Here is a 97,482-nt window from a genome sequence, read left to right as displayed (position 1 = left end):
ATGACCGCGCAGAGTAAACTTTACTTTACGAGATTCCAAATCCCAGACTTTGAGTGTAGAGTCACGCGAACCAGAAATCACGTACTTGCCATCGCTGGTGACGGCGACTGCATTCACCCAGCCACTATGACCGTCGAGAGTAAACTTTTCTTCACCAGAGTCCAAATCCCAGACTTTAATTGTTTTGTGCGAACCAGAAATCACGTACTTGCCATCCGGGGTGACAGCAACTGCATCAGCCCAGTGACTATAACGGTCCGCCAGAGTAAACTTTTCTTCACCAGAGTCCAAATCCCAGACTTTGAGTGTTGCAGCAGAACCAGAAATCACGTACTTGCCATCCCGGGTAACGGCGACTGCATTCACCTTGTCACTATGACCGCTAAGGGTGCGAACTAACGCACCACCAGGAGGAGTGAAGCTAGCTGTCAAAGTACGCAAGCAAGGAGTTTTGGTTTGCGGTATTTGTTGCAGTAACCCTTGAATTTCTGGTGCATCAAAGCGCAGCAAACGCCCTGACAATTGCCCTGCTAGTTGGTTTGTATCTTGAATTAAAATATGTGCCGAAAGCCGCAATGCCCCTTGAATTAATCTTAGCGCTTCAACAGTTTTGGAGTCGTATTCTGGGTGAGTTAATAATTCTGAATCATCAATCAAATCATAATCTTCTATCAGCGCCAGCACGCCAAATTGAGGATGATTAATTTTTGCTTCTATAAACTCAAAATCATTCAACAGACGGCAGAATTTATTAACTTGGCGACCTTCTAACCACAAACGTGGAATTTCACCCAAGAAATGTTCTCTTTCTTCCGGTGACTTTTCTGCTAACCAGGTGCGAAGATTACTCATAACCAGCAAGTCCTTTTGTCATATTATCGGCAACTTCAGCGCTGATATCTGGTAAATTCACCCCCGCCGCTTGCACAATATCCTGGCGATGCAAAAAATCTCGGAAACTTTCGTGATAAAACCTGTAACGCGGTGGTTGATAATTTTCCTGTTTCTGTAAAAACTGCGCCCATTTATCATCAAAAACATCCTCCACAGTCAACTCATTCTGCTTAGAGTATTTAGCAATCACTTCACGGGAAGCAGCGCTACGTAGCGCACACATAACATAGACAATCTTGATTTTATTTTTCGGTAAAGGCTTGGTTGTCATGCCCATGATTTCCCAGTGGCTGTAATAATATCCTTGTAAACCTACAGGTAATTCATCCAAAGGTTTATTTTCATAAAAACCTTTAGCTATTGCTGGCAAAACCCAGCGCAAATACATAAAATTATTTTCACTTTTTGCCGCTATTTCTTCCACAAAATCAGCAGTAGAAACATGATTTTGCTTTTGAATCCACTGACTCAAATCCTGTTTATATTCTCCATCATTGAGCAATAGCCAAATATACTCTTTCACATCCTGGCTACTCCTTTCGGCGTAGTTTCTCAAATCTAATTCCTTGGTAGGAACAGTGGGTGACAAATTCAACCTTTTCTCATTCTGGTTATACGGCCGTCTTGTCAGCAGAAAATAAACCCTTTCTGGAAGAATAGTAGGCAAATATAAAAGGTTTCCGGTCGATTCTTGGTCAACTTCATCCAGTGCATCAACAACAATTACCAAGCGTTCACCAGCAGTAATTTTTTCGCTAGCTTTGGTCAGCAAAGTTGATAAATCAGCATCTGCTGCATCCTGTAACTGGTAACGACTCATCAATTGTTGGCGAATTTTTTTCAGGAACAATTCCGGGCGATTCATCCCCTCAGCCCGAACATTAAAAAAGCAAATCGCTTCTGGCTTTTCCAATACGTACTTGGCGGCGAGCGCACTTTTCCCCATGCCTGCATCACCTACAACAGTGAAGTAGCCATTGGGGTTGTTGCTGAAAAACTCTTTAATAGCATCAAAGACAAATTCTCTACCACAAAATGACTCTGTTTTGTCTTTGATTTATCGCTCAAATTCTATTGGATATGATAATGAATTATATCCTGGTTGATTATCAACTATTTGACCATTACGCCGAAAATACTTCTTTTTTAGATATTCATCGTGAAGAACTTTTAGCTTACCTGCACCATTTTGCTGTGCAAGCTGCGGACAAGTAGATTTAAATTTTTCGTAAATTCCTGCTAGCCTACTTTTCACCGTAGGTTCTGCTATACATAATTCTGTTACAAGCTGCTTTTGATTTCTTTGCTCATTTAGTTTAGGGAATGCCGCTAATAAAGTTTCTTCTTGGTCACTGGATAATCCATGTATACCAGCTTCTTCCTTGAGAAAATCTTCCCATTTCATATTTTCAAACATAATAGCTGTATCAATTTTTATTTTTAATCATAAATAAAATCTTACTAAAAAGCTATAAAAGAATTTATTTTTAGACTTATTTTATACTTTGCTTATACTTCTGTTATACATACTTCTCTTATACATCGGTTTATACCTTGTCAAGACTAAATTCACGAGAAGTAATGTGAACATGGTGAATATGGAAGACAAACCAAAAACAGCAAACAGAACTTACAGGAGTTTTTAGCCATGTTCAATATTTTCAAAAAACACCAAAATAACGAGCAACCCAATTCCAACCAAGCCGAAAATAAAATAGAACAAAAAATAATTGAAGAATTACTACGCCAAGCACGTCTCACCTTCAACCTTGCTTTGGGCGTAACCGCAGCATCTGCAATGATGACATTATCTGGTGTGGCGCTTCTCTATTTAAATAAAGTACCAGAAGCCAGCCTCACCGCAGGAGCAGGAATTCTCGCCAGTATTAGCAGTGTGAAGTTTGCCAAAGATGCAAAAGAAGAACTGGGCGAGATGATAGACAACTTACCAAAATAACCCCGGAAATCGCTATTTCGCGTTTTCGGGCTTAAATAGAGATGCGATTATCCTTTGGGCGATGACGCAAAGCGATCGCCTCTAGCATCAATACATTCAGATTCCCGACTTCTTGAAGAAGTCGGGAATCTAGTTGTTCATAATCTTGCACTTGCAACCACTAGCAGTTAGGTTAAGAAAACAGACCTAACTACACATAGTTGAGACATAAAACAATAACAGCAAAAAGTCAAGACTTTGTAGCGCACAATAACATAAATTTTTATTCAAATGTTACTTGAAGTTCTTGATTCTAAATCATTATCAATTTATAACTCAATATATTAAGTTTCCAATAACACTTGTGTCAGCTTCTACATTCACACCGGAAGCCTCGACAGAATTGTGTATCCTGAAAACAGCTAGGCTAACTTTCAATGGAGGTCTAATGACTCCCAAAATTATGCGTCAGCTTTGGTCTGTGGTGGAAACCGCGCAAGCTAAGACGCTCTTGCAGCTCGATGATGCTAGCTTGGTGCAGTGGTTGGTAAAACAAATCAAAACCCAAGCTTTGCTAGATTGTCATGAAACCGATTTCCTCAGTGACTACATCCAATCCCGGGTGGCGCTTATCCGTGATATTGCCCAAGAACGTCAGTATTCGTAGTTACGAGATAACTAGTCAAGAGTCAAGAATTATTTGACTCAGGACTATTAACTCTAGACTAAAGACTTTTTTGCGGCAAATAACCTTCTACTAAACAGTCGGAACCAACAACGCGTATCGCTACACGTTCTAAGGACAACGCCTCAGTCATGGTGGTAAAGCCCAAGTCACCTACTGGTGTAGGGGCATTACTACCACCAATGATTTTGGGAGCAATAAAAGCAAGGACTTTTTGCACTGCTCCTTGGGCGATCGCTCTCGCAGCTAAGATACCACCGCACTCCCACAATACGCTGCAAAATCCCCGCTCGTATAAGTACGCCATCACCTGATCTGGTGCGAGTGGTGTTAACTCCACCACTTCCACTCCTTGGTTCCGCAACAGTTCTTGAAAATCCGCGTTAGCTCCTTTTTCTGTCAAAACCAAAGTGGGAGCCTCTGCGGTTTCCCATAGGTGAGCCTTTTCCGGTAAGTTAAGAGTGCGGCTCATCACCACCCGTAGAGGATTATGTGCCTCTTGACGATGGCTCGTTAAATAAGGATTATCTTGTCTGACGGTATTTCCACCAACAATGATGGCATCACAAGCTGCTCGCAGTTGATGAACTTCGCTACGGGCATCTTGATTTGTCACCCAAGCACTATGACCTGTGGTCGTAGCAATTTTACCATCCAAAGTCATGGCATATTTCAAAATACCAAAAGGTCGATGATGAAGAATCCGATGGACAAAGCCTTCATTGAGCTTCTTACAAGCTTCTTCTTCCACGCCCACCAGCACTTCTATTCCCGCAGCGCGTAAACGGGCGATACCACCGCCAGCGACAAGTGGATTGGGATCAACCATCCCCACCACCACCTTGGCAACCGCAGCAGCTACCAACGCTTCTGAACAAGGGGGAGTGCGTCCGTAGTGATTGCACGGTTCCAGGCTAACGTAAATGGTAGCTCCACGAGCGCGATCCCCTGCTGCCTTTAGGGCAAAAACTTCTGCATGCGGTTCACCAACACGCGGATGAAACCCCTCCCCAACAATCTCTCCATCTTTGACAATCACCGCCCCTACCATCGGATTTGGCGAGGTGCGTCCTAAGGCGCGGCGGGCGAGTTCCAAACACCGCTGCATCATAGCGCGGTCAAAGTCAGTTCCTACTGTTTGCTTCCGGTTTGAATCATCCTCAAATCCTGACTCCACAACAAAAGCATCTGGTTCGACCACTGGCGAATTATCCATAATTTCTAGCAACAGAGTGAATATTTTGTACGCTAGCTGCAGAAAACTGTTTCAATTTAAACCAGCTTCTGTGATGATTGCGATTTCACATAACTCTAGCTTGAATCCATCTTGCCAGAGGATACTGAAATTCCAAAAAAATTTAGGAGTGAGGATCAACTTATGTGACTCCTCACTCCTCACTCACTCTTTTCTGGGGGTTTAAACCCAGATTATCCACACTCCGCACTTGGTTCTTGGTTAGAACATTTTGAAATTTGACTTTTTAATTTTGAATTGTTCATGACTGTTCCGCCAATTTTAGCCGCAGCCACCAACGCTTTAAAGGAAAATAAACCACTGGTGCCCACAGGCTACTGAGAATCGCAGAGGCAAGAGCGACTTTCTGGAAGTATGCCCAAATGTCTGCTGGATTGCGATCGCCCATTAAAATCAATTGCCATGCAAAAATTGTCTCTGACAACACTGCCATAGCAAACACAATTAAGGCAATAGAAATAAAGTCTTCTTGTATAAAACGCTGCTTCTGTAGCATGCCAGTCAGACCTCCTACCACCCCCAAACTCAGAGCATGAGTTGGGTCAGGTGATGTCATAGAATCTTGAAGTAGCCCTAATACAACACCTGCAAATACGCCTTGAAAGGCTGTGCGCTTGACACTCCAAGCAACCACCCAAATCAACAACCAGTTTGGTCCAATTCCCAATAATTCCATACCGGGGAAACGGATGAGCAGCATCAGTAAGCAGAGCAGCACTGAGCCAACCGTTATCGCCCAATCAGTCGCCAGACGTAAGCGCGGATGCCAACGAGAAAGGGGGCTGATTTGAATTCTGGACTTTCGCTTTGGCGATTTTGGCTTTTTGTGTTTATTACCCCGTGATTCCGGAATCCTCATTTTTCCTAAGAATTTTCATGATTATTTTAAAGAACTCAGGAGTCAAAACCGAGAATAAATAATAAGATTCTTTATTCTTTGAAAGCTCTAGCACATACTCTGCAGCAATTCTGAATTCTGAGTTCTGTATACTGTGTTTTTCTTATTGTGGTTTTGCCGAACCGATATTTTGTGACTGCTGGTTTTCTGCCTTCGGATACACTGTCACCCAATCCAAAGAGCGTATCGGCGGAAAAAGTTCCACCTTCGCCACAGATGCTGGAAGTTTCTTCAAATCCAACGACTTCACCCGTCCTACAGCCAATCCCGAAGGAAACTTCTTACTATAGGTAGATGTGGCAACCACGTCTCCAGGTTTCACATTTGGGACTTTTTCATAAAATTCCAGAACTGCATCAGCAGAAGAATCTCCCCGCAAAACACCCTTTGCTCCTGTGCGACTGACTGTGACACCCACTTGACTCTTGAGGTCACTAATTAACAGTACGCGGCTGGTATTGGGACTCACACTTTCTATTAGACCCACCAATCCACCATCAGCCTTGACAACATAACCTTCTTGGATACCTGCAAGGCTGCCACGATTGAGGGTGACTTGTTGCCACCAGTTGTCAGCACCACGTCCCGTCACTCGCGCTGGAATTGGGCGCGATGCGAGAGGTTCCTTTTCCACATAGCGTAATAACTGTTTTAACTTTTTATTTTGGCTTTCCAGTTCTACTACCCGGGTTTGCAGTTCTAACAACCGAGCATCCCTAAAGCGTTCTTCTTGAGGTGGTGCTGTCTGCAACATTTGGATTGGACGAGTCACACTCTGGTATACCTCAAACAGAAGCGCACCTTGAGTCTGTCTAAGTACCCAAGCACTCCCAACTATTACACCTAGCAACCCTATTTGTAACCCTTTGCTCTCCCACCACCGACGTGCCGTAAACATAAGAAACCTTTTCTAGCCGTAACATTACTAAGGATATTGGATTCTATATTGAACCCAATATCTGATATTGCGCAGTTTTTGCTATAAATTGCGAGAACGTCCGCTGAAAACCCTTTCCAACTGCTTGAAATTTTCTAACACCCGACCTGTTCCCAATACAACACAGCTTAATGGGTCAGCGGCAATGTGTGTCACAATTCCGGTTTCATGACTTATCAGGGTATCCAATCCTTTCAGCAGGGCACCTCCGCCAGCTAGCATAATTCCTCGGTCAATAATGTCTGCTGCCAATTCTGGAGGTGTACGTTCCAAAGTCCGCTTCACCGCTTCAATAATCACCGACAGCGGTTCTGCCATACTTTCACGAATTTCTGGTCCCTTGATTGTGACTGTTCGCGGTAGACCAGAAAGCAGGTGCAAGCCTCGGACTTCCATCATGGCATCATCATCATCATGAGTGGGATATGCCGACCCAATGCGAATTTTGATGTCCTCAGCAGTACGTTCGCCTATCACTAAATTATGAACTTTTTTCAGATACTGCATGATGGCTTCAGTCAGTTCATCTCCAGCAATGCGTACTGATTCAGAAATTACTGTCCCTTGAAGACTCAAGACAGCAACTTCTGTTGTGCCACCACCAATATCGATAATCATATTACCTGTTGGTTCAGCGACGGGTAATCCTGCCCCGATTGCTGCAGCCACAGGCTCATCAATTAAATAAACTTCTCTTGCACCAGCTTGAGTAGCAGCATCCATGACTGCTCTTCTTTCTACCCCTGTGACTCCACTGGGAATACCAATGACAATTCTAGGTAATACTAGGGATTTGCCCTCATTTACTCTCTGGATAAAGCTTTTGAGCATCAGCTCGGCTGTATCGAAGTCAGCGATTACACCATCGCGCAAGGGGCGCAGCGCAATCACATTCCCAGGTGTCCGACCGAGCATTTTTTTTGCCTCTTCTCCAACTGCTAGCGCTACCTTTTCGTTTTGGTCAATCGCCACTACAGAAGGTTCTTGGAGAACAATGCCTTTACCTGATACATAAACGAGGGTGTTAGCGGTACCGAGGTCGATACCCATATCCCGCGATAAGGAAAACTTACTAAAAAGGCCCACGCGTCTCTACGCCCCCTAATTAAATACTTTTTAACTTCTACTGTTATTGAGAATTGTGCAGGATTCTATTACTTTTGTTGACCTGAGTCTAGTAAAGTAGATTATGTTTTTATATATTCTTTTTAGAATCTTTAACCAGTCTCAAGCTTCTACTGTTTTATATTCTCCGACTGCATAAACGTATCCGTATCGTTTTGGAGTTTCATCAGACTAATTTATATCATTTATCTAGGTAATGATAATTGTTTTTTATTTAACCTTCTGCTAGTCGTCTAGCAATTCGCTATTATGGTATTCACAATACAAGTACGTTTGTACTGCAAAAAACGCACATGAGCATAAATATCGTTACCCTGATCGGTCGTGTAGGAACTGACCCGGATATGAAGTATTTCGAGTCAGGTAGCGTTAAGTGTAAATTAACATTGGCGGTCAATCGGCGCACAAGAGACAACGAACATACTGATTGGTTCAATCTAGAATTATGGGGAAAAACAGCGCAGGTGGCTGGTGATTACGTGCGTAAAGGCAAACAAATCGCCGTCAAAGGTTCCTTAAAATTTGATACTTGGAGCGATCGCGCCACAGGAGCAAATCGCTCCACACCCGTTATCCTCGTGGATCAACTGCAATTATTGGGTTCTAAACGGGATGCGGAAGAAGCTGGAGTAGATATGAACTCTGAGAATTTTTAAGTATGGAAGAGAACTCAGAACACAGAACTCAGAATTGAGAATATTTAGAGAAATCAATACAGGAAGTTTCACTCCTCAAAAATCCTTCTGAGTACTGACTCCTGAGTCCTGAGTTCTTTTCAATAACTAATTTGCAAAGTCACCGTAGCTTCCACCTGTTGCTCACCTCCAACTATAGGGGTGGAAGCGTCTTGGGAAGCTAGCTTAGCAGATTCAGCACGCAACAGAGGTCGTGGCGGTGGCGGAGGTGAACTAGCACCATTCACCTCAATACCGACCACTTCCTTAGGCTGAAAACCCAAAGCACTTAAAACAGCTTGAGCTTGTTGTTGAGCATCTTGGGTAGCTTCTGTTAATGCTTGTTGTCTTGCTTTGGCGATCGCTTCATCGCTAGCCACAAAACTAATGCCGCTAATTTGAGTCGCACCAGCTTTGACGGCTTCATCTAACAGAGTTCCAGCGCGGTCAGTGGGAATGCGAAAACTCACAACATTGGAAGCACCATACCCTGTGATACGCTGCACGTTATTGGTGTAACTATAAATTGGGTTAAGAGTAATACCAGTTGTTTGTAATTTTTCCACATTACGGCTCTTTAATAAAGCTACCACAGCTTCGGACCTGCGAGCAGCCTCTTGTTGTACCTCCTGTGCTGTTTTCCCCTGAACCTCCACCCCCAAACTAACTTGAGACAGAGTTGTAGGAATTGTCTCGATTCCACGACCATTGACATTTAGAGTACGCAACATCCTCTCTTTCTGTTGCGCCAAAGTAGGCTGCGTACAAATAACACATATAAGCAAGGCTAAAGATAGAATTTTCCACCAGTTCCCAGCATTTAACTGAGAACCAGACACAGCATCTGTATTCATAAAACTTCACTCCTCTAAAAATGATTAATTTATACAGATTAGGTAAGTCGTGGGAAGTCAAGAGCGGTTAGCTGTCACCAACAACCAACCACTCATCGCTAACAACACACAACTCACAACTCACACTCCCTAGCTTCTCCTTAAAGACACAGTTAATAACACTGCGTCCATACAGAAGATATGTTTTTACTTTGACATGACTATAGTCAATAGTCAGAGCAGTTACATTTTTAGAAACTAAAAAATAGTTATTGGCGAACCGTTGACTGTTTACTATTGACAGTTAACCGTCAACTGTTAACTGTAAACAATTGAAGGAGAATATTTGTGGCATACTGGCTGCTAAAGACAGAACCAGAAGAGTATTCCTACTGCGATTTAGAACGAGATGGCACTACAGTTTGGGAAGGAGTTAGCAATTCATTAGCTCTCAAGCATCTGCGGACGATGGAAATTGGTGATTTGGCGCTTATTTATCACACAGGCAAAGAACGGCGAGTCATAGGTGTAGCCCAGGTCGTCAGTCAACCTTACCCCGACCCAAAATTAGATGATGCCAAACGGGTTGTTGTTCAGGTGCGAGCCGTACGAAGAGTAGAAGAGCCGATAACGCTGACCCAAATTAAGCAGGACGGAAATTTTGAAGGTTTTGACTTACTACGCCTGACAAGACTATCTGTAGTGCCAGTATCAGAGCCTCATTGGCAGCGCCTTCTGCAATTAACAAGTGGCATGAGTTAATTGATCAATGCTTTCTATAGCGCGTTTATCATTCCTGGCGGGAAGACCCCAAGCGAAACAAAGTGAAGCTTGGGGGACGGCAGTTGCTACAACGGGGGGAACCCCCAAGGACGCACTGCCTCATGAAAGCTTTTGTCAGGAGCTAGAACACTTAACTAATTGACACGAAAAAGATAAGTGTTGTAGAGTCTAGGTCATGGGAAACAAAGCATACAAATTCAGAATCTATCCTAACAATGAGCAATCGGCATTTCTGGCAAAGTGTTTTGGTTGCTCTAGATTCGTCTACAACCACTTTTTAAAAGTGACAACAGACGTTTACGCAGAATCTAAAAAGTCTCTGCGCTACAACGAGTGGGCAAAACTACTGGTTAGTTTGAAATCTGAATTTGAATGGCTCACCGAAGTTAATTCCCAGTCACTACAACAAACCCTGAAAGATTTAGAGTCTGCATTCACACGATTTTTCAAAAAGCTAGGAGGATTTCCAAACTTTAAAAAGAGAAGTAATCGGCAATCGTTCAGAGTGCCACAGCACTTTTCAATAGATGAAAATGGGTTTCTGAAACTACCAAAGATGACACCTATCAAAATGGTGATTCATCGGGAAATATTAGGAACCCCAAAGAATGTAACCATCTCTAAAACTCCGTCTGGTAAATACTACGCTTCAATTGTTACTGAACAAGATATAGCTCATGCACCATTGAACGGGAACAAGATAGGTCTGGATTTAGGACTCAAGGAATTTGCTATTACTTCATCTGGCGAGAAGTTTGAGAACCCAAAATATTTTCAGAAGTCTTTACGTCGGCTCAAAATTAGACAGAGGAGATTAAGCAGAAAGCAGAAAGGGTCAATTAATAGAAATAAGGCAAGATTAAGAGTCGCCAAAATTCACGCTAAGGTGCAAAACCAACGACAAGATTACCAACACAAAATCAGCTTGAAATTGACTTGCGAGAACCAAGCAATATCAGTGGAAAGCTTAAACATCAAAGGTATGGTAAAAAATCGTAAGTTGGCAAAGCGTCTTTGTGATGTGGCGTGGGGTAACTTCCTTACAATGTTGGAATACAAAGGAGACATCTACGGTTGTGAGATTCGCTATGTAGATAGATTTTTCCCTAGTTCTAAAAGGTGTTCTAATTGTGGCTACATCAACAATGAACTAACTCTTGCTATTCGTGAATGGGAGTGCCCAGAATGCAAGAGTTTCTGGGATCGTGATATCAATGCTGCCCTTAACTTAATGTTGTTCTCTGAGTCAAAAATACCCCTGGGAGAGGGGAAATTTACGCCTGAACAGCCAGTTGCAAGACTGGGTATCACTCGCATTAGTGGGTGAGGTCAGGAAGCCCCTAGTGGAGCGAAGCGAAACTAGGGGTACTTCACGATAGTTGCTTTCAACAAACTTGTAAATTAAAGGGAAGGGTTTTCCAAAATAACCGATGCACTTAGATACAATAACCTTCTCATTACCTTTGTTGGCAACCGCAACAGAAACAGCAGATAGTTCACTGGTGCTGGCAGCGGTACTGCTCAGTATAGTCGTCATTTACCTCGCTAGCAAGGTCGGTGGGGAATTATTAAGCCGCTTTGGTTTACCGCCTGTCTTGGGGGAATTAGTCGGTGGTGTAGTGGTAGGCATTTCTGTCCTACATCTGTTGGTGTTTCCAGAAGGCGGGGCAGATAGTTCTAGCTCTCTGATCATGACCTTCCTTCAAACCACTGCTGGTCTCACTCCAGACGCCGCTGATGCTGTTTTTACAGCGCAGTCTGAGGTGATTTCCGTTTTGTCAGAACTGGGAGTCATCATTCTGCTATTTGAAATTGGTTTGGAATCAAACATCAAAGACTTGATGGCGGTTGGTGTTCAAGCACTTGTGGTAGCAGTGGTGGGGGTGGTGGTACCCTTTACTGCTGGTACTGTAGGGTTGATGACTTTGTTTGGCATTCCAGCTATACCAGCGATTTTTGCAGGTGCAGCTTTGACTGCTACAAGTATTGGTATCACTTCCAAGGTACTGTCAGAACTCGGGCGTCTCAATTCAAAAGAAGGGCAAATTATTCTCGGCGCTGCTGTTATTGACGATGTACTGGGAATTATCGTTTTGGCGGTGGTAGCAAGTCTTGCAAAAGAAGGCTCAGTGGATGTTGGTAAAGTCATTTATTTGATCATCAGTGCCAGTAGTTTCCTGTTGGGCGCAATTGTCCTTGGAAATATCTTCAGTAAGACTTTTGTAGCAATTGCTAGCAAACTAAAAACTCGTGGTGGATTAGTGATACCAGCGTTCATCTTTGCCTTTATGATGGCATACTTTGCTGCTGCCATCCAATTAGAGGCAATTTTAGGTTCTTTTGCCGCTGGTTTAGTCTTAGACGAAACAGATGAGCGTGTAGAACTGCAAAAGCAAGTTATCCCTATTGCTGATATGCTGGTGCCGATTTTCTTTGTGACTGTTGGCGCAAAAACTGATTTAGGAGTTTTAAACCCAGCAATTCCTAGCAACCGGGAAGGTTTGGTGATGGCGATTTTCCTGATTGTCGTCGCTATCCTTGGTAAACTCGTCACTGGCTTTAGTGTGTTTGGTCAACCTCAAATTAACCGCTTGGCAATTGGTGTAGGAATGATTCCCAGAGGCGAGGTAGGATTGGTGTTTCTTGGCATCGGCTCCTCGATTGGCATTCTCTCAAAACCTTTGGAGGCGGCAATTATTATGATGGTCATCCTGACAACCTTTCTAGCGCCTCCCCTTTTGCGGTTCGTATTCCCAGAACCAGAAATGCCAGCTACAGCAACAGAGCAACTGATTTTAGATGATTCTTCCGGAAAATCCTTGGTCATGGAATCACCTGATTCTCAGGACACTAAATAAAAGTTTAGTGTTGTGCCACTGCTTTGAAGTATGTAGTAACTGAGATCTTGCAAGAGTTGTAACAGTGACATTGCGTCGCCGTCCAAACCCTCGTTACCAGGTTCAACCTGGTAACGAGATATTAGAGCCTCTGGCTCTTGTTGGGTGCAAGATCTGAGTAGTAACCAATAAGCGCTCTATTCAACCATGCTTAATGGTTACTACTTACCAGGCAAAGTTGATGTGACGTAAAGACTACTAGAGTACAGACGCAATATTTACAGCGTCTGTACTTAGAACTGTAGGTTGTTCTGATCAATTGCCAATATGAATAGTTTGTAACTTTTCCATTACCAATGGAAACTTTTATCTCTAAATTTTCGTCCCCTAAAATTAAAATTTTCAGGAGTTTTCTTTAAACACAACCAACATTGGAAATGTTATTTTTGTTCTATCTTCCTCCTCGCTCACCCATCCAACCTTGGATATTTGTCTAGCAATTAAACAGGTGCACCCACAAGTTAACACCACATCAGGAAACAGTAGCAGCATTATCAATTGGTGCATTAACTACCAAAAATCACACAACACAAAAAATCCCTTTGTGAAGGATGAAGTGTGTAGACGCCACAAACACTTCCCAAAAGGGATAAACCTCTACACGAAAGCGCTCTCCGGAGGGCAGCTTTCTGCAAGAGTAATATGAAGTATGAATTGAAGACAAAAAAGTGAAGTATGAAGTTAAGTACAAACTATTTTTTCCTTCATTCTTCTCTTCTAGACTTTATTCATGCATTTGCTGGAATTGACTAATGCTTTAAGATTTTAAATTTTAGATTGAGCAAGACTAGTGAAAGTCAAAAAAAAACGGCAATTAATCAGTCAAAATACAATCTACAATCTAAGATCCAAGTTCTAAAAATCTGAAATGCCATATCGGCATGAAAGACTATTAGCAACGTGCTAGAATTTGACCCCACTAAGTCATTTAAGTTCCTGATAAGGATTAATACAGAACAACATCTACTCTTAATGGTAAAACTTTAATAAGTATTAGGTAAATGGTACGCTTTCCTATCGCCCAAGTCGGATTGTATCCAAAAAATAACCACTATAACAGTGTCTTTATTAGAGCAGAAAATGATGCTTGTGGCACCAAAGCTAAAGTGTGGGCGGTGATAGTGTGAGGATTTACCGAAACTTTGACCAACAAAGAACTCAGAACTCAACCCAATACCAGCGGCAGTAAACAGTACACAGTGATTGGATAACTGATAACTGATAACTGATAACTGACAACTGAATTCTCTCGTTCTGGGTTTTATGTTTTGGGTGCTTCTCAAATCATGACGGCTCTCATAAATACGAATCAGGAGAAAACACTGTGAAAACCCACTGGTTACTACCTGGTACTTTTGTAACGACTAGTTTCTTGATGGTATCGTCGCCTGCTCAAGCAGCGAAACTGCAATCCTGGCGTTTTGATGCCAATCAAAACCGATTGGAAATCAACACTCAAGGTTCGGTTCAACCCCAGGCGCAACTCGTCTTCAACCCCACGCGATTGGTTATTGATCTGCCAGGAACTGATTTTGGGCGTCCGCAGTTGACGCAGTCAGTAGGCGGTGCCATTCGCTCTGTTCGTGTTGGTCAATTTGATCGACAAACAACTCGTATAGTCGTCGAACTGAGTCCAGGTTATACCCTCGACCCGAAGCAGGTGAAGTTTGAAGGGAAAACTGCCAGTCGGTGGATGGTACAATTACCAACGCCACAAGCTGAAGGAGTTGCCTCAAGCCCCCCATCCCCAGGAACAAAAACCTCAGGAACACAAGCTGAGGAAGTCGCCTCAAGTCCCCCATCTTCAGGAACAAAAACCCCAGCAACAAAAAATGAAGTCGTCATCTCTTCCCCAAGAAATGCTTATAGCGTAGTCACAATAGACTCTGAAACTGAGAAAAAACCTGAGTTTTCTAAAGCTGTTGTCATCGCAGAAAGAACGATTCAAGTTGAGAGCGTACAAGTCACAGGAGACGGTTTTTTTGTCCGCACCAATGGTGGGAATCCTGTGACTCAGGTGATTCGCAGCCGCGATCGCAAGACTATCTTTATTGACATTCCTGGTGCCACTTTGTCACCCAATTTTGGCGATCGCGATCGCTCTATAAATAAGCATGGTGTCAACCGTGTTGAATTTAATCAACTGCAAAAGACACCACCTGCTGTCCGGATGACACTGCGGGTAGACAAAGATACCCCTGACTGGCGCATCAGCACAAGCAGTTCTGGTAGTTCTAGTGGTTTGGTCGTTCTACCGACTCGTTATGCAAGTAACTTGCCCAAAAACGATGATTCTGACACCTCATCAGGCAATGTTGCTAACGCTGTTATAGAAGTACCAACAAGCAACGAAATCTCCACAATTGGGTCTGTAGAGCTAGCTGCTGGTGGTACGCAACTGCTGATTAGAGGAGACCAACGTCTATCACCTGCTAAGACTGCTTGGGATAAATCATCTGGTCTATACCGCATCACGATTCCCAATGCTAAATTGGCTAGTGCCGTCAAAGGTCCAAATTTTGATGCTAGTAGCCCTGTGCTGCGCGTACGTCTACAACAACAAGACTCCCGTACTGTTGTTGTCTACGTCCAACCAGCAGCAAACGTACGAATCGGGCAAATCAACCAATTGAGCGGTCAGGTTTTCTCTTTAGGATTAGAGCGTACTCGTTCAATCACACCCCCAATTGCTTTACCCGCCATACCACGACCAAATCCGCAACCTTTGGCATCAAGAACGACAGCAACCAAGCCGCCAGCCCGTAATCCCCGTGTTAAGGGAAAAGTCGTTATCGTCGTTGATCCAGGACATGGTGGTAAAGATTCTGGAGCACTCGGTATTGGGGGAATTCGGGAGAAAGATATTATTTTGCCTATTGGCAAAAGGGTAGCAGAAATTTTGCAGCAAAATGGACTGCAAGCAGTGCTAACTCGGGATTCTGACTATTTCGTGACCCTGCAAGGACGGGTTGACATAGCAGAGCGCACCAATGCTGATGTGTTTGTCAGTGTCCACGCTAACTCAGCAGGTGCGGATCGTCCGGAGGTGAGTGGTTTAGAAACCTATTATTATGACAGTGGTCTGGGTCTCGCTCGTATCGTTCATAACAGCATTCTCCGAAGTGTCAATGTGAGAGATCGTGGCGTGCGTAAAGCCAGATTCTACGTCCTTAGAAAAAATTCTATGCCCGCAATTTTGGTAGAGGCAGGCTATTTAACTGGTCGAGAGGACGCCAGTAAACTGCCAAACAAACTGTATCAAAATCAAATGGCAGAGGCGATCGCTCGTGGTGTCATCCAGTACTTAAAGCAAAAATAAAACAATTTAGATGCCATCATACATAAGCAGACACCCGTCAGTAATTGCCCTGTCTAGAAAAATAGCTTGCGAATCGAAACCTCGCAACGCTTTTTTCGCCTTTTTCATCAAAGTTCTCAACAATCCAGGAGTTCAGAGTTAAAAGTTACTTTTGACTCTTGACTCTTGACGACCTTTAGCTTTTGCATACTGCAAGCTTATAAGGACGCCAGCCCGAAAACCCTTGAGGATGAAATACGAAGCACACCGGAGTGTTTCAGCCCTGCTGTCTTACAAGCGATGAAAGGCGGCAGAAGGCGTTTACGCTGAGCCTGATGTTTGGTTTTCGTGGTTCAGCTAATAGCTCTTTTACCGGAACTTAGATTCCGGTCTTTATTTTTGTCATCGTTAGTACAGGGTGTAGGAGAACACTTTTTTAGTTCTCTTACACCCTTACCCGTGTACAGGCGCAAGCCATTGTGTTCGTAAGCTCCTAGACGCTTACACCCAAACTCTGGCTACCTGGGAACTACACTTTTTCTAAAAAAATGTATAATTTTTGACATTATTAGTTGATTTTTTGATGCAATTGACCAAAGGTCAGTAGGCACCAATCGCCCTTTGGGTGGCTCCTTTGGAGCATCAGCCTGCGCCCAAGATTATACTTCAAACAATATACTCTCTTTACCACATCAGTTAATACCCTCTAAGATATCTAGGAATCACACGACTTAATATAGAATTCTGACGGAGTTAAGTAGAAATGACCAAGATTGACTGCTCTATTATTTTTATATTGGTGTAATCTAATGCGAGCGCAAACTACATTTTCTATGCCATAAAAGCATACAAAAATGAGAGGTTCATGCCACGCTTGAGGGCTATTAACATCTATATACGAGCTAACAACTTTTTTACAGTTTAGCTTTGAGCGGTGACAGTGTGAGGATTTACCAAAACGTTGACCAACTAAGAACTCAGAATCATCCCTTGTTTCCAGGGTGGGGGAAATCCCTTTGGGTCTACCTGCGGTACGTCTTCAATAGAACAAGGAAGCGTTTGTTTGCTTACGCTATCGTTACAGAATCCTCCGGTATCTACCTTGGAGGAATTCTCTCGTTCTGAGTTCTGGGTGCTTCTCAAATCATAACGGCTCTCATCAATACGAATCAGGAGAAAACACTGTGAAAATAAACTGGTTATTACCTGGTACTGTTGCAACTACTGCCATCTTCATGTTGTCGTCGCCGGCTCAAGCAGCGAAACTGGAATCTTGGCGTTTTGATGCCAATCTCAATCGATTGGAAATCAACACAGAAGGTTCGGTTCAGCCCCAGGCGCAACTCATGTTCAACCCGACGCGATTGGTTATTGATTTGCCAGGAACTGACTATGGACGTCCGCCGTTTGTTCAACCAGTGGCTGGTGGTGCAATTCGCACTGTCCGTGTCGGTCAATTTGACGGACAAACAACTCGTATAGTCATCGAACTCAGTCCGGGTTATACCCTCGACCCGAAGGAAGTGAAATTTGAAGGGAGAACTGCCAGCCGCTGGATGGTACAATTACCAAAGCCACAAGCTGAACAAGTCGCTCCATCTTCTTCCAATAATTCTTCCAATACTTCTTCCAATAATTCTTTCAATGTTTACAGTGTGGTCAGACCTAGCTCTAATTCCACAGCAAATAAAGACACAGTTGTCAATACTGACTCATTAGCAAATAAGAACACAGTTGTCAATACTATTGAAGGACAAACTCAAAAAGAAACAATTATTAGCAATGCTCAAGGATTGGCTCAAATTGAGAATCTACGCGTTACAGGTGACGGTTTGTTTGTCCGCATAAATGGAGGGAATCCTGAAGTTCAGACATTTCGCAGCAGTGACAAGACTGCTATTAACATCGATATCATTGGTGCAGCTCTGTCACCCCGTTTATCGCAGCAGAATCTACGAGTTAATAAGTATGGTATAAAACGAGTTGAATTCACTCAACTCAGAACAAGACCTGGTGTTCGCATGACGTTGTGGGTAGACAAAAATAGCCCCGACTGGCAAGCCAGCATGAGCAGTTTTGGCGGTTTGGTAGTTTTGCCCAATGGTGATACGAGGAATTTGTCTAGAAATACTAGTAATTCTCTTCCTAATTCAGACATACCTAGGAGTATAAACCCCCAGAACTCCAACGTAAATTTACCAGCCAGCGGCTCACTATCTACAATTGAGTCTGTGGACTTGACTGCTTCTGGGACGCAACTGCTGATTAAAGGCGACCAACCTCTGTCTGCATTTAATGGTGGTTGGGATAGAACTTCTGGTATGTTCCGCATCACCATTCCTAATGCTAAATTGGCTGCTGCCGTTAGAGGTCCAAATTTTGATGCTAGTAGCCCTGTGCTACGCGTACGCCTGCAACAACAAGACCCCCGTACTGTTGTCGTCTACATCCAACCAGCAGGAGGCGTGCAAATTGGGCAACTCAACCAACTGACTGGTCAGCTTTTGTCTTTGGAATTACGACGCTCGTTTTCTCCGTTAACTCCCCGCGTTGGTTTACCTCCCTTACCAAGAGCAAACCCACGACCATTACCGCCAATTACAAATAATCCTCTGCCCCTACCGCAGCCACTGCTACGCCCTCCGGTACCGAATGGACGAGTTGTCATTATGATTGACCCCGGACACGGCGGTAAAGACTCTGGTGCGCCTGGTTTGGGTGGACTGCTGGAAAAAGATGTGGTTTTGCCTATCAGCATAAGAATAGCAAATATCTTACAGCAAAAAGGCGTACAGGTGATGCTAACCCGCAATGCTGACTATTTTGTGGAACTTCAGGGACGGGTAGACATGGCAGACCAAGCAAATGCTAATTTGTTCGTCAGCATTCACGCTAATTCTGTTGGTGGTCGCCCGGACGTGAATGGGTTGGAAACCTACTATTATGACAGCGGTTTAGATCTGGCTCGTGTCGTCCACAGTACCATTCTCCAAAGTATCCCTACCCTTAGAGACCGAGGAGTGCGCAGAGCAAGGTTCTACGTTCTTAGAAAAAGTTCTATGCCCTCGATTTTAGTAGAAACCGGTTATATGAGTGGTCAGGAGGATAATCCTAGGTTGGGAAGCCCAGAATACCAGAATCGCATGGCAGAGGCAATTGCGAATGGTATACTCTTATACTTAAGACAAAGATAACGATGTAGTAGAACTTCCTACATAACTGCTGTGGTTTGTAGTGAATGGTGAACCACTGCGTTCTTGGGACTCCCCCCCGTTATAACAAGTAGCGTTCACCGTACGTCCTGCAAATAGGCTATGCCAACGCGCTTAGCGTCTTTGTTAACACGCTCGAGCTCTTCCCTTGGCATACCTGAAGGGTTAGTAGTGAAGAACTTACAACTAACAATCGCGACCATCCTGTATCTTCAAATCCAAAAACTTAAATTACTATCTGCCTGTGTTTCCATCTTCTATCTTTGAAGGCGATCTTTACGATTTTTCTCAAGCACCTCAACGTGCCCCAATTGGCATTTTTGACAGTGGTGTAGGTGGTTTAACAGTACTGCGCCAACTCTATCGTCAACTCCCAAATGAATCAATTATTTACTTTGGGGATACAGCTCGACTTCCTTATGGAATTCGTTCGCAAGCAGAAATTATACAATTTATGCGGGAAATCCTTGCTTGGCTGCAACAACAAGGTGTAAAAATGGTTGTCATGGCTTGTAACACCAGTTCGGCACTGGCGCTAGAGGCGGTGCGTGAGGAATTTTCTTTACCAATCCTCGATATTATCCTGCCAGGGGCAAGGGCAGCAGTTGAGAGTGGAAAGCGCATTGGTGTGATAGCGACTCCCGCAACTGCTAAAAGCAATGCCTATCGCCGTGCTATCCTAGAGATAAATCCCGAAGTCCAAGTTTGGCAAGTGAGTTGCCCAGAGTTTGTGCCGCTCATTGAGCAAAACCGCATTCATGACCCCTACACCCTACAAGTGGCACGCTCATATTTGGAGCCATTGTTACAGCACCAAATAGATACTTTAGTCTATGGCTGTACTCACTATCCTCACCTGGCACCCGTAGTGCGATCGCTTCTCCCCTCACACGTGAAGCTAGTGGATCCAGCAGAATATGTTGCTGTTTCTTGTGTCCAAGATTTAGACATCTTGAACCTGAGAAATACCCACCCAGCTATGCCAACTCGCTTCGCCGTCAGTGGTTGTCCGCAACAATTTGCTCAGTCCTCTGTATTGTGGCTCGGTTATAACCCAACAGTTGAGGCAGTGCAGTTGACAAATACGGCAGTTTATAGTATATAGTTATCAGTTATGAGTCATTAGTAAAAGTCTTTCTACTAATGACTCATAACTGATGACTATATACTAATGAAGGCTTGTTGCTTCACTTACCTTGGGCGTTACTGTAACCTCCTGCTTGCGCTTTCCTTGTGAAGCCAAAGAAGCACCCTTAGGAGTGGTTTTTTTCCCGGTTCGCTTTGCTAGTGCTAATAGTAAATAAACTGCTAACAAATAACCAGAAGCTAATATAAAAATCATCATAGGTATCTTTCCGTAAATCATTTTTTCTGCCAGCACTTCTGTCTAAGGAATATAAAATCGAATAAAATAGCAGAACTACAGCTACACAAACTCATTGTTGGTACCTGTTTTTCGCATTGGAAAATATTTGGTAGAGTTCTATCTCTCCCAGTTAAACTCGCTTGTATTCAGTTTTTCTTGCAAACTATGCCTACAACAGCAGTCAAATTACTAAACAGCAATTCTGAACTCCTGCTGAAGCTGTCTACCTAGTCTGCATTTTTCCGCAAACACTTTACCTTGTAGTACAAGGTATGCGCTCTCGCTACGCTAAACAAGTGCAGCTTTTTCCCTTACGGGTAGCGCATAGTTTTAACCTTAGAGGTTCGCATACCGCAACTATGACCAATAAGATAACTCTTTTGGTCGCAGGTCACGATAGTCTATTTAGAGCCACAACACCAGATAAGTCAAAATACCGAATGGTTATTTTTTCCTGGGGGTGAATATCTCAAAAATTTTAAATCCCTTGACTTTAGCGTAACACAACGGCCCTGACTTTTCAGCCGATTTTTCTGCTAAATTTGAAATTTTCTAGAGTAGGTTATACAACATTTGCCCAAATTATTCTCTAAAGGAAAATAAGTATGTGTCATAGGTGATAAGTAAGAGGTAAGAGGCTTTTCGATGTTTGTTTTCAGCTTTACTTAAAGAGTTGACAAGCAAAAATGAAGTTTTTGTTAAGATATAGAGCTTTTGTCTACTGTATCAGGCTAATTGCTTTCTTAAGTGTAAGTATTAAAAATGTTGTTCGTATCCGCTAATGTACGTAGAAAAACAGCAGTATCTTTTTCTCTAACTTGAGTAAAAGAGAATTTATCTCAACGTTTTGTTAAGACTACTGCGAATGGAGGAAGTAGAAGCTTCCCTTAGTTGCTAGAAAGCCGATGTGATGACTCGTGGGGGAAGTTATCCAATGCCTGTCTATCTTCACGCAAAACCTAAAATTTTGGGTTTTGGACGGTTTTTGGGACAACAGATTCGGTTAGGGGTGATTAAGAAAGAAAACTCATGCTGAATGCTTTATGAAAACTTTGCGCTGGCACAGGGTTATCTTAAAATGGGTATAGGATATGTAAAATTTCGTAAATAAAGCCAGAGTCTGCCCATCCATGACCCCAGCCACCTCCCTTTTTTCCCCAGTGGAAGCCGACCTGCAAATACTAGCAGACAACTTGACACAGCTAGTAGGAAATGGTCACCCTATTCTTTGTGCAGCAGCCGAACACCTATTTGGATCTGGGGGAAAACGCATAAGACCGGCGATCGTCCTCCTGATCTCGCGGGCGACAATGCTCGAACAAGAAATTACGCCCCGTCATCGACGCTTAGCTGAGATTACAGAAATGATTCACACAGCAAGCTTAGTGCATGACGATGTGGTGGATGAATCCGAGATGCGGCGCGGCGTTCCCACAGTTCACAGTTTGTTTGGTAACAGAATAGCGATATTGGCAGGAGATTTTCTCTTTGCTCAATCTTCTTGGTATTTAGCCAATTTGGACAATTTGCAGGTGGTGAAACTGCTGTCGGAGGTAATTATGGATTTGGCGTCTGGGGAGATACAGCAGGGACTGAACCGCTTCGATGCGAGCATCTCGATTGAGACTTACCTCAATAAGAGTTATTACAAAACTGCCTCTTTAATTGCCAATAGCTCTAAAGCAGCCGGGTTACTGAGCGAAGTTTCTCCAGAAACAGCCGAACATTTGTATAGCTACGGGCGTCATCTTGGTTTAGCATACCAAATTATAGATGATATTTTAGATTTCACAGGTTCGGTAGAAATTTTAGGTAAGCCAGCAGGATCGGATTTAAAAAGTGGTAATCTGACCGCGCCAGTTTTATTTGCTTTAGAAGAAAAAAAATACTTGGAAGTTCTGATAGAAAGAGAGTTTGCCCAGGAAGGAGACTTAGAGCAAGCCATATCCTTGATACATGACAGTCAAAGTATTGAGCGGGCAAAAGAGTTAGCCGCTCATCATGCGAAGCTAGCTGTGGAGCATATTACGCATCTCCCACCGTCTGAATCTCGCGCTTGCTTGATTAAGATGGGTGATTACGTCCTCACTAGGCTTTTTTAGGGTAGAAGAACCCGCGATGAAGGATTAAGTAATAATTCTTAATCCCCCATCACCAATGCCTCACAGGTGATTACTTCATGCAATATCCGGAGGAATTTCTTTTTTTACTCTGTTTTGCTGCAACTGCTGTTGTATTAAGTTTTGCAGGTCGGCTCGTCGGACTTCGATTGAGTCGGTATTAGTGCGAGGAGTTTCAAAAAAAACTATACTATCTACGGGTTCCATTGCTACCAATTGGAACAAAATATGAATCACAGGGATGGGTGCAGCTACCAATTGAGGGTCAAGCCCAGCAGATGATCTGAGTGGGACATCCTGTATTGTAGGAAAAGCATAAATTACGCGCTTTTCCAACTGTGGATTCGCGCGATCGCGGCAGGTAGTCAAAACCCAGCTTTGTTCCATGTTTTGGAGAATATAGTACTGGGAATGGCGTAATTTATGAGCGATCGCGCTAAGGACGGGAGCGATTGCTGTCACAAGTTGCGGTATAACACCATCTTGGGGTGCATTGTCGATCAGCAATTGAATTTGTGCTTGTAAATCCATAATGACCTGTAAACTAATGACTGGGTAGGGCAATAACACCATCAAGAGCAAACAATCAAACGAAATTCAGGAATAATAAATTCAGCCTAATCTGAAACACACAATTTAGGCGCGTTTGACTTGTAGGCAAAATCTTGACCCAATACCCACAGTGTTATCAGGTGGTACTTAAGTATGTTAGGGTCTTTCTAAACACTGGACTATGAATTCAACCGCAACCACAACAATTCAGGGAGTAAGTTCTATCGGCGTAGAGGCGATATTTCAACTCCTTTTTAAGGAGCTTCAGCAATCAACCAAAGCTTCGGAGCAAAATTGCCGCGATGTGGCAACACGAATTGCTGCCGAAGTCTATAGAATTTGCAATGAAAGCAAGCGCATCCAAGCAACCGGTGCAGTCGAAAGTTCTGCAATCACCCTAGCCCGGCATCGGTTGCAACAATGTCTCAGGTATTACGAGTTAGGTTCCAATCGAGGCAGAATAGAATTACACAGTACTTTGAGTGCGATTATCTATCGCTACATCAATCCTCCTCAAAGACAATTGAGCTATCAAGGACGGCTCGTCGTCATTGAAGATTTTCTGCAAAGTTTTTACTTAGAAGCATTAAACGCCTGCCGACGGGAGAATCAACTGGGTGCTACTTATAGTCCCAAAACTCTTTTAGAATTAGCAGAATACATGGCATTTACAGAACGTTATGCCAAGCGCCGAATTCCCTTACCAGGGCGTCAACAACAGCTTATTATTCTCCGAGCGCAAACATTCTCCCAACAACAACCGCCGGAAACTTGCGTAGACATAGAACAGGCGGCAGAAGGTAGTGGTAACGAAGCCGATGGCTCTTGGGAAGATCCCGCCGTGCAGCAATTGCGAAGTGCAATGGCAACACAACCAGAGCCAGAACCCCAAGAAGATACCTTACGCTCTGTCGTCGTTACTGAACTGATGAATTATCTGGAAGAGCGGCAACAATCAGACTGTGCTGATTACTTCGCCCTCCGTCTCCAAGATTTATCAGCACAGGAAATTGAATCGATTTTGGGGTTAACTCCTCGCCAGCGAGATTATTTGCAGCAGCGCTTTAAATACCATCTCATCCGGTTTGCCTTATTACATCGCTGGGAGTTGGTTCACGAGTGGTTGGAAGCAGATTTACACACAAATTTGGGCTTGACTCCTCAACAATGGGAAGTGTATACAGCTGGGCTGGACGAGAAACAACGGTCTCTATTACAGTTGAAACAAGAAGGTCATCCGGATGAAAAAATTGCCAAAACTTTAGGGTTATCAATGGCACAATTACAAAAACGGTGGTTTAAAATTCTGGAACAAGCTTGGGAAATTCGTAACTCCTTAGTGTCCGGATCAGGTGCATCTACTCATGAATAGTGACTCAGAATCCTTACAAAACCAGTTACTCGCTTGGTTGCTGGCAGAAGATGCCCAAGCAGGCGAGCCAAACCTGGTTCACTGTGAGGAAAATGAAGGGGTAGAAAATTTTAGTGAAATCGTCGCCGCCCTAAACGGTGGCGCTTTTGAATTAAAATCTATACCCCAAACCTTTCGACTGGGAGAAATTCCAACTGTGCAAGAACGTTTTCAAGCCGTCCTTAAACGTCGGTTACAAAGTCAAATTCAAAATCATCCACCGCTATTTCCTTGGGAAGCACAACTTACAGAATATCCCGAGTGTCTTGACAAGCCATCGATTGAATTAGTTCCGGTTTGGGCTTCAGCGGCACAGCAATCCAAGCTGAATCTGCCGATTCCACTGCCGGAAAGAGTTTTCCAGCAATTACTGGAGAAATGTCAAGCGCTCGTTGCCTCTTCACTGCCGTTAGGGGCAAAACTTGTTGCTGCTGTGGAGAGCTTATTTCCTGAGGATTCTCAGGCACTGAACGACTTAGCCGGATTGGTGCTAAGAAGTCCCTCTCGTTCTGTGGATGCTCTAGAAACAATGCCGAATCTAGAAAGTGAGTACCCAGATTTACAGCCTCCTCAACAGATGGCGCTGTCGTTGTTGGCGGCAAAACAGCTGCTAGAAAATCTGACTCTGCCTATTTCAGCTACCAATCCAGTGGTAGAAAGGCAATGGCTAACGAGTGCAGGTGTTCTTAGCCTTAAGGTAGAATACCAAACTCAAGGTCCAGTGACGAAGCTAAAAGTTCAAAGTGAGTTGCCCTCTAAAGCTATTGTGAAGCTCCAGGGAGATGCCTCGCAAGCGATCGCCGATTCGTCGAGCCCAGGATGCTTAAGTGTAGAATTACACGACACGCAACCGAACCAAACTTATACCCTGGAAGTTGAGTTAAAAGAAATAGACCAAAGACCACTTTTGTTTGTGATTGTTCCCACAATGTAAATAAATCTTGCCATCGCTAGCAATCCACGTTGATAAATGCCATTGATATAAAATGAATATCCTGGTTTGGAAAAATAACCCATTTTTAAACAAGCGGTCATTAGGGCGTCTACAGAAAGCTGCTATGAGGAAGAGACTTGCGAGTTCGGTTTCGCCGACTTGCTTTGTATCTGTGGCGTCCATATCATCGCTTGACTAAAATACCCATAGACTGCTTTCTCCTTTGCGATGTTTAACAAATCCAGGATACGTTGGCGTCTACCTGCAAGTGTTTTCTGGCGGCAAAATATGCAGGATTCGCCGTTAATGGAAGTGGAAAATTCAATTGCCTTGCGGGTGCTCGTGCTAGCGTTGGTCATTGTCCTAATTGTGGCGACGGATACTGGTGCTGAGATTCAATTCAGTCTTTGATCGGTACCGCTTTCAATAGTGGGCGCGATTTGGAGTTACTACCATCGCCACAATTACAATGTCTCGGTTAAGTTCTGTATCGCCATAGGAATGTTAGCAGCACTGGGGGCTTTTTTTGGGCGATTGTTTGGCGAGTTAAATGATACGCGGCTGGCTTTAGCGGAGTTATTAATTCAACTCCAAGTATTTCATAGTTTTGATATGCCTCGCCGCAAAGACTTGAGATACTCAATTGTCATCGGGTTGATTCTGCTGGGTGTTGCCGCTACGCTCAAAGCAAACTTTCGCATTTGCCCCAGTGCTGCTATTATTTTTAGCAATCGCCTTACCAACCCTCGTTCTAGAGTACCGTTCACGCCTCGGCTTGCAGCCATTAAAATTGTTCTCACGCTTTGCTTGGGAACAAAATAAAAATCAAAAATTACCTTCAAATTTTTTTACTTTTTACTTTTTTCTTTTTACCCTGATTGTGGTACGCGGGCTGGAGATTTTTGCTGTTTTGCCCCGGTTTCCTGCATATCAGGTGCGAATGTTTCCAGTAAGTTCTCCGATAAACATTCAAAGAGATTTTACAGGACGCAGGATCATCAATCCCGGTTATGCCCGTCAAGATCATGGCAAAAATCAAGGCAGTGGTGATAGTAGTCGAGGAGAAGGAAACCAAACTGGTGAACCAGGGCTATTGAATGATAATTTTTATTACGGTTTCAATAGCCGGATGAACCAAAACCTCCGAGGTGTGATGAAACCCAAAGTCGTCATGCGAGTGCAAACGCAAGCAAGGCGTCGGTTTCTGGCGGGTGCTGGCGTTTGACCGCTACACCGACCAAGGATGGGAAATTTCACGTAACGAGCAGGTGCAAACCCTCAAGCAAACGCCTTTGCCATATCAAATTTTTCTTATGTTAGCACCTATCTTTGGGAAGAGTCAAGAAATAGTACAAACATACAATGTGGTGTCAGATTTGCCAAACTTGATTCCAGCTTTGGCTGATCCCAAGGAAATTTACTTCCCCACACCGATGATCGCTGTGGATACAGAAGGCTCTTTGCGATTGCAAAGGTGCCAGTGCCCGCGCTCCTTTGCAATCGCCTGTGGAATTATCTGAAGGTCTAACATATACGGTTACTTCGCAAGTACCACGCGATCGTACTTTGTTGGGAAAAGCCTCAACTAAGTATCCAGAGAGTATAGAAAAATATGACTTACAAATCCCACCTGAAATTGCTCAGAAACTCAGGCAACACACTGAAAAAATCTTAGCCAACTACAACACTGAAAGGGTTGGTAACTCACAAAAAACTCTTGATTCAGCGTATGAAAAAGCTCTTTATTTAGCTCAGTAGCTGAAGCAACACTACAGTATTCCCAAAAATCCCTTAGATTTGCCATATTTAGGTGACAAAGAAGATTTGGTAGAAGCTTTCTTGTTCAAGTACAAAGGAGGTTATCGAGACCATTTCTCCACAGCAGTTTTCAATTGGATGTAATACAGATTGTTTGTAGGGGTTGTTGTATGCCCATACGAGTCAAGCGCGACAGTTGAATGATTAGACTATTGAGTATTTTTCCAGTATTTGATGTCAAGTTTTTTGCTTGACTAACCTTTGCTTTACCTATATCTTTGGGTATATTTTCAAGAAAGTTGGCTAATAAATTGCTAAAAAAAGCATTTGTTAGTTAAAAACGAGGACAGGCGTGAATATAAGCGTTGTAACTCCTATTTTTTGTGGATAACATGGAAAATAATTCTTTCAAAGCTTCTCACACCGCGTTGAGCGTCAGTTTTTTATGGACATTCAGTTAATCAACATCGGCTTTGGCAACATCGTGTCTGCCAACCGAGTCGTTGCCATTGTCAGTCCAGAGTCTGCCCCAATTAAGCGGATCATTACCGATGCACGCGATCGCGGTCAGCTGATCGACGCAACTTACGGTCGCCGCACTAGGGCTGTCATTATCACTGATTCCAGTCACGTTATTCTTTCGGCGATTCAACCAGAAACGGTAGCGAATCGCTTTGTCATTACGCGCGATCATCATCAAGCTGTGGATAATTGACTCAACGGTAGGTTGATAGCCCCACTTTTGTTTGCACTATACCAGCAGTACGATGTGAATTAAACTGGTTTTATGTCACCCAGACTACAAAACTTTTTCAGTCACGAGTCATCCGACTCATGGCTAGTAAATAGTATCTACTGATTAATTCACTCCGAAGAGCCCGGATAATGCAAGTTATATCTACCAAAAGTGCTGCTACTACTAAAGAATGCCCGCCTGTGGGCAAGCTGATTATCTTGACAGGTCCCAGTGGAGTTGGCAAAGGCACTTTAATGCGATCGCTTGTGCAGCGTCATCCAGAACTGCATTATTCTGTATCCGTGACAACTCGTTCTCCTCGTCCAGGGGAAATTGACGGCAAAGATTATTACTTCGTAAGCCGTAGAGAGTTTGAACAATTGGTGGCTGCTGGCGAATTACTGGAGTGGGCAGAATTTGCTGGTAACTATTACGGTACACCTCGGGAAGCCGTCATTAACCAAGTTCGCTCTGGCAAGCGCGTTGTGCTGGAAATTGAGCTAAAAGGGGCACGACAAATTCGTGCTTCTTATCCTAGCGCTTTCAGCATTTTCATTTTGCCGCCTTCTATGAGTGAATTAGAGAAACGGATACGTGGTCGTGCCCAAGATTCAGAAGAGGCGATCGCCCGTCGCCTACACCGTGCTGAAGAAGAAATTAGTGCCGCTGATGAATTTGATCTCAAAATTGTGAATGACGATTTTGAAACTGCTCTAAATACAATCGAAGCGGCTATCTTTGGTTGACACTTCTAAAGGAAGACAGCCATGATTATTCTTTGAGAAGGCACTCACTATTTTAGTAGTTATGTTCGTACTAGGTCAGTCTCTAACTTCCTAGACGATACAAACTTTCTCTAGTGTGTAGGTCAAGCCACTATCAAGGCTAGTTTCTTTTGCTTGCAACTTGCTTAGGTTAGCTAAATCCTCTGATTTTCACGCTCAGGCAAAGTTTAGTGCGTCTCCACGTACTATGTCTATTCTACCATCTGACAGAGGTAAAACTCGCTCGTTATTCTCCTGTTAGAGGTCAAACAACAAGTAAAGGACGCCAAGAAAAAGCTATGTCAACGTTTTCTTTGCGTCCTTTATTTTCTATCATCTGTCTTTGGTCTAATAACTCCTAAACTTTGCAGCCATGACCAAAGAAAGTTTCAAGGGTGAAGCAGCGAGGCTGAAATACTCACTCATGACTTCATAACTACTTGCTGCATGCGAAAAAGCCTCCTTAAGGCTTTCCGGCGGCTTTATTAACCAAACAGATTTTGAATTAAACCCCAATTGCTAGTTAAAAAGTAAGCGACTACCGCACCACCAACACCACCAATTAAGAAAGCACTGGCAAACCCGTTCCAACCTTCTTTGGATCTAAAAGCATCTGGAGGGTTGGGTGTGGTGACAGTAACGTGTGGTTGAGGGGGATTGCTATTGCCATATAGAGATAGGCAACCCGTCAGAATGACAACAAAGCTCAAGGTTGCCAGTAATCCAGCTAAGTTAGCATTAGCCGTATCGCGCAGCGGACCCAATTTGGCAAATGGACCAAAAAGCCAATAACCATGAGCCATACCAATTTCTAGCCCTCGTCTGAAAGGTGTATGCCCAGGGCGATAGGCGGGCAAGGCATTTATGTACCACTTGACTAGGGGTGAAGCATTAATTGGTGTTTCCAGATTGCTGCTTTGCGGATTACGCCCTTCTGGAAAGACTACTTCGCGATTTCTCGCGTCACTGGGGCGATTTTTTGATGCATCTACTGCTGTTGCTATATCTGCCATATTTTCTGTTTTCCTCTAGATGGAATTGTGGCATGATTTTCAAATTAATAATAATTGTTACTGGTAGCTAAATTTCATTGTTGCTATTGAAGTTTATAAAAATTAATTTACCTGTTTTATATATTTTAAAATATTTACAACTTAGCATCGTATGTACAGTATGACTCGTTTGAACGCACTGCCTTTACGACTTATTTAAGTAAACTTAAAAGTTATAAGTTTTCAGTCAGGAGTTTGAAACTATGAAATATCAACGATGAATTATCAGTTTATAACTCATCATTCATAATTCATAATTTCTAACTCCTAACTTTTCTTAAGGGTCTATGGTAACGGATGGAAAAGAAGATCTGGGAAGAAGTAGTTAAATACGATCAAAAGAACAGCGGTAAAAATCAAATTGGCAAACAACAAGACTGGTGCCAGGGAAAGATATTGAACGAGATAATTTGGCTGATTTTGTGCCATGAATCATTCTCCTAAATGACTTAGTTCAATGAGAGCATTGTGGATTGTGAATTGTTAGTTGTTAGTTGTTACTTATCAAAAAGTATTACTAACCACTAACTCAGTTCCAATCTTAAAATCCTTACTAGCGTGGGGAAATGGGGATTTCTTCATCCTTGGCTGTTAATTCACCCGACAGCAATTCTCTTAGGGCGGCTACAGGCCAAGTAAAGCCTGACAGCATAATTGGCAGTGCTTTTGGTACCTCAATTTTGACTTCCCTCCATTCGACCTCACCGCCTTGTTTTTTGTTTGTTTGTAGATAGGTACGACCTACCCAACCAATCCAACCAGCAATATAGAGGAACAGAATGCCAGGAATCGTGAAGTCACCAACATGGTTGAGACGACCATCCACGATCAGATGAGGTAAACCTTCTGGACCACATATCGCTTGAGAATAACGCTCAAATCGTTTTTCCCCGGAAGCAGGGTCAAAATTAGTAGCACGGGCAGCTTGTACCCGTTCTTGGAAGGCAGGAGATTCGCTGCAAGGCACAAGACCTGTCCCTGGAACCTGCGCTTGAGCAGGCGGGGCAAAGTTGAACCAAACACAAATCGTTAAAATCAAAGCAAACAAGCGTCGCATGGAATTGTTTCCTTTTATTACGAAACAAAAAATTTTTTGTACAAAACGAGGCGGCTTGTACAATCCTGATTTGCATAACTAGCAAGTCATCATATCTCTTGCCCGTGAACCGAGTAAAGTTGAAGTAAATAAAAGTTAAAGCTTCTCAAACAAATCTTTGGGAACATCGAGCCATGAGTGGTGAGTCTTGAGTCAAAATTTTCTGTTTTTTACCAATTGCAGATTCTTCTGACTCAGAACTTACCACGGCTCACTGAACACTGACTCTATCAAAACTCAGAACTTAGCATTTTTTTAGCAATGGCAACCGTTTTGGCAATTGAAACTAGCTGTGATGAAACCGCCGTGGCAATTGTTAACAATCGTCAAGTTTGTTCTAGTATTATTGCCTCGCAAATTCCAGTCCATCAGCAGTATGGTGGAGTGGTGCCGGAAGTCGCATCCCGCCAGCATCTAGAAATCATAAATGAGGCGATCGCCCAAGCCTTGGAACAAGCACAACTAGACTGGAGCAACATTGATGGTATTGCAGCGACTTGTGCCCCAGGACTAGTTGGGGCGCTGTTGGTCGGCTTAACTGCCGCCAAAACCTTAGCAATGGTACACAACAAGCCATTTTTGGGAGTTCATCACCTCGAAGGTCACATTTACGCAACTTATTTGAGTGAGCCAACGTTAGAGCCTCCTTTCCTTAGCTTACTGGTTTCCGGTGGACACACAAGCTTGATTTACGTCAAAGATTGTGGTAAATACCAGACTTTAGGCGAAACTCGTGATGATGCTGCTGGTGAAGCCTTTGATAAAGTTGCCCGTTTGTTGCATTTGGGCTATCCTGGCGGACCAGCGATTGACAGGCTAGCAAAACAAGGAAATCCCCAAGCCTTTACCTTACCAGAAGGGAAAATCTCCTTACCAGGTGGCGGATATCATCGGTATGATGCCAGTTTTAGTGGGTTAAAGACGGCGGTACTGCGGTTAGTACAGCAGTTTGAAAAAGATGAGCAGTCTTTGCCAACGGCAGATGTAGCGGCTAGTTTTCAGGAAACTGTAGCGCGATCGCTCACCAAAAGGGCGATCGCTTGTGCCCAAGACTACGGTCTTTCCACGATTGCTGTTGGTGGAGGTGTAGCAGCTAACAGTGGTTTAAGACAACAGTTACAACGCACCGCAGAAACTCACAACCTACGCGTGTTATTCCCCCCCCTAAAATTTTGCACCGATAATGCCGCGATGATTGGCGCTGCTGCTGCTGACCATCTCAACAGAGGTCATACCTCTCCTCTCACCCTTAGCGTTCAGTCTAGGCTAGCGTTAACCCAAGTTATGCAGTTGTATCAAGGGTGATCACAGGAATGAGGAGAATATTACTCCCTCATCTCCCTCATCTCCCTCATCTCCCTCATCTCCCCCATCTCCTCTCGTTTGTAGTACTGCACAATCAGAGAGCGGATGTGAGTAGCAACCGCGTCCGGCTGTTCCAACATGGCTAGGTGTCCGCAATCAGAAATTTCGATAACATTGTCACCACAGTAGCCGAAAAGAGGGTGAAAGCTAGCTAAATGCCGTACATACTTGGGTTCCATAACCTTGTCTTCCGCACCAGTAAGGAAATAAACCGGTTGCTTCAGTTGAGAAACAAGTTGAGGCAAGCGGTTTATTTCTTCTTCTGTTGTAGAATCTAGCAGTGCTCCCAAAGCTGCTTCTGGATCTGCAACAACAAAATCAATCACCCGCTGACGCGCCCAATTGCGCTCCAAGGGGCGTGCTACACTCGCTCTGGTAAACAGTAAATCAATCAGAGGCACTTGGCTAAGCCATTTCGGGCGAAGTTGCAAAAACCGTTGACCTGCCGAGCGAAACTGCTCAAACGCTTCTTTAAGATAAATTCCACCACCTGAGTTAATACAAATCACACCTTTGACAGATTCAGGCATTTGGGCAGCGCCCCAAAGAGCGATCGTCCCTCCTAAAGAGTGACCAACCAACCAAGCACTCTTAACGTTTAATTGTTGCAGGAGATCTGCTAGATCGTGAGCATAGGCAGCCGGAGTATAAGGAGAATCAAAGGGATTAACAACCGCACGACTAGATTTATCACTTAAGCTGAAATAAGTTTGTTCTCGACTAAAATCAGTTTTTAACCTAGACTGGGACTCTCCAAAACCTCTTAAATCATAGGAAAGACACTGAAAATCATCTGACAACCGGGAAATCACAGGTTGCCAGTATCCACTGCTATTGAGCCATCCGTGGATAAAAACTAAGGTGTGGGGATAGTCCGTGGGAGCCGTTAGCTCGTATGCGTGTGGAACGCCCAAGATTTCTATGGTTGCCATACTCCTATCGTACCCCGTTCAGGCAGGCAGTAGGGGAAGCAGGAGCAGCTTGACCCAGACCCAGACACGGAGAATTTTCTCTTGGATCTCCCTCATCCCCCTCATCCTCCTCAATACTCGCTTCGCTCTCTATCCTCATCTGCCTCATCTGCCTCATCTGCCTCATCTGCCTCATCTGCCTCATCTGCCTCATCTGCCTCATCTCTTTCATCTCCCTCATCTTCCCAACAACAATTCTCAGGGCTACTGAAAATCTTCGCTCTAAACTTGCCGTGTGGCGAAAGCCTCCGCGATGGGTGCCGGAGGTAAGCTTACTTTCAAATACTTCTGTTTTAGTGAATTTCTCCTTGGCTTTACAACAAAATGCTAAAGTTGAAAGAGATTAGTGTGAAACACACTCTTGCTGACTACTGTCATTCAAAATCCCGCAAAAACACAAAAAACTGTCTGTCTAAGGGGGATAAAAGGTGCGTAGTTCGGTGATCCGTGAATCAGCACTCTTCTCAGTAGTAACCAATTCAGTTATAGTACCCGAACCGCGTTGGCATGGGTTTTTGGAAAACTTGGTTTAGTACATCAGAAGCTACCTCAACAACCAGAACAACACCCTTAGAAGAGTATGCAGTGGAAACTGTTGGTAACTCAAGCTCTAATAGTGTTGGCGAAGTTCATCAGCAGGAAACTCGCATAGTTTTTAGTACGGAGCGAGATATCGACCTGTATGAACTAGAGGAACTATGTGATTCAGTCGGTTGGTCGCGTCGTCCTCTGCGAAAAGTGAAAAAAGCTATTGAGCATAGTTTTCTCGTAGCCTCTATGTGGCAAGTGCGAGGAAACAAAAGGCGACTTATTGGTTTTGCCCGTGCGACGTCAGATCATGCCTTTAATGCCACAATTTGGGACGTGGTAGTTCATCCGGAATTTCAAGGTAAAGGACTGGGTAAGGCTCTCATGAAATATGTACTCAAAAAGCTTAGGAGTGAAGAAATTAGCAATGTTACTCTTTTTGCTGATCCCCATGTTGTAGACTTCTACCGGACTTTGGGTTTCATGTCCGACCCAGAAGGCATCAAAGGTATGTTTTGGTATCCTCATTAATTTTTAAATGAACACAGTAGCTTTTCCCACAAACTCAGCTAAGATTTTAAGGTTTCAGTATTAAGACGCTGTTTGCCATAGAGCGAAAAGCGGTAATTCCTTATAAGAAGGTAGGCTGAAAACCCCTTGGCAATAGCTGCGGGGATGAAGGCCACAACCTAGGCTAAAGCCTACAGTCAATTGACAAAAACGTACGAATGAGCAAAAATGAAAAGTACGATTAAATATAAGCAAGTAACGGAACAGATGTGAAAGACAGTAACATCACGTATGCAAAGCTAACGCTTTAGCACTTGCGAAACTTTAATTGTAGGACGAACATCTAAAAAGACAAAAAACTAGGGAAGGGCATTCCCGAAGTAACGCTACAGGAGTTGAAACCTCTACTCTAGCTGGTGCAAACCTGTTAGTAGCAAGTTTTGACGATGAATGTAGAATCCCCTGGCTTTACGAACAAATCAGCGATAGCAAAATTTGTTCAGCTAGGGGAGTGTCAATTGCATCACTTCCAATTACAACAAACAAGTGGTTGTGACTTGCTTGCAGTAGGTGAGAATATGCTACACAAAGCTTGACAAAGCAGGGTGTTGGCAAAAAGTAAAAAGCGTGGTACGATTACAAAGCTAATCCAAAAAGTTACACAAGTAAGTCAAACCAAAGACTATTAGTGTAATGAGCAAGCACTATTAGTGTAAGAAAAAAGTGAACGTTAGTTAACTTCTGTAATCGGGATGTAGCGCAGCTTGGTAGCGCGCCTGCTTTGGGAGCAGGATGCCGCAGGTTCAAATCCTGTCATCCCGATATATAAATATTAATGAATAAATCCTAGACCAATTTACTGGTCTAGGTTTTTTTACATCATAATATTATATAGCTGGTTAGATACTTACCAGAAATACACGTAGGGTGGGCAATGCTCACCAAAACCCAGATATAACCTAGATATAATAGGCATTGCCCACCCTACAAATACTTAAATTTTTTTAAAATAAAACCGGATTGCTATATAGCTGGTAAATATCTAACCAGCCCTTCTCGTGTCCCAGACGCTGGGCACACAGGACACGTGCGCAGAACTTATGAATATGAGTTTGGATGTCGCTGAGCGCAAAGCATACCTCCACGGCATAGCAAGCACGCAGTCGCTTCTGTCGGGCATCTACAAATTCTGTCATCTCAATTTGGTAATGTAAATTACCAAAGAATACACATATAAAAGAATATAGTTTTTTTTGCACATATTATCAAAAAATCAAATAAAAAGTCCACATTTGCCTGTTTTTAGACTGTTAGTTTGATTTGTAAGTGTATGGACACATAAATTGCATGTTTTCCCGCAAGCTGTAATGATGCTGCATTGTGCTTTTATTATTCTCTATTAGCCAAAGTTATTTTTAAGGAGTGAGTTACCGCAAAAGTGCAAAAATCTGTAAATCCTGAAACATTTTGCAGCAGCCGTAGCAGGAACGAATTAATATTTCTTGTCGTCAACTATAGGTGAGAAAGCCAATAAAATGGCAGATGATGCCTTAGGTAAAGAGAAGATTTCTCGCCGATCTTGTTAAGATACAGCAGGCATCTACACTTTGAGTGCAATTTTTACTAAGGCGAAATTGAAACACCAAAAACAGCACAGTCAATTGGTAAAGAAGGTACTATAACTAAGACTAGTTGGTGCTGTGCAAATCCAACTATTTGTCAGACTTGATTTTAGATGTATTGATGCGAGGAGAAATCATGAATTCATTAGTTCGCTGGGGCACAACATTGAGTTTAGTTGGGAGTACTCTGCTGGCAACGGTTTTTAGCGGGAATGCTCCAGTGCTCGCATTGACAGAACAACAAATTAAAGAAAAATTAGACCCAGTACCAGTGTTTTTGATTACTAACAACCAAGGTGTACCTCTAACTCGTACTGTCAATGCCCAAAATGGACAAAACGGACAAAACGCGCAGAAGAAGCAAGCCACAGTGACAGATGTTTTCATGAGTGGACAGGACGCTCAGGCTTTTATCACCCAACTGCAGAATGTCCAAGGCAAAGACCCGAAAATGGCAGAAATGTTAAAAAGCCTGCAAGTGACACCTGTACCCTTGGGGATGATTTATCAAAGACTTCGAGAAAATGCTAAGAAACCAGACAACCTCGTGTTTGCTTTTAACCCTGGAAAGCAAGATCTAGACGGGGCGGTAACATTGCTGCGCCAAAGTGGTAAAGAAGTTAAGCAGTTCCCCAGTGTGCCTGTTTTTATCGTTAGATCGCCAGACAAGGGGTATGTATCCGTTAAACGGAAAACTGACAACAAGGAAGTTATTCCTCTGTTTTTAAGTCAAAAAGACGCTCAAGGTTTGTTGAACCAAGTCAAGCAACAAGTTCCCAAGGCTGAGATTCAGGTTGTGGACATAGACGGAGTTATTAAAACTATGCGGGATAAAAATGATCCGTGGCTCAGCCAAGTATCTATAGTCCCATCTACCGAAAGTATGCAGTATGTCATTAGCAAGCGAAATAATGCAAAGCCTAGTGGCTCTGCTCCGAATCAAACCCCCTCTGCCAAACCTTCCGCACCTGCTCCTAAAAAATAATAAATTTATGCCTTAAGATAGAGGCATGAGGGATAAGCAGTCGTTATTAAGTGGTTTGCAACTTTGGCAGTGGCGGAACGCGGCAATTCAATCTGCGATCGCCACTGGAATTTCACCTGCTGAAGTAGATTGGTTACTACAAGAAGTTGCTGGGTTAGACCGATTAGCATTGCGTTTGGAATCATTTAAAGACCGAAGTCAGGTTGCTTTAGAGTTATCTTTAGAAGATTTAGACAAACTCTGGCAGCGGCGATTAAATGAACATTTGCCAGTACAATATGTTGCTGGAGCGACTCCCTGGCGAAACTATAAAATTGCTGTGTCAAACGCGGTTTTGATTCCCAGACCAGAAACAGAGTCCTTGATAGATTTAGCTGTCGCTGCAAGTGTTAGTGGGACAGATCCATCTTTAAAACAAGGACACTGGGCTGACTTGGGAACTGGTAGTGGCGCGATCGCGATTGGACTGGCAGATGTTTTCACGAAAGCAATCATTCACGCTGTTGATTACAGTCACCAGGCGCTTCTGGTTGCAATGGCAAACGCCCAAAATCTAGGTTTTGGGGAGCGCATTCGATTTTATCAAGGTTCTTGGTGGCAACCTCTGGAATCGCTCAAGGGTCAGTTTAGTGGCATGGTGTCTAACCCGCCTTATATCCCCACCAACATCATACCTACCCTACAACTTGAAGTCGTTAACCATGAACCACATCTCGCTTTAGACGGGGGTGCTGATGGTTTGGATTGCATCCGCCATTTAATAGAAATCTCCCCCACCTATTTACGACCCGGTGGGGTGTGGCTGATTGAGATGATGGCAGGACAAGCAGATAGCGTGCAAGAAATGTTGCAAAATCAAGGTAGTTATTGCAACATTCAGATTCACCAAGATTTCGCTGGTATTAAGCGCTTTGCCCTGGCATATAAAAAAAGTACGTAATATAGCGCTTGGATTAGGGATTAGGGATTAGGGATTAGGGATAGTCAACAGTACCAGCCGCAGTGAACAGTACCAGCATGGTACTTGATAACTGAAAACTGGTAACTGATAACTGATAACTGATAACTGATAACTGTCGCCAGTCCCAAGTCCCCAGTCCCCGTTAATATAGGAAAATTTTCTTCCTTTGTCCACTGATAATTAGGTATTCTGAGTTCTGAGTTCTGAATTCTGAGTTCTCTTGATGCAAGTTTCCCTAGACGCCCTTGTGGCTGGTGTACGTGCTGGTCAATTAATAAGTTTTCCCACAGATACTGTTCCCGCACTGGCAGCTTTACCAGAACAAGCAGGCTTAATTTATGCAGCCAAGCAGCGGAGTCGCGATAAACCTTTAATATTAATGGCAGCCAGTGCGGAAGAAATCTGGTCTTTTGTCACGGGCGATGACAATGAGTATGAAATTTGGCACAGAATTGCTAAGAAATATTGGCCAGGAGCGGTGACTTTGGTGTTGCCTGCTTCAGCAAGTGTACCAAAAGCGATGATTTCTATTCCTGATGAAGATTTAGACCTCCAAAAGAGTCAGGCGACTCACTTCATGACAATAGGGATTCGAGTACCTGATTGTAGGATTGCTCAGACAATTTTGACACAAACAGGTCCTCTGGCAACCACCAGTGCCAATTTATCAGGTCAACCCCCCTTACAAACAATGGCAGAGATCTCGGCACAGTTTCCCGATGTTTTGACTCTGGCGGCGACGGAACTTAAAGACGAGATACGAGGAATTGGTGTCCCTTCCACTGTTGTTAAATGGACTGGAAAGAATTGGCAAATTTTACGGCAAGGTGCTATAAATGTAGAGCTTTAAGCCTTGGATTCAGTAGATAAAAGAGTATTTTCTGCATAGGGGCGACTCCCTAGGGAAACTATGCTCTTTGCCGAAACGGGTCTGTTGTCTACTTGAATGGCACTATTTTTAAGGTGCATGAGGCGCTTGTGCATCTTTGCCCTACTTTGAGCAATACTTAGGTAACGCTGCAGGGCATCCAACCTAACTTAACTACGTTTGTTTATACATGGTATGGACTTTGGATGGGAATGAAAGTTCCCGTTTTGTCCTACATCCTTTAGCTTCAGTAGAGGCTTGTTAGGCTTACCGCTTTACTGTTAAGCTAAAACACATTTAGATTGCGTATTTTTGGTTGTGATAAGGGTGTAGGATGTAGTGAATTTATCTAAACCTATACTTTTTATCCCTTAACTAAATGTGCAAACAAGATGTGCAACAGCTTATCAACATATAAAAGGGTGCATCTGGAGGCAGGCAAATCTGAGTTCACCAGACTAAACCTGCTTCAGTAGGCTTGGTTTGTCAGATGGATGCTCCTGAATCATCAAGAGTACTAAGAGTTAGGAACATCGTAGTATTCCGGCTAAGTGCTGTGTGTAAACAATTCCAAAGTTTTCTCTTCAACCTTAAAACTGAGTCAGAAATAGAAGAATTTTTACCTGTAGCTAGAAATTCAGGATTGGAGGACTCTGTTGGAAAGGAGTGAAATGGAAACTCTGGAACTTTGTTTTCTGCCTCTATGGTTTATTAAAAACGTGATTGTTGCCAGATTATGAATTGGAGTCACTGGGTATATTTAGGAGTAGGACTAGCATTAGGGGTGAGTGTGAGTGGGTTATTTGCGCGGCGGGAGGCGTCTTCTAGCTCATCCACAGTCTCATCGGTCGATGAACAACAGGCTACATCGGCACTCCTGCAACAGATCAAGCAAACGCAGCTAGCGTATTTTATGGCACGGGAAATCAGCCAGTTTAAGGCAGGGTTTTTGGCGCGGACGACTCACGTATTGCGATCGCCCTTGAATGGTTTGATTGGTTTGCATCAGTTAATTTTGTCTAACTTATGTGAAAATCCAGAAGAAGAGCGAGAATTTATCGCTCAAGCTCACGAGCGAGCGCTGAAGCTGCTAAAACTGATTGATGAAATTCTTAGCGTTGCCAGAATCGAACATGGTACGAACAAATTAAATATTCAGCCTTTAAAACTAGCGGAACTATTGCAGGAAGTTCATAACTTAACTTATATGTTGGCGGAAAACCGCAATTTTCCCTTCCAACTGATAGCACCAGATCCAGAAATTTATATTTTTGCAGACCCTTTTTGGTTACGACAAGTCTTAGTAAATTTGGTGGAAACTTCCATTGGTCTGATGGAGGAAGGCAGTATCTGTATTTCTGCCAAAGTTTCCCAGACGAGTGATTGCGTTCACATTTGGTTAGATGTGCCAACTGATGCGGCTCCCCAAAGTGAGCCGATAGATTTTATAACATCACAAGAAAAGATGCTTGAGGCTGATGGGAAAAAAGACATTTTCATGCCTGGAATGAAGCTATTACTCAATCAAACTCTTTTGGAAGTCATGGCGGGAAAGTTGGAAATCGTTCCCTTTCCCACCACTGAGGGACAAGCCGACGATGTGAGGAGGCTACAAATATCTATCCCCCGAGTGATTCCTGAAGCTGAATTTCCGCTGGAAGAGAACTAAAGTTCGGTTGATTATATAGCACCATTGTAGTGGTGGAATTAGCTTGGAAACCAATCCTTTCGTAGAACCGCTGCTTGTGAGTAGTCATTAAGTAGATACGCTCAACGCGGTTCATACGGGGATGGCTCAAAACGGTTTCCACCAACTTGCTTCCCAGTCCAACACCACGGAACTCTGGATCGATGGCAACATCCCAAATAGTAGCGCGGTAGATGCCATCGGAAGTTGCTCTGGCAAAGCCAATCAGCCGTTCTCCATCCCAAACGGTAATCACAGGGTCACTGTTGGCAATGGCTATGCCCAAATCTTCGATGCTGCGACCTTTTGCCCAAAAAGCAGAAACGTTTAATAGCTGCTGGATCTGATAAAGATCGATTTCAGACTTGCGATCGCTAAATCGAATTTGAGTATGACTATCATTCATGGATTTTACCGAATTGCACGAGTATATTCGCTATCCTGAATCCGATTTTGCAAGATAGCGGTTGAATTGTATCAATGATAAACTTTAAAAAAATTAATACTTTAATTTAACTGCAAACCCATCTCCATAAAGGATGACTTGGTCCTTGCTGACGTATCCGACAAATCTGTTGTTCTAGGCGTTGCTTTTCCTGCTGTGGTAGTCCTAGTAGCGCATTCCGACTTTGCCAAATAAGAACAGCAAGGGTGATACCCAGACAAAAATATAGACCAAAAGTAGCCAAGGGATGATAGTATAGCCCGTATCGCACAGCTACCCAGGTAAAGTATTGTCGCCACAGTGCAATTTCAGAACGTAAATCCCACACACAAACAGGCACAACAGTTAGCCACAAAAAACCGACAAACAACCACCTGGTATATACCTGTAGCTGGTGCAGCTTTTGTACTTGTTTAGCAAAAGACGGATCGCTTTCGTCAGGATACCAGCTATTTGGTGATGGTTGTTCTCGTTGAGCCATAAGTGGGTAGGAGATGGAGGGGGGAGATGGGGCAATGGGATAAAGAGCGTATCCCTCACGGGACGCTTTGCGACGAGCGCGAGTATTGGGGAAAAAATGAAGTATTTATTATTCTTAACTCCTAACTCCTAACTCATCACTCATAACTAACTATCAACTGAAGCATCTATTGATTCGGGGCGATTGGGTAGTACTGATTCACCTTTATACTCTCGCCACAAAGAAAGGAGAGTGCTGGCGATAAAAATACTGGAATAAGCCCCAGCAGCAAAACCAATAATCAATGCTAAAGCAAAATTTTTCAGTGTTTCTCCTCCAAATAGGAAGAGCGCAAGTAATGTCAGCAACACGGTTAAGGTTGTGTTTATTGACCGTGTTAGGGTTTGGTTTACCGCATCATCTACAACATCGGCAAAGCGGCGTTCAGGATTAGTTTTGATAGTTTCGCGAATACGGTCATAAATGACCACAGTATCGTTAACCGAAAAACCTGTAATCGTCAGCAGGGCTACGATAAAGAGGCTATCTACTTCTGTCCCTAGTGTCAAACCCAAAATCGAAAAAATCCCGAGCGTGATGAAAATATCGTGGAATAGAGCAACAATCGCAAAAAGGGCATAGTCTAACTGGAAGCGAAAAGCCATGTAGACAACAATGCCAATGAAGGAAACGATCAAAGCGATGACACCAGACCGAAACAGATCTTGCCCGACGCTAGGACCCACCGTATCAATTTGGTTTTTCTCAGGGTCAAAAGCGCCAATTTTCTCACTGATAGCGTTTTGCAACTGGGTACGCTGTTCGGGAGTTAAAGTTTTTGTCCGAATTAATACACCGTTTTCTTTCCTTGTCTCTTTATCGGCAATAATTTGGATACTGCTATCACCCAGCCCTTGTGCTCTGGCTACTTCCCGCACGACGTTGACATCAATCGCTTTGTCGCAGTTACCTGGTTTGGTACAATCTCGTTCAAACTGCAGCCGCGTACCACCGATAAAATCCAGACCGGGACGCAGCGGAGCACCAAGTTGTTGCCAAGAAATCACCATTGAGATGATACCGGCAAGGATAATCGCGGAGGAAACAATCCACCAAAGTCCTCTTGATTTGTTGATACTGAGTCTCATCGAGCCACCTCTGCCTTATTCGTCACTGGCAGGTTCGGACAGAAAAGTTCGGTTTTGCGCAGCGAAGGGAATGAAATTGCGAAAAACATAAGTGTGCGACTACAGGTGATTGCTGAAAACATACTGACAGCCACACCCAAAGCTAAGGTCAGAGCAAAGCCTTTCACCAACCCAGAACCGAGCCAGAAGAGTGCCGCACAGGCAATCCATGTTGTCACGTTACTATCTAAAATACTAGAAAACGCTCGGTAAAAACCGGATTCTACAGAACGATACAGAGATTTGCCTGCTCGTAATTCTTCCCGTGTACGCTCAAAAATCAGCACGTTAGCATCAACCGCCATACCAATACTGAGGATAAAACCAGCAATACCTGGTAGTGTGAGGGTAACGCCTAACAAAGCAAAGCTTGCCCAAGTTAAAAGGGAGTAAATCACAAGAGCTATATCCGCAATCAATCCCGGCAATCGATAGTAGACCACCATAAATATTAATACTAAAGTCAGACCACCGATGCCAGCATAGATGCTGCTTTGTATACTATCTTTACCTAATGTCGCCCCAACAGTCCGGATTTCTCCAATTTCTACTGGTACGGGTAACGCGCCACCACGTAGTTGCACGCCTAAGTCGTTGGCTTGTTGTGCAGTAAATCGACCTGTAATCACAGCAGAACCACCAGTAATACCCGTGGTAGCGAATTCGGGTCCTACGGTGGGAGCACTAATGAGTTCGTTGTCCAGAAAAATACCTATGCTGCGTCCGGTACCGGCGAGTTGTTTCGTCAGTTCAGCAAACACCTCACCACCCTTTTCATTAAAGCGAATAGCAACATTCCAGTCACTTCCTTGCGTTGGTTCGCCATAGGCGTCCTTGAGGTATTTACCACTGAGTGGTGGGTTTGTGCTTTCAAACAATTCCGCAATTGCTTTAGTATTGTTTTGCAGTTCTTGTTGATTTTTCTCTATAGCAGCTTTATCGTTGCTCTTCCTTAATTGTTCCTGCTTTGCCTTCAGTTGTGCTCTGGATGCTTGAAGAGCAATAACTTGAGTTTCTGTATTTGGCTTTTGCTTGCGAAACTCTAATTCTGCCGTACCTCCCAGGACTCGTTCTGCTTGCTCTGGGTCATTAACTCCGGGCAGTTGTACTAAAATTTGGTCTGTACCTACCGTTTGGATGACTGGTTCAGAAACACCCAAACCATTGATCCGACCTTCAACGACGCTTTTGACAGCATCCAATTCTCGTTCGGTAATTTGCTGAATTTCTGGTGTGGTTTTCACCTGAATGGTAAGCTGTGAACCTCCCCGCAAGTCTAACCCTAGAGGTATAGGAATTGTGGCAATCACCGTAATGGCGGCAATTACCAAGATTAAAATCAAAGCTAATAGCGATCGCTGTCTTTGCATACCCTTACTCGCTGCGACAAAGGCTATGATAGCGCTCTTTGGAAGAGTTGTAGAGACGCGCCATGGCGCGTCTGTACATTTGTTAGTAGAAACGCACTGTTTGAAGCGTCTGTACATTTGGAGCGTTGCTAGTTATTCTTTACGAATAACTACTAACGACTACCCAAATTCCACTTTCCAATCTTAGACGCGCAAAGCTACCATTTTTTCCACAGCTTCAACAATTTGCTCTGGTTGAACAATCGTTAATCTTTCCATAGTACCGTTGTAAGGCGTGGGAATATCTTGGGAAGAAAGCCGCAGTACAGGTGCATCCAATTCATCAAACAAGCGTTCATTGATAGAGGCAATTAATTCTGCTCCAATGCCTCCTGTTCTCATGCCCTCTTCCACGATAATCACTTGATGTGTTTTTCTTACTGATGCACCAATTGTATCAAAATCTAGTGGCTTGAGTGATATCAGGTCAATGACTTCTGGGTCATAACCTTGTTTTTCCAATGTTTTTACTGCTTGCATCACATGATGCCTCATCCGCGAGTATGTCAATATTGTGACATCTTTTCCCTGCCGTACAACTTCTGCTTTATCCAAAGGCAGTAGGTATTCTTCTTCTGGTAAGTCTTCTTTCAAGTTGTAAAGCAGAACATGTTCAAAGAACAACACCGGGTTATCATTGCGGATAGCGGATTTCAGCAATCCTTTGGCGTTGTAAGGAGTAGAGCAGGCAACAATTTTCAACCCTGGTACGGCTTGGAAGTATGCTTCTAGGCGCTGGGAGTGTTCTGCGCCCAACTGTCTTCCTACACCTCCAGGACCGCGAATCACCATTGGAATTTTAAAGTTACCGCCGGAAGTATAGCGCAGCATTCCAGCATTGTTAGCTATTTGGTTAAAGGCAAGAAGCAAGAAGCCCATGTTCATGCCTTCAACAATTGGTCGCAACCCGGTCATTGCTGCCCCAACAGCTAAACCTGTAAAGCTGTTTTCAGCAATCGGAGTGTCTAGAAGTCGGAGATCGCCATATTTTTTGTATAAGTCTTTAGTTACTTTGTAGGAACCGCCGTAGTGTCCTACGTCTTCACCAAGAACGAAGACAGTTGCGTCACGCGCCATTTCTTCATCAATGGCTTCCCGCAAAGCGTTGAAGAACAGTGTTTCTGCCATTTGACCAATATTATCGATTATTGTTCTTGAATCTTATCGCGCATCTGCTCTCCAAGACGGTGAGCAATTGCACGAGTTGCATCTATAGTCATAAACCGTAAAAAGTTCAGAGGACAACACAGACACTATTATTACGGGTTCTGGTACTTTTTCGCCCTTTCCTACACGGACTTTACCTAATTTATAAATCAGTGACACATATGACGTGCTTTGTACAAGGCAGACCTTATTGTGGAACCACAACGCGTGTATTAACTTTCTTCATGACAAATTCTTTTCAGTCAGGAATGTTCTCAGTGATAAGCTAGAACACGTTGAAATGACATATTTCGTTGTGGGAAATTTTCATATTTTTTCCAAAATACCATTTGCCAAATGTAACTTTTAAACTTTAATTAAGCAATTTTCTGACTTGGATAAATGTCTTATACAATACCAAAGAATTTACCTGTTACCCGATTAGCCTTTAAAAGATAATGGGAGTATGTCAATGAATCTACCTGTTGTTTTCGATATTGCTCTTGGCTTAGTTTTTATTTACTTAACTTTGAGCTTGATAGCTTCTGAAATTCAGGAATTAATTTCTACCCTTCTACAATGGAGAGCTAAACATTTAAAACAATCAATTGAATTGCTTATGGCAGGTGGTAGCGAAACTGGTTCAGAAGAAATCGAAAAGGCAGTGGAGTTGGTAAAGGAACTTTATGGAGACCCCATAATTAATACCTTAAATCAACAAGCAAAGGATGGAATAGAAAAGGGATTCCGAGACGTTACTAAAACCATTAACTCAAAAGTATCAAAAGAAAAAGAAAGTGCTCCTTCCTATATTCCTTCCGAAACCTTTGCAATCACTTTATTAGAAACTTTAAAAATTCCCCAGTTAATTAATCATGTGAAAAATCCTAGTACTCAAACTAACTTGCACATGATACTATCCACTTATAAAGAATTGAAAACAGGTATTAATGATAAAAATAGTGATAGCTACCAAAGAATCCAAGCAATATATGGAGAGATTGAGCAAAACCAAAATTTTCAAAATCTTGTTAATAGTTTACCAGAGCGCGTACCTGATAAATTAATTAATAGTCTTACTGTTATTGCTGACAGAACTAGGATAAAAATTGATGACCTCAAACAAGAAGTGAATCAGTTTCAAAAAGAGGTTGAAACGTGGTTTGACCGTTCAATGGATCGGGCAAGTGGTGTTTATAAGCGCAATGCCAAAGGAGTTGCAATTTTAATTGGGATATCAATTGCAATATTAACCAATACTGATACATTTCACCTGCTTAACAGACTATCACGGGATTCGGCTATCCGCTCTGCCATTACTCAAAGTGCAAGCCAGCGAGTTGATTTTCTTAATGACTCAAATGCCAGAATGGAAATTCAGAAACTGTTAGGGGATGCTTCTGTACCCATTGGATGGCAAAACATCAATCAACAGCTTGATCTTGAACCATTGAATACTAGTCAAGGCAATACTGCTAACGCTGTCTTGCGCAAAATTTGGAAGGTTATAGCCATGTTTGGCGGTTGGGTTGTGAGCGGTTTAGCTATTGCCATGGGTGCGCCTTTTTGGTTTGATATCCTTAATAAAGTTGTCAATGTGCGTAATGCTGGTCCAAAACCTCAGTCGTATAGTAAAGATCAGCCGCCTTCAAATTAGCGTTTCACTGCGAAGTTTCCCCTCTTCCTCCAGTGTTTGAACTCAGATTGAACTGTGTCACTGACAGACTGGCTAGGGGGATACGATCAAGTCATTCACCCTTATCAACGCTCATCAAACTATACTCCCAATTTTTGCCTGAAGTTATTCAACTGACTCGTCCTTTGGAACTGAAAAACAGGGGCTAGCAACAGGCTATGAATTGAACGTCTTGCGCGGCAGTCCCCACCCGAGCGCCGTAAGGCGGGGTGGGGAAGGATAGCGCTTCAGGGTCGTGTTTGAGCTAGTTTGCATTTTTGTCTGTGCAGTGTTATAATTATTACTGCGAGGCATAAACGTAAAGTACCCGCTTTGCCGTAGAGGAAGACTACCCGTAGCATAAAGGCAACTAGGTAACTGGTCGGCAATGGTCAACCTAATCGATACAGTTAACGGCAGTATCCTGATACCAGAATCAGCGTCTAATAGAGGTTTTGTCCCCTTAGATATTTCTGGGCTAGATAAAAATTTAGCCACGGCGTTAGGAACTAGCGTCGTCAGACGCAGATGGTAAACCTCTATCCAGTAGAGCCGTCAGGACTCGAACAGGTAAGTTCACCAAGCGAAGCGTCAAAAACACGACCCGTAAGTTGGGATTTTGGAAACCCCAACCGAGCGCGAAGCGGGTTGGGGTAGTTCATTTTAGTATCCAGCCTCTCTCAAATGGAAACTTGGCGAATCGCTGACTTGAGTCATCTGATTCATTTGAGGAGGTTGATTAACCTGATTTTCCGGAAATCTTCTAGGTCTTCCTGGTTTACGCTTATGTCGTTGATTGATTGATTTTTCGCTTGCAGCAGCCAGTTCTTCTGGTGTACATTTAAACAGCCGCAATGCATCTAAATATTTTTTAGGTGTCATGGTAGGCTCTGTACGCCCTGCTTCCCAGTTGCGAACACTAGTTTCACTAATTGCAAGCCTGAAGGCAACCTCTGCACGGCTAAGTCCCGCACGCTCTCTCAGGACTTGCATATCCATACCCAATGCTCCCTTTCTAAAACTATCGTACTTATTTATTAAATCAATTGACGTAAAAAAGCCAACTGAGGATTATTTCTTAACTATATTATTTTATAATCTATTGATTACGTATCTGGCAAACGGGCGATAGCCCTCACCCCCAAAAGTTATGATTGTTTTTCAAGGGTTTGGGAAGCTGCCTCTGTTTTATAGTGTATTTTTATCTGTCACGGAAAAAGCCTCGGCGCTCAAATTTATCTCTTGAGTAGAGGATAATCTCATACCCAGACACAAAGACACCTAGATTGGCTCTGCGCCTTTGCAGCTTGGTCTGAGATTATCAACAAAGTTACCAAATTTAATGATTTGGCACTTGAGGCAATCAGCGTCTAGCGCAACCAACGCGCCGCATCTTTAGCATGGTAGGTTAAAATCAAGTCTGCGCCGGCGCGTTTAAAGCCGATGAGAGTTTCCATCACCACACGCTGTTCGTCAATCCAGCCGTTCAAAGCTGCGGCTTTAACCATAGAATACTCACCAGAAACGTTATAAGCAGCAACAGGCAAGTTACTCGCTTCCTTAACGCGCCAGATAATATCCATGTATGCCAAAGCTGGCTTCACCATCAGCATATCAGCACCTTCGGTGATATCCAGTGCAATTTCTTTGAGGGCTTCCCTGGCGTTACCAGGATCCATTTGGTATGTTCGGCGATCGCCAAATTGTGGGGCTGAGTCTGCTGCATCCCGGAATGGACCGTAGTAAGCCGAAGCATATTTGGCAGCATAAGACAAAATCGGGGTATCTTGGAATCCAGCTTCATCCAAAGCGCTGCGGATGGCTTGCACAAATCCATCCATCATTCCGGAAGGCGCAATGATATCTGCCCCAGCTTTTGCTTGGGAAACCGCTGTTTTGCCCAGTAATTCTAGAGTTGGGTCATTCAAAACCCGTCCGGTTAAGTCACCCACTTCCAAATAACCGCAGTGTCCGTGACTCGTGTACTCGCACAAACAAGTATCAGCAATCACAATCAAATCAGGAACTGCTTGTTTAACAGCGGACGCCGCTTTTTGGACAATACCGCAATCATGCCATGCCCCAGTGGCATCCACATCTTTATCTGCAGGAATGCCAAATAAAATAATGGCAGGAATTCCCAGGTCGTACACCTCTTTTGCTTCTTCCACTATTTTGTCTATTGAAAGTTGGAAGACACCAGGCATAGATCTGACTTCATTCGCAATCCCCTCACCTGGTACGGCAAACAGAGGGTAAATTAAATCATTTGTGGTTAAAACAGTTTCACGTACCATCCGGCGTAGTTGTGGATGGGTACGCAAACGGCGGGGGCGATGAGTCGGAAACATAGGGCTTTTTAAAATGAACAACTAACTTGTGGGGCAATGCTGCACCAAAGGAGCGGCTTACCCCATGAAGTATAGTACGACGTGCTTAAGCCAGTTTTCAGACTATTATGAAACATTAAGAAGTACAGGTTGGCTCGCCGCCTCTTGAATGCTCTGGACAATTTTGTCTGCCACCTCCGTACTTGTAAAATAGCTACCGTGGGCATTACCACCATTGAGCAAAGCGGCTAAAGGTGTCTGGCTAAAAAGTAGGTTCAGATAGTCGAAACCTTTTAATTGGGTGACGACATCTTCCACGTTTACACATTGACTCAATCCATCCACTAAGCTGTATATTAGGGGGTTGAGGGGCCAAGCCACAGGATCTCCCGGGTGAATGTAGTTCCGCCAAGGTAGCTTGTTGCCGTTCAGCTTTTTGCAAAGGTTCTTCACGAGCGCTTCCAATTTGGGAGTGATGTCATGGGTAGCGTGTTGACGTGCCTGAGGTTGTGTCGATTCTGCCACACCAGCAGCTTGTTTCTCACCTTTCACTACATCTAGCAGGCTGAACAGAGCAATAGGCGAGCCCATTGTGTGAATACTGGAAATACGAATACCTTGCTGCGCGTAGGGTTCTACGCCATAAAAGCGCTTGCGAATCTTCTGAACAGATTTAGAACCTTCGATCTTTTCGTCATCCCAACGTTCAGCAAACAGTATGTCGAATAGGATAACTGTTCCCCAGCTATGAGTCACTAGATGCAACCGATCTTCTGAGTCAGCCTTATCTAATCCATGGTTTAGCATGTCCTGATTGAGCTTTTCGACAACCTTGGAACCAACAGTGCGGCTGATGTATGAAGCAGCATCACCAGCAAACTGGAGTAGTGTCGTTTGGCGGAATTTTTGGAACCAAAGCTGTTGCCAACAACCGTCTTCAGACTGGAGCTTGGAGAGGAGTTTCTTTTCTCCTTCCTGGTTCACCTCGCCCCAGTAAAGAGGTATTTTTTGGAGTTCGTAGCATTTGTCAACATTTTTTCTAATTAGCTCGAACAGTTTGTCGGCGTAGTCCGGTTTTTCTGGTTCAGAGCGAGTATTGACACCATGAATAAATAGGACGTAATCAGTAGCCATAAGCAAACCTTTTAAATTCACATGAGTTTCATAAAGTTACAAAATCGCAAGGCACAGAGAGCCACGTGACGGCTATAATTAAAACCTTGCATCTGTATTTTTTATATAGCTGTCAGTCAAATCAACTTATGCACTTATTCGATAAGGCATAAATGAAGGTCTGTGTTGATCTGATGACTTTAGCTTAGTGCTAATATTCTCCGAAAAAGTTTACAAAACTTTTTGAGCAAACTTTGATGGACAAAAAACAAAGCGTCATATACGTAGAACAAAAACGCTCTTTAGTCAGACAGACTACAAAAAGCGCTTAACTATCACGCCACTTGCGAGATTCGGGGGAAACGAACACGCAAGTGGCTCTTCTCCCCTAATGCTTATGACGCTGTGGGGCAATTTTCTATTTTACAGCTACATTGCCGAGCAAAAATATTAAAAGTTCCCTCAAATTCTACATCTGGACGTTATTAAAAATTAATGGTGATGTGCGCGCAATTAGTCCAGAATGAATAATTCATCAACCGATAGTTTTTTGATGAATGACTAAAGGCTAATGACTACTGACTTAATGACTAAAAAACCCTGAGAATGAAGGGATAACGGAAGGGTTTATCTGGATCGGTAAGAACATGGTAAATCGCCCAAATTGTCAGTCCCCAATGGACTAGAAACCATAAACCTGCTAGTGGTAACAGCAAACCAAAGGTTATCCAAGTTAATCCTGTTACAATCGCTCCATAAAGCCATACATTAAAGTGGAAGTTGATTGACTCTTTAGCATTTTCCTTAACAACTGGGTCTTCTGACAAAAAGAATATGGCTATGGGTAGACCTACAGACACTAAAGTAGCGCTTAAGAAGATTGCACCATGACTGACTGCTGATAGAATCTTGCGTTTGTCTGGATCGTACATTCTTTTTTTTTCTCCTTCAGTTTAGCGTGGTTATTATATAACGACCCTATCACGAGCATTGTTATCTTAAGATTAAAAGACTCGCTAAAGTTGGAAAAAGTTAAGTTAAGTTAAGTTACAAGCAAGCAAATTACAGTATGTCTACTGAAATACAGTCGGAATTGCATAAAGCAGTTGCTCATCGTCGCAACTTTGCGATTATTTCTCACCCAGACGCGGGGAAAACGACACTGACAGAAAAGCTTCTGCTGTACGGAGGAGCAATTCATGAAGCTGGCGCAGTGAAAGCAAGACGGGCGCAGCGCAAAGCCACCTCTGACTGGATGGCTATGGAACAACAACGAGGTATTTCGATTACCTCTACAGTGTTGCAGTTTGAATATCAGGACTGTCAGATAAATTTGTTAGATACGCCTGGACACCAGGATTTTAGCGAAGATACTTATCGTACCCTGGCAGCAGCAGACAATGCCGTGATGCTGATTGATGCGGCAAAAGGTTTGGAACCGCAAACGCGGAAGTTGTTTGAAGTGTGTAAGATGCGCGGTATACCCATTTTCACATTTGTGAACAAACTTGACCGTCCGGGAAGGGAACCTTTGGAACTGTTGGACGAGATTGAGCAAGAATTAGGGTTGCAAACTTATGCTGTGAATTGGCCCATTGGTATGGGCGATCGCTTCAAAGGTGTGTATGATCGCCACAAAGAACAAATTCACTTGTTTGAAAGAAGCGCCCACGGTAGCCGTGAAGCTGTGGACACAGTGGTTGATTTGGGCGATGCCAGAATAGAAGAACTTTTAGAACAAGACCTTTACTACCAACTGAAAAACGATTTAGAACTCCTAGAAGGGGTGGGACCAGAATTAGATTTGGAATTGGTTCATCAAGGCAAAATGACACCCGTTTTCTTTGGTAGTGCCATGACCAACTTCGGGGTAGAGTTATTCCTAAAATACTTCCTTAACTACGCCCTCAGACCTGGTTCCCACAATAGCAGTGTTGGTGAAGTTCCCCCCACCAATCCGGACTTTTCTGGATTTGTCTTCAAACTCCAAGCAAACATGGACCCGAAGCACCGCGATCGCGTCGCTTTTGTGCGCGTTTGTACGGGTAGATTTGAAAAAGATATGATAGTGAATCATGCCCGCACAGGCAAAACTATCCGCCTGTCCCGCCCACAAAAATTATTTGCTCAAGAACGCGAATCAATAGATGTCGCTTACGCAGGTGATGTCATCGGTTTGAACAATCCAGGTGTTTTTGCCATAGGTGACACAATTTATTCTGGTCAAAAGCTGGAATATGAGGGAATTCCCTATTTCTCGCCCGAGTTATTTGCACTTCTGCGTAACCCCAACCCATCTAAATTCAAGCAATTCCAAAAAGGAGTTTCGGAATTGCGAGAAGAAGGAGCCGTGCAAATAATGTACTCAGTAGATGAAGCGAAACGCGACCCAATTTTGGCAGCCGTTGGTCAGTTGCAATTTGAAGTGGTACAGTTCCGATTGCAAAACGAGTATGGAGTCGAAACTCTGCTCGAATTGTTGCCTTACTCTGTCGCCCGTTGGGTAGAGGGTGGATGGGAAGCATTGAATAAGATAGGACGCTTATTCAATACCACAACAGTAAAAGACAGCATGGGGCGTCCAGTGTTACTATTCCGCAATGAATGGAATTGCCATCAATTGCAGGAAGACCATCCAGAATTGAAATTGAGCGCTATAGCCCCAGTTGTTTCCGGACAACAACCGATAAATGATTCAAAGAGTTAGTTGTTAGTGGTTCCTACCAACTAATGTAGAGACGCTTCAAACAGCGCGTCTCTACAACTACTCACTATTTACGAGCGAAGTGCTTGAAAAAGCTCATAGATGGGTATTGTGAAGTACCCACCACCAAATCGGAGTACCGATTATGGTGGGGGCTTCGCGTCTCATTCGCCGCCGCCTCCTTGTGTTGCCACAACTTGGTCTTACACCGCGTCTCTGGTATTTCTACCTTTATCCTTGCAAGAAGGAACCCGCGCAGCCGCCCGCCTCCCGCAGGCAGTTATTCATTTTTGTTCCGAGGCTCATCATGATATCTTGTTGGATCAGCGGACTCGCCCATTCCCTAGTTCTGCTAGTTACCTGCGTAAGCGTACTACCGCTACTTTGACGTTTTGTTGTCAGCCAGCTAGGTAGATCATCGACCAATACTATTATACAACACTTACTCGTAATATTCCCGAGGAATTGACAATTCCTCAACCACCCCACTCCCTCATCAACCTGACGGTTGATATTAGTCGGAGGTGACGAGCGTCATTGTCCGCCAGAGCAATCCCGCCACTAAACGGAGTACCGTTATAGTGGGGGACTTACGGCGAATGAGTTAACAAAGACCGGAGTGAGAAAATTTTTATGCCTTCACATCCTGAACCATCTTTGGAGGCAGGATTATCCGCAGTTAAGCAGGGTGATTTCCAAAGCGCGATCGCCACTCTAGAAGCAGTAGCTGCAACTGCCAACAGCAACACTGTTTTGCAAGCGCAGATAGGGTTAGTCGTAGCTTATGCAAAAAGCGGCAATATCCCAAAGGCGATCGCCTTATGCGAAACTCTCACTCAAAGTCAAAATTCCCAAGTAGAAGAGTGGGCAAATCGCACCTTAGAGCAATTGACACTACCTTATCAAAGTAGTGAAACATCAACAACTGATGTCACACGTTCTGTCCCGATTGAAGCGGACAAAAGGAACCGGGAAGATGAGAGAGCAACATCTCCCTCATCCCCCTCATCCTCCTCATCCTCCTCATCCCCCTCATCCCCCTCATCCCCCTCATCCTCCTCATCCTCCTCATCCCCTCCTCCAGTCAGTCGCGAAAAAGCTAAACCACTGACAATTCATTGGCGACAAGCAAGAAGAGCACAGTCTTGGCAACCGCTGCAAAAGCTCAACTTAATACCCTTTCGGCTGCTGATAGCAGGAACATTCATTGCTTTGTTGTGGCTGATGCGGGAATTGCTCGTGTTGGTGATGCGATTTATCAACGATATCCTTAGTAAACTACCATATTTGCAGCCAATACAGCTTTTCTCGGCTAATCCTACTTTATTCTTGCTATTGCTACTGCTCATTTTGATAGGCTTTTCTCCCTGGTTACTAGATCGAATACTTATAAATTTTTACGATCAGAGAAAATTGGAGAGAGATACCTTAAATAGATACAGTAAAGAAGCTGTTCGGGTGCTGCAAGGCTGTTGTCAGCAGAGAGGCTGGGAGATACCAAAACTTGGTGTTTTACCTTTGGCAGCACCCTTGGCGCTGACTTATGGAAATTTACCACGCACAGCCCGAATTGTGGTGAGTCAGGGGCTGTTAGAGCAACTAGCAGATGATGAAATAGGCACAATTTATGCCAGCCAGTTAGGGCATATTGTCCATTGGGATTTTGTGGTGATGTCTTTGCTGCTACTTGTAACAATTCCAATATATAAAGCATATCAGTCTTTTTCTCAATGGGGAGACAGAACAACAGCGCGAATTTGGCGTCCTATCGTGGGTATTATGGCAAGCGTGACCTATGGAGTTTGGTGTTTGATTACTGGAACAAGCATATGGTTGTCACAGTTACGGCTTTACTATAGCGATCGCTTTGCTGTTGAAATCACTGGTAATCCTAATGGTCTTGTTCGTGCCTTACTCAAAATTGCCATTGGTATTGCCGATGATATCCAAAAACAAGAACACACGAGTTGGCAGTTAGAAAGCTTAAATATACTAGCGCCTGTGAGCCACCAGCAAAGTATTTGTTTGGGTAGTATTGCTTCCCACACAACGTTTGAATCGTTTTTGATGTGGGACTATCTTAATCCCTATCGTTGGTGGTTTGTGATCAATAATACTCATCCTTTGATCGGCGATCGCCTGCAACGTTTGCTATCAATAGCCCGCCGTTGGCATTTAGAAACAGAATTGAATTTGGAAAGCCAACAGCCTTTGAGAGTGAAGCCTCAATCTTTTTTATTTCAAATCGCTCCCTTTTTAGGAATTCCCATAGGTGTTGTGTTTGCCGTTCTGATTTGGCTCATTTGGCAAACGGCATACGCACTTAAGTTTTTGAACTTAAAGTGGATATACGATGATTGGTCTTTTGTGACAGGTTGCGTACTGATTGGATTTAGTATCGGTACATTATTCCGGATCAATTCTTTTTTTCCTGATATTAAACTTACCACTGCCCAAACTGATGACCGATTGCCTAACCTCTTATCCAACCCAGCCGTTCTTCCATCTGACAGCATAGCGGTCCGCTTCGTGGGTAAGTTATTAGGTCGTCGAGGTGCAAGTAACTGCTCGAGCCAAGATTTCATCCTCCAATCCAACACGGCTTTGGTGAAATTACACTACATTTCGTGGATAGGGCAACACGTCAATCCTCAGGACTTGATTGGTTGCCAAATTACAGTCACAGGTTGGTTACGGCGAGGAGCAACGCCTTGGATTGATATCCAAACTTTGCAAACTCAAAGCGGTACAACTATCTACAGTCTTCATCCCATTTGGTCTACAGTTTTAGCTGTTGCGGCAGAAGCTTGGGGAGCCTACATCCTTTTAAAAGGTTAGTCAGCCGTATGTAAATAAAATTTGCATAAATCGAAATAAAATGTTACATTTGGTAATATTAACAGCTGCAATCGATATAACAAGAAGACTAAAGTTAATTATCTGTGCGGCTGCTTGCGCTAATATATCCCCTTTTCCCAACACAGCAGTGAATCAGCCAGCCACAGGCTGGTTTTTGTTTACCAAGTCGCGACAGAGCAGCCCCCACCATAATCTTTGATTTGGTGAGTCAGCACTGCAGGCGGTGAGACCAGGAGTGCAGTACTGGCTCAAGAATGGGCGCTCCCTGTTTCATGACGGTTGTTGGGGAAAAATGGTCAAAATTTGGGAGAGCTTTGTTGCCTCTTGCACAATTTTTCGTTTGCGCAGCGTGTCCGTGCCTCCTCCGGAGGAGCTTGCGCTAACGCCGCTCTTGCGTGCCGAAGGCATAGAACTTATGGAAACCCAATCGCTAATCCAAGGGTCCCCAATCCCCAGTCCCCAGTCCCCTTCACCAAAAACCAAACTTTAAGAAAAAGTGTACTTTATGCTACTATGCCATTATGAGATCGCTGGAAATGTCTAAGATGAACTAGCTAGGTGTAAAATAGCGTGATAATCTAAGGAATCATGTTTGATTGTTCGGAAAAAAAGTGCAGAAGAAGTTTCCAGTCGCAAGCAGTAGGCTGTAAAATTTAAAATTCTTAGAATAAAGGTGTTATTAGCGTTGTGCGCTTTTGTATTATGCAAGCTTTATCCTGGTAAAAAACTGTATTGTATTGGTTAACAGTTTGGAAAAAAAATTGGTTTGTGGCAGCGTTGGTCAATGGTATCTATCAAAAGCCAGACCCAAGCTAGTGTTTTTTGCCCGGTCGTTTTCACTCAACTCGTGGAGGTTTAGTCATGTCCGTTCGCCTATACATAGGCAATTTGCCTAAAGAAGAAATAGATCGTCAAGAGCTGCAAGCAGTTTTTGCAGAAGAAGGCGATGCAGTTACCACTAAACTGATTAAAGACCGAAAAACAGGCAAATGCCGTGGATTCGGTTTTTTGACAGTAAACAATGACGAACAAGCAGACCAAATTATTGAAAAATACAATGGTCAAGTGTTCAAAGACTCTGCTATAAAACTCGAAAAGGCATTACCTCGTACAAAAGGAGAGGAAAACAACGAGGAACTACCTAGTAAACCTACTCCGAACCCTGTAAGTAGCACCCCTACTCCTACTCCAAGCAGAGAAAACAATCGTAGGGAAAAAAGCTCCAACAAGAAGTCTCGTCGTGGTGGCGGTGCTAGGGAAAACACACCAGTCACATCTAGTACGGATGATGCCATTCGTCCAGATCCCCGGTGGGCTAATGAGTTGGAAAAACTCAAGCAAATGCTTGCGGCACAAACCACAAGCTAATGCGCAAGCAAGAAAGATTAAAAATTAAAAATCAAGTTTTTTGATTTTTAATTTTTAATTGTTATCCCAAAAATGCCTGAGCTATCTAGCTAAAGGGAAGTTGTAACCATTGTTGTAAGTGTGATCGCAACTGTTGGCTGAAAAGCGATCGCTGGCTATATTTTTCTGAGCGAATAGGCTTGCGTTCTTGATCTAGTGTCCAACCGTAATCGCTACTCAGGCGCAGCCTGTCTTGCCAGTCTGAAATAGAAACGACAAGTCCAGATGCAGGGCTGTTGTCCACACCTTGTACACGGAAGACATAGTTAAATGTATTCTGTTTACCAGGAGCGACGGTAGAAGGTTGACCGCATTCTAGCAAAAGTCGCGATCGCACTTGTTCGACAAGACCTGGTTTTTCCAAATCTTCGAGAGTCCGAACCCCTAAAGTTAGGGCAAAGTAAAAATCTTCAACCGGAACAAATTCTAATTGCATAGAATCTCTGTGAGAGTTCGACATTTTGCTACTGATTGACAATGTAATCAAAATGGTAAAACATAGCAGGGACACGCAACCGATCACAAGCTTCCTACAGCACTCTCTCTTCAATATTGTCAGTGATGGCAAGTGCAGCAGCTGTATTTAGTAGCGCGATGTTGTTATGTGTGAGATTTGCATCCTGTGTTATCGTTAGTCTTCACCGTCCCCACAGAAGCTTTCAAAACCATTAAGAGCAGCAAAATCACGAACTACTCACGTACCGCCGGAGATTACCCTAGCAATCGTAAATCATAAGCCCTACAAGCTGGCTTCGGCTACGTGAACAACAAGATTCCCGACTTCTCACAGAAGTCGGGAATCTAAGCCAATGGATTTATGTGTCTTTAGCACTCAGTTCCTCCGGAGGAGGCACGGACACCCTACGCGCGTTGGAGCAGCCTGTCCTCTGAACTTACAAAGCAGGCACTTTCACACTAATCAAATACGATTGCTATACACAAGGTTATAGCTGGTGCGTTCATGCTCTTCTAGTAGGAATAATTTTCTATCTAGGCATTCAGTCAGTGCAAGCTGAAAATTGTCTTAATATCTCATCAAATTTACTTTGGACACAAAATATATAGTATTAATTATTACTAGTAATTGTCAACAAAAAAGGTGATTGTTGTTCAAAACCGTAGTATAAGTTTCGACTTTTCATTTCAACTCACTTTTTTTGAGTCATCCTCGTTTCCTACAGGTCTAGTTCCAGAAGTTGTACTTAGAAAATATCCTTGCTAGCTAGCAAATATATATTTTGAAGATAGAACGCAGATTATAAACATTATCTTCATTTGAACATACTTAATTGATTTACTATCTTTTTACAACAATCTACACTGAAGACATCAATATAGAGAAAAGCCTATAGGTGTAATTAGAATTACAATGTTTAGGTTTACTTATAAATAATATTAGCTAAAAATATATCAATTTAAGTATAAAGAAATTAAATATAAGTACGTAAAGAAAAATCTTACTTCTGGATAGTAGATGTATAAAAATATGTGGCATATTAAATTAAAATAAAGATTAATTAAACTTTCTGCATACATAGAGAGATCGGGCGAATCACCTACTGAATCTGCCTAAAACCTCTTGAAGCGAAAACACCAACAAACTATGAACTCTAGAACTAAACAACGCATCGCCTTAATTTCAGTACATGGCGATCCGGCCGTTGAAATCGGGAAAGAAGAAGCTGGAGGACAAAATGTATACGTGCGCCAAGTTGGAGAAGCACTAGCTAAACTTGGGTGGCAAGTTGAAATGTTTACCCGCAAAGTGAGTGCGGAACAAGAAACAATAGTTCAACACAGCCCAAACTGTCGAACCATCCGGTTAGAAGCTGGTGCCGTTGAATTTGTGCCACGAGACAATTTGTTTGGATACTTGCCAGAATTTATAGATAACTTCCTCAAATTCCAGCAAGAAAATGGCTTTGTATATCCTTTGGTTCATACAAATTACTGGCTTTCTAGCTGGGTAGGAATGCAGTTGAAGGAAATCCAAGGGAGCAAGCAGGTTCACACGTACCACTCCTTAGGAGCAGTTAAGTACAACACGATTAATACGATTCCTCTGATTGCTACTACCCGGTTAGCAGTGGAAAAACAGGTGTTGGAGACAGCTGAACGAATTGTGGCGACAAGTCCGCAGGAACAAGAACACATGCGATCGCTTGTTTCCACAAAAGGAAGTATCGATATTATTCCTTGCGGTACTGATATTGGGCAGTTTGGTTGCGTAGACAGACAAGCAGCAAGAGCTAAGTTGGGAATCGACCCAGAAGCAAAACTCGTGTTGTATGTAGGACGTTTTGATCCACGCAAAGGTATAGAAACACTAGTGCGTGCTGTGGCAGAGTCGAAATTGCGATCTGAAAAACTCCAGTTAATTATTGGTGGTGGTAGCCGCCCAGGTCACAGCGACGGAATGGAACGCTCGCGCATTGAAAGTATTGTCGCCGAATTAGGGATGAGCGACTTTACGACCTTCCCTGGTCGTTTGAGTCAGGAAATCCTGCCATATTACTACGCAGCTGCTGATGTTTGTGTTGTTCCCAGTCATTACGAACCATTTGGGCTGGTAGCAATCGAAGCGATGGCAAGTCACACACCAGTCGTAGCAAGTGATGTCGGCGGACTTCAGTTTACAGTAGTCCCTGAAGAAACTGGTTTATTAGCACCACCACAAGATGTTGGTGCTTTCTCTACTGCGATCGACCGAATTCTCGCTAATCCCCAATGGCGAGACCAGTTAGGTCAAGCTGCTAGGAAGCGGGTTGAAACAAAGTTCAGTTGGGAAGGAGTCGCATCTGAGCTAGCTCAACTTTATACCCAATTGTTACAAGAGAAAGCTGAAGAAATACCACAAGAAACGCAGAAAGAAGCGATATTAGCGAGTTAACACTACCGAGTCACAGGACATAAGTCGTGAATAGTCAACAGTCTATAGGTTAAACTTAACTCTGAGTGGTTATAACTTTTGACTATATCCCGGTTGTCCATTATCCATGACCGACAAACAACTCACTCAATACCGTTGAAAATCTTAACATATAAGATTTCATAGAAGACTTCGTAAAGAAGTCTTTTTATTTGTTGAGAATTTTTATTTGAGTAAAATTTATGTTTTACAACTTAAAACAGATTGTCTGTGTCTGTTTTCGAGAATTTGCCCAAAAAACAAGGAAATTTTATATTTAGTCAAATTTTCTGTAAAATACAGTGCTTTTTCTCGCCATTGTGCGAACTCATGTCTTAACCTCTAAAGTATAGAAGTGATTGCTTGCTTCACCACTTAAGTTACAACCAAAGCCAACCGAAACAGGAATCAGTAGTTTGATGAATCTACACTTGTTTATTTCATACAGCAGCAATATTGGCGTCAGTCGTCAGAAGTAAAATTTGCTCGATATCTGGCTGTTGAGTTGAAAAGGTGTAGCTCAATAAAGATGCAAACTGTTGTATGTGTTGGAGTAAGATTTTTGATTTATTAGGTGCAATCTATTAAATTTAGTAGCAATTTGGGTGTGCAATCAGCTTCGCTGCGCCCGAAAGCAACACAGAGACGTTAATAAATCAGCAATTCAAAGGAAATACTATGCTTCGTCTACGCAAATCTATCAATTACAGCAAGTCACTGATTGTTTTGGGATTAGCTACCCTGGGTTTATTTGTAGCACCTCATTCTGCTAAAGCCTTGACACTCGTCAATCAAACAGGTTTTACTGACACAGACTTTGAAAACCTGATAAATCAGGGTCAATTTAACGAATTGTTTGTTGCTGAAGGTCGCATTGGCGATTTGGGTGGTACTGCAACTTATGAACTGAGTATAAATGAGGATGTTAAGAAAGGTGCTAATCCCGTACAACAACAGCAGTATGCTTGGGAGAATAATAAGCCAGTAGACTTCAGCTTGGAATACACAGGAAGTACCGTTAACTATACGGTTGATGGCAAACTCCTCAGCAGCAACGCTTTTAATGGTCCGGTGAATGACATTTTCATCCGTACCTTCGCCTCGAATAATAGTGTTGCATCTCTGACAGACTTGGCGTTTAACGGTGAAGGAATTGGAGATTTACTCTCTTCTTCTCTAGGTATTGGCTCAGACGTAGATTATCTGCGAATTCGTGACATCAGCGATCCATTCGTGATCACTGGTAAAACATCGTTATTCTGGGCTGGTGCAACTCCACCCAGAAATTCTCAACTGGCATACCAAATTAAGGTTGGCGGCAGTTCCTCAAGCACAAGCGTACCGGAACCAGGAACAGTTGGTGCAATCTTCTTGGCGACAGTGGCAGGTGTAGGTTATGGCAGAAGAAAAAAAGTCAAAGTCGCTAGTGGTCTGTTTCATTAATTCTAATGGGTTACAAGATCCCCGACTTCGTAAAAGTTGTCGGGGATCTAACGCCTACGACATATCAAAATTAATGACATAAACTATTAGCTAACAGGCTCAAAAACTTGTCAAAAAAGCAGCGGTTAGCATGATGTTTGAAAAAATCAGTATAGCTGGCCGCTTTTTTGCTTGCCCCACTTTATGCTGAATCAGAGAAAATGGAATTATACTGACCGAAATTAATGGGATACAAGCCCTGCCCTTCTAGGGCAGCTTTTGTTATAATAAAGTTGGTGAATACATAAGCCCCCTCTAGGCTCAAGACGCGTTGAAACAGCTACGATGAGAGCAGGCGTAGAGAAAGCTGCAAGGGCAATGGTAGTCAAATAAGTCCAACCCTCTAAGCAAAAGAAAATTTCATAGCTGGTAAGTCAGTTAGTCGCGGGAGGGCATTCCGAGACTTTAAACGGACGTGGAGAGCGTGTAAGACCTGGTTCAGGCAGTACTTGATGAAGCGTCAACCCCATTCAGAGTAGGCTCCTTTAAGGTGTCGCTTGGTGAGGAATCACCGCACTTATAGGGCGGTGAGGATGTCAAAATCGATACTCAAACAACAACGGCCAATCGTCGTGCAAACATTTGACTTCACAACGCTCAGCGCTGTTTGTAGCGACATCCGCGCTCACTGGCTACCATCACGCATAGAACAAGTTTACCAACGCAATAGCTACACCATTGCCATAGCACTCCGCACTCTCAAACCACGGGGTTGGCTGGAAATTTCCTGGCATCCCCAAACAGCTCGCCTTCATATCGGCGATCCACCACCAAGAACACCAGATACTTTTACCTTTAGCCAACAATTACTGCACCAATTAGGTGGTTTGGCGTTGGTGGGGCTGGAGGCAATCGCTCCTTGGGAACGTGTCGTTGATTTGCAATTTGCCGGTCGTCCGGGAGAAAGCGCTTTGTATCACCTGTACGTTGAAATCATGGGCAAGTACAGCAACGTTATTCTCACCGATGCCAATAACAGCATTATCACCGTTGCCCATCAAGTCAGCCAACAAAAATCCAGCGTCCGTCCCATTTTGACAGGACAGCCTTATGAAACACCACCGAGTCTAACTGCTGCTATACCAAGTTTGGGCGAATCTCAAGAACGCTGGCAAGAAAGAGTCAGCTTAGTCCCAGGAGCTATCAAACGTCAGTTGCTCAAAACATATCGCGGTGTCTCACCTTCACTGATACAATCGATGCTGCTGGTATCAGACATAGATCCAGAAAATTCAACAGACACCCTAAAACCCGAAGATTGGCAACGGCTGTTTCACCATTGGCAAGAATGGCTGCTGATGTTGGAAAGCCAGAAGTTTGAACCTGCTTGGACAAAAGAAGGATACACTGTACTTGGTTGGGGTGCGATCGAGAGCGCGAAAAATATCCAAGAGTTAGTCAACCGTTACTACACCGACCAGAGCAATCAACAAACATTTTCCCAACTGCGGCATCAGTTGAGCCAGAAACTGAATAATATTCTGGAAAAATTACGACTGAAAGCTGCTAATTTTGAGCAACGCTTGCAGCAGTCTGAGAACGCGGATGAGTATCGACAAAAAGCTGATTTGTTGATGGCGCATCTACATGAGTGGCAAGTGGGAATGAAGGAAATTATCCTGGCTGATTTTGAAACTGGCAAACCAGTAAAAATCGCTTTAGAACCAGATAAAAATGCCGTGCAAAATGCCCAAAGTCTTTATAAACAGCATCAAAAACTCAAACGCGCTCGTACTGCTGTAGAACCCTTATTAGCTGAAGTCAAGGCTGAAATTGAGTATTTAGAGCAAGTGGAAGCGGCAATTTCTCAGATCGAGAATTACACAACAGCAGAAGATTTACAAGCTCTAGAAGAAATCCGCGAGGAACTTATTGGGCAGCGGTATTTAGAAGACTCAGGATACCGCCGTCGCAGTTCCACTGAAGCCGCTAGCACTAACTTTTATCGTTACAGCACCCCTAGTGGTTTTGAAGTCTTAATTGGTCGCAACAATCGCCAGAATGACCAATTAACCTTTCGTGTAGCCAACGATTACGATTTATGGTTCCACGCTCAAGAGATTCCTGGAAGCCATGTGCTGCTTCGTCTAGAACCAGGTACTCCTCCAGAAGAAGCCGATTTGCAATATACTGCTAACTTAGCAGCATACTATAGTCGCGGTCGTCAGAGTGACCAAGTACCAGTTGTCTACACTCAGCCAAAACACGTCTACAAACCCAAAGGAGCCAAACCAGGAATTGCTATTTACAAGCAGGAGCGGATTATTTGGGGACAACCGCAGTTAGTTGAAATAAGTAAAAAGTAAAAAGTAAAAAGTAAAAAGTAAAAATTAATTAGTTTTACTTTTTCTTGCCAGATGCTTGAATTCTTCTTAAAGATAGAGGCTATTTTCCTTCCTCAACATCTTTTTTTGATAAATTTCCATAAAAAGTCTGTACTGGCTGTTACAATATTGTTAAGAAAAGTTTCCCGTTACGTTTTGAGAACGTGCTACTTGGGTTTGACCCTCTTGAGAAGACAACGCAAAGAAAAATTTTAATAGACCAGCTGTGGTAGGCTGGTCTTTTTGTACTAATTAGAAACTGAGTTTAGAAACTCAGTGTAGTTCTGACCGCACCAATGACAACATCATCGTTGTCATTATTATGATCCGGCGCTGTTAGCCAGATAACTCCAGGAGTAATGGTGATATTGTCAGTGACTTTGTATTGGTAGAACGCCTCAACGTGATAGGAAGTGTCTCTGTCTCTAGAAATTTCATTAATGCTAGAACCTGTCACCTTAGGTTCCATACCGAAGATGATGCCTGCTAAATTGCCTTCTTTACCAAGGTCAGGAAATCCTAGACTCACAGCCCAGTTCCATATCTCTAACTCTCCACGGTCAACTCTTCCTCCTTCGGTGGATAAGTTGCGAGCGTTAGTGTATCCAACCCAACCGCCTAAAACAAACTTCTCACTCAAACCAAGCGATGCTTGTATACCGTAGGAATTGCTAGCAAATGGTACAATCACCGGGTCAGGTTCTCCAGTCACTTCAGGGGGAGGGGCAAGTTCAGACTGAAGGAAGGATATAGGATTTGCCCGCAGGCTACCAGTACCCAATTCCTGATTGTAGGCGTTGATGTAGGTCAAGCCAATAGTGAAGCGATCGCTCGGTTTAAATGTTAGCTGTGCCAGCGCACCGTATGGACCATTCAACAAACCATTATCCTCAGAAGGGTCATTGGGTGAATTCGCCAAATACGCCAGACTGAGTGAAAGTGCATCACCAAACTGTTGAGTGACTCCCAACCCCGCACCATCCATGTTGTAATAAATTGGGTTGCGCGTGCCAAAGCTGGACAAAGCACCAAACGCGCCGTCCCCATCAAAAATGTTTACCGTATCGGTAACGTCGTCCGCTGCACCCGCATTCGCAATAGCGATCACCTCTGTACTTTCTGTAAGGGGGAATCTGTAGTACAGTGCATCGATAAAAGCATCTGTGCTACCGTCTTCCTCGGCAAAGTACAAGTTGCCCTCGGATGTACCAATGTCAGGGCTGAGAATATTATTAGCCTGGATTCTGGTGAAAAGTTCATCTTCTCCGGTGAAGCTGGTCACAAACTCCACACGCGCCCGCACCCCAAATGTTGTATTGTTGTCCTTGACATCTACATCGTTGACTCTATCACCTCCTAAAACATCGGTGATTGCAGCGACAACTTGCCCTTGTAGTTTGGTGGTTGTAGAAAATTGATTTGCCTCCAATTCAGCAGATCTTGCTTCCAAAACATCCACACGACCTCGCAGTGTCGCCAGTTCTGCTGTAAATTCCTCTTGCAGTCTTTGTAATGTGGCTAAATCTTGTTTCGTCACCAAATCTGCTGTGGCGGTGGCAATGAGTTCGTTAACCCGGTTGAGACAAGCATTTAAACCAGCCGCAAACTCATACCGCGTCATCGCCCGATTACCCCGATAAGTTCCATTCGGGTATCCTGCAATACAACCGTACCGCTCTACCAGGGATTGCAGTGCTTGAAATGCCCAATCTGTGGGTTGTACATCCGATAGCTGAGACACCGAAGTGACTTGTGCCATTGTTTTGTTTTGAGGGATTTTCTCAGCTTCTTTGTCGAAATTGCTAAGTGTTTCCCCTGCAATTGCGCTGGCACTCATCACTAACATTGTGCCGAAAACTGCTGGACTCACCAGCAGGGTTTTCCAGAATTTTGTCATTTTTTCCTCACACCCATTCTCAATGAACACCCACACTGCGCTTTGTCAAAGCTTATTGTTATTAGAAGGTAGTCTCATTAATTTATCAATAATCAGCAAATTGTTTAATCATAAATTTCAAAAAATATCAATAAACGTATGTGCGAATCAAGGTAGCAGCCTTAGAGGACAAACCCTAATTGAGTGCAGATAAATCCATTCAGTCAAGCAAGTATGAAGACAGCAGAACTTTTGCTTGCTGAAAAATTTTTGTTGGTACTAACACTCAATCGCAGACCTTTTACCTGAGAATGAGAATAATTATACTATTAAGATGTAAAATTAAGTCTCATTGTCAACAGAAATTTCAACCAAGGCAAAGCAAACAGCTTCCAGCAAGGAGAGAAAACAGTGCTCTGGACTTATGAACAACCAAGAAGAAAAACACACAGAAGCGGTATCATACCTTTGATTGCTCTGCTTATGTTATCACTGAGTGCTGGCTGTACTCAATCTAACACCAATCAGGCAACAGTTTCTGAACAGTCACCGCAGGCACGAGAAGCTGCGTCCACTCCATCACCGCAGTCAGGAAAAATCAAAGTGGTGACGACATTTTTACCGATGTATTTGTTTACCAAGGCTGTGGCTGGGGATGCAGCAGATGTGGAAATTTTAGTGCCACCGGGAACAGAAGTACATGAGTACCAATCTACACCAGAGAATGTGAAGGCGATCGCCACGGCAAATGTGTTGGTAAAAAATGGCTTAGGTTTGGAAGAATTTTTAGAAAACACGGTTAAAAATGCCCAAAATCCCAAATTGTCTGAAATTGATGCCAGTAAAGGTATTCAACCCTTGAATGAAATTTCACCTGTTGAGAAAACCAGTAAAAAAGAGGAAGAACACGACCACGAACACGCTGAGGGAAACCCGCATGTTTGGTTAGACCCAGTGTTAGCAAAACAACAAGTTGCTAATATTAGAGATGGTTTAATTGCTGCTGATCCTGGGAATAAAGCGACCTATGAATCAAATACAGCAGCATACATTAAGCAACTGGAAAGTTTAGATAGCGATTTTAAGCAAACTTTACAAAAAAATCCCAATTGTACCTTTATCACCTTTCATGATGCCTTTCCATACTTAGCTAAACAATATAACCTCAAGCAAGTTGCCGTCGTGGAAATTCCAGAAGACCAACTTGCCCCAACAGATGTGCAAAATGCTATTAATGCAGTGAAAAAGTATAAAGTAAAAGCTTTGTTTAGTGAACCAGGGGTAGATAACAAATTGTTAACAAGCCTTTCTAAGGACTTGAATTTAAGTTTGCGTCCCTTGGATTCTTTAGAAACTGGCGAGAGAGATCCGCAGCATTATTTCAAGGCTATGCGAGATAATTTGCAAACCTTAGAATCAGCCTGTAGATAAATGTTTTCATTTGTCATTTGCACTTTATATAAAGGACTAATGACCCATGATCCATAACCAATGACTGATGACCGATGACCAATGATTAATAACTTTCCTACGTTAAAAGTAGAGGGATTGACTGTCTATCAAGGCAACTACCTCGCTGTTCGGGATGTTTCGTTTGAATTATTTTCAGGAACAAATACAGCCATAGTTGGTCCTAATGGTGCGGGTAAAAGTACCCTCGTGCAAGCAGTTTTGGATTTGATTCCACGAAGTGCTGGCAAAATTGAAATATTAGGTCGCCCAATAACACGCCTGGAGAATTTACGTCACCAGTTGGGCTATATGCCACAAAATTTTATCTTTGACCGCAGCTTTCCCATTTCTGTGAGTGAATTGGTAGGGTTGGGATGGGTTTATTCATCTCCTTGTAATTCTGTAACAAGCGGAGGTGAAACCAGAAAAAAGTTTTTATTTGGAGGTTTGGGGCGATCGAGTCGGGAAAAATCAGCAGCAGTCGCTGAAGCTTTGCGGCGAACCGATGCTTACCATCTACGAAATCAGGCAATTGGAACTCTCAGTGGTGGTCAACTTAAGCGGGTATTGCTATCATACTGTTTGGTCATGCCTCGGAAACTTTTGGTGCTAGATGAGGCATTTGCTGGAGTAGATGTGCAAGGTGCAGCAGATTTTTATACGCTGTTGAATGAACTTAAGCAGGAAGAAGGATGGACAGTGTTGCAGGTTTGCCATGATATTGATATGGTGAGCCGTTATTGCGATCGCGTCATTTGCTTCAATCAAACCATCGTTTGCACTGGGGTTCCAGAAGTTGCCCTTTCGCCGCAAAATCTTTTAGCGACTTATGGTCCTGCCTTTAGTCGCTATCAACATAATCATTAACGCGCGTTATGAAAAAGAAAGAAGAAAGAACAATTTCTTCATTCTTACTCTTAATTTTTCATTCTTCACTTTTATTCATCTAGGTGTTCGGCAACAGCCTGATAAAGATGCAAAACATGGCTGTCGTGGAGGCGATAGAAGACATTACGACCTTGCTTGCGGTAACTAACCAAACGCATTGCCCGTAAATTTCTTAGTTGGTGGGAAACAGCAGATTCACTCATATTGAGTACTGCTGCCAAATCACTAACACAAAGTTCTTGTTGCGCTAACAGTGAGAGAATTCGTAGACGATTAGCATCTCCTAAAAAGCTGAAAAATTCCGCCATACGCTGGGCTTTTTCACTGCTGAGAATCTCATGTGACAGAGGTTCAAGGCTATCGTTCTCTATCTGGCGTATTTGATTATATGTATTAATTTCTTTTTGGGGAAGAGAATTGGTGAGATGAACTGACATAATTGTTATTTGTTAGTAAAAAACGAATCTTATACACTCAAAATAGTTTAAAAGTTTGGTCAAAAAAAATAATATATGTTTTTATTTGATAATTGCCAAACAGCTTGGCTTGCTATCACCAATGTCAATGACCTGGTGACATTGCTACAGTTTCCCTTCATGCAACGTGCTATTGCAGGTGCTGTTTTGATGGGAATACTTGGCGGTTTACTAGGCAGTTTTGTCACCTTGCGCCAGTTGTCTTTTTTTAGCCATGCTGTTGGTCATGCTGCTTTAGTAGGCGTGGCGTTAGGTGTGCTGCTACAGTTAAATCCCACCTGGATGCTGCTACCATTTACACTCATTTTTGGGTTGGTTGTCCTCTACTTTATAGAGAAAACTGATTTAGGTAGCGACAGTGTTCTAAGCATTGTCTTGTCAGGTGCCTTAGCAGTGGGTGTGATTCTTAGCAGCTTAATTAAAGGATATCGCGGCAACCTGATGGGCGTGCTATTTGGCGATATTCTCGCTATTGACATGACAGATTTGATTTTGACGCTGCTTGTGCTTGTGGTCGGCACCCTATTCTTATTATCAACCCTCAGGCAGCAAATTTTGTTAACACTTAACCCTGCTGTGGCAAAGGTTCAAGGGATTCCAGTTCAGTTGTACCGCTATGGGTTTGTCGTATTGCTGTCATTAGCTGTTGCTGTGGCAATTAAAGCTGTTGGCGTTTTACTCGTCAACGCCTTTTTAGTTATTCCCGCCTCTTGTGCCAAACTGATGAGTCATCACTTTAACCGCTTTTTGTTGCTGTCGGTGATTGTCGGTTCCATAAGTAGCTTTGCTGGCATCATCGTATCGGGTCTTTTCAACTTTGCCTCTGGTCCTAGTATCGTTCTTGTTCAGTTTGTGGTATTTTTGACAGTTTTCGGCTGGGTCAAGTTAAGAACAAAAGCGGCATAAAATTTTTTTCTGTTAGGACTTGCCAAATGATTATGACTTTGCTACATTAAGTAATCGTGGCAAACAAAAAAAACCACGCCGGGATAGCTCAGTTGGTAGAGCAGAGGACTGAAAATCCTCGTGTCACCAGTTCAAATCTGGTTCCTGGCATAACGAAAAAACCCTTGAAATTCTTATGTTTCAAGGGTTTTGTTCTTTAAGGCGATCGCATTGATTGTCAGGAATGTTAAAGGTTATCTGACTGATGAACCAAGCTTACTTTTCACTCTTATGTGGAGAACCTCGCTTCCATTCCTCTCTCCTACAAGGAGAGAGGCTTTGATTTTCCCCCTTCCCTACTAGGGAAGGGGGCTAGGGGGTTAGGTTTTTCGTGGATTTTTCCACATGGCGTGAAAAGTCAGATGAACCAAGCATTGGTTGAGTGTACGATCGCTTTAGTCGCTAAAACTAGGAGCATAAGCTCAGGGTATTCTGTCACGACTTCACGCCTAAGCTGTTCCACATTTAAATTGCATAATTAGGGCGGGCTTTTCGGCTCACCCCACAGGAGTTACAAAAAATTTAAGGTTGCAAACTAGATGTGGTTTAGCTTACACCAACAGAGGAAAAACAATGACGACACTGCTAATTCAAAGCATGAGCGTCCCACTGACGGTCAATCTTCCTGCAATCAAATCGATGAGTGTTGAACAATTCTACGAATTCTGTCTAGCCAATCGCGATTTGAGAATTGAGCGTAATGCCAGTGGAGAAGTTATCATTATGCCACCTGCTTTTTCAGATACAGGTAATCGCAACATTAAAATCGCTCAACAACTGGCAAATTGGGCAGATCAAGATGGCACAGGTGAAACGTTTGACTCTAGTGCAGGCTTTACCTTGCCCAATGGGGCAACTCGCTCCCCGGATGCCTCGTGGATTAAACTAGAGCGCTGGAATGCCTTAACTGAAGAACAAAAATCCTCATTTGCTCCAATTTGTCCAGATTTTGTGATTGAGTTACGGTCTTCTAGCGATACTCTTAGTGGATTGCAAAACAAGATGCAGGAATATATTGACAACGGTGCATCACTAGGCTTATTGATTGATCGCAAAAACCGCAAAGTCTACATCTACCGCCCTAATCAAGAACCGGAAATCTTGGATAATCCTGAAACAGTGAGCGGCAATCCAGAGTTACCAGGATTTGTCTTGCGGATGGCAAAAATTTGGTGATTGATATTATTGTCTGGAATAAGTTTTGACGCGATCAACTTTGCTCGAGTCGTTAACTCGCTTGTCAACTATGCAGAAATAACGGTAGCACTAGCTTCTCATCGCTTCGTTTCGCAATTGGGAACTGGCACGTCTTTTTGTCCCAGCACTTGTTGAGTAACAAATTGTTTTGTCGTCCTTGCGGTGCTATTAGACTTAATGTCACCCTGATGAGTGGATCAGGTTTTTAGAAAGCGATCGCTTTTAATGAGTAGTAATAATCGAACTCGAAAAATCCTGCTGTTATCAGCAAATCCTAAAGGTACCAGCCGACTTCGTCTGGATGAGGAGATGCGCGAAATTGAAGACGGATTAAAACGAGCAAAAAAGCGTGATGATTATTTAATACAAACAGCAAAAGCAGTACGCCACAGAGATATACGTAGAGCTATTCTGGATTACACACCACATATAATTCACTTTTCTGGGCATGGTTCTGGAGAAGAAGGCTTGGTATTTGAAGATGAAACAGGTCAAACTAAGTTAGTTGATGCAGAAGCTTTAGCGGAATTGTTTCAACTGTTCGCTAACCAAATAGAGTGTGTTGTCCTCAATGCTTGCTACTCAAGATATCAGGCACAAGAAATAGCCCGACACATTAATTATGTGGTGGGTATGAGTCAGGCAATTCAAGATCAGGCAGCAATTGAATTTGCTGTGGGTTTTTATGATGCTCTAGGAGCAGGTAAGAGTTATGAGTTTGCCTATAAAGTTGGTTGTAATGCCATTCGCATGGCAGGCCTAGCACAAGACTTAATACCTCAACTCATCCCTAAGACTGATTTACCGCTCAACTTTTCCTCAGAAGAACTATCTGCAAACTTGTCAGCAATATCGACAAACATATATATTGAACGCCCACCGATTGAAGAAAAATGCTATAAAGCTATTTTGCAACCTGGTGCGCTGATTCGCATCAAAGCTCCGCAAAAGATGGGTAAAACATTACTGTTAGAGAAATTACTCGACTATGCTAGACAGCAGGGTTATCAAACAGCAAAATTAGATTTGAAGCTAGCTGATAGTTCTGCCATTGCTGACTTGAAGACTTTCTTACAGTGGTTGTGCGTCAATGTTTCTGACAGTTTGGAACTGGAAGCTAAGTTGGATGACTACTGGCAAGATAGTAACGGACTGAATACAAGCTGTACTCGTTACTTTCAAAAATATTTATTATCAGAAATTGATAGTCCTGTTGTTCTTGCCATAGATAATTTTGAGCGGCTGTTTAAATATGAAAACATTTTCTCCGAATTTTGCTTACTGCTGCGGAGTTGGTATGAAACTGCCAAACAAGGGGACAGGATGGGTAAAGTTTGGAAAAAAATTAGGTTAGTGGTGGTTAATTCGACTGAAACTTATCCTACCTTAGACACGAATCGCTCACCGTTTAATGTTGGATTAGCGATTGAATTACCTGAATTTAACCTTTCTCAGGTAGAAGAAATGGTGAACCAGTATGAATTAAATGGACAGTTGGGAGAAGAAGATTTAACTCAATTGATGGAATTGTTAGGAGGACATCCTTATTTAGTGCAGGAGACGTTGGAGAATCTCAAAAGCCAAGAAACTTCCCTAGAAGAACTTTTGACACTCGCCGCAACGGAACAAGGAATTTTTAGCTACCATTTACGAGAACAACTGCAATGTTTACAAGATGCTTCTCAGCTAGAATCAGCTTATAAAAGAGTAGTGACGGCAAATGAACCTGTGCAACTTAATCCTGAAATTACCTTCAAACTGCACAGCTTAGGGTTGGTGAAAATTGTGCGTAATGATTGCGTTCCTAGCTGCGATTTATATCGTCAGTATTTCTCAATCCGTTTGGGGTAAGTTATGGGTGATGAATATATCAACGAATATATTTTTTCTGGAAGCTTGCCCGAAAATGCTAGCACTTACGTCACACGGGAAGCCGATAATGAATTGTATGAGGCACTTAAGCAAGGGAAATTTTGTTATGTATTGAACTCCCGACAAAGTGGAAAGTCTAGCTTGCGTGTGAGAACAATGAGCCGTCTCTCAGAAGCTGGTGTGGAGTGTGCATCTATTGATTTGTCTTCTGTTAATATTCAGAGTGCGACGCAAGAGACTTGGTATGCAGATTTGATTGTGAAGCTAATCGACAGCTTTGACTTGGATGTAGATTTTCAACAGTGGTGGGAGAAGAACCAATTAAACTCATCTTTGCTGCGATTTAGTCATTTTCTGGAAAAGAAGCTGCTGGTTGAAATTAGAGAAAATATTGTTATTTTCATTGACGAAATTGATAGTGTTTTAAGTCTGCAATTTCCTACTGATGATTTCTTTGCTTTTATCCGTTCCTGTTATAATCAGCGCGTTGATAATCCCGAATATAATCGCCTCACTTTTTGTTTGTTGGGAGTCGCGTCACCAAGCAATTTAATAGAAGATAAACAACGTACCCCATTTAATATTGGGAAAGCTATCTCTCTAAAAGGTTTTCAATTGCAGGAGGTTGAGCCATTACAAAGAGGCTTGGAGGGAAAATTTAGTAATCCTCAAAAGGTGATGCAGGAAATTTTAGAATGGACAGGAGGACAACCGTTTTTGACGCAAAAGTTGTGTCAGTTTATGGTTGAGGAGTCTGAGAAAGAAAATTCTCGTTCTGTTGAGCAGGTAGTGAAGTCCTGCATCATTGAAAATTGGGAATCTCAAGACGAACCTGAGCATTTACGAACTATTCAAGCGAGAATTTTGCGGGATGAACAACGGGCTGGATATTTACTAGAACTGTATCAGCAAATTAGATTAAGGGAGGAGCAATCCGAGATTACAGCAGATGATACTTTAGAACAAAGCGAGTTACAACTTTCGGGCTTAGTTATTAGGCAACAAAATAAGTTAAGAGTTTACAATCCTATATATCAAGAGGTTTTTGATCAAGATTGGATTGAAAATCAATTAAGAAACCTGCGTCCATATTCTGAGAATTTCCGCTTTTGGGTGGCTTCTGGAGGAACTGATGAGTCACGATTGTTGCGGGGAAAGGCGTTACAAGAAGCTGAATTATGGGCAAGGGATAAGAGTTTAAGTTATCAGGATAGGCAGTTTTTAGCAGCTAGTAAAGAGAAAGAAATTCAAGAGGAAATTGCTGCAAGAGAACAAGAAGCTGCTTTAGAGAGAGAGAAAAAAGATAGGGAAGCAGCAGAGTCACGAAATAAATTACTCAGTGAAGCCAATAAAAAAGCTCAACAGCAGATTCGTAATGGGGCTGCTTTTTTATTATTGGCTGTATTTGTTGCTGTCATTTTAGGAGTATTTGCAGCAAGAGAAGGAAATCAAGCACTACAAGCACAAAAAATGTTTAAAGATGCTAACACAAAGGCTCAACAAGCAAACAGAAAATTTGAAGATACTAACACAAAAGCTCAACAAGCAGAAAAAAAAGTTATAGACTTACAGCAGCGCGCTCAACAAGCGCAAAAAAATGTTGCTCAAGCTAAACAACAAGCTATAAAAGCAACAGAACAATCTCAAGCTGAACAAAAAAAGGCTCAACAAGCACAACAAAATGCTGCTCAAGCTAAACAACAAGCTATAAAAACAACAGAACAATCTCAAGCTGAACAAAAAAAGGCTCAACAAGCACAACAAAATGCTGCTCAAGCTAACCAAAAAGCACAAGAAGCCAAAAAAGAGGCACAAAATTTACAAAATCAACTGGCTTTAGCAAAGAAAGATGTTGAGAATGTTCAAAAATTATCTGAATTAGCTGGAGAGTTACGAAATGTAAATCTTACATCTGAGTCAGATCAAGCATTGAGGCTAGCAGGTCTATCATTCAACGTCAAAGACTATAAACTCAAGCAGGCTCTACTATTTGCTTCTATTTCACAAGCATATCAGCATTTGAAAAAGTGGGATAAAGCAGAACAAGAAATTCAAGAAAGTCATAATTTCTTAGCACAAACCGAGAAAAATACTACTTCTAGTGAAGGATTACAAATTCAAGTTTTGGCTAAGAAAGTTCAAGGGGATTTACTAGGGCAGAAAAAAGAAATAAACCAAGCTATAGAATCTTATAAATCAGCATTTAACATTCTTAAGAATTACCCAGAACAAACTAACTCCTTTACAACAAGTAACCAATTGCTCACAGCCAAAGATATTGAATCTGTTCATCGAGGAAAATTGAGCTACTCTCTATAAATAATACAGAACCATACTTGAGAAAACAGGTTGAACAATCTCTTAGAAAACATCTTAAAGCTCAATACGAATTTTATTTACCGTAGCACTCTCTTCTTCTCTCGCGTTGCGACTTGTAAAGTGTACCATTTAAGGCTTTTAGAAGTTTGTAAATATTTATTAAAGCCTCCTTTCCCACGCAACAATCAGCATTTCATAAATCCGATACCTGGCACCGGGGGAATATAGCAATTTGCGTTGATAAATTTTTCTGCTACCTCCATTATCAGTTATCAGTTACCAGTTACCAGTTATCAGAGATTCTAGTTTTCTTGAGGATTGAGAAAAGGATTTTTGATATCTCTTCGGGATTTTCATAGATACTGGTAAATGCTTTGTCATCAATATACCCTGTGTCTTTTAAAAGAGACAGGGTATATTTAGTTTCAAGACATTCTTTGTAAGCAATAGAAATTTTTGCAGAAAATTCTGCTGGTGATATAGCTCCATTTGCTTCTACAATATTGGCTCCAATTGATGTTCCACTTCTAATTAATTGTTTTGATAAAATAAATTCTTTTTTCTCTTGAGTCAAAGATTTATAAGCATTTACAATCCTGATAGCGAACTTATACGCCTTCTCATACACCAAACTGTTCATAGCTTATTGATAACTGATAACTGATAACTGGTAACTGATAACTGATCTATGAATCCCCTAATCCTTGACCTTCGCCCTGTCATTCGCCTCACTCACGAACAATTCGAGCAAATTGCTCTTGCTAACCCCGACCTACGGATAGAACTTAGTGCTGATGGAGAATTATCTATTATGCCTCCAACTGGCGGAAATACGGGCAGACGCAATGCTGATCTAACCTATCAATTACAAGCTTGGAACCGTCAAACTCGTTTAGGTGTCGTCTTTGATTCCTCTACCATTTTTCGCTTACCCAACGGTGCAGAACGTTCCCCTGATGCTGCTTGGATAATCCTAGAACGCTGGAATGCTCTCACCCAAAAGGAACAAGATTCTTTTCCCCCACTTTGTCCTGACTTTATCATTGAATTGCGCTCCAAAACTGATTCGCTTAAACCCTTACAAGCAAAAATGCAGGAATACCAGGACAACGGCTGCCGTTTGGGTTGGCTGATGAACTACCACGATCGGCAAGTCGAAATTTATCGTCCTCAATGCGAAAAGGAAGTCCTGCGATCGCCTCAAACCCTGTCGGGTGAAGAAGTTTTACCGGGGTTTGTTTTAGATTTACAAATGATTTGGGAATGAACTCGTTACAGTCAAAAAATGAAACACATTTGATAATTTTTGTCAAGGCGCAAGCCCTAAGATATTCAACTATTATTAAGTCATATTATTAAGGAAAGTTGCAAAAGTCGTGACTTGAACGGCTGAGCCAATTTGCCTACTTTCTCCAAAAAAAGTAAAGGAATTAGTCATGACAGAGGCAAGAAACATAGTCGGCGGAAACCTAGAAATGTGCTGCTCTTCTCCCATAACTGGATATTACCGCGATGGGTTTTGTAATACAGGAGGTATGGATTTTGGGATGCACGTTGTTTGCGCCCAGATGACAGCAGAATTTCTTGAGTTCACCAAATCGCAAGGAAACGACCTTAGCACCCCTATGCCAGAACATCAATTTCCTGGTTTAAAAGAGGGCGATCGCTGGTGTTTATGTGCTGCTCGTTGGCAAGAAGCTCTTGAGGCTGGCGTTGCTCCCCCCGTCGTCCTCACAGCAACCCATCCTAGAGCTTTGGAAGTGGTTTCCTTGGATGATTTGAAGAAAAACGCCTTAACTTCTTCCTAAATAAAATCTAAAAATTTGTTTGACTTAGTAGCCGCCCATACCACCCGATACATTGTCTGTAACTTAAGAGCGATTTTCACAACTTCAATTAGAGTCATAATCGAGCAGGACTTGGAGTGGGTGTAACAAAGTTAAGCAATGGTTACAGTCGTTGTCGTTATCAATATACTGATATCGCTGGTTCTTCTGTACGTAGCTTGGCGAGTGCGCAAACTTAAGCAACGGCTGACAAGGCTAGCTAATATCTTTATTGCTGCTGAACTTAGTAGTCATAGGGTATTATATGGCGCACCCGCAGCTATCTCTATAGGTCAGCGAAATGTTCATAATCTGCGGCAGACACACCAATCACCACAGCTACAAATCCAGCGAGTACGGCAGATTTTCAGCCTCCTTGCTCTCGGACAACAAGTCTGGCGTCGTAATTTTATTAGGTTACGCTCAAAACCTCTGAAAATGAGGAAGTAAACAGTATAGGAGGACACAGGAACAAGGCAGAATGTCTCAGATTATAGATTGAGTGAAGCAGTAGGTTTTAGAGTTTTGGTTACATCCCAGTACCCTGTTGGCTACGTCAAGGCAACCTTTGTGGCTAATTCATTGTCTCTGTAAATAGGAAGATAAAATCTTTTGGATTTCGCTGCGACGTGAAAACCCGCATAAAATGGGTGTAAGGAGAGGAACAAAAAATGTCTAACAACCGTTCTGGATTATTTGTTGGCGGTATGATGATAGGAGCTACCATCGGTGCCTTGACCGGGTTGCTGATTGCTCCACGTACGGGACGCGAAACTCGTCAACTCTTGAAGAAATCTGCCAGTGCGTTACCAGAATTGGCAGAAGATATATCAACGAGTGTGCAAATACAAGCAGATCGCCTTTCTGCAAACGCACGCTCTAACTGGGATGAGACTTTGGACCGACTGCGGGAAGCGATCGCAGCTGGCGTAGATGCCAGTTTGCGAGAAACCCAAGCGGTGAAGCAGCAAAATGCTCAACAAGAGTCTGATTCCCTTTCTCAACATCTAGATAGCTAGTAGAAGATATTAAAGTGATTGACCCCCTGTTTTGGCTGGGACTGTCTATACTCCTAGTCGCCGCCAGTCTCACTGCTGTTTTGGTGGCGGCGATACCAGCTTTGCAGGAATTAGCAAGAGCAGCCCGCAGTGCAGAAAAGTTATTTGACACTCTTTATAAAGAGTTACCACCCACTCTAGATGCCATTCGCATGACCAGTTTGGAAATCACTGACTTAACTGATGATGTCAGTGATGGGGTAAAAAGTGCTGGTCAAGTCGTCAAACAAGTGGATCAAAGCCTTGATAGTGCCAAAAAGCAAGCGCAAAACGTTCAAGTCGGCACGCGCAGTATCATGGTCGGTGTAAAAGCTGCCTGGAAATCCTTTACTCGCTCGAAATCTTCAAAACGAACAGTTGACCGTCTTGTGCCATCTCAAAAAGCAAAGCTAACATTGCAAGAACGGCAAGCCTTAAGGCAAGAGAATCGCTTCACAAATACGCAAGGTTACAGCATCAACAACGATTACAACGATGGTGCTGATTGGGAAACCAGTTTTGATAAAGAAGATTTACAGGGTCAGACAGAATCTGAGAATTGGTCTGATAAAGATTGAACTGCTATATAAAATCTAGACAAGTCTAGACATTTATTTCTTTCTTCATAGGGAGCATGGGAGCGGTTATCCCTCAGAAAGCATTCACGCTTTAGCCAAACGCGATAAGTTAATGGCTGCCTTTAAATCCCTGTCCAAGACATACCTACAATGTTCACACGAGTAAACACGTTCACTCAGTGACAGGGAATCTTTTTTACAGCCGCATCTACTACATGTTTTAGAAGATGGATACCATCTGTCTACGACCATAAGCGTGCTTCCAAATTTCTTGCACTTGTATTCAAGTTGTCGCTTGAATTCATAAAAACCGCAATCAGCGATGGATTGAGCAAGCTTATGGTTTTGCATCATGCCCGAAACATTCAAGTCTTCAATTACTATCACAGCGTGGTTTTTACATAAGTAATTGGTGACTTTGTGGAGGGAGTCTTTGCGGATGTTTGAAACGCGGTTATGATGCAAAGCTAACTTAATTTTTGACTTGTGGCGATTGTTACTGCCTTTAGCTTTTCTGGTATGGGATGCCGACAATCGTTTAAGTTTTTGGATGTTTTTCTTGTAGGCTTTAGGGTTCGGGAACACAGCACCAGTACTTAAAGTAGCTAGTTCTTTCACCCCAATATCTACACCTACGACATCATGAGTTTTAGGAGATTCAACACAATCTACTTCATACGCAAAAGCAATGTACCAGTCATCGGCTATCCGAGATATTGATATTTTGGTGGTTGTTGTATGAGGCAATCCTTCATAAGTCTTAACCCATCCAATAGTTGGTAGCTTGACACGTAAACCTCCTACAGGTATAGGTTTCCCGCCAGCGTCTATAGTAAAAGAATCGTTTTGACCTTTCTTCTTGAACACGCAACGTTGTTCTGCCCCAAAGGGGCAATGAGCAGGTTCAAACAGTCCTACCCGCCTCGACCATTCTCACGGCTGTGCGGCACTTTCCTTCCTTCCAACCATGTTCGCGCAGCGTCTGGTGCTACTGAGAAGATTTTACGTGTTGATGGCTCTGAAAAGACTTTTCAACACAACCCTATATCTTCAATTGTCATGGTTCGGAGCGTCTAACGCCACTTTCGCTTTTGGAGTTTTTCATCCTGTAGTATTAAAATAATTCCAAATTAACATATATATGGTGTTATACAGCGTTACAACTTAAGATTGTCAGACAAAGAGTATGAGGAGTTGAAAAAGATATCGGCACAAACAGAAAGATCTATCAATGATTTAATTCGGGAAGCGATTAGGGAGTTTGTTGAAAAAGAAACAAAGGGCTAAAGCCCTACGAGTCGCGTTTCATCCCCGGATTAAAAGGTAGGGGTTCTCACGCTCCCGCTATGCTTTGATAGCGTGGCAAAGGTATATGAGAATAAGAGCGCAGTGCTTTGTGCCCTTATTCTCATATACCTAACCTTGTAAGTTCTGGATCTAAAGTATTAGATTAGATTACAGTTAAAAAGTGTAAAGAAGTATCACTTTTCGCGTACTCTTTTAAAACAACTTGTTCACTTTTCCTGTGGATATCTGTATAAAAAAGCTCATGCAGCATAGTTTTTGGCGACGAATTCTGGCTTTTGTGACAGTATTTTTCCTAGCTGGGTCAATCTGGGCAACGCATTCTCCCAGCGCATACGCTTATGACAATCCTGAATTACTACCCGATACCCCAACCCCAGTTGTAGATTTAGCGAAATCTCTGACCAGCGTTCAAGAAGAAAAACTTGTTAAGGAACTAGAGCAATTTGAAGCCGAAACCGGCTGGAAACTGCGAGTATTGACCCAATATGACCGTACTCCAGGTCGGGCTGTGATCAAGTTTTGGGGTTTGGATGACAAAAGTGTTTTATTGGTTGCTGATTCTCGTGGCGGTAACATTCTCAGCTTTAGTGTCGGCGACGCGGTTTATGAACTCCTCTCACGCACTTTCTGGATTGAATTGCAAACCCGCTTTGGCAATTTGTACTTTGTGCGAGAAGAAGGCGAAGACCAAGCGATTCTCCAAGCTATGGAAACAGTGAAAACTTGTTTGCGTCAGGGTGGTTGCGCTGTTGTTCCCGGATTACCACGCGAGCAGTGGATTCTGACTCTGATTACTTCAGTTATTGGTGGAATCATCTGTGGATTGGCAGCTCAACCTCGTGAGGAGGGACAAATTTTTGCTTGGCAATGGGCTTTAATCTTTTCTCCTTTATGGGGAATCTTATTTCTTGCCTTCGGTCTTGGACCAGTCGTCACACGAACAAGCGAGTGGCTACCCATCATTCGCAATATTTCCGGTTTCCTCATCGGTGCTTTGGTTGCTTACCTTTCCCCTATTTTCAGTCGCTCTTCTCCTAGTGCTGAATCCTAGACGGGAAGCTTATGGAGAGAGGGAGATAAGGCAGACGAGCTATTAACATCTTCCTCATCCCCCTCATCCTCCTCATCCCCCTCATCCCCCTCATCTCCCTCATCTTCCTCATCTCCTCTACCTCTCCACCCTACGGCGACGGCGACGGGGTCTTTCATCTTCTTCATCGCGCCGCAGGCGGCTACTGACCCCAGTAAAGAAATCCCGTTGGATACAAGGATAATCACTTACCCATAAGTCTCGACTGGGAATATAAATATCGGAAATTTCGTCAATACTGCTCAAATCTGGGCGATTCGACATAACCAATAATTCTGCCCTCTGACCGCGAGCAATGACTTTGTAGGCAACCCGCAGCGGCGCTTGATACTCAACAGTAAATCCTGTGTCATCGCCGACTTCCAAGTTAATCCGTTTTTCTCGGTTTTCGACAATCACCAAATCGCCTTTTTTATCCACAGTTTCCTGTTTACCAATCAACTCTTCTGTAATCCAGTAATCCAGCACTCGACCACGGAGAAAACCGCTGTATTTGTAACGGCGGCATTTTGCATTCCGCATACTAGCCCAAAACACTGGTCCCCACAGCCAGTAAAGAGCACCAATGAGTCCGATCAAAAATACGATACCAAAATCAAGTCCCAGAAAAACTTTGACAAGGAAAACAACCGCAACTGCCACTACAGAAATGAGCAGCCGCTGCAAAAAGTCTGAAAAGTTCCCCCAGTAGTACTTGTACTGTAGACCAGTGGCAATTAGAGGAATGAGTTGTTCAAATTTCTGGCGAGTCAGTGGGACTATCATGAGTGCTAAGTTCTAAGTGGTGAGTGCTGAGTCTTTTAAAGAATTTTTTCTAATCCATATACTAACGACTTTAACTGGAGGACTTTACGAATTGCCAGTAGGACTCCTGGCATATAGGCAGCGCGATCGCTTGTATCATGTCTGAGCGTATAAATTTGACCTGCTGCACCAAAAATCACTTCTTGATGAGCAATCAGTCCCGGTAAACGGACGCTATGAATTCTAACGCCTTCATCGGCTTGACTCCCCCGCGCACCTGGTAATTTCTCCGATTCTTCCACAATAGGCTGGTTATACGTTTTACCAACTTCTGCCAGCATTTGAGCAGTTTGAATTGCTGTACCACTGGGAGCATCAGCTTTTTGGTTGTGATGCAGTTCAATAATTTCAACGTGGTCAAAATATTGAGACGCAGCGACTGCTGCTTGTTGCAGTAGCACCACGCCAATACAAAAGTTGGGAATAATCAAACATCCAGTACTCGCCTTATCCGCAAATTCTGCTAAGTCTTGAATTTGTTCTTGACTTAACCCGGTGGTACCTACAACTGGACGAAGACCATAGGCGATCGCACTACGAACATTGTCATACACTGAATTGGGATGGGTAAAATCTACCATCACCCCAGGCTGTCTTTCTTGAGCTGCAAATGCCAGCATCGGTTCCAATTGATTGGTAATTGGAATTTCCAAAGCTTCACCTAAACCCGCCAGTTCTCCTGCATCTTGCCCTTGATGTTCGGGAGTTGTATCAATCGCACCCACAAGATTCATATCTGGTGCTTGCGCCACCGCTTTCACCACTTCACGACCCATTTTGCCCGCAGCACCGATGATCACAACTGGGATTGGACCTTGATTCACCATAAGAGAAATACTTTTTACATCAACAAAGGAATTGTAAATCCAGCAGGGGAGCTATTGTCGTAGAGAAAAAACTCGATTGTAACTATTTTTGATAGCAGCCCATTTACTAGCAATAGGCATTCGCCAACCAGTCCCAAAAGCACGATCTGTAATTTTCAATCCTGGGGGTGCTTGTCGCCGTTTAAATTCTGCACGCGCCACTAAAGTAATGATTCTGTCTACAGTCGCTGGGTCATGACCTGCTGCGACAATTTCTGCTGTAGACTCATGGTTGTGAATCAAGCGTTGCAAGATGTCGTCCAAAATATCGTAAGGCGGTAGCGAATCTTGGTCAACTTGACCAGGTTTAAGTTCGGCGCTGGGTGGTTTGGTGAGGACATTTTGCGGGATGATTTCACCATTGCTATTTAACCATTGGCAAATCGAGTAAACACGCGTTTTAGGGACATCAGCAATCACTGCTAACCCTCCATTCATATCACCGTAAAGCGTGCAGTAACCAACTGCCATTTCTGACTTATTACCAGTCGATAGGAGGAGATGACCGAATTTATTGGATAGTGCCATCAATAAATTCCCCCTAATTCGGGATTGAAGATTTTCCTCTGCTAGTCCAAACTCCGTTCCAGCAAACAACTCGGCTAGTGTCTTGTCATATCCTTGCATTAACTCTCCTATTGGGATGGTGTGGGTTTTAATCCCAAGATTTTCTGCCAATGCTAAAGCATCGCTGATAGAATGGTCGGAACTGTAAGGGGAAGGCATGAGAACACCGAGGACATTTGCTTTACCTAATGCAGCGCTAGCGATCGCCGCCACCAATGAAGAATCTACTCCGCCACTTAACCCCAGCACCACCTTAGAAAAGCCGCACTTGCGCACATAATCTCGCAATCCTAAAACCAAAGCCTGCCAAATTTCCTCATCCTCAGACTCGTATTCTGGTGATATGGAACCTAACTGTAAATCTCGTTGCACCTCATCAAATTCCACGACGACCAAATCTTGTTTAAAACCATAGGCACGGCACACTATTTCACCTTGACGATTTAAGGCAAAACTTCTGCCATCAAAAATTAAATCATCATTGCCGCCTACCTGATTGGTATAGATAATCGGTTGCCGAAAACGCACTGCACTATGCTTCAGCATTGCTTCTCGGAACTTCTGCTTGCCAACACTGTAAGGAGAGGCAGACAAATTCACAATAAAATCTACACCCAAAATTGCTAAGTCAGCAATTGGATTCGTGATATAACTTCTTTTCCCCCAAAAGTCTTCATCATTCCACAAATCTTCACAAATCGTGACACCAATTGGAACATCATCTAATGTGAAATAATTCGCTTCTGAACCAGCTTCAAAATAGCGATGTTCATCAAACACATCATACGTTGGCAAAAGGCGCTTGTGAAAAAGTTGCTGCACCCTACCTTTTTCTAATAAAGCAATGGTATTAAATAAACTTTTCCCGCCATGAGTGTGCGCTGTTAAATTATTTTCAACGGTTCCTACCAACACAGCTAATTCTGGTGGCAAATCTCTTGCTAATTGTTGCAAGGCAATGGACATTGCCTGTAAAAAACTAGGATTTAGTAACAAATCACGCGGTGGATAACCACATAAAGAAAGTTCTGGCGTTAGCAACAAACGCGCACCTTCTGATACTGCCTTTTGTGCCGCCTCCAGAATTTGTCGTGCATTTCCAGGCAAATCACCAATTGTAGGATTAATTTGAGCGATCGCAATCTTCATTTTGATTTTGAATTTTGGATTAGAGGTTAGACTTCTGGCAAAAATTTGAAATTTTTATGTAAAACTACAGATTGACACAGATAATTTAACTAATTCTTAATTTTTGAAAGCCGTTAGATAAAAACTAAAGGTTTATCTTTCAATGGAGCAAAAGCTTCGGCATCAAAACGATATAAACTCGCTGGACGACCAGCACCACGCGACACTTTTGTTCCTGTATCGCATAAAAAACCTAACTTGAGGAGACGCGCTCGAAAATTAGAGTAATCAGAAAAATTTTCCCCTAAAACTGTTGTGTATAACTGGTATAAATCATTTAAAGTAAACATTTCTGGCAAAACTTCAAACGCCACTGGGCTATACTCCAACTTATTTCGCAAACGCCTGTGTCCATATGCCAAAATTTTGTGATGGTCAAAAGCTAACTGCGGCACTTGCTTTACAGGGTACCAAGCTATGCCAGTAACTCCATCAGTCATCAATTCTGCTTCCTCAAACCGTACAAGGGCAAAGTAACTGACTGATAGATAACGCACACCATAACTACCGATTACTTCTCGTGGATCTCGTTCAGGACCTCCAAAAGTATACAGCTGCTCCAAATAAAGATTTTTTACCCTAATTTTTTCAGCCATAATGCGATAAGCAGCATCTTCTAAAGACTCACCTTGACGCACCAAAGTACCAGGAAGACTCCAATGGTTTAAAAATGGCTCCTGCTGCCTCATGACTAATAAAACTAGCAGTCGATTTTGTGCAGTATCTACAGAGAAAATTACGTTATCAACACCAACTTTGAAATCTGCTAAAGGTGGTTGTTTTAACTGGTCTGCAATCTTTCTTTGGTGGCGTCCTGGCATGGAAACTAATTGTTCAAAGCCTTGCTTTTCCTTTAAGCTAGAGGGAATTTAGGGGTGGCGGAATTCTATGGTAGCGGAGGCGCTCATAGTTCAACAAGTCAAATTTTCGGACAAACATTTGTACAAATGCTCTTTATGAATATAGTCAACGACAAGAGGTGTTAGGGCTTCCTTGTCGCCACTTTCACGATAAGCTGTCGAGGACACATCTGGACCAATAAAATTGGCAACTGTGACTTCCCCCCCAAGATTTTGCACGAAGAGCAAGCTAGATTCATCTATTGCATATCCCGGACGCTGTACGACTAAAAGTTGTACTTGCTGCAACAAATCTTCAATACGATACCAATGAGGCAGCTGAGCTAGCAAATCTGAACCTATCACTAATGTAAACTCTGCCTCTCCCCAACGCTCTTTTGCTTTCTCCAACGTTTCCAGCGTTCTCAAGCTACTTAATTCCTGTTCCAAGCCAATATTGTGCTTTGACGAATTTATGTCCGTAATTAACAAGTGCAACATCGCCACCCGATGTTCCAAAGGTGTTTGATGCGACTTAAATGGATTATTCGCCGCCCAAACTGCCACATAATCAAAATGCTCTGAGAGCCAGCGGATAATTGCTTGATGCCCAGCAGTTGGTGGATCGGCACTCGTACCAAATAAAGCAACTTTCATAGTCATTAATTAATAGTCATTAGTCATTAGTCATTAGTCATTAGTCATTAGTTATTCTCCCCCACTCCCTCCCTCTCTCCCTCATCCCCCTCATCCCCCTCCGGAACCCTCATCCCCCTCCGGAACCCTCATCCCCTCTGTACCTGCGCGGTATTGTTCTTCGTCTTTTGAGTCAACTCTTCTAACTGGGTGGAAATCTCTACCCTCACTGATACCGGATTATCGAAACGCCGCGTTTCATCCGGCAAACTAGCAACCGAAGTAGCAGTTCTTTGTCGAATTTCCGCCAACGTCTCTACAGGTTGCACTCGTTTGCCTTCCTTAAGAAACAACTGCAACAAAGGCACTTCCGAAGATTGAAGAAATTTTACATTCTTATCTGTTGTTTTTTCTGTTTCTTCTGTTTCTTCTGTTTCTTGTATTTTCTCTGTTTGCTGTTGTGCAGCCAAACCCAAAGAGTCTGCTTTCACTTTCCCTCTCTCAAAGAAGCGAAAAATCTGCTTGCGTCCTGGGTAAGTTGCTTTACCACTCGAGTGTTTCATCACGGGGATGCCGTCAATTTCAACCAGTTTGTAGACTCCATTGATAGGGGAACCTGTCACCAGTCGCGTTCCCAGTCCATAACCATCAATCTGGGCACCAGCAGCAACCAGTCGGGCTATTTCCCACTCGTCCAAATCGCCACTAGCAAATATTGATACACCCGGAAGAAGCGATCGCACTTGTTTTGACAATGAAACCAAATCACCAGAGTCCAACCGAACCCCTGATAATTTCATTTCTCCTGAATTGACCTTCGCCGCTAACCGCTCGGCAGCAGCGATGGTATCGTAAGTATCAATTAACAAAGGTGCACCTGGAAAATACCGTTGAAACACTGTGAACGCTTGGTCTTCGCTACCTTCCATTGCTGACAATGCCATAACAAGAGCGTGAGCCATCGTACCACTAGGTTTTTCTCCCAGTTGTAGCGCAGCTAACACGTTTGATGTCGCATCCAAACCACCAGCCAAAGCTGCACGCGCCGCCCACAAAGACGCTTGAGGGCTAAAGGCACGTCTTGTCCCAAATTCCAGCAGTGTTGCTTGAGACGCCACATCGCGTAATCTTGCTGCACGTGTGGCAATCAAACTCTGATAATTTAAGGTATTTAAAAGGTAAGTTTCTACCAGTTGCGCTTGCCAAAGCGGTGCTTCCACTCGCAACAGAGGTTCATTCGCAAACACCGCTGTTCCCTCGGGTACAGCCCAAACATCCCCAGTAAAACGTCCCTCAGCCAGCAGTGACCAAAAGTTCTCGGGAGCTTTAGCAAAAATTCCTGTCGCCTGCAAAGCCTCTATCCCAGAAGGACTAAAGCGGAATTTTTCCAAATATTCCAACGCTTGCGCCAGCCCCATAGCAATCAAATAGCCAAAATTGTCTGGCAAACGTCTGACAAACAACTCAAAGCTTGCTCGTCGTTGTTCTAAACCTTCACCTGTATAACAAGCTGTCATTGTCAACTGGTAAAGATCTGTCAGCAGGCTGTAATCAACAGCAGAAAGTGTCAGTTCCGGATTCTCTATGTTCTGCTGTTGCTGGTTGTTTGTATATCCATAGTTCAAGTTTGGGAAACTTGTCATGGCATAGCGCCTTTAGAAGAATACTTCTTTGCTTTATGGTAAATTTTACCATAAAGTAATGTTAATTTGAAACAGGCTCAGATTTCCGACTTTTTAAAGAAGCCGGGAATCTTGTTGTTCAGGAATAATTTAGTAGGATTGTTATATTGCATAGGGTTCAGTCAAATGTGAAAGTATGCCAAATGGAGGATGAATAGTCACATCCACATTGATTTACACTTCAAACCCTTATCCTTGAACCTTAATTTGGCAGTTTTCTTAGCTAAAGTATTGCAACTATCTATCAATGAATATTGCAGAGAATGTAGATATATTGCCTATGAGTGCCAACAGAGAATGTCAGGCACTAGAGTAGATATGTCAGAAGATATATCGCAATGAAAGCGATTACAAAAAACGGGGGTCTCATATTATGGCTTTCTCCAGGATGCTTGCTAGAGTGATGCAATATATTTCTGAAGCTGCAATGCGTATTTTTGGACCTAATGACGATGCATATCCTAATATTGGTGTACAACCGTTTACAGGAGAACCTTATAACGAAAGGGCAGCCGACACTTGGTAAATGATTTTATAAAAAGAGCTAATAGAAATCAAAATAGGTGGAGAGGAAAATCCGACATCCACCTATTTTTTTAGTTATTAATTATTATTAATTATTAGTTACTCTCCTTTGTTGTTACGTCTCCTGGTTAACAGTGATCCCACTCGAATTCAGCAAGTAGTAGTAAGCAGATGACCATTAAACCGCCGGTCGTCAGAAATTGCCAACTACCGCTATAAGGCAAGATGAAAATTCCCAGTACATGAACTACGCCTGTGAATAGTAAGGTACGCGATCGCACTGCTAACCCAGTACACAAGTAGCCTAAAGCACATAGACCCAACCATAAAGGACAGAGATTCAATAAAATTTCTCCCCATCCTAGAAAAATACCCAAATCAGTTAAGACGACCCCCAATAACATCAGCAGTACCCAGCAATACAGTATCCAGATAACCTGCTTTCGTTTGACCCAATAGGTACTCCAATAGACCATTGCTGCAGTACCAATAAAAGAGAGGATTGACCACAAAGCCGCCTGCAAGTCCCAACCTATAGGTAAAAACTGGGCAGTTGCAAACATTGGTATGATAAGCAAACCCCAAATTATGAAAGCCTGGTCTATGCGGGTATAAAAATTTGAATAAAGCTTCGTTTTGCCAATTTGCCAGTTAACAAACCAAAGTCCTTCTTCTAACTCGTGAATATTTAGCGGTGCTTGTTTGCGACGCAGAGGTGGCACAGAATTATTAAAAAAATTCATTTTATTCATTGCTAAATTTTAGGAAAATTTGACTTTTTCGGGCTTATAATAGCCAGATTTCTTTTTTATATATATTTATTTAGTAACTTCTAATCTGAATCTCTCTCTAGCTATGACTTTAGCTATGTTATATTCTGTCCTGCGTTAGAAATTTGTTAGATTTTTTACATACAGCAGATTGCAGGTAAATGAGGTACAGTCTTAGTAGTGCATGAACGGCTAAAATGAAAGCTTACTCCAACGAAACAGCGAGAAAAAATAGTAAAGACCTACGAACAGGGAGACACCTCAGTCAGGAAGGTGGCCTCGAGATTTGGTGTAGCTAAAAGTTTTGTACAAAAACTGCTCTGGATGAAGAAAACTCAAGGTCATTTAAAACCGAGACAACAGGGTGGAGTCATGAAGGGAGAGTTGGATCGATGTGAAACTCAACTTGCTGCAATGGTTGAACAATATCCAGACGCGACATTATTAGAATATTGTGAATATTGGGGTACAACTTATAATCATTGGGTAAGTACAAGTACCATGTGTCGTGCATTACAAAAACAAAAACTTACGTTAAAAAAGCGAAAAGTTGCGTGCGCTGAGACAGCCCTGCAGTGAGGCAGCGCTGCGGGAGGGTTTCCCTCCGGAGGCGACTGCCGAAAGGGTTTCCCGCCGTAGGGGACTGCGTGCCTCCGTAGGAGGAGCTACGCTAACGCCCTTGGCGTGCCGAAGGCATACCCGAAGGGGGGTTCCCCCCGTTGAGCAAACTTTTCAAGAGAAAGACGCTACGCAGCAGCCAAGGGAAGACACAAAGAGTTCAAAAGTTGAGAATTGAGTATTAGCAGCAAGTTAAACAAGTAGACCCAGAAAACTTAATTTTCATTGATGAATGGGTGTTTTATTGGGGTTGACACGAACTCAGGCAAGAAGTCCTCACGGAAGTAGGGTGTATGATTTTAAACGATTAAACCCTTGGGTCGAAGGTGACAGTCATTGGGGTAATTAGCTTGAAACAAATTTTGGCTGTAATGACAATGAAATTGTTCGATGAATGGGAACGCATCTTATTGTCTTTGCCCTTGAAATGTCTGCTTCCTGAACTATGCGAAGGTGCTGTAGTTGTAATGGATAATGTTCCTGTCCATAAAGTGAAGAAAATAGAGCCTTTAATTCAATCAAAGGGTGCAAGGGTTCTTTATCAATCTCCCCCCGAATCCTGAGTTTAATCCCATCGAACATTGGTGGTCGGAGCAATCGCGCTTTTTTACGACAATTTTCTCCAACCACTGCATTTAGGGTTGATGTTCTAATTAGAACTGCGCTTGATGAGCGTTAATCCCCAACATCTAAAAAATTGGTTTACAAATTGCTGTTACTGTACCTCATAAACCTGCAATACGTTGTAATTACTTGTGCTCGGTCTTTTACTTTCTGTGGTACATCCTCCTTTCTTAAATTGAAAAGAGTTTTATCTTGTTCTGGTGTGAGAAATACCCTTAAACGGCTACCCATACCCTTGTTACTGTGCTAGCTACATCATACGTATTTACTTATCTTCAGATAGTTTGGTTTTTTTAAGTCGTTTTACTTACTGCGCTTTTTCACTTACACATCTTCTTATAGTTATGTCAAAGATGCAAGGACAGTTAAGACAGTTAGGACAGTTAAGAAATACTTAATATTTTTTTTAGATTTCCAGAATTAAATTTTAAGGAAGTGATATTTATAGGAAAACCTCCAGTAATAGCAACCACTGGAGGCGTATGCTGAACCAATATTTGTTCTATTCAGTATTAGACAGGTAAAACAAATATTAAAAAAGTTAACACAAGTGAAAAAGAGAGGAAAGGACAGTTAAGACAGTTAAGACAGTTAAGGAATATTTAATAAAAATTTTAGATTTTGTCATACAAGCTTGAAACATACATCGGGAAACTATCATTTTCTAAACCAAACCGCGATCGCCCCTGTGTCTTCTTCCCCATCATCTACACCGCACCTACCACCGCAATCAGTCCACACCGTAGTCCACACCGCCAGTCCTGAAAGGAAAATCTCCCAATAAGTCAATCAAACGGCGATTGCCCTCGCGGTGCGGCACGGCTGCGCCAATATGTAAATAATTTTAAAACAGTGGAGTAGCGCTCACTAAGAACTCTCTTCACCCTGCTTGAAGTGGTAATGCATTTATATAGACTTTTCTTCAGCACAATCAGCCTTTTCGTTTCACTGCGTAAATCCTATTTCAGTCAAATCACACTACACATTCCCTACTTTTGCTAGGGAACGAGAAATGAGGAGCGTGAAACAATGTTTTGGAAATTCATAGTTAGTGCTTTAGTTTTGCCTAGTTGCCTCGGCTTTGAGATTGCCGCAGCATCATTACAAAAAGGAGTTCAGACGCAGCCAGAACCGGAGGAATTGAAAGCGCAAGTTGCTGAGATTGGTGATGATTCGTCAATTCAAACAGATTGGGAGGCTGATACTGAACAACTAAAACACCATAAACACCACCATCATAAGCCCCGTCGCCGATATTCCCGTCATCATAGACCGTGCCCACAAAGCTACAGACAGCATTACCGTCGCCGATATTACCGTCCGCAGTATATTCATTACCGCAGAGGGCATGGCAATTACCACAGATATTACCGTCATGGGCAAAACCACCCCGACTACATTTATGACAGCCATCTGTATCGCAACCCCTACAGATATCACCGTCACGGGCGCCAATACCATTAAAACACTGAACAGTCAACAGTGATAACTGATAACTGGTAACTGGTAACTGGTAACTGGTAACTGTTAATACAAGAACTGGCTTAAAACAAAAGCTAGGGCGGCACTACCTAAAGGAACTGTCAAATTATCAATACCGAAAAGCGAAAAAACTTCTAGGCAAGTAGCGACTAAGGCAACCGTCAAAGATATCAGCCAAGTTTGCCAAAGGTTCCCTTGTACACTGACTAAAATCAAACTCGTGATCACAAAACTCACAACTGTCATTGTCAGGGAACCTTCCCAACTTTTTTGTCTGTCAAAGATCCTGTATTTGTGTTGCCCAAATCTCTGCCCAACTAATGCTGCAAATCCATCTCCCCATGTCATAACCAAAACTCCTAGTACGGCATACTGGGGTTGTTGCAGCGTCCAGAAACAGGCAATTAAAACACCAATACTAACGGCATAAAAAAATGTCCCAAAACTTTTGCGTCCGACGCTATCAATACCAGGGAGAATCGGAAATCGGTAGGACAATAAAGTAACAGTACTCGCTACAATCGAAGCCGTAATGCCTACACTTGCGGGGATATTTAGCCACCAAGCTAGCAGAATCACATTGCCAGTGCCAATGTGGACTATCTTCCGGATAATTTCTGGATCTTTATTGGCAAAGCGATTCACCAGCGATGCGGCGAAAAGCATGAGCAACACCCAAATTGCAACGGCAGCACTTTGCAGCCACAAAGGGGAAATCGACTCTAAATCAAAAAATGAAGTTAGCAAAGATGCAACAAAATGGAAAAATATAATCTTTATTATCACTTTATTAGATTTCGGGGACAGCAATGAAATTATTATTGATTTTGCTGATTCGCTTCTACCGAATGTTTATCTCGCCGGTGTTTCTTCCCACCTGTCGCTTTCAACCAACTTGTTCAATGTATGCTATTCAAGCAATTGAGCGATTTGGAGTCTGGCGCGGTAGTTGGTTAGCAATTCGGCGGATTTTGCGATGCCATCCATTTCATCCGGGCGGTTACGATCCCGTACCAGAGGCGTTAGGGACAGCAACAAAACACTCGTCTTGCTGTGAACATCACGAATGAGACCTTATCATAAAGTACCAATCATTGAGTGTGGTGAACCATTGGTAAAGATTCCTTTGGAACTGTTCGCGGTGGAATCTCCGCATCCTTATGAAAAACTGGGTGCGCCTTATGGGGAACACTCCGCTTATTTTCTTCGCCAAAGCGTCGTTGACAATTTGATAGCAGCCCAAAATTACTTGCAACTGCTGCTTCCTAACTGGCGTATCCAAATCTTTGATGCTTATCGTCCTGTCGCTGTACAACAGTTTATGGTTAATTACGCTTTTGGCGAAGCTTTGCAGATGGCGGGACTCAGCGAGGCTGAGTTATCACCAGAAAATAGCCAAGCTATCTGGGAGGAGGTGTACAAAATTTGGGCGGAACCCAGTTTGGATGAAAAAACTCCGCCTCCCCACAGTACCGGCGCTGCTGTTGATGTGACACTGGTAGATAATACGGGGGAAATTGTGAATATGGGTTCGCCCATAGATGAACTGTCAGGGCGATCGCATCCAGACTACTTTGCTCATTCTTCCACCGCACAGCCACAACAGTATCATGCTCATCGTCAGCTATTGTGCGATGTTATGCAAAAAGCAGGATTTCAGCGCAATCCCAGAGAATGGTGGCACTTTTCCCTAGGTGATCAGATGTGGGCTTGGCTGAATAATCAAGCCAATCCCAGCAATCCAGTTGTTGCACGATATGGACGTGTTGTGTAGTGTAACGCACCTAAGCATCTTGAGGGTTGAGCTGGATTAACTCCTCAGTGGTGTAAGTTCCCACTGGACTCCAAACCAAATATGGAACGAGTAACAGCGCCGCTAGTTTAGAAATCGGCAAAACGGAGAGTGTGAGCAACACACCCAAGATCACACCAACTGATCCAAGAATTTCCCCTACTCTGAGACTCCGCCACCTTAGCATTGCCGGGATGTAGGCGATTGTAATAATTTCTAGCAGGAGGTATAAACCCATCACTACCCAGGTTATCAAGCTTCCTGGATTCTTTTCCCAGACAATATAGGCAGAAGCAGCACCGCAAATAAAAATTACAGTCCAAATGATCGGGATAAGTGGCTCAAAAATTAGCCACCGGGGACGACTTAACCGTGCAAACCATTTGACATCACGAGGCGTGATGAAAAAACTACCAACCGCGATTAAAAAAGTGACTGCCCCAATTACTATCCAAGATGGAACCATTTTTTATATACCTTTTTAAGTATTTTGTCAAGGTTTTCAAGGTAATTGTGGCAATTTAGGGCATGAGTTTAATCAACCGCAGGGATGAATATTTGAGGAGGGAGGGAGAGAGGGAGTGAGGGAGATCAGGGAGATCAGGGAGATCAGGGAGATCAGGGAGATCAGGGAGAATTTCTACTTCTCCCTTGTCCTCCTCATCCTCCTCATCCTCCTCATCTTCTCGGCTCGCTTTAGGCATCTTGAGGATTGAGTCGTTTCATTGTCCAAGTGGTGTATGTACCTATTGGACTCCAAAGCAAGTAAGGAACGAGGAGCAGTGCCGCCCAACCAGAAACAGGTAAAACTACAAGTGTTAATATAATGCCTATAACGAAACCCGTACCGCCGATAATCGTACCCGCCTTAAGACTGCGAAGCCGCAACATCACAGGGTTGAAGGCAATGGTAACAATTTCCAGAAGCAGGTATAATCCCATACGCGACCAGGTTGCGGTGGTTCCTGGGTCTTTTTCCCAAACAATATAAGCTGACCAAGCACCGCAAATAAATACAATAGTCCAGATAACTGGAATCGCTGCTTCAAAAGTTAACCATCTGGGTCTTTGTAGACGCTTGAACCACTTGACATCGCCAGGAGTAATGAAGTTAGCACCCAAAGCGACTAAGAAAGCCACTCCCCCAATCACCATCCAAGATTTAATCATGTCCCGTCATCGAAAATTATGGGTAGAAACCCCGTCCCTCCCTTCGGGAAATCAAAATTCACTCATTCAAAAGTCAAAAGTGAATAAAAGAATTATTTTTGACTTTTGACTTGATACTTTTAACTTCTCGCGTTGCAAGAGCGTGTCCCGAAGGGACGAGCGCGAGGGGGACGGCTTTATATTTGAATGCTGGTTTTTTGAATGAATATAATCCCAGGAACCAGCTTTCCCGTAATTAGTCCCCTCGCCCACCTAATCCAAGATTCTTGGCATTACCCAACGCCTGACCAATCAGGCTTAAAGATAGTCCGAACTGGGGAAGCATTCGGAAGTTTGTACCAGGACTAGGCTCAATTGGGCTATTCACCGCTTACGTTGTCCAAATTGGTTTGGTCAATCCTCGTCCATAACGGGCGAGGTTGGTGAACCTTTGCATGGCTCTTTTCACGCCATATAGTGCGATTTTGTCAGGTCACGGGCTGATTACTCATCATACCTGAGTTTGATAAACAGAGATGGGGAGGATGAGGGGGATGAGGGGGATGAGGGAGATTCCAAATTTTGAATTGATTTGTCTCTACTTAACGACCCCAGAATGTCCGGGTATATTACCTATCGGTTCTACGCGTCCCCCTAGGTATTTGGCAAGAAACTCTTCGGCTTTAGCAAAGAAGTGTAACCTGTTTTGCGGACGCGCAAAACTGTGTCCTTCATCTGTGTAGACGATGTACTCTACAGGCTTATTTGCTTTTCGCATGGCTGTAACGATTTGTTCACTTTCCGCCTGCTTCACTCGTGGGTCGTTTGCACCTTGTCCAATCAGCAACGGTACTTTGATGCGATCTACAAAAAATAACGGAGAACGAGACTTGAGGAAATCTGGCTCTTTTTCTAGATTACCGACACGATTGTAGAATTCCGCCCGCCCCGACTCCCAATAAGGAGGAATACTTTTTAACAGCGTGAGCAAGTTGCTAGGACCAACAATATCTACACCAGCAGCAAACACATCAGGAGTGAATGTCAATCCTACCAAAGTCGCATAACCGCCGTAGGAACCACCCATGATCGCAACTTTTTTCCGATCAGCGATACCCTGTTGGACAATCCAGTTAACGCCATCAATCAAGTCATTATGCATTTTACCCGCCCATTCACGATTTCCAGCGTTAAGGAACTTTTTGCCGTATCCGGTAGAACCTCGAAAGTTGACTTGCACAACTGCGTAGCCACGGTTTGCTAGCCACTGCGCTTCTGGGTCATAACCCCAAATATCCCGCGCCCAAGGTCCACCATGCACGAGTAAGACTGTGGGTAAATTTTTTGCTGGAATTCCTACAGGTGTTGTCAGGTAGCCGTGAATAGTCAACCCGTCCCGAGATTTGTAAGAAATCGGTTTCATTTGGGCGAGTTGTAGACCTTCCAATTTTGGTTGATTGCTGAAGAGGAGTTTGCTTTGCTTGGAGGTACGGTCGTAGATGTAGTAATAGGCCGGACCGTTATCGATACGGTAAGAGACTAGCCAAGTTTTATCAGCCAAGTCGCGGTCAACTACGGAAAATTCCCCTCGGCGGACTTTGGATATTGTCTGAAAATCTGAGGCAATACTTTTATCAAGTACTTGCCACTCTAATTTATCTTTATAAAAGCCAACAGCCTGAATTTGGCGTTTCGTTGGATGAATAAACATCCCTCCCTGATCATACTGCGGGTCTTGGGCAATCACGCTTTCTTTACCCGTTGCTAAGTTAAGCGCCAAAACTCGTGTCGCATTCGCATTATGACTACCCGTGATATAAAGCGTTTTGCCATCACCTGAAAACCCGACAGCACCACCTTGATCATCAGGTCCCCATTTGCGAACTATCTTCCAGGGTTGATTTGTTGTTTCCCTAACGGATAAGGTAGAACCACCATCAGGAGTCGTGGCTACAGATGCACGGATTTTTAACTGTGGATCTGCAACTGAGTCAGTCACGTTGACGGAGTTTTCTAATTCTAGCTTTGCTGTTCCCGTTTTCAGGTCGATACGGTAAGCATCGTGCTTGCGGGGGTCTTTGATATTCATCCCCACTAGCATTTCATTAGGAAAATTGGGATCTAGGGCGATCATTTGCGCTTTCACGCCCTTGTATGGTGTCAGGTCGCGCACCTGGTTGGACTTTACATTAACAGCATAAAAATGATAGTTTTCATCACCATCTGTATCTTGCAAGTATATTAATTGCTCACCGTTATAAGTCCAAAAGTAACTACGGATACCCCGGTTTTGATCAGCGGTTAGCACGCGATCGTCGTTCTTACCTACAGTGCGTATCCATACCTGTAAAACATTATTTTTATCAGGTGCAATGTATGTCAAGTATTTCCCATCGGGAGAGAGTTGCGGATTCGTTCTTTCTGGATTTCCAAATAGAATCTGTCGGGGAATGAGTGGCGGTAAAGCAGCTAAGGATTGACTGATGTTGGTGAGGAGAGTGGCTGTAACTGCTAAGGGTACAGCTGCTATAGAGAAATATTTTTTGTTCATAAACTGAATACACTGGAAAACCTGCAAAGGCGAATGCTTGCAAAGACAGTCACAAGTGTGACGTTGCATATTTGCAGGATGAATTTTGTGTTTTTGTGGGATGAACCGGACAGCCCTTCCCTTGAATTTTTTGGGTAGGTAGGATGCCTACCCCACAAGAATCATCCCTGAATTCAGCAACGCCCACAAGTATAAAAGACTCGTTCACGAGGTTCTAATACTCACTCACGAGTATAAAAGACTCGCTCACCAGCTTCTGATACTCACTCACGAGATTCTAATACTCCCTCATGAATATAAAAGACTCGCTCACGAGATTCTGATACTCACTCACGAGTATAAAAGACTCGCTCACCAGGTTCT

The 97,482-nt window shown here is 43.1% G+C and carries 92 protein-coding genes, 2 tRNA genes and 2 pseudogenes; 53 read left to right on the top strand and 43 right to left on the bottom strand.

The features are described from left to right. The 3 genes and pseudogenes from ACM0OZ_RS20795 to ACM0OZ_RS20785 form a co-directional block, all read right to left on the bottom strand. Positions 1-852 (bottom strand): annotated as a pseudogene (locus tag ACM0OZ_RS20795) (hypothetical protein); the annotation flags it as partial. After that, entirely contained in the window at positions 845-1,951 is a 1,107-nt protein-coding gene (locus ACM0OZ_RS20790; RefSeq protein WP_414584717.1) for an AAA family ATPase, read from the bottom strand. The pseudogene ACM0OZ_RS20795 and the gene ACM0OZ_RS20790, both read right to left, overlap by 8 nt. After that, positions 1,952-2,311, bottom strand: coding sequence for a hypothetical protein (locus ACM0OZ_RS20785; protein ID WP_414584708.1), 360 nt, complete (start codon positions 2,309-2,311; stop codon positions 1,952-1,954). It lies immediately after the preceding gene. 231 nt (positions 2,312-2,542) lie between these two features. On the opposite strand from ACM0OZ_RS20785, the gene ACM0OZ_RS20780 reads away from it, so the two are divergent. Both ACM0OZ_RS20780 and ACM0OZ_RS20775 read left to right on the top strand, forming a co-directional pair. Then, the gene (locus ACM0OZ_RS20780; protein WP_414584707.1) at positions 2,543-2,851 is read left to right on the top strand and encodes a TRADD-N-associated membrane domain-containing protein; all 309 of its coding nucleotides are present in this window, start codon (positions 2,543-2,545) and stop codon (positions 2,849-2,851) included. Between the two features lie 427 nt (positions 2,852-3,278). Further along, the gene (locus ACM0OZ_RS20775) at positions 3,279-3,497 is read left to right on the top strand and encodes a hypothetical protein (protein WP_414584706.1); all 219 of its coding nucleotides are present in this window, start codon (positions 3,279-3,281) and stop codon (positions 3,495-3,497) included. Positions 3,498-3,555: 58 nt separating this feature from the next. Here ACM0OZ_RS20775 and ribD read toward each other — a convergent pair whose 3' ends face one another. The 4 genes from ribD to ACM0OZ_RS20755 form a co-directional block, all read right to left on the bottom strand. Then, a complete protein-coding gene (gene ribD / locus ACM0OZ_RS20770) occupies positions 3,556-4,731 on the bottom strand; it encodes a bifunctional diaminohydroxyphosphoribosylaminopyrimidine deaminase/5-amino-6-(5-phosphoribosylamino)uracil reductase RibD (protein ID WP_414584705.1) in 1,176 nt (391 codons plus the stop codon). A gap of 280 nt (positions 4,732-5,011) precedes the next feature. Beyond that, entirely contained in the window at positions 5,012-5,629 is a 618-nt protein-coding gene (gene mreD, locus ACM0OZ_RS20765; protein ID WP_414584704.1) for a rod shape-determining protein MreD, read from the bottom strand. A 142-nt stretch (positions 5,630-5,771) separates the two neighbouring features. Further along, on the bottom strand, positions 5,772-6,566 hold the full coding sequence (mreC, locus tag ACM0OZ_RS20760; protein WP_414584703.1) for a rod shape-determining protein MreC: 795 nt from the start codon (positions 6,564-6,566) through the stop codon (positions 5,772-5,774). Positions 6,567-6,647: 81 nt separating this feature from the next. Then, positions 6,648-7,655, bottom strand: a complete 1,008-nt coding sequence (locus ACM0OZ_RS20755; protein ID WP_096565983.1) for a rod shape-determining protein — start codon at positions 7,653-7,655, stop codon at positions 6,648-6,650. Between the two features lie 368 nt (positions 7,656-8,023). Between ACM0OZ_RS20755 and ACM0OZ_RS20750 the strand changes: the two genes are divergently transcribed. Next, positions 8,024-8,386 carry a single-stranded DNA-binding protein gene (locus tag ACM0OZ_RS20750; RefSeq protein WP_414584702.1) on the top strand — a complete coding sequence of 121 codons (363 nt, stop codon included), beginning with the start codon at positions 8,024-8,026 and terminating at the stop codon, positions 8,384-8,386. Positions 8,387-8,505: 119 nt separating this feature from the next. Here the strand turns inward: ACM0OZ_RS20750 and ACM0OZ_RS20745 are convergent, their stop codons facing one another. Then, on the bottom strand, positions 8,506-9,258 hold the full coding sequence (locus ACM0OZ_RS20745) for an SIMPL domain-containing protein (protein ID WP_414584701.1): 753 nt from the start codon (positions 9,256-9,258) through the stop codon (positions 8,506-8,508). Positions 9,259-9,585: 327 nt separating this feature from the next. Between ACM0OZ_RS20745 and ACM0OZ_RS20740 the strand changes: the two genes are divergently transcribed. From ACM0OZ_RS20740 to murI, 7 genes are all read left to right on the top strand, one after another. Continuing rightward, the gene (locus ACM0OZ_RS20740; RefSeq protein ID WP_414584700.1) at positions 9,586-9,999 is read left to right on the top strand and encodes an EVE domain-containing protein; all 414 of its coding nucleotides are present in this window, start codon (positions 9,586-9,588) and stop codon (positions 9,997-9,999) included. A 196-nt stretch (positions 10,000-10,195) separates the two neighbouring features. Then, positions 10,196-11,347 carry an IS200/IS605 family element RNA-guided endonuclease TnpB gene (tnpB, locus tag ACM0OZ_RS20735; protein ID WP_414584698.1) on the top strand — a complete coding sequence of 384 codons (1,152 nt, stop codon included), beginning with the start codon at positions 10,196-10,198 and terminating at the stop codon, positions 11,345-11,347. Between the two features lie 103 nt (positions 11,348-11,450). Beyond that, positions 11,451-12,878 carry a cation:proton antiporter gene (locus ACM0OZ_RS20730; RefSeq protein WP_414584697.1) on the top strand — a complete coding sequence of 476 codons (1,428 nt, stop codon included), beginning with the start codon at positions 11,451-11,453 and terminating at the stop codon, positions 12,876-12,878. Between the two features lie 1,040 nt (positions 12,879-13,918). Continuing rightward, entirely contained in the window at positions 13,919-14,044 is a 126-nt protein-coding gene (locus tag ACM0OZ_RS20725; protein ID WP_272937151.1) for a hypothetical protein, read from the top strand. A gap of 197 nt (positions 14,045-14,241) precedes the next feature. Then, entirely contained in the window at positions 14,242-16,236 is a 1,995-nt protein-coding gene (locus ACM0OZ_RS20720) for an N-acetylmuramoyl-L-alanine amidase (RefSeq protein ID WP_414584695.1), read from the top strand. A gap of 1,163 nt (positions 16,237-17,399) precedes the next feature. After that, on the top strand, positions 17,400-19,409 hold the full coding sequence (locus ACM0OZ_RS20715; RefSeq protein WP_414584694.1) for an N-acetylmuramoyl-L-alanine amidase: 2,010 nt from the start codon (positions 17,400-17,402) through the stop codon (positions 19,407-19,409). A 262-nt stretch (positions 19,410-19,671) separates the two neighbouring features. Further along, complete coding sequence (gene murI / locus ACM0OZ_RS20710) at positions 19,672-20,532, top strand: glutamate racemase (protein ID WP_414584693.1); 861 nt, start codon at positions 19,672-19,674, stop codon at positions 20,530-20,532. Positions 20,533-20,595: 63 nt separating this feature from the next. On the opposite strand, the gene ACM0OZ_RS20705 is transcribed toward murI, so the two are convergent. Then, complete coding sequence (locus ACM0OZ_RS20705; protein ID WP_096565990.1) at positions 20,596-20,793, bottom strand: hypothetical protein; 198 nt, start codon at positions 20,791-20,793, stop codon at positions 20,596-20,598. A 1,130-nt stretch (positions 20,794-21,923) separates the two neighbouring features. Here ACM0OZ_RS20705 and sds point away from each other — a divergent pair. Continuing rightward, complete coding sequence (gene sds, locus ACM0OZ_RS20700; RefSeq protein WP_414584692.1) at positions 21,924-22,895, top strand: solanesyl diphosphate synthase; 972 nt, start codon at positions 21,924-21,926, stop codon at positions 22,893-22,895. A gap of 75 nt (positions 22,896-22,970) precedes the next feature. On the opposite strand, the gene ACM0OZ_RS20695 is transcribed toward sds, so the two are convergent. Further along, complete coding sequence (locus tag ACM0OZ_RS20695; RefSeq protein WP_414584716.1) at positions 22,971-23,444, bottom strand: hypothetical protein; 474 nt, start codon at positions 23,442-23,444, stop codon at positions 22,971-22,973. A 202-nt stretch (positions 23,445-23,646) separates the two neighbouring features. On the opposite strand from ACM0OZ_RS20695, the gene hetZ reads away from it, so the two are divergent. The 5 genes and pseudogenes from hetZ (at position 23,647) to gmk (ending at position 29,050) form a co-directional block, all read left to right on the top strand. After that, positions 23,647-24,837 (top strand): heterocyst differentiation protein HetZ, encoded by a 1,191-nt coding sequence (hetZ, locus tag ACM0OZ_RS20690; protein ID WP_414584691.1) that lies wholly within the window; start codon positions 23,647-23,649, stop codon positions 24,835-24,837. Beyond that, positions 24,830-25,810, top strand: coding sequence for a PatU (locus tag ACM0OZ_RS20685; protein WP_414584690.1), 981 nt, complete (start codon positions 24,830-24,832; stop codon positions 25,808-25,810). The genes hetZ and ACM0OZ_RS20685 overlap by 8 nt, the downstream gene beginning before the upstream one ends. Before the next feature lie 228 nt (positions 25,811-26,038). Beyond that, positions 26,039-27,697: pseudogene (locus tag ACM0OZ_RS20680) on the top strand (DUF3488 domain-containing protein); the annotation flags it as partial. A gap of 316 nt (positions 27,698-28,013) precedes the next feature. Continuing rightward, positions 28,014-28,283 (top strand): extracellular matrix/biofilm regulator RemA, encoded by a 270-nt coding sequence (gene remA / locus ACM0OZ_RS20675; protein ID WP_017319267.1) that lies wholly within the window; start codon positions 28,014-28,016, stop codon positions 28,281-28,283. A 170-nt stretch (positions 28,284-28,453) separates the two neighbouring features. Then, on the top strand, positions 28,454-29,050 hold the full coding sequence (gene gmk / locus ACM0OZ_RS20670) for a guanylate kinase (protein WP_414584689.1): 597 nt from the start codon (positions 28,454-28,456) through the stop codon (positions 29,048-29,050). A gap of 503 nt (positions 29,051-29,553) precedes the next feature. Here the strand turns inward: gmk and ACM0OZ_RS20665 are convergent. The 3 genes from ACM0OZ_RS20665 to ACM0OZ_RS20655 all read right to left on the bottom strand — a co-directional run bounded on the left by ACM0OZ_RS20665 (position 29,554) and on the right by ACM0OZ_RS20655 (position 31,177). After that, complete coding sequence (locus ACM0OZ_RS20665; RefSeq protein ID WP_414584715.1) at positions 29,554-30,072, bottom strand: photosystem I reaction center subunit XI; 519 nt, start codon at positions 30,070-30,072, stop codon at positions 29,554-29,556. 333 nt (positions 30,073-30,405) lie between these two features. Beyond that, complete coding sequence (locus tag ACM0OZ_RS20660) at positions 30,406-30,549, bottom strand: Photosystem I reaction center subunit IX (protein ID WP_073633836.1); 144 nt, start codon at positions 30,547-30,549, stop codon at positions 30,406-30,408. 124 nt (positions 30,550-30,673) lie between these two features. Next, positions 30,674-31,177, bottom strand: coding sequence for a Photosystem I reaction center subunit III (locus ACM0OZ_RS20655; protein WP_414584688.1), 504 nt, complete (start codon positions 31,175-31,177; stop codon positions 30,674-30,676). Positions 31,178-31,477: 300 nt separating this feature from the next. Here ACM0OZ_RS20655 and tsaD point away from each other — a divergent pair, with 300 nt between their 5' ends. Continuing rightward, on the top strand, positions 31,478-32,521 hold the full coding sequence (gene tsaD / locus ACM0OZ_RS20650; protein ID WP_414584687.1) for a tRNA (adenosine(37)-N6)-threonylcarbamoyltransferase complex transferase subunit TsaD: 1,044 nt from the start codon (positions 31,478-31,480) through the stop codon (positions 32,519-32,521). Between the two features lie 20 nt (positions 32,522-32,541). Here the strand turns inward: tsaD and ACM0OZ_RS20645 are convergent, their stop codons facing one another. Further along, a complete protein-coding gene (locus ACM0OZ_RS20645) occupies positions 32,542-33,513 on the bottom strand; it encodes an alpha/beta fold hydrolase (protein WP_414584686.1) in 972 nt (323 codons plus the stop codon). A gap of 81 nt (positions 33,514-33,594) precedes the next feature. Here ACM0OZ_RS20645 and ACM0OZ_RS20640 point away from each other — a divergent pair, with 81 nt between their 5' ends. From ACM0OZ_RS20640 to ACM0OZ_RS20605, 8 genes are all read left to right on the top strand, one after another. After that, the gene (locus tag ACM0OZ_RS20640; RefSeq protein ID WP_414584685.1) at positions 33,595-33,822 is read left to right on the top strand and encodes a hypothetical protein; all 228 of its coding nucleotides are present in this window, start codon (positions 33,595-33,597) and stop codon (positions 33,820-33,822) included. A gap of 237 nt (positions 33,823-34,059) precedes the next feature. Continuing rightward, the gene (locus tag ACM0OZ_RS20635) at positions 34,060-34,611 is read left to right on the top strand and encodes a GNAT family N-acetyltransferase (RefSeq protein WP_041041052.1); all 552 of its coding nucleotides are present in this window, start codon (positions 34,060-34,062) and stop codon (positions 34,609-34,611) included. Positions 34,612-35,036: 425 nt separating this feature from the next. Further along, positions 35,037-35,186 carry a hypothetical protein gene (locus ACM0OZ_RS20630; RefSeq protein ID WP_414584683.1) on the top strand — a complete coding sequence of 50 codons (150 nt, stop codon included), beginning with the start codon at positions 35,037-35,039 and terminating at the stop codon, positions 35,184-35,186. Between the two features lie 152 nt (positions 35,187-35,338). Next, a tRNA-Pro gene (locus ACM0OZ_RS20625) sits at positions 35,339-35,412 on the top strand. A 936-nt stretch (positions 35,413-36,348) separates the two neighbouring features. Continuing rightward, on the top strand, positions 36,349-37,197 hold the full coding sequence (locus ACM0OZ_RS20620) for a Tic22 family protein (protein WP_414584682.1): 849 nt from the start codon (positions 36,349-36,351) through the stop codon (positions 37,195-37,197). 25 nt (positions 37,198-37,222) lie between these two features. After that, complete coding sequence (gene prmC / locus ACM0OZ_RS20615) at positions 37,223-38,137, top strand: peptide chain release factor N(5)-glutamine methyltransferase (protein WP_414584681.1); 915 nt, start codon at positions 37,223-37,225, stop codon at positions 38,135-38,137. Between the two features lie 241 nt (positions 38,138-38,378). Continuing rightward, positions 38,379-39,008 (top strand): L-threonylcarbamoyladenylate synthase, encoded by a 630-nt coding sequence (locus ACM0OZ_RS20610; RefSeq protein WP_414584680.1) that lies wholly within the window; start codon positions 38,379-38,381, stop codon positions 39,006-39,008. A gap of 754 nt (positions 39,009-39,762) precedes the next feature. Next, a complete protein-coding gene (locus tag ACM0OZ_RS20605) occupies positions 39,763-40,695 on the top strand; it encodes a sensor histidine kinase (RefSeq protein ID WP_414584679.1) in 933 nt (310 codons plus the stop codon). On the opposite strand, the gene ACM0OZ_RS20600 is transcribed toward ACM0OZ_RS20605, so the two are convergent. The 5 genes from ACM0OZ_RS20600 to ACM0OZ_RS20580 all read right to left on the bottom strand — a co-directional run bounded on the left by ACM0OZ_RS20600 (position 40,646) and on the right by ACM0OZ_RS20580 (position 45,342). Further along, complete coding sequence (locus ACM0OZ_RS20600; protein WP_414584678.1) at positions 40,646-41,119, bottom strand: GNAT family N-acetyltransferase; 474 nt, start codon at positions 41,117-41,119, stop codon at positions 40,646-40,648. The genes ACM0OZ_RS20605 and ACM0OZ_RS20600 overlap by 50 nt on opposite strands. A gap of 106 nt (positions 41,120-41,225) precedes the next feature. Then, entirely contained in the window at positions 41,226-41,639 is a 414-nt protein-coding gene (locus ACM0OZ_RS20595) for a hypothetical protein (RefSeq protein ID WP_414584677.1), read from the bottom strand. 146 nt (positions 41,640-41,785) lie between these two features. Further along, positions 41,786-42,766, bottom strand: a complete 981-nt coding sequence (secF, locus tag ACM0OZ_RS20590; protein WP_414584676.1) for a protein translocase subunit SecF — start codon at positions 42,764-42,766, stop codon at positions 41,786-41,788. Next, entirely contained in the window at positions 42,763-44,175 is a 1,413-nt protein-coding gene (secD, locus tag ACM0OZ_RS20585) for a protein translocase subunit SecD (protein WP_414584714.1), read from the bottom strand. The genes secF and secD overlap by 4 nt, the downstream gene beginning before the upstream one ends. A 183-nt stretch (positions 44,176-44,358) precedes the next feature. Then, the gene (locus ACM0OZ_RS20580; protein ID WP_414584675.1) at positions 44,359-45,342 is read right to left on the bottom strand and encodes an alpha-ketoacid dehydrogenase subunit beta; all 984 of its coding nucleotides are present in this window, start codon (positions 45,340-45,342) and stop codon (positions 44,359-44,361) included. Positions 45,343-45,832: 490 nt separating this feature from the next. On the opposite strand from ACM0OZ_RS20580, the gene ACM0OZ_RS20575 reads away from it, so the two are divergent. Beyond that, positions 45,833-47,017 carry a hypothetical protein gene (locus tag ACM0OZ_RS20575; protein ID WP_414584674.1) on the top strand — a complete coding sequence of 395 codons (1,185 nt, stop codon included), beginning with the start codon at positions 45,833-45,835 and terminating at the stop codon, positions 47,015-47,017. A 406-nt stretch (positions 47,018-47,423) separates the two neighbouring features. Continuing rightward, positions 47,424-47,570 (top strand): hypothetical protein, encoded by a 147-nt coding sequence (locus tag ACM0OZ_RS20570; RefSeq protein WP_414584673.1) that lies wholly within the window; start codon positions 47,424-47,426, stop codon positions 47,568-47,570. A gap of 128 nt (positions 47,571-47,698) precedes the next feature. On the opposite strand, the gene ACM0OZ_RS20565 is transcribed toward ACM0OZ_RS20570, so the two are convergent. The 4 genes from ACM0OZ_RS20565 to ACM0OZ_RS20550 all read right to left on the bottom strand — a co-directional run bounded on the left by ACM0OZ_RS20565 (position 47,699) and on the right by ACM0OZ_RS20550 (position 51,410). Then, positions 47,699-48,034, bottom strand: a complete 336-nt coding sequence (locus ACM0OZ_RS20565; RefSeq protein WP_414584671.1) for a helix-turn-helix domain-containing protein — start codon at positions 48,032-48,034, stop codon at positions 47,699-47,701. Positions 48,035-48,405: 371 nt separating this feature from the next. Beyond that, complete coding sequence (gene hemB / locus ACM0OZ_RS20560; RefSeq protein ID WP_414584670.1) at positions 48,406-49,386, bottom strand: porphobilinogen synthase; 981 nt, start codon at positions 49,384-49,386, stop codon at positions 48,406-48,408. Positions 49,387-49,491: 105 nt separating this feature from the next. After that, positions 49,492-50,499, bottom strand: a complete 1,008-nt coding sequence (locus ACM0OZ_RS20555; RefSeq protein WP_414584669.1) for a hypothetical protein — start codon at positions 50,497-50,499, stop codon at positions 49,492-49,494. A 569-nt stretch (positions 50,500-51,068) separates the two neighbouring features. After that, positions 51,069-51,410, bottom strand: a complete 342-nt coding sequence (locus ACM0OZ_RS20550) for a DUF4870 domain-containing protein (protein ID WP_414584668.1) — start codon at positions 51,408-51,410, stop codon at positions 51,069-51,071. Between the two features lie 137 nt (positions 51,411-51,547). Here ACM0OZ_RS20550 and prfC point away from each other — a divergent pair, with 137 nt between their 5' ends. The 4 genes from prfC to ACM0OZ_RS20530 all read left to right on the top strand — a co-directional run bounded on the left by prfC (position 51,548) and on the right by ACM0OZ_RS20530 (position 57,409). Then, positions 51,548-53,185, top strand: coding sequence for a peptide chain release factor 3 (prfC, locus tag ACM0OZ_RS20545; protein ID WP_414584667.1), 1,638 nt, complete (start codon positions 51,548-51,550; stop codon positions 53,183-53,185). Between the two features lie 99 nt (positions 53,186-53,284). Continuing rightward, positions 53,285-53,596 (top strand): hypothetical protein, encoded by a 312-nt coding sequence (locus ACM0OZ_RS20540; protein ID WP_414584666.1) that lies wholly within the window; start codon positions 53,285-53,287, stop codon positions 53,594-53,596. A gap of 219 nt (positions 53,597-53,815) precedes the next feature. After that, a complete protein-coding gene (locus ACM0OZ_RS20535) occupies positions 53,816-56,020 on the top strand; it encodes a M48 family metalloprotease (RefSeq protein WP_414584665.1) in 2,205 nt (734 codons plus the stop codon). An 882-nt stretch (positions 56,021-56,902) separates the two neighbouring features. Then, complete coding sequence (locus tag ACM0OZ_RS20530) at positions 56,903-57,409, top strand: RNA recognition motif domain-containing protein (protein WP_414584664.1); 507 nt, start codon at positions 56,903-56,905, stop codon at positions 57,407-57,409. Positions 57,410-57,494: 85 nt separating this feature from the next. Here ACM0OZ_RS20530 and ACM0OZ_RS20525 read toward each other — a convergent pair whose 3' ends face one another. Continuing rightward, positions 57,495-57,884 carry a hypothetical protein gene (locus tag ACM0OZ_RS20525; protein ID WP_414584663.1) on the bottom strand — a complete coding sequence of 130 codons (390 nt, stop codon included), beginning with the start codon at positions 57,882-57,884 and terminating at the stop codon, positions 57,495-57,497. 1,167 nt (positions 57,885-59,051) lie between these two features. Between ACM0OZ_RS20525 and ACM0OZ_RS20520 the strand changes: the two genes are divergently transcribed. From ACM0OZ_RS20520 to ACM0OZ_RS20510, 3 genes are all read left to right on the top strand, one after another. Then, entirely contained in the window at positions 59,052-60,338 is a 1,287-nt protein-coding gene (locus tag ACM0OZ_RS20520; protein WP_414584662.1) for a glycosyltransferase family 4 protein, read from the top strand. A gap of 696 nt (positions 60,339-61,034) precedes the next feature. Continuing rightward, entirely contained in the window at positions 61,035-61,799 is a 765-nt protein-coding gene (locus ACM0OZ_RS20515; RefSeq protein WP_414584661.1) for a choice-of-anchor W domain-containing protein, read from the top strand. A gap of 611 nt (positions 61,800-62,410) precedes the next feature. Next, positions 62,411-64,144, top strand: coding sequence for an NFACT family protein (locus ACM0OZ_RS20510; protein ID WP_414584713.1), 1,734 nt, complete (start codon positions 62,411-62,413; stop codon positions 64,142-64,144). A gap of 283 nt (positions 64,145-64,427) precedes the next feature. Here the strand turns inward: ACM0OZ_RS20510 and ACM0OZ_RS20505 are convergent, their stop codons facing one another. Next, positions 64,428-66,059, bottom strand: a complete 1,632-nt coding sequence (locus ACM0OZ_RS20505; protein ID WP_414584660.1) for an iron uptake porin — start codon at positions 66,057-66,059, stop codon at positions 64,428-64,430. Between the two features lie 462 nt (positions 66,060-66,521). Between ACM0OZ_RS20505 and ACM0OZ_RS20500 the strand changes: the two genes are divergently transcribed. After that, positions 66,522-67,469 carry a metal ABC transporter substrate-binding protein gene (locus tag ACM0OZ_RS20500; RefSeq protein WP_414584712.1) on the top strand — a complete coding sequence of 316 codons (948 nt, stop codon included), beginning with the start codon at positions 66,522-66,524 and terminating at the stop codon, positions 67,467-67,469. 81 nt (positions 67,470-67,550) lie between these two features. Then, positions 67,551-68,357 carry a metal ABC transporter ATP-binding protein gene (locus ACM0OZ_RS20495; RefSeq protein WP_414584659.1) on the top strand — a complete coding sequence of 269 codons (807 nt, stop codon included), beginning with the start codon at positions 67,551-67,553 and terminating at the stop codon, positions 68,355-68,357. Positions 68,358-68,428: 71 nt separating this feature from the next. Here ACM0OZ_RS20495 and ACM0OZ_RS20490 read toward each other — a convergent pair whose 3' ends face one another. Then, complete coding sequence (locus ACM0OZ_RS20490; protein ID WP_414584658.1) at positions 68,429-68,815, bottom strand: ArsR/SmtB family transcription factor; 387 nt, start codon at positions 68,813-68,815, stop codon at positions 68,429-68,431. A gap of 75 nt (positions 68,816-68,890) precedes the next feature. Between ACM0OZ_RS20490 and ACM0OZ_RS20485 the strand changes: the two genes are divergently transcribed. The 5 genes from ACM0OZ_RS20485 to ACM0OZ_RS20465 all read left to right on the top strand — a co-directional run bounded on the left by ACM0OZ_RS20485 (position 68,891) and on the right by ACM0OZ_RS20465 (position 75,187). Further along, positions 68,891-69,760: a metal ABC transporter permease gene (locus ACM0OZ_RS20485; RefSeq protein ID WP_414584657.1), complete on the top strand. Its 870-nt coding sequence runs from the start codon at positions 68,891-68,893 to the stop codon at positions 69,758-69,760. A 77-nt stretch (positions 69,761-69,837) separates the two neighbouring features. Next, positions 69,838-69,910, top strand: a tRNA-Phe gene (locus ACM0OZ_RS20480). Positions 69,911-70,372: 462 nt separating this feature from the next. Continuing rightward, on the top strand, positions 70,373-70,975 hold the full coding sequence (locus tag ACM0OZ_RS20475; protein ID WP_414584656.1) for a Uma2 family endonuclease: 603 nt from the start codon (positions 70,373-70,375) through the stop codon (positions 70,973-70,975). A 246-nt stretch (positions 70,976-71,221) separates the two neighbouring features. Next, the gene (locus ACM0OZ_RS20470; protein WP_414584655.1) at positions 71,222-72,847 is read left to right on the top strand and encodes an AAA-like domain-containing protein; all 1,626 of its coding nucleotides are present in this window, start codon (positions 71,222-71,224) and stop codon (positions 72,845-72,847) included. A gap of 3 nt (positions 72,848-72,850) precedes the next feature. Then, positions 72,851-75,187: an AAA-like domain-containing protein gene (locus ACM0OZ_RS20465; RefSeq protein WP_414584654.1), complete on the top strand. Its 2,337-nt coding sequence runs from the start codon at positions 72,851-72,853 to the stop codon at positions 75,185-75,187. 283 nt (positions 75,188-75,470) lie between these two features. Here the strand turns inward: ACM0OZ_RS20465 and ACM0OZ_RS20460 are convergent, their stop codons facing one another. Next, positions 75,471-75,827 carry a four helix bundle protein gene (locus tag ACM0OZ_RS20460; protein ID WP_414584653.1) on the bottom strand — a complete coding sequence of 119 codons (357 nt, stop codon included), beginning with the start codon at positions 75,825-75,827 and terminating at the stop codon, positions 75,471-75,473. A gap of 48 nt (positions 75,828-75,875) precedes the next feature. Between ACM0OZ_RS20460 and ACM0OZ_RS20455 the strand changes: the two genes are divergently transcribed. The 5 genes from ACM0OZ_RS20455 to ACM0OZ_RS20435 all read left to right on the top strand — a co-directional run bounded on the left by ACM0OZ_RS20455 (position 75,876) and on the right by ACM0OZ_RS20435 (position 78,628). Beyond that, on the top strand, positions 75,876-76,454 hold the full coding sequence (locus ACM0OZ_RS20455; RefSeq protein WP_414584652.1) for a Uma2 family endonuclease: 579 nt from the start codon (positions 75,876-75,878) through the stop codon (positions 76,452-76,454). A 169-nt stretch (positions 76,455-76,623) separates the two neighbouring features. Continuing rightward, a complete protein-coding gene (locus ACM0OZ_RS20450; protein WP_414584651.1) occupies positions 76,624-76,995 on the top strand; it encodes a DUF2237 family protein in 372 nt (123 codons plus the stop codon). 138 nt (positions 76,996-77,133) lie between these two features. After that, a complete protein-coding gene (locus tag ACM0OZ_RS20445; RefSeq protein ID WP_073633801.1) occupies positions 77,134-77,463 on the top strand; it encodes a hypothetical protein in 330 nt (109 codons plus the stop codon). A 221-nt stretch (positions 77,464-77,684) separates the two neighbouring features. Beyond that, positions 77,685-78,032 (top strand): YtxH domain-containing protein, encoded by a 348-nt coding sequence (locus ACM0OZ_RS20440; RefSeq protein WP_414584650.1) that lies wholly within the window; start codon positions 77,685-77,687, stop codon positions 78,030-78,032. A 14-nt stretch (positions 78,033-78,046) separates the two neighbouring features. Beyond that, positions 78,047-78,628, top strand: coding sequence for a DUF948 domain-containing protein (locus ACM0OZ_RS20435; protein ID WP_414584649.1), 582 nt, complete (start codon positions 78,047-78,049; stop codon positions 78,626-78,628). Between the two features lie 84 nt (positions 78,629-78,712). Here the strand turns inward: ACM0OZ_RS20435 and ACM0OZ_RS20430 are convergent, their stop codons facing one another. After that, entirely contained in the window at positions 78,713-79,495 is a 783-nt protein-coding gene (locus ACM0OZ_RS20430; RefSeq protein ID WP_414584648.1) for an RNA-guided endonuclease InsQ/TnpB family protein, read from the bottom strand. Positions 79,496-79,798: 303 nt separating this feature from the next. On the opposite strand from ACM0OZ_RS20430, the gene ACM0OZ_RS20425 reads away from it, so the two are divergent. Continuing rightward, on the top strand, positions 79,799-79,915 hold the full coding sequence (locus ACM0OZ_RS20425) for a ribbon-helix-helix protein, CopG family (protein ID WP_414584647.1): 117 nt from the start codon (positions 79,799-79,801) through the stop codon (positions 79,913-79,915). 262 nt (positions 79,916-80,177) lie between these two features. Beyond that, a complete protein-coding gene (locus tag ACM0OZ_RS20420; protein WP_414584646.1) occupies positions 80,178-80,987 on the top strand; it encodes a TPM domain-containing protein in 810 nt (269 codons plus the stop codon). Here ACM0OZ_RS20420 and ACM0OZ_RS20415 read toward each other — a convergent pair. From ACM0OZ_RS20415 to ACM0OZ_RS20385, 7 genes are all read right to left on the bottom strand, one after another. Continuing rightward, on the bottom strand, positions 80,984-81,145 hold the full coding sequence (locus ACM0OZ_RS20415; RefSeq protein ID WP_414584645.1) for a hypothetical protein: 162 nt from the start codon (positions 81,143-81,145) through the stop codon (positions 80,984-80,986). The two genes, ACM0OZ_RS20420 and ACM0OZ_RS20415, sit on opposite strands and share 4 nt — an antisense overlap. Next, on the bottom strand, positions 81,105-81,791 hold the full coding sequence (locus ACM0OZ_RS20410; RefSeq protein ID WP_414584644.1) for a phosphate ABC transporter permease: 687 nt from the start codon (positions 81,789-81,791) through the stop codon (positions 81,105-81,107). The genes ACM0OZ_RS20415 and ACM0OZ_RS20410 overlap by 41 nt, the downstream gene beginning before the upstream one ends. Positions 81,792-81,826: 35 nt before the next feature. Further along, positions 81,827-82,657, bottom strand: coding sequence for a 4-hydroxy-tetrahydrodipicolinate reductase (gene dapB, locus ACM0OZ_RS20405; protein WP_414584643.1), 831 nt, complete (start codon positions 82,655-82,657; stop codon positions 81,827-81,829). Positions 82,658-82,708: 51 nt separating this feature from the next. Beyond that, positions 82,709-84,412, bottom strand: coding sequence for an NAD+ synthase (locus tag ACM0OZ_RS20400; RefSeq protein WP_414584642.1), 1,704 nt, complete (start codon positions 84,410-84,412; stop codon positions 82,709-82,711). A gap of 113 nt (positions 84,413-84,525) precedes the next feature. Continuing rightward, positions 84,526-85,272: an NUDIX hydrolase gene (locus ACM0OZ_RS20395; RefSeq protein ID WP_414584641.1), complete on the bottom strand. Its 747-nt coding sequence runs from the start codon at positions 85,270-85,272 to the stop codon at positions 84,526-84,528. A 90-nt stretch (positions 85,273-85,362) separates the two neighbouring features. Then, positions 85,363-85,947 carry a nicotinate-nucleotide adenylyltransferase gene (locus tag ACM0OZ_RS20390; RefSeq protein ID WP_414584711.1) on the bottom strand — a complete coding sequence of 195 codons (585 nt, stop codon included), beginning with the start codon at positions 85,945-85,947 and terminating at the stop codon, positions 85,363-85,365. Positions 85,948-86,075: 128 nt separating this feature from the next. Then, entirely contained in the window at positions 86,076-87,569 is a 1,494-nt protein-coding gene (locus ACM0OZ_RS20385) for a nicotinate phosphoribosyltransferase (RefSeq protein ID WP_414584640.1), read from the bottom strand. A gap of 412 nt (positions 87,570-87,981) precedes the next feature. Here ACM0OZ_RS20385 and ACM0OZ_RS20380 point away from each other — a divergent pair, with 412 nt between their 5' ends. Then, positions 87,982-88,134, top strand: coding sequence for a hypothetical protein (locus tag ACM0OZ_RS20380; RefSeq protein WP_198940988.1), 153 nt, complete (start codon positions 87,982-87,984; stop codon positions 88,132-88,134). A 127-nt stretch (positions 88,135-88,261) separates the two neighbouring features. Here the strand turns inward: ACM0OZ_RS20380 and ACM0OZ_RS20375 are convergent, their stop codons facing one another. Beyond that, a complete protein-coding gene (locus ACM0OZ_RS20375) occupies positions 88,262-88,876 on the bottom strand; it encodes a hypothetical protein (RefSeq protein WP_414584710.1) in 615 nt (204 codons plus the stop codon). 258 nt (positions 88,877-89,134) lie between these two features. On the opposite strand from ACM0OZ_RS20375, the gene ACM0OZ_RS20370 reads away from it, so the two are divergent. Then, positions 89,135-89,482, top strand: a complete 348-nt coding sequence (locus ACM0OZ_RS20370; RefSeq protein ID WP_414584709.1) for a helix-turn-helix domain-containing protein — start codon at positions 89,135-89,137, stop codon at positions 89,480-89,482. Between the two features lie 1,320 nt (positions 89,483-90,802). Here the strand turns inward: ACM0OZ_RS20370 and ACM0OZ_RS20365 are convergent. Next, positions 90,803-90,934, bottom strand: coding sequence for a hypothetical protein (locus ACM0OZ_RS20365; protein WP_414584638.1), 132 nt, complete (start codon positions 90,932-90,934; stop codon positions 90,803-90,805). 240 nt (positions 90,935-91,174) lie between these two features. On the opposite strand from ACM0OZ_RS20365, the gene ACM0OZ_RS20360 reads away from it, so the two are divergent. Continuing rightward, positions 91,175-91,609, top strand: coding sequence for a hypothetical protein (locus ACM0OZ_RS20360; protein ID WP_414584637.1), 435 nt, complete (start codon positions 91,175-91,177; stop codon positions 91,607-91,609). 63 nt (positions 91,610-91,672) lie between these two features. On the opposite strand, the gene ACM0OZ_RS20355 is transcribed toward ACM0OZ_RS20360, so the two are convergent. After that, complete coding sequence (locus tag ACM0OZ_RS20355) at positions 91,673-92,374, bottom strand: diacylglycerol/polyprenol kinase family protein (RefSeq protein WP_414584636.1); 702 nt, start codon at positions 92,372-92,374, stop codon at positions 91,673-91,675. A gap of 62 nt (positions 92,375-92,436) precedes the next feature. Between ACM0OZ_RS20355 and yidD the strand changes: the two genes are divergently transcribed. Beyond that, positions 92,437-92,697, top strand: a complete 261-nt coding sequence (gene yidD / locus ACM0OZ_RS20350) for a membrane protein insertion efficiency factor YidD (RefSeq protein ID WP_414584635.1) — start codon at positions 92,437-92,439, stop codon at positions 92,695-92,697. Further along, the gene (locus ACM0OZ_RS20345) at positions 92,694-93,401 is read left to right on the top strand and encodes a M15 family metallopeptidase (RefSeq protein WP_414584634.1); all 708 of its coding nucleotides are present in this window, start codon (positions 92,694-92,696) and stop codon (positions 93,399-93,401) included. Before yidD ends, ACM0OZ_RS20345 begins: the two co-directional genes overlap by 4 nt. 10 nt (positions 93,402-93,411) lie before the next feature. On the opposite strand, the gene ACM0OZ_RS20340 is transcribed toward ACM0OZ_RS20345, so the two are convergent. From ACM0OZ_RS20340 to ACM0OZ_RS20320, 5 genes are all read right to left on the bottom strand, one after another. Further along, a complete protein-coding gene (locus ACM0OZ_RS20340) occupies positions 93,412-93,885 on the bottom strand; it encodes a TspO/MBR family protein (RefSeq protein WP_414584633.1) in 474 nt (157 codons plus the stop codon). A 55-nt stretch (positions 93,886-93,940) separates the two neighbouring features. Beyond that, positions 93,941-94,123 carry a hypothetical protein gene (locus ACM0OZ_RS20335; protein WP_414584632.1) on the bottom strand — a complete coding sequence of 61 codons (183 nt, stop codon included), beginning with the start codon at positions 94,121-94,123 and terminating at the stop codon, positions 93,941-93,943. After that, positions 94,116-94,589 (bottom strand): TspO/MBR family protein, encoded by a 474-nt coding sequence (locus ACM0OZ_RS20330; RefSeq protein ID WP_414584631.1) that lies wholly within the window; start codon positions 94,587-94,589, stop codon positions 94,116-94,118. The genes ACM0OZ_RS20335 and ACM0OZ_RS20330 overlap by 8 nt, the downstream gene beginning before the upstream one ends. A gap of 235 nt (positions 94,590-94,824) precedes the next feature. Next, entirely contained in the window at positions 94,825-94,956 is a 132-nt protein-coding gene (locus ACM0OZ_RS20325; RefSeq protein WP_414584630.1) for a hypothetical protein, read from the bottom strand. 210 nt (positions 94,957-95,166) lie between these two features. After that, a complete protein-coding gene (locus tag ACM0OZ_RS20320; RefSeq protein ID WP_414584629.1) occupies positions 95,167-97,119 on the bottom strand; it encodes a S9 family peptidase in 1,953 nt (650 codons plus the stop codon). Between the last annotated feature and the right edge of the window lie 363 nt (positions 97,120-97,482).

Source organism: Scytonema sp. PCC 10023 (genome assembly GCF_963920835.1).
Classification (GTDB): domain Bacteria; phylum Cyanobacteriota; class Cyanobacteriia; order Cyanobacteriales; family Nostocaceae; genus Kalymmatonema.
Note: the sequence above shows the minus strand (reverse complement) of the source record. Positions and strands in the feature narration are given on the sequence as shown.

Excerpts from the sequence above, each read along its gene's own strand:
- ACM0OZ_RS20685 (WP_414584690.1), top strand. The coding sequence starts at position 24,830 with ATGAATAGTGACTCAGAATCCTTACAAAACCAGTTACTCGCTTGGTTG.
- mreD (WP_414584704.1), bottom strand. The coding sequence starts at position 5,629 with ATGAGGATTCCGGAATCACGGGGTAATAAACACAAAAAGCCAAAATCG.
- tsaD (WP_414584687.1), top strand. The coding sequence starts at position 31,478 with ATGGCAACCGTTTTGGCAATTGAAACTAGCTGTGATGAAACCGCCGTG.
- ACM0OZ_RS20635 (WP_041041052.1), top strand. The coding sequence starts at position 34,060 with ATGGGTTTTTGGAAAACTTGGTTTAGTACATCAGAAGCTACCTCAACA.
- ACM0OZ_RS20490 (WP_414584658.1), bottom strand. The coding sequence starts at position 68,815 with ATGTCAGTTCATCTCACCAATTCTCTTCCCCAAAAAGAAATTAATACA.
- ACM0OZ_RS20555 (WP_414584669.1), bottom strand. The coding sequence starts at position 50,499 with ATGGCTACTGATTACGTCCTATTTATTCATGGTGTCAATACTCGCTCT.
- ACM0OZ_RS20455 (WP_414584652.1), top strand. The coding sequence starts at position 75,876 with ATGAATCCCCTAATCCTTGACCTTCGCCCTGTCATTCGCCTCACTCAC.
- ACM0OZ_RS20780 (WP_414584707.1), top strand. The coding sequence starts at position 2,543 with ATGTTCAATATTTTCAAAAAACACCAAAATAACGAGCAACCCAATTCC.
- ACM0OZ_RS20605 (WP_414584679.1), top strand. The coding sequence starts at position 39,763 with ATGAATTGGAGTCACTGGGTATATTTAGGAGTAGGACTAGCATTAGGG.
- hetZ (WP_414584691.1), top strand. The coding sequence starts at position 23,647 with ATGAATTCAACCGCAACCACAACAATTCAGGGAGTAAGTTCTATCGGC.
- ACM0OZ_RS20400 (WP_414584642.1), bottom strand. The coding sequence starts at position 84,412 with ATGAAGATTGCGATCGCTCAAATTAATCCTACAATTGGTGATTTGCCT.
- ACM0OZ_RS20335 (WP_414584632.1), bottom strand. The coding sequence starts at position 94,123 with ATGCCTAAAGCGAGCCGAGAAGATGAGGAGGATGAGGAGGATGAGGAG.
- ACM0OZ_RS20445 (WP_073633801.1), top strand. The coding sequence starts at position 77,134 with ATGGTTACAGTCGTTGTCGTTATCAATATACTGATATCGCTGGTTCTT.
- sds (WP_414584692.1), top strand. The coding sequence starts at position 21,924 with ATGACCCCAGCCACCTCCCTTTTTTCCCCAGTGGAAGCCGACCTGCAA.
- ACM0OZ_RS20660 (WP_073633836.1), bottom strand. The coding sequence starts at position 30,549 with ATGGCACAAAATCAGCCAAATTATCTCGTTCAATATCTTTCCCTGGCA.
- ACM0OZ_RS20485 (WP_414584657.1), top strand. The coding sequence starts at position 68,891 with ATGTTTTTATTTGATAATTGCCAAACAGCTTGGCTTGCTATCACCAAT.
- ACM0OZ_RS20440 (WP_414584650.1), top strand. The coding sequence starts at position 77,685 with ATGTCTAACAACCGTTCTGGATTATTTGTTGGCGGTATGATGATAGGA.
- ACM0OZ_RS20600 (WP_414584678.1), bottom strand. The coding sequence starts at position 41,119 with ATGAATGATAGTCATACTCAAATTCGATTTAGCGATCGCAAGTCTGAA.
- ACM0OZ_RS20470 (WP_414584655.1), top strand. The coding sequence starts at position 71,222 with ATGAGTAGTAATAATCGAACTCGAAAAATCCTGCTGTTATCAGCAAAT.
- ACM0OZ_RS20745 (WP_414584701.1), bottom strand. The coding sequence starts at position 9,258 with ATGAATACAGATGCTGTGTCTGGTTCTCAGTTAAATGCTGGGAACTGG.
- ACM0OZ_RS20520 (WP_414584662.1), top strand. The coding sequence starts at position 59,052 with ATGAACTCTAGAACTAAACAACGCATCGCCTTAATTTCAGTACATGGC.
- dapB (WP_414584643.1), bottom strand. The coding sequence starts at position 82,657 with ATGGTGAATCAAGGTCCAATCCCAGTTGTGATCATCGGTGCTGCGGGC.
- ACM0OZ_RS20415 (WP_414584645.1), bottom strand. The coding sequence starts at position 81,145 with ATGAAAGACCCCGTCGCCGTCGCCGTAGGGTGGAGAGGTAGAGGAGAT.
- secF (WP_414584676.1), bottom strand. The coding sequence starts at position 42,766 with ATGAGACTCAGTATCAACAAATCAAGAGGACTTTGGTGGATTGTTTCC.
- hemB (WP_414584670.1), bottom strand. The coding sequence starts at position 49,386 with ATGTTTCCGACTCATCGCCCCCGCCGTTTGCGTACCCATCCACAACTA.
- ACM0OZ_RS20750 (WP_414584702.1), top strand. The coding sequence starts at position 8,024 with ATGAGCATAAATATCGTTACCCTGATCGGTCGTGTAGGAACTGACCCG.
- ACM0OZ_RS20395 (WP_414584641.1), bottom strand. The coding sequence starts at position 85,272 with ATGCCAGGACGCCACCAAAGAAAGATTGCAGACCAGTTAAAACAACCA.
- ACM0OZ_RS20360 (WP_414584637.1), top strand. The coding sequence starts at position 91,175 with ATGTTTTGGAAATTCATAGTTAGTGCTTTAGTTTTGCCTAGTTGCCTC.
- mreC (WP_414584703.1), bottom strand. The coding sequence starts at position 6,566 with ATGTTTACGGCACGTCGGTGGTGGGAGAGCAAAGGGTTACAAATAGGG.
- ACM0OZ_RS20775 (WP_414584706.1), top strand. The coding sequence starts at position 3,279 with ATGACTCCCAAAATTATGCGTCAGCTTTGGTCTGTGGTGGAAACCGCG.
- ACM0OZ_RS20565 (WP_414584671.1), bottom strand. The coding sequence starts at position 48,034 with ATGGATATGCAAGTCCTGAGAGAGCGTGCGGGACTTAGCCGTGCAGAG.
- ACM0OZ_RS20500 (WP_414584712.1), top strand. The coding sequence starts at position 66,522 with ATGTTATCACTGAGTGCTGGCTGTACTCAATCTAACACCAATCAGGCA.
- ACM0OZ_RS20695 (WP_414584716.1), bottom strand. The coding sequence starts at position 23,444 with ATGGATTTACAAGCACAAATTCAATTGCTGATCGACAATGCACCCCAA.
- ACM0OZ_RS20420 (WP_414584646.1), top strand. The coding sequence starts at position 80,178 with ATGCAGCATAGTTTTTGGCGACGAATTCTGGCTTTTGTGACAGTATTT.
- ACM0OZ_RS20570 (WP_414584673.1), top strand. The coding sequence starts at position 47,424 with ATGGTCAACCTAATCGATACAGTTAACGGCAGTATCCTGATACCAGAA.
- ACM0OZ_RS20645 (WP_414584686.1), bottom strand. The coding sequence starts at position 33,513 with ATGGCAACCATAGAAATCTTGGGCGTTCCACACGCATACGAGCTAACG.
- ACM0OZ_RS20580 (WP_414584675.1), bottom strand. The coding sequence starts at position 45,342 with ATGGCAGAAACACTGTTCTTCAACGCTTTGCGGGAAGCCATTGATGAA.
- ACM0OZ_RS20375 (WP_414584710.1), bottom strand. The coding sequence starts at position 88,876 with ATGAATTTTTTTAATAATTCTGTGCCACCTCTGCGTCGCAAACAAGCA.
- ACM0OZ_RS20525 (WP_414584663.1), bottom strand. The coding sequence starts at position 57,884 with ATGCAATTAGAATTTGTTCCGGTTGAAGATTTTTACTTTGCCCTAACT.
- ACM0OZ_RS20450 (WP_414584651.1), top strand. The coding sequence starts at position 76,624 with ATGACAGAGGCAAGAAACATAGTCGGCGGAAACCTAGAAATGTGCTGC.
- ACM0OZ_RS20385 (WP_414584640.1), bottom strand. The coding sequence starts at position 87,569 with ATGACAAGTTTCCCAAACTTGAACTATGGATATACAAACAACCAGCAA.
- ACM0OZ_RS20515 (WP_414584661.1), top strand. The coding sequence starts at position 61,035 with ATGCTTCGTCTACGCAAATCTATCAATTACAGCAAGTCACTGATTGTT.
- ACM0OZ_RS20785 (WP_414584708.1), bottom strand. The coding sequence starts at position 2,311 with ATGTTTGAAAATATGAAATGGGAAGATTTTCTCAAGGAAGAAGCTGGT.
- prmC (WP_414584681.1), top strand. The coding sequence starts at position 37,223 with ATGAGGGATAAGCAGTCGTTATTAAGTGGTTTGCAACTTTGGCAGTGG.
- ACM0OZ_RS20755 (WP_096565983.1), bottom strand. The coding sequence starts at position 7,655 with ATGGGTATCGACCTCGGTACCGCTAACACCCTCGTTTATGTATCAGGT.
- ACM0OZ_RS20595 (WP_414584677.1), bottom strand. The coding sequence starts at position 41,639 with ATGGCTCAACGAGAACAACCATCACCAAATAGCTGGTATCCTGACGAA.
- ribD (WP_414584705.1), bottom strand. The coding sequence starts at position 4,731 with ATGGATAATTCGCCAGTGGTCGAACCAGATGCTTTTGTTGTGGAGTCA.
- ACM0OZ_RS20460 (WP_414584653.1), bottom strand. The coding sequence starts at position 75,827 with ATGAACAGTTTGGTGTATGAGAAGGCGTATAAGTTCGCTATCAGGATT.
- remA (WP_017319267.1), top strand. The coding sequence starts at position 28,014 with ATGGACATTCAGTTAATCAACATCGGCTTTGGCAACATCGTGTCTGCC.
- ACM0OZ_RS20655 (WP_414584688.1), bottom strand. The coding sequence starts at position 31,177 with ATGCGACGCTTGTTTGCTTTGATTTTAACGATTTGTGTTTGGTTCAAC.
- ACM0OZ_RS20330 (WP_414584631.1), bottom strand. The coding sequence starts at position 94,589 with ATGATTAAATCTTGGATGGTGATTGGGGGAGTGGCTTTCTTAGTCGCT.
- ACM0OZ_RS20345 (WP_414584634.1), top strand. The coding sequence starts at position 92,694 with ATGAGACCTTATCATAAAGTACCAATCATTGAGTGTGGTGAACCATTG.
- yidD (WP_414584635.1), top strand. The coding sequence starts at position 92,437 with ATGAAATTATTATTGATTTTGCTGATTCGCTTCTACCGAATGTTTATC.
- gmk (WP_414584689.1), top strand. The coding sequence starts at position 28,454 with ATGCAAGTTATATCTACCAAAAGTGCTGCTACTACTAAAGAATGCCCG.
- ACM0OZ_RS20550 (WP_414584668.1), bottom strand. The coding sequence starts at position 51,410 with ATGTACGATCCAGACAAACGCAAGATTCTATCAGCAGTCAGTCATGGT.
- ACM0OZ_RS20540 (WP_414584666.1), top strand. The coding sequence starts at position 53,285 with ATGGGTATTGTGAAGTACCCACCACCAAATCGGAGTACCGATTATGGT.
- secD (WP_414584714.1), bottom strand. The coding sequence starts at position 44,175 with ATGCAAAGACAGCGATCGCTATTAGCTTTGATTTTAATCTTGGTAATT.
- ACM0OZ_RS20340 (WP_414584633.1), bottom strand. The coding sequence starts at position 93,885 with ATGGTTCCATCTTGGATAGTAATTGGGGCAGTCACTTTTTTAATCGCG.
- ACM0OZ_RS20495 (WP_414584659.1), top strand. The coding sequence starts at position 67,551 with ATGATTAATAACTTTCCTACGTTAAAAGTAGAGGGATTGACTGTCTAT.
- ACM0OZ_RS20630 (WP_414584683.1), top strand. The coding sequence starts at position 35,037 with ATGAATGTAGAATCCCCTGGCTTTACGAACAAATCAGCGATAGCAAAA.
- tnpB (WP_414584698.1), top strand. The coding sequence starts at position 10,196 with ATGGGAAACAAAGCATACAAATTCAGAATCTATCCTAACAATGAGCAA.
- ACM0OZ_RS20575 (WP_414584674.1), top strand. The coding sequence starts at position 45,833 with ATGAATCTACCTGTTGTTTTCGATATTGCTCTTGGCTTAGTTTTTATT.
- ACM0OZ_RS20705 (WP_096565990.1), bottom strand. The coding sequence starts at position 20,793 with ATGATTTACGGAAAGATACCTATGATGATTTTTATATTAGCTTCTGGT.
- ACM0OZ_RS20320 (WP_414584629.1), bottom strand. The coding sequence starts at position 97,119 with ATGAACAAAAAATATTTCTCTATAGCAGCTGTACCCTTAGCAGTTACA.
- ACM0OZ_RS20535 (WP_414584665.1), top strand. The coding sequence starts at position 53,816 with ATGCCTTCACATCCTGAACCATCTTTGGAGGCAGGATTATCCGCAGTT.
- ACM0OZ_RS20380 (WP_198940988.1), top strand. The coding sequence starts at position 87,982 with ATGGCTTTCTCCAGGATGCTTGCTAGAGTGATGCAATATATTTCTGAA.
- ACM0OZ_RS20505 (WP_414584660.1), bottom strand. The coding sequence starts at position 66,059 with ATGACAAAATTCTGGAAAACCCTGCTGGTGAGTCCAGCAGTTTTCGGC.
- ACM0OZ_RS20475 (WP_414584656.1), top strand. The coding sequence starts at position 70,373 with ATGACGACACTGCTAATTCAAAGCATGAGCGTCCCACTGACGGTCAAT.
- ACM0OZ_RS20725 (WP_272937151.1), top strand. The coding sequence starts at position 13,919 with ATGGTACGCTTTCCTATCGCCCAAGTCGGATTGTATCCAAAAAATAAC.
- ACM0OZ_RS20410 (WP_414584644.1), bottom strand. The coding sequence starts at position 81,791 with ATGATAGTCCCACTGACTCGCCAGAAATTTGAACAACTCATTCCTCTA.
- ACM0OZ_RS20530 (WP_414584664.1), top strand. The coding sequence starts at position 56,903 with ATGTCCGTTCGCCTATACATAGGCAATTTGCCTAAAGAAGAAATAGAT.
- ACM0OZ_RS20730 (WP_414584697.1), top strand. The coding sequence starts at position 11,451 with ATGCACTTAGATACAATAACCTTCTCATTACCTTTGTTGGCAACCGCA.
- ACM0OZ_RS20390 (WP_414584711.1), bottom strand. The coding sequence starts at position 85,947 with ATGAAAGTTGCTTTATTTGGTACGAGTGCCGATCCACCAACTGCTGGG.
- prfC (WP_414584667.1), top strand. The coding sequence starts at position 51,548 with ATGTCTACTGAAATACAGTCGGAATTGCATAAAGCAGTTGCTCATCGT.
- ACM0OZ_RS20465 (WP_414584654.1), top strand. The coding sequence starts at position 72,851 with ATGGGTGATGAATATATCAACGAATATATTTTTTCTGGAAGCTTGCCC.
- ACM0OZ_RS20620 (WP_414584682.1), top strand. The coding sequence starts at position 36,349 with ATGAATTCATTAGTTCGCTGGGGCACAACATTGAGTTTAGTTGGGAGT.